General features: G+C 40.2%; 95 protein-coding genes, 3 tRNA genes, 10 pseudogenes and 1 riboswitch (2 of these 109 running past the window's edge). Of the genes and pseudogenes, 42 read left to right on the top strand and 66 right to left on the bottom strand.

The window, feature by feature from the left end; all coding sequences use genetic code 11:
* From VCASEI_RS05005 to VCASEI_RS04980, 6 genes are all read right to left on the bottom strand, one after another.
* On the bottom strand, window positions 1–933 hold the 5' portion of the coding sequence (locus VCASEI_RS05005; protein WP_086959927.1) for a LacI family DNA-binding transcriptional regulator. The gene continues 87 nt to the left of window position 1, outside the view; the window shows 933 of its 1020 coding nt (coding positions 1–933); its start codon is at window positions 931–933; its stop codon lies off the left edge, out of view.
* A gap of 226 nt (window positions 934–1159) precedes the next feature.
* A complete protein-coding gene (gene oppF, locus VCASEI_RS05000) occupies window positions 1160–2170 on the bottom strand; it encodes a murein tripeptide/oligopeptide ABC transporter ATP binding protein OppF (RefSeq protein WP_089110492.1) in 1011 nt (336 codons plus the stop codon).
* A gap of 38 nt (window positions 2171–2208) precedes the next feature.
* Window positions 2209–3183 carry an ABC transporter ATP-binding protein gene (oppD, locus tag VCASEI_RS04995; RefSeq protein WP_086959926.1) on the bottom strand — a complete coding sequence of 325 codons (975 nt, stop codon included), beginning with the start codon at window positions 3181–3183 and terminating at the stop codon, window positions 2209–2211.
* 67 nt (window positions 3184–3250) lie between these two features.
* Window positions 3251–4153 (bottom strand): oligopeptide ABC transporter permease OppC, encoded by a 903-nt coding sequence (oppC, locus tag VCASEI_RS04990; protein WP_086959925.1) that lies wholly within the window; start codon window positions 4151–4153, stop codon window positions 3251–3253.
* Window positions 4154–4168: 15 nt separating this feature from the next.
* Window positions 4169–5089 carry an oligopeptide ABC transporter permease OppB gene (gene oppB, locus VCASEI_RS04985; protein WP_086959924.1) on the bottom strand — a complete coding sequence of 307 codons (921 nt, stop codon included), beginning with the start codon at window positions 5087–5089 and terminating at the stop codon, window positions 4169–4171.
* A 682-nt stretch (window positions 5090–5771) separates the two neighbouring features.
* A complete protein-coding gene (locus VCASEI_RS04980) occupies window positions 5772–7403 on the bottom strand; it encodes an ABC transporter substrate-binding protein (RefSeq protein WP_089110485.1) in 1632 nt (543 codons plus the stop codon).
* A 601-nt stretch (window positions 7404–8004) separates the two neighbouring features.
* Here VCASEI_RS04980 and VCASEI_RS04975 point away from each other — a divergent pair.
* A complete protein-coding gene (locus VCASEI_RS04975; RefSeq protein ID WP_089110486.1) occupies window positions 8005–10533 on the top strand; it encodes a glycosyl hydrolase family 18 protein in 2529 nt (842 codons plus the stop codon).
* A 368-nt stretch (window positions 10534–10901) separates the two neighbouring features.
* Window positions 10902–12341 carry a glyceraldehyde-3-phosphate dehydrogenase gene (locus tag VCASEI_RS04970; RefSeq protein WP_086959921.1) on the top strand — a complete coding sequence of 480 codons (1440 nt, stop codon included), beginning with the start codon at window positions 10902–10904 and terminating at the stop codon, window positions 12339–12341.
* Between the two features lie 106 nt (window positions 12342–12447).
* Here the strand turns inward: VCASEI_RS04970 and moaE are convergent, their stop codons facing one another.
* From moaE to moaA, 5 genes are read right to left on the bottom strand one after another with little or no spacing between them, the layout of a single operon-like run.
* Window positions 12448–12909, bottom strand: a complete 462-nt coding sequence (gene moaE / locus VCASEI_RS04965; protein ID WP_086959920.1) for a molybdopterin synthase catalytic subunit MoaE — start codon at window positions 12907–12909, stop codon at window positions 12448–12450.
* Window position 12910: 1 nt separating this feature from the next.
* The gene (moaD, locus tag VCASEI_RS04960) at window positions 12911–13156 is read right to left on the bottom strand and encodes a molybdopterin synthase sulfur carrier subunit (protein ID WP_086959919.1); all 246 of its coding nucleotides are present in this window, start codon (window positions 13154–13156) and stop codon (window positions 12911–12913) included.
* A 22-nt stretch (window positions 13157–13178) separates the two neighbouring features.
* Window positions 13179–13658, bottom strand: coding sequence for a cyclic pyranopterin monophosphate synthase MoaC (gene moaC / locus VCASEI_RS04955; RefSeq protein ID WP_089110487.1), 480 nt, complete (start codon window positions 13656–13658; stop codon window positions 13179–13181).
* A gap of 24 nt (window positions 13659–13682) precedes the next feature.
* A complete protein-coding gene (gene moaB / locus VCASEI_RS04950) occupies window positions 13683–14195 on the bottom strand; it encodes a molybdenum cofactor biosynthesis protein B (RefSeq protein ID WP_086959917.1) in 513 nt (170 codons plus the stop codon).
* A gap of 38 nt (window positions 14196–14233) precedes the next feature.
* Entirely contained in the window at window positions 14234–15262 is a 1029-nt protein-coding gene (gene moaA / locus VCASEI_RS04945; protein WP_089110493.1) for a GTP 3',8-cyclase MoaA, read from the bottom strand.
* Between the two features lie 24 nt (window positions 15263–15286).
* Window positions 15287–15443, bottom strand: a riboswitch (molybdenum cofactor riboswitch).
* A gap of 185 nt (window positions 15444–15628) precedes the next feature.
* Here moaA and yvcK point away from each other — a divergent pair.
* On the top strand, window positions 15629–16519 hold the full coding sequence (yvcK, locus tag VCASEI_RS04940; protein ID WP_089110488.1) for a uridine diphosphate-N-acetylglucosamine-binding protein YvcK: 891 nt from the start codon (window positions 15629–15631) through the stop codon (window positions 16517–16519).
* A gap of 155 nt (window positions 16520–16674) precedes the next feature.
* On the opposite strand, the gene uvrB is transcribed toward yvcK, so the two are convergent.
* A complete protein-coding gene (uvrB, locus tag VCASEI_RS04935; protein WP_089110489.1) occupies window positions 16675–18705 on the bottom strand; it encodes an excinuclease ABC subunit UvrB in 2031 nt (676 codons plus the stop codon).
* Window positions 18706–19254: 549 nt separating this feature from the next.
* On the opposite strand from uvrB, the gene VCASEI_RS04930 reads away from it, so the two are divergent.
* From VCASEI_RS04930 to VCASEI_RS04880, 11 genes are all read left to right on the top strand, one after another.
* Window positions 19255–19330: transfer RNA gene (locus VCASEI_RS04930), tRNA-Asn, on the top strand.
* A 179-nt stretch (window positions 19331–19509) separates the two neighbouring features.
* Window positions 19510–20088: an electron transport complex subunit RsxA gene (gene rsxA / locus VCASEI_RS04925; protein WP_086959914.1), complete on the top strand. Its 579-nt coding sequence runs from the start codon at window positions 19510–19512 to the stop codon at window positions 20086–20088.
* Window positions 20089–20091: 3 nt separating this feature from the next.
* Window positions 20092–20688, top strand: coding sequence for an electron transport complex subunit RsxB (rsxB, locus tag VCASEI_RS04920; RefSeq protein ID WP_086959913.1), 597 nt, complete (start codon window positions 20092–20094; stop codon window positions 20686–20688).
* Between the two features lie 10 nt (window positions 20689–20698).
* The gene (rsxC, locus tag VCASEI_RS04915) at window positions 20699–22834 is read left to right on the top strand and encodes an electron transport complex subunit RsxC (protein ID WP_086959912.1); all 2136 of its coding nucleotides are present in this window, start codon (window positions 20699–20701) and stop codon (window positions 22832–22834) included.
* Window positions 22834–23886, top strand: a complete 1053-nt coding sequence (rsxD, locus tag VCASEI_RS04910; RefSeq protein WP_086959911.1) for an electron transport complex subunit RsxD — start codon at window positions 22834–22836, stop codon at window positions 23884–23886. Before rsxC ends, rsxD begins: the two co-directional genes overlap by 1 nt.
* Before the next feature lie 7 nt (window positions 23887–23893).
* On the top strand, window positions 23894–24520 hold the full coding sequence (rsxG, locus tag VCASEI_RS04905; protein WP_086959910.1) for an electron transport complex subunit RsxG: 627 nt from the start codon (window positions 23894–23896) through the stop codon (window positions 24518–24520).
* Window positions 24521–24602: 82 nt separating this feature from the next.
* Window positions 24603–25298 (top strand): electron transport complex subunit E, encoded by a 696-nt coding sequence (locus tag VCASEI_RS04900; protein ID WP_086959952.1) that lies wholly within the window; start codon window positions 24603–24605, stop codon window positions 25296–25298.
* Window positions 25299–25307: 9 nt separating this feature from the next.
* Window positions 25308–25949 carry an endonuclease III gene (nth, locus tag VCASEI_RS04895; protein WP_086959909.1) on the top strand — a complete coding sequence of 214 codons (642 nt, stop codon included), beginning with the start codon at window positions 25308–25310 and terminating at the stop codon, window positions 25947–25949.
* A 49-nt stretch (window positions 25950–25998) separates the two neighbouring features.
* Window positions 25999–26415: a lactoylglutathione lyase gene (gene gloA / locus VCASEI_RS04890; protein ID WP_086959908.1), complete on the top strand. Its 417-nt coding sequence runs from the start codon at window positions 25999–26001 to the stop codon at window positions 26413–26415.
* A 214-nt stretch (window positions 26416–26629) separates the two neighbouring features.
* Window positions 26630–27286, top strand: coding sequence for a ribonuclease T (gene rnt / locus VCASEI_RS04885; protein ID WP_086959907.1), 657 nt, complete (start codon window positions 26630–26632; stop codon window positions 27284–27286).
* Between the two features lie 60 nt (window positions 27287–27346).
* Entirely contained in the window at window positions 27347–28666 is a 1320-nt protein-coding gene (locus tag VCASEI_RS04880; protein ID WP_086959906.1) for a Na+/H+ antiporter family protein, read from the top strand.
* Between the two features lie 108 nt (window positions 28667–28774).
* Here VCASEI_RS04880 and VCASEI_RS04875 read toward each other — a convergent pair whose 3' ends face one another.
* Window positions 28775–29392, bottom strand: a complete 618-nt coding sequence (locus VCASEI_RS04875) for a DsbA family protein (protein WP_086959905.1) — start codon at window positions 29390–29392, stop codon at window positions 28775–28777.
* A gap of 119 nt (window positions 29393–29511) precedes the next feature.
* Complete coding sequence (locus VCASEI_RS04870) at window positions 29512–29847, bottom strand: Grx4 family monothiol glutaredoxin (RefSeq protein WP_086959904.1); 336 nt, start codon at window positions 29845–29847, stop codon at window positions 29512–29514.
* Window positions 29848–30191: 344 nt separating this feature from the next.
* Here VCASEI_RS04870 and sodB point away from each other — a divergent pair, with 344 nt between their 5' ends.
* On the top strand, window positions 30192–30776 hold the full coding sequence (gene sodB, locus VCASEI_RS04865; RefSeq protein WP_086959903.1) for a superoxide dismutase [Fe]: 585 nt from the start codon (window positions 30192–30194) through the stop codon (window positions 30774–30776).
* A gap of 364 nt (window positions 30777–31140) precedes the next feature.
* Window positions 31141–31803: an SDR family oxidoreductase gene (locus VCASEI_RS04860; protein WP_086959902.1), complete on the top strand. Its 663-nt coding sequence runs from the start codon at window positions 31141–31143 to the stop codon at window positions 31801–31803.
* A 141-nt stretch (window positions 31804–31944) separates the two neighbouring features.
* On the opposite strand, the pseudogene adhE reads toward VCASEI_RS04860, so the two are convergent.
* Window positions 31945–34425: pseudogene (gene adhE / locus VCASEI_RS04855) on the bottom strand (bifunctional acetaldehyde-CoA/alcohol dehydrogenase); the annotation flags it as partial.
* Between the two features lie 58 nt (window positions 34426–34483).
* Here adhE and VCASEI_RS04850 point away from each other — a divergent pair.
* A protein-coding gene (locus VCASEI_RS04850; protein WP_110957751.1) for an IS3 family transposase occupies window positions 34484–35634 on the top strand; the annotation gives its coding sequence in 2 pieces (ribosomal slippage) (window positions 34484–34727 and window positions 34727–35634; 1152 coding nt in all).
* Window positions 35635–35665: 31 nt separating this feature from the next.
* Here VCASEI_RS04850 and VCASEI_RS04845 read toward each other — a convergent pair.
* A pseudogene (locus VCASEI_RS04845) lies at window positions 35666–35869 on the bottom strand (hypothetical protein); the annotation flags it as partial.
* 708 nt (window positions 35870–36577) lie between these two features.
* Here VCASEI_RS04845 and VCASEI_RS04840 point away from each other — a divergent pair.
* Together VCASEI_RS04840 and VCASEI_RS04835 are read left to right on the top strand one after the other, a co-directional pair.
* Entirely contained in the window at window positions 36578–37219 is a 642-nt protein-coding gene (locus VCASEI_RS04840) for a YchE family NAAT transporter (protein ID WP_086959900.1), read from the top strand.
* 45 nt (window positions 37220–37264) lie between these two features.
* A pseudogene (locus VCASEI_RS04835) lies at window positions 37265–38138 on the top strand (ion transporter).
* Window positions 38139–38234: 96 nt separating this feature from the next.
* Here VCASEI_RS04835 and asd read toward each other — a convergent pair.
* Entirely contained in the window at window positions 38235–39350 is a 1116-nt protein-coding gene (gene asd / locus VCASEI_RS04830; protein WP_086959951.1) for an aspartate-semialdehyde dehydrogenase, read from the bottom strand.
* Between the two features lie 165 nt (window positions 39351–39515).
* The gene (yejK, locus tag VCASEI_RS04825; protein ID WP_110957781.1) at window positions 39516–40517 is read right to left on the bottom strand and encodes a nucleoid-associated protein YejK; all 1002 of its coding nucleotides are present in this window, start codon (window positions 40515–40517) and stop codon (window positions 39516–39518) included.
* 158 nt (window positions 40518–40675) lie between these two features.
* On the opposite strand from yejK, the gene VCASEI_RS04820 reads away from it, so the two are divergent.
* From VCASEI_RS04820 to VCASEI_RS04795, 5 genes are all read left to right on the top strand, one after another.
* Entirely contained in the window at window positions 40676–40891 is a 216-nt protein-coding gene (locus tag VCASEI_RS04820; protein WP_086959898.1) for a YejL family protein, read from the top strand.
* Window positions 40892–40932: 41 nt separating this feature from the next.
* Window positions 40933–42753, top strand: coding sequence for a DUF3413 domain-containing protein (locus VCASEI_RS04815; protein ID WP_086959897.1), 1821 nt, complete (start codon window positions 40933–40935; stop codon window positions 42751–42753).
* A 75-nt stretch (window positions 42754–42828) separates the two neighbouring features.
* Window positions 42829–42905, top strand: a tRNA-Pro gene (locus VCASEI_RS04810).
* A gap of 201 nt (window positions 42906–43106) precedes the next feature.
* Window positions 43107–43197: transfer RNA gene (locus VCASEI_RS04805), tRNA-Ser, on the top strand.
* Window positions 43198–43501: 304 nt separating this feature from the next.
* A protein-coding gene (locus VCASEI_RS04795; protein WP_110957763.1) for an IS3 family transposase occupies window positions 43502–45045 on the top strand; the annotation gives its coding sequence in 2 pieces (ribosomal slippage) (window positions 43502–43967 and window positions 43967–45045; 1545 coding nt in all).
* A gap of 30 nt (window positions 45046–45075) precedes the next feature.
* Here the strand turns inward: VCASEI_RS04795 and VCASEI_RS04790 are convergent.
* The 4 genes and pseudogenes from VCASEI_RS04790 to VCASEI_RS04775 all read right to left on the bottom strand — a co-directional run.
* A pseudogene (locus VCASEI_RS04790) lies at window positions 45076–46374 on the bottom strand (MDR family MFS transporter); the annotation flags it as partial.
* A 106-nt stretch (window positions 46375–46480) separates the two neighbouring features.
* On the bottom strand, window positions 46481–47473 hold the full coding sequence (locus tag VCASEI_RS04785; RefSeq protein WP_086959895.1) for a glycosyl transferase family protein: 993 nt from the start codon (window positions 47471–47473) through the stop codon (window positions 46481–46483).
* Window positions 47474–47629: 156 nt separating this feature from the next.
* Window positions 47630–47851 (bottom strand): hypothetical protein, encoded by a 222-nt coding sequence (locus VCASEI_RS04780; protein ID WP_086959894.1) that lies wholly within the window; start codon window positions 47849–47851, stop codon window positions 47630–47632.
* A 190-nt stretch (window positions 47852–48041) separates the two neighbouring features.
* A pseudogene (locus VCASEI_RS04775) lies at window positions 48042–49685 on the bottom strand (DNA topoisomerase III); the annotation flags it as partial.
* 296 nt (window positions 49686–49981) lie between these two features.
* Between VCASEI_RS04775 and VCASEI_RS04770 the strand changes: the two are divergent.
* From VCASEI_RS04770 to VCASEI_RS04760, 3 genes and pseudogenes are all read left to right on the top strand, one after another.
* Window positions 49982–50098, top strand: a pseudogene (locus VCASEI_RS04770) (IS3 family transposase); the annotation flags it as partial.
* Window positions 50099–50313: 215 nt separating this feature from the next.
* Window positions 50314–51275, top strand: a pseudogene (locus VCASEI_RS04765) (IS3 family transposase); the annotation flags it as partial.
* Window positions 51276–51325: 50 nt separating this feature from the next.
* A protein-coding gene (locus VCASEI_RS04760) for an IS3 family transposase (protein ID WP_110957763.1) occupies window positions 51326–52869 on the top strand; the annotation gives its coding sequence in 2 pieces (ribosomal slippage) (window positions 51326–51791 and window positions 51791–52869; 1545 coding nt in all).
* Here the strand turns inward: VCASEI_RS04760 and VCASEI_RS04755 are convergent.
* The 3 genes from VCASEI_RS04755 to VCASEI_RS04745 all read right to left on the bottom strand — a co-directional run bounded on the left by VCASEI_RS04755 (window position 52850) and on the right by VCASEI_RS04745 (window position 54987).
* Window positions 52850–53578, bottom strand: a complete 729-nt coding sequence (locus VCASEI_RS04755; RefSeq protein WP_110957779.1) for a hypothetical protein — start codon at window positions 53576–53578, stop codon at window positions 52850–52852. The genes VCASEI_RS04760 and VCASEI_RS04755 overlap by 20 nt on opposite strands.
* Window positions 53571–54641, bottom strand: coding sequence for a hypothetical protein (locus VCASEI_RS04750; protein WP_110957778.1), 1071 nt, complete (start codon window positions 54639–54641; stop codon window positions 53571–53573). The genes VCASEI_RS04755 and VCASEI_RS04750 overlap by 8 nt, the downstream gene beginning before the upstream one ends.
* A gap of 145 nt (window positions 54642–54786) precedes the next feature.
* Window positions 54787–54987 (bottom strand): hypothetical protein, encoded by a 201-nt coding sequence (locus VCASEI_RS04745; protein ID WP_110957777.1) that lies wholly within the window; start codon window positions 54985–54987, stop codon window positions 54787–54789.
* Window positions 54988–55392: 405 nt separating this feature from the next.
* Between VCASEI_RS04745 and VCASEI_RS04740 the strand changes: the two genes are divergently transcribed.
* A complete protein-coding gene (locus tag VCASEI_RS04740) occupies window positions 55393–56112 on the top strand; it encodes a DUF4917 family protein (RefSeq protein ID WP_238321390.1) in 720 nt (239 codons plus the stop codon).
* On the opposite strand, the gene VCASEI_RS04735 is transcribed toward VCASEI_RS04740, so the two are convergent.
* A protein-coding gene (locus tag VCASEI_RS04735) for an IS3 family transposase (RefSeq protein ID WP_110957763.1) occupies window positions 56093–57636 on the bottom strand; the annotation gives its coding sequence in 2 pieces (ribosomal slippage) (window positions 56093–57171 and window positions 57171–57636; 1545 coding nt in all). The genes VCASEI_RS04740 and VCASEI_RS04735 overlap by 20 nt on opposite strands.
* A gap of 31 nt (window positions 57637–57667) precedes the next feature.
* On the opposite strand from VCASEI_RS04735, the gene VCASEI_RS04730 reads away from it, so the two are divergent.
* Window positions 57668–58024: a DUF4917 family protein gene (locus VCASEI_RS04730; RefSeq protein WP_197709586.1), complete on the top strand. Its 357-nt coding sequence runs from the start codon at window positions 57668–57670 to the stop codon at window positions 58022–58024.
* A gap of 7 nt (window positions 58025–58031) precedes the next feature.
* Here VCASEI_RS04730 and VCASEI_RS04725 read toward each other — a convergent pair whose 3' ends face one another.
* A complete protein-coding gene (locus VCASEI_RS04725; RefSeq protein ID WP_226983357.1) occupies window positions 58032–59588 on the bottom strand; it encodes a hypothetical protein in 1557 nt (518 codons plus the stop codon).
* Between the two features lie 352 nt (window positions 59589–59940).
* On the opposite strand from VCASEI_RS04725, the gene VCASEI_RS04720 reads away from it, so the two are divergent.
* Window positions 59941–60384: a hypothetical protein gene (locus VCASEI_RS04720; protein ID WP_089110998.1), complete on the top strand. Its 444-nt coding sequence runs from the start codon at window positions 59941–59943 to the stop codon at window positions 60382–60384.
* Window positions 60385–60605: 221 nt separating this feature from the next.
* Window positions 60606–60973 (top strand): annotated as a pseudogene (locus VCASEI_RS19630) (regulator).
* A 21-nt stretch (window positions 60974–60994) separates the two neighbouring features.
* Here VCASEI_RS19630 and VCASEI_RS19410 read toward each other — a convergent pair.
* The 5 genes from VCASEI_RS19410 to VCASEI_RS04695 all read right to left on the bottom strand — a co-directional run bounded on the left by VCASEI_RS19410 (window position 60995) and on the right by VCASEI_RS04695 (window position 65394).
* Window positions 60995–61171, bottom strand: a complete 177-nt coding sequence (locus tag VCASEI_RS19410; RefSeq protein WP_162621022.1) for a hypothetical protein — start codon at window positions 61169–61171, stop codon at window positions 60995–60997.
* A gap of 29 nt (window positions 61172–61200) precedes the next feature.
* Window positions 61201–62247, bottom strand: coding sequence for a serine/threonine-protein kinase (locus tag VCASEI_RS04710; RefSeq protein WP_089110999.1), 1047 nt, complete (start codon window positions 62245–62247; stop codon window positions 61201–61203).
* Window positions 62240–62698 (bottom strand): hypothetical protein, encoded by a 459-nt coding sequence (locus VCASEI_RS04705; protein WP_089111000.1) that lies wholly within the window; start codon window positions 62696–62698, stop codon window positions 62240–62242. Before VCASEI_RS04705 ends, VCASEI_RS04710 begins: the two co-directional genes overlap by 8 nt.
* Window positions 62699–63046: 348 nt before the next feature.
* Entirely contained in the window at window positions 63047–63925 is an 879-nt protein-coding gene (locus tag VCASEI_RS04700) for a hypothetical protein (RefSeq protein WP_089111001.1), read from the bottom strand.
* A 125-nt stretch (window positions 63926–64050) separates the two neighbouring features.
* A complete protein-coding gene (locus VCASEI_RS04695) occupies window positions 64051–65394 on the bottom strand; it encodes a hypothetical protein (RefSeq protein WP_089111002.1) in 1344 nt (447 codons plus the stop codon).
* 404 nt (window positions 65395–65798) lie between these two features.
* Between VCASEI_RS04695 and VCASEI_RS04690 the strand changes: the two genes are divergently transcribed.
* On the top strand, window positions 65799–66311 hold the full coding sequence (locus tag VCASEI_RS04690; RefSeq protein ID WP_086959885.1) for a mobile mystery protein A: 513 nt from the start codon (window positions 65799–65801) through the stop codon (window positions 66309–66311).
* Between the two features lie 184 nt (window positions 66312–66495).
* Here VCASEI_RS04690 and VCASEI_RS04685 read toward each other — a convergent pair whose 3' ends face one another.
* From VCASEI_RS04685 to VCASEI_RS04645, 9 genes and pseudogenes are all read right to left on the bottom strand, one after another.
* Window positions 66496–68412 (bottom strand): DNA topoisomerase III, encoded by a 1917-nt coding sequence (locus tag VCASEI_RS04685; RefSeq protein WP_089111003.1) that lies wholly within the window; start codon window positions 68410–68412, stop codon window positions 66496–66498.
* Entirely contained in the window at window positions 68409–68873 is a 465-nt protein-coding gene (locus VCASEI_RS04680) for a hypothetical protein (RefSeq protein WP_089111004.1), read from the bottom strand. Before VCASEI_RS04680 ends, VCASEI_RS04685 begins: the two co-directional genes overlap by 4 nt.
* Window positions 68874–68881: 8 nt before the next feature.
* A complete protein-coding gene (locus VCASEI_RS04675; RefSeq protein WP_089111005.1) occupies window positions 68882–70783 on the bottom strand; it encodes a site-specific integrase in 1902 nt (633 codons plus the stop codon).
* Window positions 70784–70785: 2 nt separating this feature from the next.
* On the bottom strand, window positions 70786–72582 hold the full coding sequence (locus tag VCASEI_RS04670) for a site-specific integrase (RefSeq protein ID WP_089111006.1): 1797 nt from the start codon (window positions 72580–72582) through the stop codon (window positions 70786–70788).
* 148 nt (window positions 72583–72730) lie between these two features.
* Window positions 72731–74274 (bottom strand): IS3 family transposase gene (locus VCASEI_RS04665; protein WP_110957763.1). Its coding sequence is split into 2 segments (ribosomal slippage): window positions 72731–73809 and window positions 73809–74274, totalling 1545 coding nucleotides; the frame shifts between segments, so codons are not numbered across the junction.
* Between the two features lie 47 nt (window positions 74275–74321).
* Window positions 74322–75560, bottom strand: a complete 1239-nt coding sequence (locus VCASEI_RS04660; RefSeq protein ID WP_089110384.1) for a site-specific integrase — start codon at window positions 75558–75560, stop codon at window positions 74322–74324.
* A gap of 75 nt (window positions 75561–75635) precedes the next feature.
* Window positions 75636–75953, bottom strand: a pseudogene (locus VCASEI_RS04655) (toprim domain-containing protein); the annotation flags it as partial.
* A gap of 123 nt (window positions 75954–76076) precedes the next feature.
* Entirely contained in the window at window positions 76077–76625 is a 549-nt protein-coding gene (locus VCASEI_RS04650; RefSeq protein ID WP_089110386.1) for an NAD(P)H nitroreductase, read from the bottom strand.
* A 125-nt stretch (window positions 76626–76750) separates the two neighbouring features.
* Window positions 76751–78754 carry an NADPH-dependent 2,4-dienoyl-CoA reductase gene (locus tag VCASEI_RS04645; RefSeq protein ID WP_089110387.1) on the bottom strand — a complete coding sequence of 668 codons (2004 nt, stop codon included), beginning with the start codon at window positions 78752–78754 and terminating at the stop codon, window positions 76751–76753.
* A 310-nt stretch (window positions 78755–79064) separates the two neighbouring features.
* On the opposite strand from VCASEI_RS04645, the gene sppA reads away from it, so the two are divergent.
* The gene (gene sppA, locus VCASEI_RS04640) at window positions 79065–80924 is read left to right on the top strand and encodes a signal peptide peptidase SppA (RefSeq protein WP_086960563.1); all 1860 of its coding nucleotides are present in this window, start codon (window positions 79065–79067) and stop codon (window positions 80922–80924) included.
* A gap of 224 nt (window positions 80925–81148) precedes the next feature.
* Entirely contained in the window at window positions 81149–82162 is a 1014-nt protein-coding gene (ansA, locus tag VCASEI_RS04635) for an asparaginase (RefSeq protein WP_086960564.1), read from the top strand.
* 140 nt (window positions 82163–82302) lie between these two features.
* On the opposite strand, the gene VCASEI_RS04630 is transcribed toward ansA, so the two are convergent.
* A complete protein-coding gene (locus tag VCASEI_RS04630) occupies window positions 82303–82587 on the bottom strand; it encodes a YeaC family protein (RefSeq protein ID WP_086960565.1) in 285 nt (94 codons plus the stop codon).
* A 107-nt stretch (window positions 82588–82694) separates the two neighbouring features.
* Window positions 82695–83078: a peptide-methionine (R)-S-oxide reductase MsrB gene (gene msrB, locus VCASEI_RS04625; RefSeq protein ID WP_374700992.1), complete on the bottom strand. Its 384-nt coding sequence runs from the start codon at window positions 83076–83078 to the stop codon at window positions 82695–82697.
* Between the two features lie 527 nt (window positions 83079–83605).
* Here msrB and gap point away from each other — a divergent pair.
* The 3 genes from gap to rlmA all read left to right on the top strand — a co-directional run bounded on the left by gap (window position 83606) and on the right by rlmA (window position 86650).
* Complete coding sequence (gene gap, locus VCASEI_RS04620) at window positions 83606–84601, top strand: type I glyceraldehyde-3-phosphate dehydrogenase (RefSeq protein WP_086960567.1); 996 nt, start codon at window positions 83606–83608, stop codon at window positions 84599–84601.
* Between the two features lie 228 nt (window positions 84602–84829).
* Complete coding sequence (locus VCASEI_RS04615; protein WP_086960568.1) at window positions 84830–85714, top strand: D-hexose-6-phosphate mutarotase; 885 nt, start codon at window positions 84830–84832, stop codon at window positions 85712–85714.
* Between the two features lie 108 nt (window positions 85715–85822).
* Window positions 85823–86650, top strand: a complete 828-nt coding sequence (gene rlmA / locus VCASEI_RS04610; protein ID WP_089110388.1) for a 23S rRNA (guanine(745)-N(1))-methyltransferase — start codon at window positions 85823–85825, stop codon at window positions 86648–86650.
* 20 nt (window positions 86651–86670) lie between these two features.
* Here rlmA and VCASEI_RS04605 read toward each other — a convergent pair.
* Window positions 86671–87300: pseudogene (locus VCASEI_RS04605) on the bottom strand (endonuclease).
* Between the two features lie 290 nt (window positions 87301–87590).
* Between VCASEI_RS04605 and VCASEI_RS04600 the strand changes: the two are divergent.
* Window positions 87591–88571, top strand: coding sequence for a ChaN family lipoprotein (locus VCASEI_RS04600; protein ID WP_086960571.1), 981 nt, complete (start codon window positions 87591–87593; stop codon window positions 88569–88571).
* Between the two features lie 124 nt (window positions 88572–88695).
* On the opposite strand, the gene VCASEI_RS04595 is transcribed toward VCASEI_RS04600, so the two are convergent.
* Complete coding sequence (locus VCASEI_RS04595; protein WP_086960572.1) at window positions 88696–89136, bottom strand: YcgN family cysteine cluster protein; 441 nt, start codon at window positions 89134–89136, stop codon at window positions 88696–88698.
* Window positions 89137–89295: 159 nt separating this feature from the next.
* Between VCASEI_RS04595 and VCASEI_RS04590 the strand changes: the two genes are divergently transcribed.
* Window positions 89296–89544 carry a YkgJ family cysteine cluster protein gene (locus VCASEI_RS04590; protein ID WP_086960573.1) on the top strand — a complete coding sequence of 83 codons (249 nt, stop codon included), beginning with the start codon at window positions 89296–89298 and terminating at the stop codon, window positions 89542–89544.
* Between the two features lie 35 nt (window positions 89545–89579).
* On the opposite strand, the gene recR is transcribed toward VCASEI_RS04590, so the two are convergent.
* From recR to VCASEI_RS04560, 7 genes are all read right to left on the bottom strand, one after another.
* Window positions 89580–90179 carry a recombination mediator RecR gene (gene recR, locus VCASEI_RS04585; protein WP_086960574.1) on the bottom strand — a complete coding sequence of 200 codons (600 nt, stop codon included), beginning with the start codon at window positions 90177–90179 and terminating at the stop codon, window positions 89580–89582.
* Between the two features lie 97 nt (window positions 90180–90276).
* On the bottom strand, window positions 90277–90606 hold the full coding sequence (locus tag VCASEI_RS04580) for a YbaB/EbfC family nucleoid-associated protein (protein WP_086960575.1): 330 nt from the start codon (window positions 90604–90606) through the stop codon (window positions 90277–90279).
* Between the two features lie 191 nt (window positions 90607–90797).
* Entirely contained in the window at window positions 90798–92969 is a 2172-nt protein-coding gene (gene dnaX, locus VCASEI_RS04575) for a DNA polymerase III subunit gamma/tau (RefSeq protein ID WP_086960576.1), read from the bottom strand.
* Between the two features lie 95 nt (window positions 92970–93064).
* On the bottom strand, window positions 93065–93610 hold the full coding sequence (apt, locus tag VCASEI_RS04570; protein ID WP_086960577.1) for an adenine phosphoribosyltransferase: 546 nt from the start codon (window positions 93608–93610) through the stop codon (window positions 93065–93067).
* Window positions 93611–93701: 91 nt separating this feature from the next.
* Window positions 93702–94082, bottom strand: a complete 381-nt coding sequence (locus VCASEI_RS04565) for a YbaN family protein (protein ID WP_086960578.1) — start codon at window positions 94080–94082, stop codon at window positions 93702–93704.
* Between the two features lie 58 nt (window positions 94083–94140).
* The gene (locus VCASEI_RS19750) at window positions 94141–94263 is read right to left on the bottom strand and encodes a hypothetical protein (protein WP_258954852.1); all 123 of its coding nucleotides are present in this window, start codon (window positions 94261–94263) and stop codon (window positions 94141–94143) included.
* Between the two features lie 142 nt (window positions 94264–94405).
* Window positions 94406–95506 carry a response regulator gene (locus tag VCASEI_RS04560; RefSeq protein ID WP_170924581.1) on the bottom strand — a complete coding sequence of 367 codons (1101 nt, stop codon included), beginning with the start codon at window positions 95504–95506 and terminating at the stop codon, window positions 94406–94408.
* Window positions 95507–95900: 394 nt separating this feature from the next.
* Between VCASEI_RS04560 and VCASEI_RS04555 the strand changes: the two genes are divergently transcribed.
* The gene (locus tag VCASEI_RS04555) at window positions 95901–96776 is read left to right on the top strand and encodes a LysR family transcriptional regulator (RefSeq protein WP_086960580.1); all 876 of its coding nucleotides are present in this window, start codon (window positions 95901–95903) and stop codon (window positions 96774–96776) included.
* Window positions 96777–96975: 199 nt separating this feature from the next.
* Here the strand turns inward: VCASEI_RS04555 and purF are convergent, their stop codons facing one another.
* The 10 genes from purF to fabB all read right to left on the bottom strand — a co-directional run bounded on the left by purF (window position 96976) and on the right by fabB (window position 108611).
* On the bottom strand, window positions 96976–98493 hold the full coding sequence (gene purF / locus VCASEI_RS04550; protein WP_086960581.1) for an amidophosphoribosyltransferase: 1518 nt from the start codon (window positions 98491–98493) through the stop codon (window positions 96976–96978).
* A 38-nt stretch (window positions 98494–98531) separates the two neighbouring features.
* Window positions 98532–99032 (bottom strand): CvpA family protein, encoded by a 501-nt coding sequence (locus VCASEI_RS04545; protein ID WP_089110389.1) that lies wholly within the window; start codon window positions 99030–99032, stop codon window positions 98532–98534.
* Window positions 99033–99093: 61 nt separating this feature from the next.
* Window positions 99094–99702: an SPOR domain-containing protein gene (locus VCASEI_RS04540; protein ID WP_086960583.1), complete on the bottom strand. Its 609-nt coding sequence runs from the start codon at window positions 99700–99702 to the stop codon at window positions 99094–99096.
* 12 nt (window positions 99703–99714) lie between these two features.
* A complete protein-coding gene (gene folC, locus VCASEI_RS04535; RefSeq protein WP_086960584.1) occupies window positions 99715–100983 on the bottom strand; it encodes a bifunctional tetrahydrofolate synthase/dihydrofolate synthase in 1269 nt (422 codons plus the stop codon).
* 114 nt (window positions 100984–101097) lie between these two features.
* Window positions 101098–102012 carry an acetyl-CoA carboxylase, carboxyltransferase subunit beta gene (gene accD, locus VCASEI_RS04530; RefSeq protein WP_089110390.1) on the bottom strand — a complete coding sequence of 305 codons (915 nt, stop codon included), beginning with the start codon at window positions 102010–102012 and terminating at the stop codon, window positions 101098–101100.
* 259 nt (window positions 102013–102271) lie between these two features.
* Window positions 102272–103060 carry a tRNA pseudouridine(38-40) synthase TruA gene (gene truA, locus VCASEI_RS04525; RefSeq protein ID WP_089110391.1) on the bottom strand — a complete coding sequence of 263 codons (789 nt, stop codon included), beginning with the start codon at window positions 103058–103060 and terminating at the stop codon, window positions 102272–102274.
* 102 nt (window positions 103061–103162) lie between these two features.
* The gene (locus VCASEI_RS04520) at window positions 103163–104785 is read right to left on the bottom strand and encodes a FimV/HubP family polar landmark protein (protein ID WP_089110392.1); all 1623 of its coding nucleotides are present in this window, start codon (window positions 104783–104785) and stop codon (window positions 103163–103165) included.
* 232 nt (window positions 104786–105017) lie between these two features.
* On the bottom strand, window positions 105018–106031 hold the full coding sequence (locus VCASEI_RS04515; RefSeq protein WP_086960588.1) for an aspartate-semialdehyde dehydrogenase: 1014 nt from the start codon (window positions 106029–106031) through the stop codon (window positions 105018–105020).
* Between the two features lie 44 nt (window positions 106032–106075).
* Window positions 106076–107296: a 4-phosphoerythronate dehydrogenase gene (locus VCASEI_RS04510; RefSeq protein WP_086960589.1), complete on the bottom strand. Its 1221-nt coding sequence runs from the start codon at window positions 107294–107296 to the stop codon at window positions 106076–106078.
* Window positions 107297–107387: 91 nt separating this feature from the next.
* Window positions 107388–108611 carry a beta-ketoacyl-ACP synthase I gene (fabB, locus tag VCASEI_RS04505; RefSeq protein WP_086960590.1) on the bottom strand — a complete coding sequence of 408 codons (1224 nt, stop codon included), beginning with the start codon at window positions 108609–108611 and terminating at the stop codon, window positions 107388–107390.
* 290 nt (window positions 108612–108901) lie between these two features.
* Between fabB and mnmC the strand changes: the two genes are divergently transcribed.
* On the top strand, window positions 108902–110944 hold the full coding sequence (gene mnmC / locus VCASEI_RS04500; RefSeq protein ID WP_086960602.1) for a bifunctional tRNA (5-methylaminomethyl-2-thiouridine)(34)-methyltransferase MnmD/FAD-dependent 5-carboxymethylaminomethyl-2-thiouridine(34) oxidoreductase MnmC: 2043 nt from the start codon (window positions 108902–108904) through the stop codon (window positions 110942–110944).
* 108 nt (window positions 110945–111052) lie between these two features.
* On the opposite strand, the gene VCASEI_RS04495 is transcribed toward mnmC, so the two are convergent.
* The 3 genes from VCASEI_RS04495 to VCASEI_RS04485 all read right to left on the bottom strand — a co-directional run bounded on the left by VCASEI_RS04495 (window position 111053) and on the right by VCASEI_RS04485 (window position 112567).
* Entirely contained in the window at window positions 111053–111580 is a 528-nt protein-coding gene (locus tag VCASEI_RS04495; RefSeq protein ID WP_086960592.1) for an NADPH-dependent FMN reductase, read from the bottom strand.
* A 121-nt stretch (window positions 111581–111701) separates the two neighbouring features.
* Complete coding sequence (locus VCASEI_RS04490) at window positions 111702–111965, bottom strand: YfcL family protein (RefSeq protein WP_086960593.1); 264 nt, start codon at window positions 111963–111965, stop codon at window positions 111702–111704.
* 56 nt (window positions 111966–112021) lie between these two features.
* Complete coding sequence (locus tag VCASEI_RS04485; protein ID WP_089110393.1) at window positions 112022–112567, bottom strand: elongation factor P hydroxylase; 546 nt, start codon at window positions 112565–112567, stop codon at window positions 112022–112024.
* Window positions 112568–112802: 235 nt separating this feature from the next.
* Between VCASEI_RS04485 and VCASEI_RS04480 the strand changes: the two genes are divergently transcribed.
* A complete protein-coding gene (locus VCASEI_RS04480; RefSeq protein ID WP_089110394.1) occupies window positions 112803–113426 on the top strand; it encodes a trimeric intracellular cation channel family protein in 624 nt (207 codons plus the stop codon).
* Window positions 113427–113519: 93 nt separating this feature from the next.
* Here the strand turns inward: VCASEI_RS04480 and VCASEI_RS04475 are convergent, their stop codons facing one another.
* Window positions 113520–115343, bottom strand: partial view of an Ig-like domain-containing protein gene (locus VCASEI_RS04475; protein WP_089110395.1) — the 3' portion only. 537 nt of this gene lie beyond the right edge of the window; the window shows 1824 of its 2361 coding nt (coding positions 538–2361); its start codon lies off the right edge, out of view; it ends in the stop codon at window positions 113520–113522.

Raw genomic sequence — 115343 nt, 5'->3', positions numbered from 1 at the left:
ATCGAGTAAGGTAAACACTGCCGCCTGTCCAATACCTTCTAACGGCTGTTTTACCGTTGTGAGTGGCGGAATAAAATAACTCGATAAAATGAGGTCATCGAAACCAACCACCGATACCTGAGCTGGCACCCGGATACCATGTTGATACAAAGCCTGCATTGCCCCATAAGCGCTTTGGTCATTGGCAGCAAAAATAGCGCTAAATGGCTGTTTCTCTTTAATTAAACGAGTTACCACATCGAAAGAATCTTTCATTTCGAACTCACCACGGCGAATCAGCCTTTCGTTAATCGGCAACCCCGCATCTGTCAAAGCACGCTTGTACCCTTCTAATCGTTGCTGGGAATCCGCATGACTAATGATGCCTTGTAAGTGAACAATGCGGCTGTGGCCTTGTTGAATTAAATGATTGGTCGCCATGTAAGCACCAATACTATTATCAACTTTAATTGAAGTGACATTTTTACCTTCCATCGCTCTCCCAATAGCAACGATTGGTTTGTTAGCCGCATAACGGTTTACTTGCTCATCGCTTAACGTCCCGGTCAGCGTCATGATGCCATCGACTTTCTGAGCAATCAGCTTATCCATCGCTTTTTTTTCAGCATCATTATTCCAGTAACCGGTCGCGATCAAAAGGTTATAGCCACGGCTGGTGACCGCTTTTTCCATCCCAAAAAGAATTTCGCTAGAAAATGGACTTTCCGCACTTTGAATCAACACCCCCAGCGTCATACTACGCGTCACGCTTTTTGCTCCTTGGCGAGTACTTGGCTTATAGCCTAACGTTGAAATTGCATTTTCAATTAACTGACTTTTATCTGGTGCCACAAACGTGGTGCGATTAAGAAAGCGAGATACCGTACTTGGCGATACGCCCGCCAGCTCCGCTACATCGTATACCGTTGGCACGGATATTTTTTTACTCTTCACCCTAGTTCCCTCTGAGCAGCAAAAGACCAATGTATGGTCTCTAATTTATTCTTATTATTTTCTCAATATTCTATGGTGTTAAGACCCTCCATTCAATCAACAGGATTAGAAAATGCTAGGGGAACAACTAATCTTAAACAAAATATCCAATTACCTACCCATAAAAACGAAAAAGCAGTACTAATATCAGCACTGCTTTTGTTTTACTTATTATGTATTACCTTTGTTAATCCACCAACAAACACGATACCGCGTGCACATCTGTGCCTTTAATTTGTGGTTTCTGCTCAGCACATTGTGCCGTCGCTATTGGGCAACGCGTTCGGAACACGCACCCCGATGGTGGATTAATCGGCGACGGTAAATCCCCTTCCAACATTTGGATTTTCTTAGCTCGTTCTTTTCTTGGATCAGGAATCGGAACAGCCGACATCAACGCTTTGGTGTAAGGGTGCTTAGGGTTAGCGAATAAGGCATCCGACTCCCCTAATTCAACCGCATTACCAAGATACATCACCAAAACACGATCTGAAATATGCTTCACCACCGATAAATCATGCGCAATAAAAACTAAGCTCAAGCCAAGTTCATTCTGCAGATCTTTCAATAAATTAACCACTTGTGCTTGAATGGAAACATCGAGTGCTGAAACAGGTTCATCACAGATGATCATTTTTGGATTTAAGATCAATGCTCGAGCAATCCCAATACGCTGACATTGACCACCAGAAAACTCATGTGGGTAACGGTTTATTACGTTAGGCAATAGGCCTACTTTATCCATCATGGCTTTTACTTTAGCTTTGACGTCTACTTTAGAAAGCCTTGGATAAAAGGTAATCAATGGCTCTGCAATGATATCCCCAACGGTCATACGTGGATTCAATGACGCCAGTGGATCTTGGAAAATCATTTGAATTTCTTTACGCTTTTCACGCTTTTGTACCGCTTGCATGCGAGTTAAGTCTTGGCCTAACCACAGCACTTCGCCTTCCGTCGCTTCCACTAAACCGACAATCGCACGAGCAAACGTCGATTTACCACAACCAGACTCACCCACAACGCCTAGCGTTTCACCTTCGTATAATCGAACGTTCACACCATCGACCGCTTTTAGTTTGGCAGGTTTAGCCCATGGCCACGCTGATTTAGCTGCAATATTGAAGTGTACTTTTAAATCTTTAATATCTAGTAATAACGCTTTACCGGCGGTATTCGATTGTGGCGCATCATTCATGGCTTCTACGCCTTCTTTTAATAAAGTTGTTGATTGACTCATGATTTCCAGCCCTCCCAATCAGAAAAACAAGCACGATGACGATCCTCTCCAAATGGCAGAAGTTGCGGCGCTTCACGGCCGCAACGTTCCGTTACTCGGTGGCAACGTTCTTGATAAGGACAACCCGGTGGTAAACGCAACAAATTCGGTGGATTCCCTGGAATCGTCGGTAAGACATCCCCTTTAGAATCGAGACGAGGAATGGCACGCAATAAGCCTTCAGAGTAGGGATGGCTTGGATTATAGAAAATATCTTCAACCGACCCATATTCCATTGTACGACCTGCGTACATCACCAGAACTTTGTCGCATGAACCTGCAACCACGCCAAGATCGTGCGTGATCATAATAATAGCGGTATTAAACTCATCCTTTAATTCGTTCAACAAATCCATAATTTGAGCTTGAACGGTAACATCTAAAGCAGTGGTCGGTTCATCCGCAATCAATAATTTAGGTCGACATAATAATGCCATCGCAATCATCACCCGCTGGCGCATACCTCCTGAAAACTCGTGTGGGTACATGGTAATACGCTTACGTGCCTCTGGTATTTTCACCGCTTCTAACATGCGTACCGATTCTTCAAAGGCGGCAGATTTACCCATGCCTTTGTGAAGCATGAGTACTTCCATCAACTGGTCACTAACCTTCATATATGGATTCAGTGATGTCATTGGATCTTGGAATATCATCGCGATTTGCTCTGCACGAATGGTATTTAGCTCTTTTTCCGGCAAGTTTAAAATTTCTTTGCCTTCAAATTTAGCACTGCCGCTGATCACACCATTCTTAGCAAGTAGGCCCATAATCGCAAATACGGTTTGTGATTTACCTGAACCAGACTCCCCAACGATACCTAACGTTTCGCCTTGTTTGAGTGAGAAACTCAAGTCATTCACGGCAGTGACCATGCCGTCTTGGGTTTTAAATTCAACCCTTAAGTCTTGTACATCTAATAAATTGCTCATTGTCTTTCCTTATCATTCTGTTTTTCGCTGGCGCTGCTTTATTTTTTAATACGTTATGCCAATTGAATTAGCGATCTTTTGGATCGAGCGCATCACGCAGACCATCGCCGACATAATTAAAGCAAAATAGCGTTACCACCATGAATGCCGCAGGGAAACCCAATTGCCAAATCGCAATCTCCATGGTTTGTGCGCCTTCTTGCAGTAATGCCCCCCAGCTTGTCATAGGTTCTTGAACTCCTAGACCAAGGAAAGATAAGAAAGACTCGGTAAGAATCATACTTGGAACTAGTAACGTAGAATAAACCGCTACGATACCCAAAACATTTGGCACAATGTGACGAGTAATAATTTTCCAATTACTGACACCACATACGTAAGCCGCCTCAATAAATTCTTTATTCCGTAAGCTCAACGTTTGTCCACGAACAATCCGCGCCATATCCAGCCACGCAATCGCCCCTATCGCCACAAATATCAAAACAATATTACGACCAAAAAATGTTACGAGAACAATCACTAAGAACATGAAAGGTACTGCGTATAAAATCTCCAGAATACGCATCATCACACGGTCGACTTTACCGCCAATAAAACCCGATGCAGCGCCATAAAGCGTACCAATCAACACGGCAACAAATGCCCCTAAAATACCGACCATGAGTGAGATACGCCCTCCCATTAAAGTCCGAACATATAAATCGCGCCCTAAACTATCGGTGCCAAAAACATGTTCAGAAGATGGCGCCGCTTGCAGAGCATACCAATCAGTATCATCGTAAGCATAATGAGCAAACATAGGTAAGAAAATAACCGCTAATGTAATCAGAACAAGAATGACTAAGCTCACCATCGCGGCTTTGTTACGCATAAAACGGATTCGTGCATCTTGCCAAAGGCTGCGGCCTTCAATTTCTAAGTTCTCAGAGAACTTCTCAATCGCATCTAAATTTTGTTGTTTATTTAACATTGCGTCAGCCTCTGATTAGTAACGAATTTTCGGATCAATGTACGCCAACAGAACGTCGACAACCGCATTGAAAAGAATGAATAAGAAACCAATTAAGATAGTAATCCCCATTACCAATGAATAGTCACGGTTAAAGGCTGCGTTTACGAAGAGCTTACCAATTCCCGGTAAACCAAAAATGGTTTCAATCACAACTGAACCGGTAATAATCCCTACAAATGCTGGCCCCATGTACGAAACCACCGGGAGCAGTGCAGGTTTTAGCGCATGTTTTATAATGATGTAACGGTAACTTAAGCCTTTGGCGCGAGCGGTACGGATAAAGTTACTATTTAGAGTTTCAATCATACTGCCACGTGTAATACGAGCAAAAGTAGCAACATAAAGCAATGACATGCCGACCATTGGCAGGAACATATAATAAAAGCTCCCGTCTTTCCAACCACCAGCGGGAAACCAACCTAAATTAATTGAAAAAATGTAAATTAAAACAGGCGCAAGAACAAAGGATGGCATTACCACCCCAAGCATGGCGGTCGACATGATGGTATAATCCACCCATGTATTTTGCCGCAATGACGCAATGGTTCCGACCGTCACTCCGAGAATAAGCGTGAAAATGAAAGCAAAAAATCCGACTTTCGCTGAAACCGGTAAAGCCGCGTAAACCAATTCATTTACGGTGTAATCTTGATATTTAAATGAGGGACCAAAATCACCTTGAATAATATTGGTTAAGTACGTTGTATATTGAGTGAGTACAGGCTTATCTAGCCCATACTTAGCATTGATATTTGCCATCACTTCAGGAGGTAACGGGCGTTCACTGGAGAACGGGTTCCCTGGAGCAAATCGCATTAAGAAAAAAGATACTGTGATCAATACCAACATAGTCGGTATTGCCTCTAACAGCCTTTTTAAAATAAATTTAAACATATATATAACTTCCAGTTGTGACTAATAAATATAGAGTCTGCCAAATCGGGCAAACATTCCCTGTTTATGTTGTTATTATTTTATTTACTACTAATTTAAAATTGGATCATCAATAAACATTAAGGGATCATTAAGTAATAAAATGGATACTACTCTTTGGTACCAAAAGTAATTTAATAGATCGAGTCTGAGGTATTGATGGGGAAATGTTACCGATTTGCTTATTGGAAAATTGGTGCGCACATATGCACATAACACAACGAGCAAATGGAGAGTACTTTGAAGAAGAAAAGTGGCAAAGTAGCTCTAATTTTTGAATTCCATTCTGATACATACATCGACTCCATAACCTGTATGATTTGAAGTAACCGTTATGATTAAAACGCTTGAAAAACCTACTACAGAATCCTTGTAGATATCAGTTTATCTCTTTACTTCATCGCTAAACCCTATCAACATTCAACAGAACTATCTACTGATTAAACATGAAAAGCACGGATATTCAAAGTTGACCGTAATGTTGCAACCTAAAAACTATATTTAAATACTCATAAGTCATAAGCACCTGATAGGTATACTCACTAATCACGAATAAGCTTTCAATTTTTCAATAATAGAATTTTTAGTGATAAAAATAGGTTCTGCATATTTCTATACAGAACCAGAATATGTTAAAAAATCTTTATTTAGCAATAAGATAAAGATCTTTAGTATAAATTTTATCTTCAGCATTATTTGTCGGGAACCCACCAACTTGTGGTGATACAAGACGTGATTTCACATATTGGAAGATTGGAGCAATAGGCATATCACGAGCCAACAGTTTTTCAGCTTGAGAATAAAGATCTGAACGTTCTTTATCACTCGTTGAATTCAATGCTTTTTCCATCACCGAATCGTATTCTTTACTGTGATAACGAGGATCGTTTGAACTATTATTTGATTGCATTAGTGATAAGAATGAAGACGCCTCATTGTAGTCACCACACCAACCAGCACGAGTCACTTCAAAGTTACCTTGACGACGGGTATCCAGGTAAGTTTTCCACTCTTGGTTTTCTAAAGTGACTTCAACACCTAATGATTTTTTCCACATAGAAGAAATGGCAATGGCATTTTTCTTATGGTTATCATCCGTGTTATAAAGCAAGGTAAATTTCAACGGATTCGACTTGTTATAACCAGCCTCTTCTAACAATTCTTTTGCTGTCGCCACTCGCTCTTTTTGCGTCCAAGTCCCATATTCTGGCATCTCTGGATTAAAATCGGCGGTAATTTCTGGTGTTAAGAAATAAGCGGGTTTTTGCCCTTGCCCCAATAAAATACGAGTAATAACATCACGATCAATAGTATAAGAAAGCGCTTTACGTACTCGAACATCATCGAATGGCGGTTTAGAGTTATTAAAGCCATAGTAATAAGAACATAAATTCCCCACCACCATCACATCTTCCGGATGCTCTTTCTTCAAGTTTTTAAAGTGCTCATTCGGTAGTTCGTAGGTCACATCAATTTCACCAGAAAGAAAACGATTCATTTCTGAGATTTTGCTATCAATTGGCAGGTACGTCACTTTGTTAATGACAGTATCTTTGTCATCCCAATAGTGCTTATTTCGAACCAATACCATACGCTCATTCAATACCCAGCTTTGTAGTACATAAGCGCCATTACTGACAAAATGCTCAGGCTTAGTCCACTGGTCGCCCCATTTTTCGATAACTTTTTTATTGACAGGCTTAACCGTAGTATGGCCCATCATTTTCACGAAATATGGAACCGCAGATTCAAGTGACACTTCTAGGGTATTCGCATCAATCGCTTTAACGCCAAGCGTTGATTTGTCCGCTTTTCCACTGATGATTTGAGCGGCATTTTTCATGGTCGTCATTTCTAAATACCATGCATATGGAGAAGCAGTTGCCGGATCAACGGCGCGTTGGAATGTGAAGACAAAATCATCGGCAGTGACAGGATCGCCATTCGACCATTTAGCATCTTTACGTAAATGGAAAATAAACGTTTTGTTATCTTGAGTTTCCCAGCTTTCTGCCACACCAGGAACCACGTGGCCGTCTGCATCTTGGTTAACTAAGCCTTCAAATAAATCACGAAGTACATTCGACTCTGGCACCCCTTCGGTTTTTTGAGGATCAATAGAGGCGACTTCTGCGCCGTTACTTTTCACTAATTCTTGTTTATCAGCAAGTTTCGTTCCAGCAGGAACTTGAGCGGCAAGAGAAGGAAGAGAGGTGGCACCAAAAGCCAAGCCAACACCAAGTAGAAGTACTTGAGTGATTGTATTTTTACGCATATGAGTAAACTCCAAATTTTATATTAATGCATCCGTGACATATTCATATCATTATAACTAAGTGAATCTGTACAATTAGTAGGCTTCTCTAGGTTTTAAACTTTTAAAGCAGTTATGCTCTAGTTTATACCTTACTTACGATATAAACAGCGGATTAAGCTAACAACATTTTCTGAGATCTACCATAAAAAAGTTATAAAAACGTAACATAGATTACACTTTTCCCTTCAGTCAGTATGTGTATCCAAATGCAATCGATTACACAGTGAAATACCCTGATAATATTTTCTTCTCTTCATTATTTATAAAAATAACGACCAAATGTAGTACCTACTTAATTCCCCACCTAGCTCATTTTTTAATGGTTTCAAGTCTAAATTTGACAAGTTTTATTAAATAGAGATCTTAAGCCATCTTTAACTGAAATGAAGAGTAAAGTTAGCATTTTTAATTGTATATCGATTCAAAAAGGTTTCTTTGTGTTTTGTTTACCTTCCTTTCCTCATTAACACTGCTGGAGATGCCACAATCCTGTGTGCAGTTTTCACCAGGCTCTATTTGATGGTGAGAAGATCAAGGAAGAAACAAAGAGAGAAATGATATGAAACGTTTCAATCTAACAGCCATGAGTATTGCACTGGCTTTAGGATCAGCAACGGTTGCTGCTGCACCAAGTGCTCCAACTTTAGATATGTATGGCTCAAAGAATTTAAAGTTTTCAAAAATCGATTTAGCAATGGAAACCACCGCAGGCTATAACAGCATGGTTCAATACCATCAAGAAGCTCAGATCGACATTACTTTTAACCAATACAGCGGCGCAACTGGTGATACTTATAACATCTATTTTGATGGTGCGAAGGTTGCAACAGGCCCTATTACTGGTAATAAAACCACAGCATCGTTTACTTACCCACAAGGCGGTGCTTTCCAAATGGAAATCGAAGTCTGTGATGAGACAGGTTGTGCGAAATCAGCATCGGAAACGTTAACCATCGCAGATACCGATGGCTCTCACCTTGCTCCATTAACCATGAATGTTGACCCAAATAATCAACCTTACAATACAGACCCAAATACCGTTGTGGGCACTTACTTTGTTGAGTGGGGCATCTATGACCGTGGTTATACCGTCGATAACCTTCCTGCTGATAACTTAACTCATATTTTATATGGGTTCATTCCAATTTGTGGCCCCAATGAATCATTGAAGTCCGTTGGTGGAAACAGTTACAACGCATTACAAACTGCATGTCAAGGCGTGCCAGATTACAATGTAGTTATCCATGATCCTTGGGCCGCTTATCAAAAAAGCTTTACGCAAGCGGGCCATGAATACGATACCCCAATTAAAGGTAATTTCGGGATGATGATGGCGCTTAAACAACGCAATCCAGATCTAAAAATCGTCCCTTCTGTCGGTGGATGGACACTTTCCGACCCATTCTTCTCATTTACCGACAAATCAAAACGAGACATTTTTGTCGCATCGGTTCGAGAGTTCCTCACCACTTGGAAATTCTTCGATGGTGTTGATATTGATTGGGAATTCCCTGGCGGCGGCGGTCAAGCAGCTAACCTAGGCGATCCGATTAATGATGGCCCCGCTTACGTTGCTTTAATGCAAGAGTTGCGTGTTATGCTTGATGAACTTGAAGTTCAAAATGGTAAAGAGTACGAGCTAACCTCTGCCATTGGTGTCGGTTACGATAAATTAGAAGATGTTAATTACGCTGACGCCGCTCAGTATATGGATTACATCTTCGCAATGACGTACGACTTCTACGGTGGTTGGAATAATGTAACGGGTCATCAAACGGCACTTTATTGTGGTAGCTTCATGCGCCCCGGTCAATGCGATGGCAGTGGTGTAGATGAAGAAGGTGTTGAATATAAAGGCCCCGCTTACACCACCGATAACGCGATTCAAATTTTGCTCACACAAGGTGTACCAGCCAATAAATTGGTGGTAGGTGCGGCAATGTACGGCCGTGGTTGGGATGGTGTAATGCCAAACAGTTTAACTGACCCAACCGATCCAATGACAGGAACGGGTAATGGCAAGCTGACAGGAACGAAAGCACAAGGTGTTTGGGAAGCTGGCGTGATTGATTACAAAGGCATTAAAAGTTCAATGATTGGGCCAAACGGCACGGGTATTAATGGCTTTGAGACGGGCTATGATACACAAGCTGAAGCCGCGTGGGTTTGGAACCGCTCTACTGGGAAATTAGTCACTTACGATAATGAACGATCTACGATTGCGAAAGGTCAATACGTTCGTAGCTTAGGACTTGCAGGGCTATTCTCATGGGAAATAGATGCCGACAATGGCGATATTCTAAATGCCATGCATGAAGGCTTATCGGGTCAACCATCCAATTCAGCGCCTACCGCTAATGCCGGTGCCGATAAAGTCGTTGTTGGCCCTGCTAGCGTGGTTTTAGATGGCTCAGCATCGAAAGATCGTGATGGCAGCATTGCCTCTTACGCATGGACTCAAACGTCTGGCATAGCAGTTAACATTCAAAATCCAACGGCACAAAGCACAGAGTTTGATGTAGCAGAAGTGGCAGAGGCACAAACGTTAACGTTCTCATTAACAGTAACAGATAACGAAGGGGCTACCGCAACCGATACGGTCATTATTACGGTTAACCCTGTTAATGTTACTCCTGAAAATACAGCACCTGTTGCCAGGTTAATCGCACCATCACAAGCCAATGCTGGTGACACGGTTGTCGTTGATGCCTCGAGCTCTACCGATGCTGAAGGCGATAGCTTAACGTACACATGGACACTTCCTTCAGGAGTGAGCGGTTCTGGTTCAAGCATTAGCTTTGTTGCCGGTGAATACGAGCAAGATACAACGCTTAACTTTTCTGTCACGGTTAGTGATGGTGAGTTGACAAGTGAAGCTTCAGCTTCCGTCGTTGTCCTAAAAACCTCAGGTACGACAGACCCTACATGTGACAATGCTTGGGATACAACGGCGGTTTATAATGGAGGAGACCAAGTCACGCTAGATGGTACTTTGTATGAAGCCAAATGGTGGACGACGGGTGAAAACCCATCACAAACTGGTGAATGGGGTGTATGGAAAAATTTAGGCGCAACAAGCTGCCAATAAATACCCTACAAATAAACCTACACACCTAAAATAAACAAAGGCCGACGAACAATCATCGGCCTTTTTCTTTTATCTGTCGCTGAACACGCAGATTCTTTCGTGAGCTAGATAACAAAATACCAAGTTCGATTTATTTTTCGTAGCAGAATAAATACTCCACTCAGTACAATCTGCTAGCAAATTCACATAAGCCAGTCAGTAATTATCATATTGATATAATTACTCAGTGATCCCATTCACCGATTAAGAGTGAAACACATCGACAAGCTTGAGTTTGCCAGTGTGACTGTCTCGAACCTATAAGAGTGAGCGCACATTAAACGCATCGTTTTGATGCTCATCCAATAGCGTAATCCAAAGGTATTAAAATGAATCCACAAGTCCATCAACAAGAATGGCAACAATCCCAAACCATTGCTGAGAACTTGCTGCCCAAAATAGCTCAACTCTATCGACAAAAAGGAGTTGAACTACTGATGTTCGGCAAAACCCTAGTCAATGCTGGCACTATTGACATTATCAAATTAACCCACCTTTCACAACGCTACACTCAATCAAACCTCACCCTTCAACAAGTTGAACCATTAATAAAGCAGCTTTGCCAACTTCCCCTTTCCCCTTGTTACATTGATATTGGTAAGCTGACTCAACAATATGTTCAACATCACTCACACACCGACAGCCCTTCTCATTTTTTAGCATCAGCGTTAAGTGATGCATTAAGCGGTCAAACAATCGCGGAACCCAAAAACGTTGTGCTATATGGGTTTGGTCGAATTGGTCGGTTATTGACTCGTTTATTAGTTGAAAAAAGTGGCCCTGGCTACCCGTTAAGGTTGCGCGCGATTGTTGTGCGTGGTGGTAAAGAGGGAGATTTAGAAAAACGTGCTAATTTGCTACGCCGAGATTCCGTTCATGGGCAGTTCAATGGCAGCATCATCATCGATAAAGAAAATAATGCCTTGATCGTCAATGGCAATTATATTCAATTCATTTACGCCAATTCACCACAAGAGGTGAATTATACAGATTACAATATTAAAGACGCGCTTGTTGTTGACAATACAGGTGTATGGCGTGATACCGATGGACTAGGGCAACACTTAGAATGTTCAGGCACATCAAAAGTATTACTGACGGCTCCTGGCAAAGGTGAAATTAAAAACATTGTCTTTGGCGTTAACCACCAAGATATTGAAGTTACCGACAGTATTATTTCAGCGGCAAGCTGCACCACCAATGCGATTACTCCTGTATTAAAAGCAATGAATGATAAATATGGCATCACATCTGGCCACATCGAAACCGTTCATTCTTACACTAACGATCAAAACTTAATCGATAACTTTCACAGCGGCGAACGTCGTGGTCGCAGCGCATCATTGAATATGGTGTTAACGTCAACAGGTGCAGCGAAAGCTGTCTCAAAAGCACTCCCTGAATTAGCCAATAAATTAACCGGTAATGCCATCCGTGTTCCAACACCCAACGTTTCAATGGCGGTAGCCAATCTAAACTTAGAAAATGCCGCTGAAAAAGAGGAATTAAATCACTATTTACAACAAATGGCGTTTAATTCTGCTTTATCACCACAAATTGATTACACACAATCGACTGAAATTGTTTCGACCGATATTGTCGGTTCTCGCTACCCAGGAGTCATTGATGGCGCCGCGACTATCGCACAAGACAACCGTTGTGTATTGTATATTTGGTATGACAACGAGTTTGGTTATAGCTGCCAAGTCGTGCATTGTATGGAACATATGATGGGGGTACGTTTTAAGACTTACCCTTCATTAGGTTAATCAATAAATAACAAAAAGCCTCGGAATACAGAGGCTTTCCTTTCTAATGTTTTATCTCGTCATAAACCCCATTACGAACAAACCCGTTATGAATTTAAAGAGAAATTCAAGACTGCCATCGCTCCGCCGCTGTTGCATCTGAATCGCGCGACTCCACCCAACGGACATCATCAACAGTACGTTCTTTTTTCCAGAAAGGCGCTTGTGTCTTTAAATAATCCATCACGAATTCACAGGCTTCAAAAGCAGCATTACGATGGGAACTAGAAACGCCCACATATACAATTTGATCGCCTAAATTCAAATCACCAACGCGATGAATCACACGGATATTCAATAATGGCCAACGCTGTTTTGCTTGTTCACAAATCGACACTAATGAACGTTCCGTCATTCCCGGATAATGCTCAAGACTTAGCCCCGTCACTGAATCTCCAAGATTCATATCTCTCACTTTACCGACAAAGGTCACCACGGCACCAGCTTGTGTACCTTCTGATAAACGTTGATATTCTAATCCAATATCAAAATCGTCATATTGCACTGAAACCATTTCAATTTGAGACATATTAACCTCCGGTCACCGGTGGAAAGAACGCGACTTCATCGCCGGTTTTGACCATAGACACCATTGATACCATATCTTGGTTGATCGCAACTAATAGCTTTCCAGTTTGAAGCGCTTGCGCCCATTCATTACCTTTAGCACAAAGATGTTCACGCAGATCATCCGCTGTGATGTTATCCACATCAACCATCACTGAATCCACACCAATTTGTTCACGCGTTTGAGCAAAAAACAAAACTTTAATCATGTTTATAACCTTGAATATCGTATTAATTAGCCACAACGAAATGACCAGACTTACCACCGGTTTTCTCAAGCAAACGTACGTTTCCTATCACCATGTCTTTTTGTACCGCTTTGCACATATCATAAATGGTCAGTGCGGTCACGGAAGCCGCCGTTAACGCTTCCATTTCTACCCCGGTTTTTCCCGCCAATTTACACACAGATTCAATACGAACTTGGTTAGTTTCTGGTTTTGCTTCTAGTTGCACTTCAACTTTTGATAGCAATAGTGGGTGACATAACGGGATCAAATCCCATGTTTTTTTAGCAGCTTGAATGCCCGCAATGCGAGCCGTCGCAAAGACATCGCCTTTATGATGGGAGCCTGAAACGATCAAATCTAACGTTTCTTTTGACATACTCACCCAAGCTTCTGCCCGAGCTTCACGTACCGTTTCTTGTTTAGCAGAGACATCAACCATGTTAGCTTCACCAGAAGCATTAATATGGGTAAATTGAGACATGGATATCATTCCTTATTAGAATTTTTAAGCGGAAAGATGAGGCATAAAATTACAAGGGCGATGACGCGCGTCAAGCTGCTCCTTGATTAACTTTTCCCAACCTAGACGACATGCCCCCGTCGAACCTGGCATCGCAAAAATAACCGTTTGGTTAGCCATTCCCGCGATTGCACGAGATTGTAAGCTCGATGATCCAATGTCTTCAAAAGACAGCATGCGAAAAATCTCACCAAAACCTTCTACTTGTTTATCAAATAAAGGTTGCAGTGCTTCCGTTGTATAGTTTTTTGCGGTAAAGCCCGTGCCACCGCTAATTAAGACCGCTTGAATAGTACCATCAGCAATCCACCCTGAAACCAAGGCGCGAATTTGATATTTGTTATCTGCGACAATTTGACGCTCAGCCAATTGATGCCCTACTTGCTGAATTTGCTCAACAAAATAATCACCCGATGTGTCATTTTCAGGGGTTCGAGAATCCGATACGGTCAAGACTGCAATTCGTGCAGGTTTAAACTCAGCAGCAACACGTGCCATATTGATAACCTCAAAAAATCAAAATAGAAAAGGGAAGATTAACCGCCTATAGAAGCCAAATGTGGCGTCATACCTGTTTTGCCTTCTTGTAAAAAGTGGCTAACAGATTTGGTATTAAGCGCACCTTGAATTCGTGCGATAAGGTCTTTTTCTTGCTCATCTTGTTGGAGTAAATCACGCAACTCAACACCTTCTTCACCAAATAAGCACAGGTGTAGCTTACCTGTCGCAGAGACACGCAGACGATTACAGGTTTCACAAAAGCCTTTTTCATAAGGCATGATAAGGCCAATTTCACCTAGATAATCAGGGTGAATAAACACTTGCGCAGGGCCATCATTGGCTTCTTTGACTTTCAATAACCAACCATTCGCGATCAAGTGATTACGAATACTCACCCCTGATTGATGCTGCTCTTGAAACAGTGAATCCATTTCGCCCGTTTGCATCAATTCAATAAAACGCAACTGAATAGGACGGGATTTAATCCAATGAAGAAAGCTTGGTAATGCATTACCGTTGTATTGCTTGAGTAATACAACGTTGACTTTGATTTGCTCATAGCCAATTTCCAATGCTCTTTCAATTCCGTTCATCACATCATGGAATTTATTCTCACCGGTAATTTGGTGGAACAGTTTAGGATCAAGGCTGTCTACGCTGACATTAATATTGGTTAACCCGGCGTCTTTCCAGCTATCCACTTGCTTAGCTATTCGGTAGCCATTTGTTGTCATGGCCACTTTTTTAATACCACGAGTATCTGCAACGCTCGCGACAATATCAGTAAAGTCTTTCCGTAATGTCGGTTCACCACCGGTAATTCGAACCTTAGTGGTACCACAATCAGCAAACGCATTCACAATGCGTTTAATTTCTGTTTGATCAAGAAAAGACGAGTTTTTTCGTCCCGTTGGATGATAACCGTCAGGAAGGCAATAAGTACATTTGAAATTACAGACATCCGTAATCGATAACCGTAAATAGTAAAATTTACGCTCATAACGATCAACAAACTGCTTGCTGTCTGCTTGTGATAACGCCGATACGCCATCATGCTCCCCTATTTTACTGGGGGAGTAATAAGAAACAATTGAGGTCACGAAACACCTTTCCAAATACGGGAGGTATACTCATTTCTAAGTAAACCCTGGTGACATAATGCCACTGGCTTTGAATACTTATCTTCTATTATCTATTATCAACAATGGAAGACTTAGCAATGAAAGCTCGGAGTTATGACGTTGCTAACGATAAATCTTTAGAAGTAACCTAAAATATATTACTTAGTGATGAATCAATAACACTGTTTTTAAATAGTACGCAACAAAGTCGAGATTTGCCATACCCATTTAGCCTTAAGCCCGTTATATTAATTAACCGACATCAAAGAAATATCATTTTTTCTAAAATCCAGACTAAGAATCGAATACATGACCATTCATAAAAATAAAAAAGTCGTTGCGATTGGTGGTGGGCATGGCTTAGGCCGTATGCTTGCTGCTTTGAAAGATTTTGGTTCCAATGCAACCGGGATTGTTGCGACAACCGATAACGGTGGCTCAACTGGGCGTATTCGTCAATGCCAAGGTGGGATAGCTTGGGGTGACACCCGTAACTGTATTAATCAGTTAATCACAGAACCTAATATTAGTTCGATGATGTTTGAGTATCGATTTAGAGGTCAAGGTGAGCTTAATGGGCATAATCTCGGCAATTTAATGCTGACCGCTTTAGATAACCTCTCTATCCGCCCTCTTGATGCCATCCACCTCATTTGTAATATGCTCAAAGTGGAAGTCAATATTGTTCCGATGTCTGAGCACCCAGCCGATCTCACTGCGCTATCAAAAACAGGTAAATGGGTCCGAGGTGAAACCAATGTGGATGACATGTCAGAGCCATTACAGCGTTTGTACGTTGAGCCAGAAGTACCCGCTACAGAAGAAGGCATTCAAGCTATTTTAGAAGCCGATTGCATTATTTTAGGTCCAGGAAGCTTTTTAACCAGTATTATGCCGCCATTATTACTGCCTGAAATAGGGAAAGCCATTGCAAAAAACACTCGAGCCAAAGTGGTGTTTGTGGAAAACCTTGATAAAGAATTTGGCCCTGCGGGCATGATGAATCTAGAAGAAAAGTTGAAATGGTGCCAACGCGCCTGCAACGGTAGGCCTGTCGATATTTTGCTCGGTGAAAACTGTACTCAAGCCATCGAATCAGGTTATCAATGTATTGAAGTCAATCTTGCTTCTCCTAATCATGAATGGCGACATGATCGTAAAAAACTCCAACAAGAAATTGAAAAAATCATCTTACAATGAACCAAGCCTTATTCGTCATTGTAAAATGGGCATAACTTTACTCATTGATGAGTTTACCCACAATCATCATAACCATAATCATAATCATCACAATAAAAAGCGACGTCTCATTGCTGTGAGGCGTCGCCGAATAAGCGCCAATATTTATCGACCAACTAACTATTAACTATAAATTGCTCCCTCAGTTGTTCTATGTCATCTCGCTTCTTCGCCGCTTGCTCAAATTCTAAATTTTGCGCATGTTGATACATTTCATTTTCAAGTTTAGCAATCTGTTTGTCTAACTCTTGGGGTGATAACGCTTGATAATTTGCAGCTTGCTCTGCCACTTTCGATAAAGAAATAACATTGCTTGCTTTCTTGCCTTTGCGAGTCCCCACATGCCCCAATTCCATAATATCTTGAATGCTTTTCTTTAAAGCTTGAGGTGTCGTACCTAAGGATTCATTATAGGCATGTTGCTTCGCTCGGCGGCGTTCGGTTTCATCAATCGCTTTTTTCATTGATTTAGTAATCGAATCTCCATATAAAATGGCTTTGCCTTTCAAGTTTCGAGCCGCTCGCCCAATCGTTTGAATAAGAGAGCGTTCTGAACGTAAAAAACCTTCTTTATCGGCGTCTAAAATAGCCACTAAAGACACTTCTGGCATATCCAAACCTTCACGCAACAAGTTTATACCCACGAGAACATCAAATTCGCCTAACCGGAGATCTCGAATAATTTCCACACGTTCAACCGTATCAATATCAGAATGCAGGTAACGTACTTTTACATCATGTTCGGTTAAATATTCTGTTAAATCCTCAGCCATCCGCTTAGTCAATGTCGTAACAAGAACACGCTCGTTTACCGCCACACGCTTATGGATTTCAGAAAGTAAATCATCAACTTGAGTCGCAACAGGCCGAACCTCGATCTCAGGATCAAGCAAGCCAGTCGGTCGAACAACCTGCTCTGCAACATCCCCACCCGATTTTTCAAGCTCATAAACACTTGGCGTCGCGGACACATAGATAGTTTGAGGCGCAAGCGCTTCAAATTCTTCAAAGCGTAATGGTCGATTATCCAATGCCGAAGGTAAACGAAACCCAAATTCAACCAAGGTTTCTTTACGTGAACGGTCGCCTTTATACATCGCACCAATTTGCGGGACAGTCACGTGAGATTCATCAATGATCAGTAAACCATCTCTTGGTAAGTAATCAAATAACGTAGGAGGTGGCTCGCCTTCTTTTCGACCACTAAGATAACGTGAGTAGTTTTCGATGCCAGAGCAGAAACCAATTTCGTTCATCATTTCAATATCAAATTGAGTTCTCTGAGTAATACGTTGATCTTCAAGCAGTTTATTGTTATCTCTTAAATGTTTTTGGCGATCAACTAACTCAATTTTTATTTCCTCAATGGCCTCTAAGATTTTTTCTCTTGGCGTGACATAGTGAGTTTTAGGATAAATGGTTGCCCGGGCAATATCTCTCTGCTTAATTGCCCCTGTTAACGGGTCAAAAATGCTAATACATTCAACTTCTTCATCAAACATTTCAAGCCGAATGGCATCATGTTCAGAATCAGCAGGAAAGACATCAATGACTTCACCACGTACACGAAAGTTACCCCGTTCAAACACCATATCATTACGGCTATATTGAAGTTCCGCTAAGCGCCGAATGATGTCGCGCTGTACAAGAATATCGCCACGGCGAATATGCAGCATCATTTTAAGATAAGAATCAGGGTCGCCCAAACCATAGATAGCAGAAACCGAGGCCACAATAATGGCATCTTTTCTTTCAATAAGAGATTTGGTTGCAGACAGTCGCATTTGTTCTATATGGGCATTAACGGAAGAATCTTTTTCAATAAAGGTATCTGTGGTGGGCACGTAAGCTTCAGGTTGATAATAATCGTAATAAGACACAAAATATTCGACGGCATTATGTGGAAAGAATGCTTTCATCTCTCCATACAATTGAGCCGCTAAGGTTTTATTCGGAGCAAGTAAAATAGTTGGTCTTTGCGCTTGAGCTATCACATTAGCCAGCGTAAATGTTTTACCGGAACCAGTTACCCCTAAAAGTGTTTGATGTGCAAGACCTGAATCTAATCCATCACTGAGTTGTTGAATCGCCTTTGGCTGATCACCTGCGGGCTGATAATCTGATTCTAATTGATAAAGCTTACTCATGTTGACCTCGTCACCTATATCGTTTGCACACTTTATCTAATGCATGAAAGATTGTGAATATTTCATTTTAGTCGTCCTTAAAGCAACACTAGGATATTCAACCAAATTATCCGATAAAAAAGAATTCTTTACTCTAGTTTGATGAAGACTATTTTGATAATATCTTCTTCCCGCGAAGACTATGATTTACCTTTTCGATTCAAAATAATCCACGGCTTTTCCCCAAAAGTGACCTTTTATTATCATTTCTGTAACATTTTCTTTTTTTATTCACATAGTGATATTTATCAACAAATTAATAAATCAATTTAAAATCAGACTATTAAAGTAAACTTGAATAACTATTTTTAATTTTACTTTTTCACACATACGGTTGCTCAGGTTTCATCAACACACTTATCCACAAATTTAGTGGATAAGTGTGCCACCGCCTTATCTGGTCTTACTTACACAAAAGTAAAGAAAAAAATCTTCTAAAAAAGTCTTTTTTATTTTGCTTGTTCGTTGACAGCGCGTTTTTGCCTAGATAAAATCTCCGCCATAAATTATTCCCTGTTAGTTCAGTTGGTAGAACGGCGGACTGTTAATCCGTATGTCGCTGGTTCAAGTCCAGCACAGGGAGCCAAATTGTTAAAGCCGCATAATTTGATGCGGCTTTTTATTTTTATTGTGGCTTTTTTGTTCAAATTACCGCCAATCACGCTTTAAATCATTAATCCAGCTAAATACCTAATTCCTGTAGGTTGTTATTAACGTCACAAATGACGATAATGTTGGGATCACCATTAACTCAAATGAGACGATATGACAGATTATCTCCTGTTGCTTGTTGGTACCGTCTTGGTCAACAACTTTGTCCTAGTTAAATTCCTCGGCCTCTGCCCTTTTATGGGGGTATCTAAAAAACTTGAAACCGCTATAGGTATGGGGTTAGCAACAACGTTTGTTCTGACTTTAGCATCTGTCTGTTCGTATTTGGTGCAAACTTATATCTTGCGACCGCTTGGTATTGAATACCTACAAACCATGAGTTTTATTCTTGTGATTGCTTTTGTTGTTCAATTCACTGAAATGGTGGTCCATAAAACCAGCCCAACACTTTACCGCTTGCTTGGCATATTTTTACCTTTAATTACCACTAACTGCGCGGTTTTAGGGGTTGCACTGCTTAACATTAACGAAAACCATAATTTCATTGAATCAATTGTTTATGGATTTGGAGCCGCAGTGGGCTTTTCTTTAGTTTTAATTCTATTTGCTTCTATGCGCGAGCGTATTGCAGCAGCCGATGTCCCAGCTCCTTTTAAAGGCGCATCCATTGCAATGATTACCGCAGGCCTTATGTCTCTTGCATTTATGGGCTTTACAGGCTTGGTGAAATAACCCATGAATACCATCATTATTGCAATAGTAGCCATCGCTGCTTTAGCCGCTATTTTTGGCGTAATATTAGGCTTTGCTTCCATTCGATTTAAAGTCGAAGCCGATCCTATTGTTGATCAAATAGATGATATCCTACCGCAAACCCAATGTGGTCAATGTGGTTACCCTGGTTGTCGCCCTTATGCTGAAGCCATTGCGAATGGAGATGATATTACGAAATGTCCTCCTGGTGGCCAAGCTGGTATTGAAAAGCTTGCTGATCTTATGGGGGTTGATGTCCCTACCGCTGATGACGATATCCAAGAAGCCGTAAAAACCGTTGCCTTTATTCATGAAGATATGTGTATCGGCTGTACAAAATGCATTCAAGCTTGCCCTGTGGATGCCATTGTGGGGGGAACCAAAGCATTACATACCGTAATAAAAAGTGAATGCACTGGTTGTGATTTATGTGTCGCACCTTGCCCTACGGACTGTATTGAAATGATACCGATTGAAACCACGCCAGAAACTTGGAAATGGAAACTCGACTCCATACCTATTGTTACCGATCTTGAGCCTCAAAAATCGTCTAAACCGAAAAAAGAAAGCGTGAGTTGAAGGAAATAAAATGTCGTCTTTAATTGAACAAATTCGTCAAGGTAGAATCTGGGACTTTCCCGGAGGCATTCATCCGCCTGAAAATAAAATTCAATCGTCTGCCAACCCCATTGTTCACCCACTTTTACCAGAAGAATTTGTTTTACCTTTAAAGCAACATATTGGCCGCCCAGGTGATATTTGTATTAATGTCGGTGATAAAGTTTTAAAAGGCCAGCAGCTCACCCAAGCTAACCTTGCTTTTATGGTCCCCGTTCATGCGCCGAGCTCTGGCACGGTGATCGCTATCGAAAAACGTACCATTGCACATCCTTCAGGTTTGTCCGATCTTTGCATTATCATTGAACCTGATGGTGAAGATACATGGCATGAAAAAAACGCCTTACCACGCTATCAAGATAAAGATCCTGAAATTCTTATCGAAAAAATCCGCCAATCCGGTATTTCAGGTATGGGCGGAGCTGGTTTCCCTACCGCTCGAAAACTGCATACGGGTTTAGCCAAAACCAAAATTTTAATTATCAACGCGGCTGAATGTGAACCCTATATCACTGCCGATGATCGCTTAATGCAAGATTATGCAGATGAAGTAATCCAAGGCATCCAAGTTATTCAACACATTTTAAAACCAGATGTCACTATCATCGGTATTGAAGACAATAAAAAACAAGCGATTGCCGCACTTGAAATCGCAGCGCAAGACATTACTGACTTAATCATTCGCGTCATTCCAACAAAATACCCTTCAGGTGGTTCCAAACAGTTAATCAAAGTGTTAACTGGCCGTGAAGTACCAAGCAAAGAACACTCCGCATCGATTGGAGTATTAATGCAAAATGTCGGAACCGCATTTGCGATTAAACGCGCCATTATTGATGGTGAGCCATTAATTGAACGTGTTGTAACCCTAACCGGTGACTCTTTTAAGAAAAAAGGGAATATATTTGCACGCTTAGGCACACCAATTTCAGCCTTATTAAAACAGTTCGGCTATCAAGCAGAGGAAAAACAACCTCGTTTGATCATCGGTGGATCATTAATGGGCTTCACGCTCCCTCATGCAGATGTCCCCATTACCAAAATAACCAACTGTATTTTAGCGCCAAAACGCAAAGAATTAGCCCCTGCTGCACCCGAAATGCCTTGTATACGTTGTACTGCCTGTGCCGAAGCTTGCCCTGCGTCATTATTACCGCAACAACTACAGTGGTATGCAAAAGCACAAGATTACGAGAAATGTGAAGAATACCATTTATCCGATTGTATCGAATGCGGCGCTTGTGCATATGTTTGCCCCAGCGATATCCCTTTGGTGCAATATTATCGTGAAGCCAAGTCCGAAATTTGGACTCGTAACCAAGAATCCAAAGAAGCTGAACGAGCCAAGCAGCGGTTTGAAGAAAGGCAACGACGTTTAGAGCGTGATAAAGAAGAACGTGAAAATCGCTTCAAAAAAGCAGCAGAGAAGCGTCGTTCTGAAATGACACAAACTGAAGGGGGCAGCGACGCAATTTCTGCGGCTATTGCAAGAGTAAAAGCACAAAAAGAATCAGGTAATACGTCACAGCAGACCCAAAAACCTGCGATCGCGGCTGCGATTGCGCGCGCTAAAGCGAAACAAGCTGAAGCAGCAAAAGCTGGAAACGCCGAACCAGATAACTCAGAAATGAGCAAATTACGTGAAGAACGCAAACGCCTTACTCGTGAGAAAAAAACACAAGAACAACACTCTGCCACAACGGTATCATATAAAGAAGAAGTCGCCCCCCCTAAAAATGCTGCCGTCGCGGCGGCCATCGCGAGAGCAAAAGTACGTAAGGCGGCTCAAGTGTCGCCAACTGAAGCGCCAGAGCAAACAATGACTGAGCCTCAGACAGCGGAGCTTAGCGAAAATATCGCTAACACTGATGACAACCCCGCTAGCCGCGATCCGAAAAAAGCCGCTGTCGCCGCCGCCATTGCACGAGCAAAAGCACGTAAGGCTGCTCAAGCGGAACTTAATGAAAATAAAACAACACCTGATATTCCGGCAAACACAGATAACGATCATAAAGACAGTCGTGGCACAACCTCTAAAAACCATATCACCGTCGATTTATTAGACATTCCTGTCTTTATTGATAAAAGCTCTCAGGAGAAAAAATAGTGTCTTTCTTTATTTCCAGTTCTCCACATGTTCGAGTAAAACGCAGCACTTCCAACATCATGATGTGGGTGGCAATCTGCTTACTACCAGGTATTGCTGTACAAAGTTACTTCTTTGGCTACGGTGTACTGATTCAACTGGTTTTTGCCATTTTACTCGCATGGGGTTTTGAAGCGATCATTATGCTGATTCGTAAAAAACCGCCTTTACTTGCATTGAAAGATAACAGTGCACTCGTCACTGGTATGTTATTAGCCGTATCCATTCCACCTCTTTCACCTTGGTGGATTATCGCAATCGGTTTATTCTTCGCGATCGTAATCGGAAAACATCTCTATGGTGGATTAGGGCAAAATTTATTTAATCCTGCCATGGTCGCTTACGTGGTATTGCTTATTTCTTTTCCGGTGCAAATGACAAGTTGGGTAACACCAGAAGTATTAACGGGTATTCACCTTCACTTTGATGATTCAGTGAAACTGTTCTTAACGGGCTTTAATTCCGATGGATTATCATTACAACAAATACGCGCTGGAATTGATGGCATCACAATGGCCACACCTCTTGATGCGTTTAAAACTTCTATTCGTGCAGGCCATACCGCTAGTGAGATCATGCAGCAACCAACTTTCACAGGGTTAGCTGGTGTAGGTTGGCAATGGGTTAATATCGCTTATCTACTTGGGGGTATCGTCTTGCTCAAACTGCGGATAGTGCAATGGCAAATTCCATTAGCTATGTTAGTTAGCTTGCTTGTGATTAGCACCTTAACAACCCTATTCTCTCCTGGTACCACCGCCTCACCAATACTACATTTGCTTTCAGGTGCCACTATGCTTGGTGCATTTTTTATTGCAACCGACCCCGTAACCGCATCAACAACGACTAAAGGTCGCTTAATTTATGGGGCATTTATTGGTGTGATTGTATTTCTAATCCGCAGCTGGGGTGGCTTCCCAGATGGAGTAGCCTTTGCAATATTACTGGCAAATATGTCGGTTCCCTTAATTGACTACTACACCAAACCACGTACTTATGGCCATTTAAGGTAAATACTCCATGCTTAATGCGATGAAAAAAAACGGTGGGATTTTGGCAGCATTTGCCGTGGCCTCTACTGCCTTAGTGGCCATCACTAACTGGGTGACTCACGACACAATTACCGAGCAGCAACAGCTCGATTTACAAAAAACATTAAATCAAGTGATCCCTAAAAGTATGCATGACAATCAGCTTTATGCTTCTTGTATGTTATTACCTTCTCAAACCACAGTAACCAAAGAGCGAATGCCAGCTTACCTTGCAACAAAAGAAGGGAAACCGACGGCTATCGCAATAGAAACCTACGCCCCTGATGGATATAATGGCGCAATCAAAATCATTGTTGGTTTAGACATGAATGGTGTTATAACCAGTACCCGTGTTCTCGCTCACAATGAAACCCCGGGTCTTGGTGATAAAATCGAGACGCGTAAAGGCAAATGGATTTTTAGTTTCGACCAAAGAACTGTTACTGACGATAATCAATCTGAATGGGCAGTTCGTAAAGATGGTGGCCAATTCGACCAGTTTACTGGGGCCACAATAACCCCTAGAGCCGTTGTCAAAGCCGTTAAAAATACGGTACTTTACTTTAAACAGAATAAAGACCGTATCCTTAGTCAACCATTGAATTGTGAGAAATAAAATGTCTGATAATAGCGCGGTGATAGAGACACCAATCGATTCTGAAAACATTGAGCCAACAAAACAAAATTCAAATATCACAATGGCTGAAAGTAAAGAGTTAATGAAAAATGGCATGTGGGATAACAACCCAGCCCTAGTTCAATTACTAGGCTTATGTCCATTGCTCGCCGTTTCCTCAACCATTACCAACGCACTCGGCCTTGGGCTGGCAACTATGTTAGTCCTTATCTGTACCAACACCATCGTTTCTCTTGTTCGGCATTATGTGCCGAAAGAAGTACGCATCCCTATCTTCGTCATGATTATCGCTTCAGTCGTGACTTGTGTACAATTATTGATGAGCGCTTACGCTTACGGCTTGTATTTATCGTTAGGTATTTTCATTCCTCTCATCGTCACCAACTGTGTAATTATTGGGCGAGCCGAAGCTTACGCATCTAAAAATTCAGTAGCAAAAGCCGCTTTAGATGGATTCTGGATGGGTCTGGGGATGCTTGCCGTTCTGACTTTACTTGGCGCATTACGTGAATTGATCGGGCAAGGCACCTTATTTGATGGCGCTGCGCTTTTATTAGGTGATTGGGCATCGATACTTCGTGTCGAAGTGTTTCATCTCGACAGCAGCTTCTTATTAGCCCTGCTTCCGCCGGGTGCTTTTATTGGTGTGGGTTTTTTAATTGCATTAAAACAAGTGATTGATAACCAAATCATAAAACGTCAACCTAATGAAAATAAGCCAACGATTGAACGAGCTCGAGTGACCAAAGTAGGATAATTCAACTTTATGAATAACGATAAACGTCGTCTTATACTTGAGCGACTAAGAGAAAATAACCCGAAACCTCAAACTGAACTAAATTGGTCAAGCCCATTTGAATTACTGATCGCGGTATTGCTTTCAGCTCAAGCCACCGATGTGAGCGTAAACAAAGCCACTGATAAACTCTACCCTATCGCTAACACCCCAGAGAGTATTTTAGCGCTTGGTGTCGATGGCCTTAAACAATACATTAAAACGATTGGATTGTTTAATTCAAAAGCTGAAAATACGATTAAAACCTGCAAAATGCTGATTGAATTACATAACAGCGAAGTGCCTGAAAACAGAGCGGCACTTGAGGCATTACCAGGGGTAGGAAGAAAAACCGCAAACGTTGTTCTCAATACCGCTTTTGGTTGGCCTACCATTGCCGTAGATACGCACATCTATCGAGTCTCTAATCGGACTAAATTAGCCATGGGAAAAACCGTTGATGATGTCGAAGCCAAACTCCTTAAAGTCATTCCTAGTGAGTTCAAGCTGGATGTGCATCATTGGCTGATTTTGCATGGCCGTTATACCTGTATCGCGAGAAAACCTCGTTGTGGTAGTTGTATTATTGAAGATTTATGTGAGTTTAAAGAAAAAATTTATCCTGAAGAATAAACGCTTATTTAGCGTTAATTCTTAAATTTAAAATAACAAGGAGCACACAATGTCGAACGGAAGAATTTTACATACCATGGTTCGTGTTGGCGACTTAGATCGTTCAATCGAGTTCTATACTAAAGTACTTGGTATGCAATTGCTGCGTAAGAACGAGAATAAAGAATACGAATATACCCTAGCTTTTGTTGGCTACGGTGATGAGTCTGAAGGTGCTGTCATTGAGCTAACTTATAACTGGGAAAAATCCGAATACGATCTTGGTACAGGTTATGGCCATATTGCAATCGGGTTTGATGACATCTATTCAGCATGTGATGACATTAAAGCGGCAGGTGGAACCGTTACCCGTGAAGCCGGCCCTGTAAAAGGCGGCAGTACCCATATTGCTTTCGTTAAAGATCCAGATGGTTACATGATTGAGTTAATTCAACGTAGCCAAATGTCTGAAGGCTTAGAAGGCTAGCCCAAAATAACATTCACCCAAAAACTGAGTCGAGTTAACTCGTCTATTTTGTAAGAGCCTTTTTAGGCTCTTTTTGTTATCTGCTCATTATTCGTTAACTTCCAACTTAGCAGCTTATAAAAAGCACAATACCCATGGCTTTATCAAGATTAAAGGGTGAAGTTCAATTTCTAATCTGTAATAATGCGTCCATAATTCACGGATCATAAACCCAATGACTGACAAAAATGATGCTTTGACACTAAAAAGTCGATTTCGAGGCTATTTTCCCGTAGTTATCGATGTTGAAACTGCAGGATTCAATGCTAAAACTGATGCATTGCTTGAAATTTGTGCGGTTACTTTAGCCATGGATGAGAATGGTGAACTGTACCCTGTCAGTACTATTCAATTTAATGTTGAGCCTTTTGATGGGGCGAACCTTGAAAAAGAAGCGCTCGAATTCACAGGTATTCGTGACCCCTACAGTCCTTTGCGTGGCGCGGTTACCGAAGCTGAAGCGTTAAAAGAAATTTTCAAGCTCGTCCGTAAAGAACAAAAAGCGAACGATTGTAGCCGAGCTATCATGGTTGCTCATAACGCAAACTTTGATTTAAGTTTTGTTATAGCAGCGGCTGAACGTAGTAAGTTAAAACGAATTCCTTTTCACCCTTTTGCCACATTCGATACAGCAGCATTGAGTGGCCTAGCCTACGGTCAAACTGTACTCGCGAAAGCTTGCCGCGCCGCCGGTTTTGAATTTGACAATCAAGCCGCGCATTCTGCTTTATATGATACCCAGATTACCGCCAAACTCTTTTGCAACATCGTTAACAAATGGAAAGCTCTTGGTGGTTGGCCATTGGTAGACACAACCGAAGAAGAACAATAATACCAACTCAGATTGGTAACACATTTATATACAACATTAATTTATACAAAGAGAATTACAATGAATCCTGTCGTTATCTCAGTTTGCTTAATGCTCGCGCTATCGGTTTTCCGAGTCAATGTCGTGATAGCTCTAACCTTGAGTGCCATTACCGGGGGCTTGATCGCCAACATGTCACTTGATCAAACCATCTCAGCCTTTCAATCCGGTTTAGGTGACGGTGCAGAAATCGCTTTAAGTTATGCTCTATTGGGCGCTTTTGCGGTTGCATTATCTCAAACGGGTATTACTGATATTTTGTCTAATGCGGTGATTAAACGCGTTCATGGTAAAAAAAATGAAAAAGCGTCAAGTATGGTGAAATACGCCATCTTCGGCGCGCTATTCATCATGGCAATTTTCTCTCAAAACGTTATCCCTGTTCATATTGCCTTCATTCCAATTATTGTTCCGCCACTCCTATCGGCTTTCAATAAAATGAACATCGACCGTCGTATGGTTGCGTGTATCTTAACTTTTGGCTTAGTTACCCCATACATGACAATGCCAATCGGTTTTGGTGGCATCTTCTTAAATGACATCTTATTACCAGCGCTACAAAACAATGGATTGACAAGTGCGACTGCCGCTCAAATCCCTGCAGCGATGGTTATTCCAGCTTGTGGAATGATATTTGGTTTATTGGTGAGTGTTTTCATTAGTTACCGTAAGCCGCGTACTTATACTGAAAAACATAACGAAGCCACAGAAGTTAAACAAAAAGGCATTGATAAAAAAGCGGTGATTGTCGCAATCGTCAGTATCATTGCTACTTTATCAGCCCAACTATATTCCGGTTCAATGATTGTAGGCGCATTAGTCGGTTTCATTATTTTATCATTCGGTAAGCCATTCCAAACTAGCCAAGATAGCTTCACTCGTGGCGTTCAAATGATGGCGATGATTGGCTTCATTATGATTTCTGCCAATGGTTTTGCAAGTGTCATGAAAGCAACCGGTGGTGTAGAAACGTTAGTGACTTTCTTACAAACTAGCATGAGTGGTCACCAAGCTTTAGCCGCTCTAATGATGCTAATCGTTGGTCTATTGATCACAATGGGTATTGGTTCGTCTTTCTCAACGATTCCAATCATCGCAACCATCTATGTGCCTCTTGCGATATCTTTTGGCTTCTCGCCAGCGGCTACCATTGCACTTGTTGGTACTGCGGCCGCGTTAGGTGATGCAGGTTCTCCAGCATCCGATTCAACTCTAGGGCCAACCTCTGGTTTGAATGCCGATGGTCAACACGACCATATAAAAGATTCCGTTATTCCAACATTCTTACACTATAACTTGCCATTAATTGCATTCGGTTGGATTGCCGCAATGGTTCTATAGATGACAAGTCCAAGTACTTAAAACAAAAACCGCGCTCAATATAAGCGCGGTTTTTATTTAAGGTAAACCAATAATAATTTAGACGAAGGAAACCTGTTTTAAGCCCCATCAAACCTTTTGTAAATAATGTTCAATATCTTTCAATGTTTTTTCAGCGGAAGTATAGGACACTTCAATCGAGTAAAACTTATCATTAATACTCAAGATTAAACTCGGAAACGATCTAACCCTTAACTGTTGGCAAAATGACAATTGTCGAGCAAACTCATTTTCTACACCATCACTTTGTAAATCCCTTTCATATTGCTCCATATTTAAACCTAATTCTTTCGCGAGAAAAACATGTGTCTTTATTAGGTGAGGCTCCATCGCCCTTAAATAGTAAGCGTGTTGAATGGCATCTATAATCGCCTCTCCTTGCCCTTGTAACTCAGCAGCAATCACTGCGCGACAAGCAGGATAGGTCGTTCTCACTGGCTGGCAGAGTTGCCAAAAATCATAATTAAACGAAGTCCCTAATTGTGCTTCAATTCTTCGCCAAGTTTGCTCTAGCATGACTTTCATATCAGATGGCATCGGCTCAGCGTTATCAGGTGCTAAGCCCCCCATAAGATATTCAACTTGAATCCCATTAGGTAATTCTGATGTCAACTTTTCCCAGGTAGGTTTATAGCCCCAACACCAACTGCACATCGGATCATGAATATAATAAAGCTTGGTTCTCATTATTTCCCCCTAGCATAACTTTGGTGAGTTAATATGATTTTACCTCAGTGTATAAACAAAAAAGAGCCATAAAGGCCCTTTCAATGTTCAAAATACAACCGCCATATCACAGTCGTTAGTTATTCTTCACTTGCTGGTGCACGCGCTGCTGCTTCTTTCACTAACGTTTGAAGCTCACCTTTTTGAAACATTTCAATAATAATGTCACAGCCACCAACTAATTCACCTTCAACCCATAGTTGTGGAAAAGTTGGCCACTGCGCATAAATTGGAAGCTCTGCGCGGATGTCAGGATTTTGTAGAATATCTACATACGCAAATTTCTCACCACAAGACATCAACGCTTGTGACGCTTGAGAAGAGAAACCACAACTTGGCAGTTTTGGTGAACCCTTCATGTATAGAAGAATGGTATTTTCAGAAATTTGTTGTTTAATTTTGTCGATAGTTTCCATTGCGTCCTCTCTAGACATCACTCTTATTTGTTTCGCTTATTCTACTTGTATCTTACCGATAATAAAAAGGCATTATTTGTAAGGGTATTCTAAACTTAACCTTAATGCTCATATTATGCCAGAAATTGGCATATATCAGTGTATGCTAAGGCTGCACAAAATCTTTTTTAGGCATCAATGCTTTAAATAAAGTAAAAACTTGCTAAACTAACCCTAGTCTTTCAATGGCTCAAGCTGATGCTATGTCACCCTGTGACATCATTAGTTAGTATTATTAAAAATAATTGGAAATCGTTCTACACTAGAACACGCAATTCCCTTTCTAACACATGGAGATTTGAGCAATGGCATTTGAATTACCAGCATTACCTTTTGAAAAAGACGCGCTAGAACCGCACATTTCAGCCGAAACGCTAGATTATCACCACGGTAAACACCACAACACTTACGTAGTTAAGCTAAATGGTTTAATTCCAGGTACTGAGTTTGAAGGAAAATCTCTAGAAGAGATCGTTAAAACTTCAACAGGTGGTATCTTTAACAACGCAGCACAAATCTGGAACCACACGTTCTACTGGCATTGCCTTGCACCAAACGCTGGCGGTGAACCAACAGGTGCCGTAGCAGAAGCAATCAAACAACAATTTGGTTCTTTTGACGAATTCAAAGCGAAATTCACTGATTCAGCAATCAACAACTTCGGTTCTTCTTGGACTTGGCTTGTTAAAAAAACTGACGGTACACTTGAGATAGTAAATACATCAAATGCAGCGACGCCTTTAACTGATGAAGGTATCACTCCTCTGCTAACAGTTGATCTTTGGGAACACGCTTACTACATCGATTACCGTAATGTACGCCCAGACTACATGAATGGCTTCTGGGCTTTAGTTAACTGGTCTTTCGTTGAAGAGAACCTAATCAAGTAATTAACATTTTCATATGTTAAAAACTTAATACTTTAAGAAAGTCAGCAGGCAAGAACCGCTGACTTTTTATTATTTATCCCCAAACGCCCAATTAGTAATACCACTTCAAAATTTCAAAAAAAGACCCACAGCACACTATTAAAAATATATTCACAGACATTCAATTACTAACCTCTGAATTATTAATAAGTTGCATTGTTTCATTTCATATACATGATGTTATTCACAGGTTTTTTACAGCTTTTACTACCATGATTACTATCTATAGTTTTACGTGTTAGGAATGTGAGTACTTAACTTCCATTGAGTCAGGACTGAAACTGTAGTCGTGCTTTTTATAAATTTGAAACCAATGGGGTGTTTTATGAACATACAAAATTCAGTTGTTGTCATTACGTCAGCAGGCTCTCATTTAGGTCAAAATTTAGCTCAGCACTTTCTGTCTCTTAATGCTTATGTCATTTTAGTCGATAATAATGAAATAACTTTGAATCGCACAATTCACCAGTGCCAACAATATTCATCTAAAGTATTTCAATATTTACTCGATGACCATAGTTTTGAAAGTGTACAACCTTTGTTCTCTTCTATTAATCATCACTTTGACAAAGGGATTGATGTCCTAATTAACCTATACCCTAGCCTACCGTCACCATCTTTAATGGGTGATAGCAACCTAGAGCAATACAGCGGTCAAGTTTCTAATATCGCCACAACCATGCTCTGCTTTAGTAAGCTTGCGGCCAAACAAATGCTTAATAATGAAAAGAAAGGAGTCATTGTCAACCTATCTGGTCAAGAACAAATCGACCCACACCATTCTTCTTCACTCATTTCTGAATTTACTCAGAGTTGGGCAAAAGAATTAATGCCATTTAATATTCGAGTAGGTGGCATTTTGCCAAGCACTTTCAGACATAACAGCCAGCCTAATAACTGGGCGCATAATCATGATGAGTTAATCCGAAATGCTGAATATATTGTCGAAAATGATTATTTTAATGGTCGCGTTTTAGATTGTTATTAAGCTAAGCTGTATCCATACCTTAATTTAGGATCGGCAGTGAATATAAAAAAAGCCCCATGATGGGGCTTTTTCTTCATAACAATATTTTATAACAAAGTGACTATAAACGATTCCTCATTCATAGCACTTAACCTCTATAGCTTATTTTTTCTTAGCAGCTTTCTTCGGTGCTGGCTGCTCAGTTTTCTTAATAACCGTTGTGCCTTCAAACGTTTCACCTTCAATGTACGCCTTGCCATAATATGCTGCTAGTAATACATCTTTGAGCTCAGTGATTAACGGATAACGAGGGTTAGCACCTGTACATTGATCATCAAACGCGTCTACTGCTAGTTCGTCTAATTTTGCTAAGAAATCGGCCTCTGGTACACCGGCCTCTTGAATTGACATTGGAATATCAAGTTCTTTCTTAACATCATCCAACCAAGTTAATAAACGCTCAATTTTTTGCGCTGTACGGTCACCAGCCTGGGTTAAACCTAAGTGGTCAGCGATTTCAGCATAACGACTGCGTGATTTAGGGCGATCGTATTGAGAAAATGCCGCTTGCTTAGTTGGGTTATCGTTCGCATTGAAGCGAATAACATTAGAAATCATCAGTGCGTTTGCAAGACCGTGAGGAATGTGGAACTCAGCACCAATTTTGTGTGCAATAGAATGACATACGCCAAGGAATGCGTTTGCAAACGACATACCTGCAATCGTTGCAGCACTATGCACTTTTTCTCGAGCAATGGGGTCATTAGCGCCATTTTTGTAGCTTGATGGTAAATACTCTTTAAGCATCTTAAGTGCTTGAAGTGCATGCCCATCAGAGAACTCATTCGCAAGAACAGAAACATACGCCTCTAATGCGTGGGTAATTGCATCGTAACCACCAAAAGCAGTTAATGACTTAGGCATATTCATCACTAAATTAGCATCAACAATTGCCATGTCCGGTGTAAGTTCATAATCTGCCAACGGGTATTTTGCACCTGTTTTATCATCAGTAACAACCGCAAATGGCGTCACTTCAGAACCCGTACCAGACGTCGTTGTGATACAAACTAGACTTGCTTTTTCACCCATTTTAGGGAATTTGTAGATACGCTTACGAATATCCATAAAGCGCATTGCAAGCTCTTGGAAATCAGTTTCTGGGTGCTCGTACATCACCCACATGATTTTCGCTGCATCCATTGGTGAACCACCACCTAATGCCAAGATAACATCAGGTTGGAAACTATTCATTGCCGCTGCACCTTTTTCTACAACAGAAAGCGTTGGATCCGCCTCTACATCATAGAAAGTATACACTTCAATGCCTTGTGCTTTTAGAAGATTGACAACCTCATCAGCGTAACCGTTATTAAATAAGAAACGGTCTGTAACTAAAAATGCACGTTTTTTATCAGCCAAATCAGTCAACGCGATTGGAAGGCTACCACGACGGAAATAAATAGATTCTGGAAGTTTATGCCATAACATATTCTCTGCTCGCTTAGCTACCGTTTTCTTATTAATAAGGTGCTTAGGACCGACGTTTTCTGAGATCGAGTTACCACCCCAAGATCCACAGCCTAACGTCAATGACGGTGCAATATTGAAATTATACAAATCACCAATACCACCATGAGTAGTTGGAATATTAATCAAAATACGAGCCGTCTTCATCTTATCGCCAAAATAGCGAATACGGTCAGAATTAGTATCTTGATTTGTATAAAGACCAGATGTGTGACCAATGCCACCAATTTCAACCATAGTAATCGCTTGTTCTACTGCGTTTTCAAAAGAAGATGCACGGAACATACCTAATGTAGGAGACAGTTTTTCATGAGCGAATTCATCATCATGACTAACTACGCCACCTTCACCAATCAAAATTTTTGTATTAGCAGGAACTGTTACACCAGCCATTTCTGCAATTTTCGTTGCTGGTTGCCCTACGATATCCGCATTCAAATTACCATTAATTAATAATATCTTACGAACTTTATCTGCTTCAGTTTTAGACAAAACATAACCACAGTGAGCAGCAAAACGCTCTTTCACTTCGTCGTAAACTTCGTCCATAACAATAATTGCTTGTTCAGAGGCACACACTACACCGTTATCGAATGTTTTTGACATAAGCACAGAAGCAACCGCACGTTTAACGTCAGCCGTTTCATCGATAACAACGGGAACATTACCAGCACCAACACCGATTGCTGGTTTACCTGAAGAGTATGCTGCCTTCACCATACCTGGACCACCAGTAGCAAGAATAAGGTTTATACCTTCATGCTTCATTAATGCATTTGATAATTCAACAGATGGCTGGTCAATCCAGCCAATAATATCTTTCGGTGCACCAGCTGCAACCGCTGCATCTAACACGATTTTAGCAGCATCGTTAGTTGAATTTTTTGCGCGTGGATGTGGTGAGAAAATAATGGCATTTCGTGTTTTCAAAGAAATAAGAGATTTGAAAATCGCGGTTGACGTCGGGTTAGTTGTTGGAACGATGCCACAGATAATGCCAACAGGCTCAGCAATAGTCATAGTACCGTATTCATCGTTAACTTCTAGAACACCACAGGTTTTTTCGTCTTTATATTTATTGTAAATAAATTCTGAAGCAAAGTGGTTTTTGATCCGCACCAGCAGTTTTGGACACCGAGTTAAGTGAGTACAATCACTAACGAGGTGAACCATGACAAGCAAGAAAAAACGTATTATCCATTCCCCTGAATTTAAAGCAGAAGCCCTGAAGCTAGCAGAGAAAGTGGGAGTAGCTGCGGCAGCGAGACAACTGTCGTTACACGAATCCCAGATCTATGGTTGGCGTAAGTCAGCTAAGAGCGACACCAGCACCAGTCAGCGGGAAAAAGATCTAGCCGCTGAAGTTGCCAAACTCAAACGACAATTGGCTGAGCAAGCTGAAGAGCTAGATATAGTAAAAAAGGCCGCCACCTACTTCGCGAAAAACCTAAAGTAGATTGCTACGAATTTATGCTCGAACACCTGCTGTGCTTCAGAGTTGCCCGCATGGCTAAGGTGTTCGGTGTTTCACGAAGTGGGTTTTATTACTGGATTAAGCATCGCCACAAGGCCATCCAGCGCGAGGTAACTCGGCAAGAGCTTGATACGAAGGTCAAAGAGGCTTTTGATAATAGCAAAGGTCGTGATGGCTCAAGGCGCATCCAGAAAGAGCTGGCTGAGAACGGTGATAGCCGTAATGTTAAAACCATTGCCGCCAGTATGAAGCGGCAGGATTTAACGCCGAAAGCGGCACGTAAGTTTAAGTGTACGACGGACAGCAAACATAAAATGCCAGTTGCTCCGAACCTGCTGGCTCAGGATTTTAAGGCAGAGGCTCCGAATCAAAAGTGGGCGGGAGACATCACCTATGTTGCGACAAGCGAAGGCTGGCTGTATTTGGCGGTAATCATTGACCTTTATTCCAGGCAAGTAGTCGGTTGGTCTATGGATACCAGAATGACGGCAACTCTGGTTTGCGATGCGTTATCAATGGCCTTGTTCCGTCGAGGGTTCCCTGAGCAGGTTATCGTTCATAGTGACCGAGGTAGTCAGTACTGCTCAAAAGATTATCGAGACATCATAACTGCTTATAATCTAAAGCAAAGTATGAGTAGGAAAGGAAACTGCTGGGATAATGCTTGTGTTGAGAGCTTCTTCCATTCATTGAAAGTTGAAGCGATCCAGTATGAGCCGATCATGACGCGAGACGAGATGCGCCAAACGATCTTTGAATACATAGAGGTTGATTATAATCGGACAAGAAGGCACAGTGCTCTTGGGTATCTAAGCCCAGTTAACTTTGAAAATCAAAATGTCGCTTAATGAAGTGTCCAGTCTGGCTGGAGCAGATCATTTTGATAACTTTATCTTCAATGATACCCATACCAGATTCCGCTACCGCTTGTTGCGCGAGAGGAATACGAGCTTGGTTAGCGGCAAGAGATGCTGCACGGAAAATTTTATCTACTTGTTCTTGAGAGTAAGTGGCAAACTCCTTTTGTGCCGCTTGAACGCGCGCGACTAGCGCATCAAGTTCAGCTAAATTAGTTACAGGCATAGTGAATCTCCTAAAATTAAAAATTAAAACTATTTAGTAAAACTGCTGAGCTTTCGGAACGACTTGCTATCAAATATTTAAGCCACTTAAACTGTCTTAGTAAATTGCTTTCCAAACTGAGTATAATCCTTCAAATATTAAAAATATTGACCTAGATCAGTTCTCACATGCTAATTACCTCTAAAGCGGTAATGACAATAAATGACAAAATCAACCATTTGATTTTTAATGATTTAAATAATTTTACTCTATGAAATATATTTACTTATCATTAGAAAATCCGATCAACAACACAAAAAAATGTAAATAAATTTCCGTAATAAAAAACCAAATATGATTCATGTTTTTCGTGCTACATGCAGTATAAGCACAACTTATAACCAAGTACTACTTTAGAGGCATTTTTATATTGTCAATAAATTTAAACAGTTATCATAAAAACTTAGTTATACTTACAAACTAAGCATGTTCATAGAGCTCACCACTATCAATCCATTATTCAATATCAGATAGCCCTCGAAATTCTGTTCAATTTGCCTTACATTACGCCATCTTCTACTGTTATACCTAAGTCACTTTAAGGATGCTGTAACTCTATTTTAAGCAGTGGCTAAAATCACTTTAGTATATAAACATAAGAAGAATTCACTTTTATGAACTTGTTTTAGCCTCTGCAACCTTTTCATTATTAACTGTTGAGATTTAATTATGGCTTCAATTGAACTTGCCATTTACCTTCAATTCTTTCTTGGGCTAGTCGCAGCAGTGAACCCTATAGGTATCATGCCCATATTTGTTTCACTGACAGGGCATATGTCACTTGAAGATAAGCATAAAACGGCAACCACAGCCAATATCGCCGTTGGGATTATTTTGGTAGTTTCTTTATTATGCGGGCAATTCTTATTAGATATGTTCAGTATATCTCTTGATTCTTTCCGGATCGCGGGAGGCTTACTCTTAATGAGCATCGCTTTTTCTATGATGAGTGGTAAATTGGGGGAAGATAAACAGAATAAGCAAGAACAGACAGAATATATCAGTCGAGAACAAATAGGGGTCGTGCCATTAGCTATGCCTTTAATGGCTGGTCCTGGTGCAATAAGCTCAACCATAGTTTATGGGGCTCGTTATCCAAGTTTATTTGAAATACTCGGCATAATAGCCACGATCATTGTATTTTGCTTCTGTTCTTGGCTATTGTTTCGGTCAGCACCACTGATTGTCCGCTTTTTGGGACAAACTGGAATCAACGTCATTACGCGTATTATGGGGTTAATATTAGCAGCATTAGGGGTTCAATTTATCGCTAATGGCATTGGTAGCCTTTTCCCCGGTTTAATGTCATAAAATTAAACCAGTAATCATGGAAAGAATAAAGGACCACTCAAACCAATGAGTAAAGAGAGTAAAGACACACTAAAGCATCAACTCTATGTCATTATATTTGGCACACACACCTGCCGGCCGTCGGTTTGATATTATACTGATTGTTGCCATAATTAGCTCTTTAGTCGTTCTTATTCTTGATTCGGTACCTGCATTCGCAAGCGAATGGCAAAAAGAATTCAATGTTTTAGAATATATTTTCACAGCTCTATTCACAATTGAATATTTATTAAGGCTATATTGTTCTCCTAAACCAAGCGCCTATGCTAAGAGCTTCTACGGTGTTATTGATTTATTAGCTATTTTACCCACTTATTTAGCTTTCTTTTTCCCCGCAGCAAGCTTCATTGGTATTATTCGATTACTGCGTGTGATGCGTATCTTCCGTATTTTGAAACTAGTTCGCTTCTTACAAGATTCAAATTTATTGGTACGCACGCTTGCCATGTCACAAAGAAAGATACTCATTTTCTTTAGTGCCGTTGCTATTCTTGTCACTATTTTTGGTGCATTAATGTACGTGATTGAAGGACCTGAGAATGGCTTCACCAGTATTCCCCGAGGGATCTATTGGGCAATTATAACCATCACAACGGTTGGTTATGGCGATGTCGTACCACAGACACCATTGGGACAAGCGGTTGCAGCATTAACCATGCTACTTGGTTACTCAATCTTAGCGGTACCAACGGGAATTATCACCGCTGAATTAAATCAAGAAATGAAAGCTCACCGAAGCCTAGTGCTTTGCCCTAACTGTACAAAAAGCGGCCATGAAACGGATGCCTTATTCTGCAAACATTGTGGTGGTGAGCTGGCTGATCCTGATCAACGGGTTGTTCCCGTGAAGCATCCCTCCCCTGAAGAAGAAATACGCTGATGAGCATTTTTGCCTGTACAACCATATTGATACAGGCAAAAAAATACCGGCAATTTCGCCGGTATGTTCAATAGTCAGATCAAATAATCCGCAATATTATTTTTCCGCTAAAATAATGCGTAAAGTACGACGCAATGGCTCGGCTGCACCCCATAATAGTTGATCACCAACAGTAAAGGCATTCAGGAACGTATCGCCCATTTCCATCTTACGCAGGCGGCCAACAGGCACTGAAAGCGTACCCGTCACTTTTGCTGGTGAAAGCTCCTGAGCAGTAATATCACGCTCATTTGGAATGACTTTTACCCAATCATTGTGAGTGGCGATAATATCTTCGATTTCATCCATTGGTACATTTTGTTTCAGCTTGATAGTTAATGCTTGTGAATGGCAACGCATTGCACCAATACGCACACAAGTACCATCAATAGGAACGATACCTTCACCTTGTAAACCAAGGATCTTGTTCGTTTCTACCGTCGCTTTCCACTCTTCTTTACTTTGACCATTTTCACGTTTCACATCAATCCATGGAATTAAGGAGCCCGCTAGAGGAGAGCCAAACTCACTGGTAGGAAAAGCACTCGAGCGAATCGCTTCCGCTACTTTACGGTCAATATCTAGAATTGAACTAGCTGGATCTGCCATTTCAGTGCTTACGGATTGATTGATCACACCCATTTGAGCAATTAACTCACGCATATTCTTAGCACCAGCGCCAGACGCAGCTTGATAAGTCATCGCGCTCATCCACTCAATCATGCCCTTTTCATACAAACCGCCAAGGCCCATAAGCATTAAACTAACGGTACAGTTTCCGCCAACAAAAGTATTAGTACCAGCATGAAGGCCATGTTGAATTTGCTTTAAGTTCACCGGATCCAAAGTAATGATTGCATCATCTTTCATACGAAGTGTTGACGCTGCATCAATCCAATAGCCTTTCCAACCCGCTTGACGCAATGCTGGGTAGACTTTTTCAGTATAAAAGCCTCCCTGACAAGTTATAATTGCATCTAGCTGTTTTAAGCTTTCAATATCAAAAGCATCTTGCAACATACCCGCATCTTTACCTAAGAAAGGTGCAGGAATACCAACTTGTGATGTGGTATAGAACACTGGTTCGATGAGATCAAAATCCTTTTCTTCCACCATGCGTTGCATTAATACAGAACCTACCATGCCACGCCAACCAACTAAACCTACTCTCATCATTTCTCATCCTCTCCATGATATTTTTATAACTTTTAAAACGCCGTATAACTGGTTATACGGCAAATATTTTCTTCTATAGAATAATCATACTATCTCATTGCTTACGTCAATCTTCAAACCCGATTTCCTGCAAACGGATTTAAATTTTTAAAGCGATACGTCCTATGAATGACGGATTAATTGATCTTTCAAATTGGGTGGAATACCTTTGATGGTCAACGTATCCGTTTCTGGATCGTAAAAAACTCTCTCTCCTAATAGCATGCTATCAAAGTTAATTGATAGCCCGCCGCCCGCACCGACGTACTTCGCCAACTTACGAATTGTCGAACGATCAACGGGAAAACTCTCTTCTAAATCATAACCTTGCTTTTGAGTAAACTCTTGAAAATTGTCATGATGCCCAGATCCACTTAGCTCTCCAGACAATTCTTTAATTGTTACTTCATCACCACTTTTTAACTGATCGTTACAATAATCATGGACTTGCTTACGGTATGTGACGGTTTCTTCTTTATTCAATTGAGCATCAATACAATAATCATCGACAGCTTGCATCAAAACCTGATTTTGTTTTTTCGTATCTAAACCAACCTCTGCTTGAAGGAAATCTAAAAAGAAATCTGCGACCTTCCGGCCTACTCGTCCTTTTATATACGTTAAATAACGGTTTGAATCAGGATCCGTTTCATAACGGGAGAGATCGATACGAACCGCAATATCCATCTTATTGATATCAAGATAATCAGTTCCCGTAATATCTAAAGCTTCATCGACTTTTAAACTCTGGTTTGAAGGTAATAACGCAATAAAAAGGTAATCAGTCGCAAGTGATTGGTATTCCGCAAGAATAAGCACTCCCTCTTCTGCAAACGGGTATTTTGATAATTCCGTTTTAAGACGCTCAGCCGATTGTTGGGAGAAATCATAAAATTTAAGCTCCCCTTTGCGCAATTGCTTCATCCAAGATTGAAATTCACTTTCTTCTTTGTACGTTCCGAAGCCTTTACCAGCCTTTGCATTAAAAGTGCGATGTAACTCAGCAACCAATTGCTCACTTACCCCTTCACTAGGTAATGCTGATTCTCGTAGATTCACCACCAATTCTTCTTGGTCATTTTTTGTCAATTTATGCAATATAACGTTGGAAATATTTAAGCTCATGATAAATTAGTTTCAGTTGATGTTTCAGTTGTGAGGTAGACTAGGTTATCATAAGCCGCTTTATATCCCCAAATCACTTAAATATTCTTACTTTATTGTCTATTTTTAAGTGATAGAAGACACCATTAACCGAATCTAGGAACTAAATTAGAGCCGTTATGCCTATTAATTCAAAATACAGTGACCAAAAAATCGAAAAAATCTTGGCAGAAATTGCTGCCGTATTGAAAAAGCATGAAGCAAATCCAGATTTGAGCTTAATGATTGCTGGTAATATAGTCACTAACATACTGAACTCTAATGTACCAAAATCTCAACGTAAACTCATTGCAGATAAATTTTCTCAAGCTCTTTTATCATCGATTGATGATTAAATGCATTCTTAAAACTAAATTGAGTTAGAACGATAAAATAAATGGTAGATAGCGATAATTCATATGGAGAGCGAGTCTCTCGATTAGTAAGCTGGGGACATTGGTTCGCCTTCTTCAATATCATCCTTGCAATGTTGATTGGTACGAGTTTTATTGCCCAATCACCATGGCCAGAAACCTTTTTGGGGCAAGCTTACCTGATCATTTCGTGGATCGGGCATTTTAGCTTTTTAGTCTTTGCTCTCTATATATTAATTCTCTTTCCCCTGACTTTTATTATTCCATCTCGGAAGCTATTACGTTTAATTAGTGTTTGTTTTGCCACAATTTGCTTAACATTACTATTACTCGACAGCCAAGCTTATCAGAAGCTGCATTTACACCTTAACCCAGTCGTCTGGGAACTCTTACTGAGTAAAGAAAAAACATCATTTAATGCAGAATGGCAATACCTGTTTGCCGCTGTACCTGTGATTTTTTTATTACAGCTCGCGATTTCAGAATGGATTTGGAAAAAACAACGTAAATTGTCACGTAAACAAGTGGGTAAGCCAGCCACTATTATCTTCTTCTTATGTTTCATCAGTAGCCATCTGATTTATATCTGGGCAGATGCTTTTTTCTATAACCCAATCACCAATCAGCGTGCTAATTTTCCGTTGTCCTATCCGATGACGGCGAAGTCGTTTATGGAAAAACATGGTCTATTAGATAAAGAAGAATACCTAGAGCGATTAGAAAAAAATGGCAATGCTAATGAAGTTGTTAACTATCCGCTTGAACCCGTTCAATTTGAAGGTCGTGGGAAAAGATACAATGTTCTAATGATCATGGTAGATAATCTGCGCAGTGATATGCTGACTAGTGAAATCATGCCCGCTACCTACCAATTTGCTAAAAATAACCAAAACTTCATTAATCACTATAGTGCCAGTAATAATACCTATGGTGTATTTGGATTGTTTTATGGTTTGCCAAGCAGCTACGCCTCCAGTATTAAAGCTCAAAATACTGCCCCACTGTTTATCAATACAATGCACGACCGCAACTATCAAATGGCAGCATTCAGTAATGATAACTTTGATAATGCCGAATTTTATGACGAAATTTTTCAACCTTTAGATATTTCACCAGCACAGAATAAAGATAAAAACACATCTGATGCTCAAACAGTAAATGAATGGAGTGCATGGTTTTCTGTAATATCAAGTAAACCTTGGTTCAGCTATATTGAATTATCTCAAGTCGAGAATTTTGAAGATAGCCCTACCATTCTGCCAAAATTTCAGACTAAATCGAGCGATCCAACAGACAAACTAAAAGCTCGTTATCAATCAGCAGCATACGAAGCAGATCAAAGCATTCAGAAGATCATATCTGAAGTTGATGAAAAAAGTGGACTAAGCAACACCATCATCATTATTACGTCTAATCATGGTACCGAATTTAATGAAACTCAGAATAACTCTTGGGGTTCAAACAGTAATTTCAGTCGATACCAACTTCAGGTTCCAATGGTGATTCATTGGCCAGGTAAAATACCTGAACTATTTCAACATAAAACAAGTCATTTAGATTTATCCGCAACCTTGATGAAAGATTTGTTTGAATCAACATCAAACCCGTATGATTTAGGCAGTGGTAAGAATCTATTTAATACGACATCTAGACCTTGGATTTTAGCTGGTGATAGTAATAATATCGCCCTAATTACAGACAAAACAACCACCGTCGTGGATCAGTTTGGTAACTATAAAGTTTATGATGAAGACTATAAACGCAGCAAGCGAACCAAACCCAAGCTATCGATCGTATTGCAAGGTTTGTCTGAATTAAAACGTTTCTACCATCAAGGTGATTGATTTATCACCACTTAAACTTATTTGTGATGATGATGCTTGACGAGTTTTATTGAAATCCCTACATTAGTGACTTATCGGTATGTAGCGCAGCTTGGTAGCGCACTGTCATGGGGTGTCAGGGGTCGGAGGTTCAAATCCTCTCATACCGACCATTTTTATTAAGTCGTAACCGTAATAAGTTATGGCTTTTTCTTTAAGTATTAGTTGAGTACTTAAAAGCATAGCTTGGTAGTTGATTTACCATTCCTCAGTTACTTTAAAAATTAATCTTTACCGTTTGCTCAAAAAGCAAGCAAACAATGAATATTAAGGGTTTACAAAAAGTTAAGCCCTCTATATTATTTACACGACTTGGAGGGATGGCAGAGTGGTCGAATGCACCGGTCTTGAAAACCGGCAACCGTTAATAGCGGTTCTAGGGTTCAAATCCCTATCCCTCCACCACATTAAAAAACCCGCTAAATTTAGCGGGTTTTTGCTTTTCTAAACACACCTAATTTGCATTCCTAGTCATAATCATCCAAATGGATACGTGGTGCTCTTAGTGCATTAAGTACAGTAATAAAAGCTAATCCACCAGCCACTAAAAAACCCATTTGAAACGCTTGGATAATCGGCACCTTAGGGCTCATTAATAAATCGGCAATCGTACTGTCATTCGAGAAATTCGGTATAAGTGAATACCCTCTCTGTCAGACTAGTTGTCGCGCTTAATATTCAACCATTAAACAGAGGGCGTGGAGTAACAATGAAACATTATTCAGCGCAAAGCAAAGAGTCGGCTCTTCAGAAGATGATGCCTCCAAATAATATAGCAATAGCCCAATTATCAATCGAGATGGGGATTGGTGAATCAACCTTGTATAATTGGCGAAAACAAGCAATTGATAAGGGGCATTTAGTGCCAGGTGATGGAAAGAATGCTGAGCAGTGGTCATCAGCAAATAAATTCTCAGTCGTGTTGGAAACAGCCTCTTTAAATCAAGCTGAGTTAGCGGAATATTGCCGAGGCAAAGGTCTTTATGTGGAACAAGTATCGGCTTGGCGAAATGCGTGTATAGATGCAAACGCTAACGTTAAAGAGCAAGAAAAAGCCTTCTCCACCGAAACAAAGAAAGATAAAAAACAGATCAATCAATTAGAAAAGGAGCTACGTCGAAAAGATAAGGCACTCGCTGAAACCGCAGCACTATTGGTGTTAAGAAAAAAAGCAAATGCGATCTGGGGGGAAGCCGAGGACGAATGATCCTCGACTCAGCTCGCATTCAAGCAGTTAAACTAGTTAATGAAGCTGTGAGTTCTGGTGCGCCAAAGTTTAAAGCTTGCCGTGAACTTGGGATCAGTGTCCGGACGTATCAACGTTGGACTGTTGACGGGAACATAAAAACAGATGGTAGACCAATATCTCAGCGCCCTGAGCCAAAAAATAAGCTATCAAAAGCAGAGAGAGATAACATATTAGCCATCGTTAATAGCGATGATTTTAAGAGCTTACCACCAAGCCAAATCGTCCCTACATTAGCAGATGAGGGTATTTATCTTGCTTCTGAATCAACATATTATCGTGTTCTTCATGAAGAAAAACAGCAAAACGCTCGCGGACGTAGTCAGATAAAAGAGAGAAAAGTACCGACGACACACTGTGCTACAGGGCCAAACCAAGTGTGGTGTTGGGATATTACTTGGTTACCAGGCCCCGCTAAAGGGCTGCATTTTTATTTATATTTGATACTCGATATATTTAGTCGAAAGATTGTTGGATGGGAAATTCATGATGACGAATCAGCAGAAAATGCATCAATATTAATTAAGAAAGCTCATTTAAAAGAAGGAGTTAAAGATAATCCTCTGGTACTGCATTCGGATAATGGAAGCCCAATGAAAGGCTCATCAATGCTTGAAACACTTTATAGTTTAGGTGTCGTGTCGTCTTTTAATCGTCCTAGGGTGAGCAATGATAATGCTTATGCTGAGTCGATATTTAAAACGTGTAAATATCGCCCTGACTATCCGTATAAAGGGTTTTCAACAATTGATGAGGCGCGTAGTTGGGTGTTGAAATTTAGCCACTGGTATAATTTTAACCACAAACATAGTGGCATCAAATACGTCAGCCCACATCAAAGGCATTCAGGATTAGCGGGTGACATATTGGCTAATAGAAAAGAAGTTTATCAAGGTGCTAAAGATGCTCACCCTGAGCGCTGGAGCGGTAATATCCGTAATTGGGATTTACCAAAAGAAGTGTACTTAAACCCTGAACAAAATAGTGTCAAGGCTGAGAGTGCATAACGTAGTGATCGCGACAACTAGTTTGACAAACACCGAATACGTTAAAGCACCAAATAATGCGGTCCCGACTGAAGCTCCTAATGAACGGCATAAACTTGCCATTGCTGTCACTCTCCCTAAATTGGCTTTTCCACCGACGGTTTGAATTAATATTTGAGTTGAAGGCATCACTGAACCAAGACCTAAGCCACATACCAAACCGAGTATCCCCGTTAAATACCTTGATGGCTCAAGCAAGCCTAATAGCACAAACCCACAAGTTGCAATACTCATACCTATTACTGGCATCCATTTAGGCACACCTGTACGAGCGATCGTTTTACCTGTTGTATATGCCCCAGTAATAATACCTGCTGTCAAAGGCAATAATAATAAGCCCGACATGGCGGCATTCGTGCCTAATCCTAACTGCAAATAAATCGGTAAGAAAAAAACCAAAGAAAACATACAAGCTGCGAACAAAAAAGATGAAATGAGTGGTATATGAATCTCTTTACGCGCAAGCAAAGTTAAAGGGAGAAAAGAATCTTGAGCTCGAGACTGCTGAAAAATAAACACTATTGATAATATGAATATTGCACCAAGCAACTGATAGCTGGTTATCGATTTCCAATAAAATTCATGCCCTCCAGAAGATAACCAATAAATAATGATCGTGGTCGTTAGCGGAAATAATAATAGCCCCCACCAATCTATTGTTCTAGATTTCGAGAGGATTTCGGATTGCTTCAACTGACAGAGCCGATACACCGCAAAAGCTGCAATGGGTAAATTCGCCCAAAAAAGCCAATGCCATGATAAATAGCTGACAATCACCCCACCAACAACAGGACCTGAAACACTCGCCAATGCAAACATTGAGGAAAAATATCCTTGAAAGCGCGCTCTTTGCCTTGGGGGAACCAACTCACCAATTAACGCTTGAGATAAACTCATCAGCCCACCGCCGCCAATCCCCTGAATCACTCGTCCAGTAATTAACATTGTCATAGAACTGGATAATGCCGCCACGACCGAACCTACCGAAAATATAAACAAAGCGGCGATCAAAATATTTCTACGACCATATCGGTCACCAAGCCATCCATGTATTGGTACAGAGGCTGCACCGGCCAGTAAATACCCAATAGCAATCCATGACGCGATTTGAATACCACCTAAATCTTGAGCGATAGCAGGGGTTGCTGCAGCAAGTAAGGTCTGATCAATAGCCGCCAGAAACATAGGAACAATCACCATGGTGAAAATACCGAGAAAATCCTTTCTACTTACTTTCTTAGAAGAAAACCGCTCCGTACTATTGAAATCATTACTGGTTAAAGGTGACATATAAACTCTATTGTATTTAGGACAATATAAATGGAGGATAAATAAAAATGCGCTCAGGTATGAGCGCATAAATTATAATAAAATACGAGAAATAACTCGATAAAAGTTACATTGCTTTACATTGAGAATTGCAATAATCTTTCCAATATTTAAGCGCGACTTGATAAGCTTTCGAGTAATCTTTTTCTTGTGCGAATAAGACTGACGCCATACTACTGACTACCGTATTTGCCATTTGAACCAAGACTTCTTGAGCAATCTTACACTGAGTTATTGAAAGTAATGGTAACCCTTCATCCACCATTTCAGGCCAATAAAAAGACTCGACTCCACTTTGGCTACTCAGCCACACAGTTTGACTAACTTTAGGATTATATTCCGACTCGCCGTTTTGCCCTTTATATGAAATCACCGATAAGCTTTTTCTATCAATCGTTTGATCAACTTCGGCATGAAGTTGCTGAAAACCGGGGTGAAAACTTCCACGAACGCCAATCTTCGCAGCTCCTGGATTTAACGCTCGAACAACCGTATTTATTGGCGTTCTTAAACCATAACGGTTTTTCCAGCCAATCATGGTTTGTGCAATAGGAGCAAAGTTGCTCAAAGGAAGATAAGCAATATTCTGGGACTCTAGTAATTGCTGAGCCTCTTGTGAATTTTCAGCGACTGGAATGTTCAGCTTTTCAAGATAATCTTCAATATGCGTTCGGCCACTTGCGGCATCTTTATAGCCATGCAGTAAAACTTTATAGCCATTTAGAGAGAGGATTTTCGCAGCTAGACCATGCCAAGGTTGATCCGTACCATTATCGGCTTTGCGTTTACCGGCATAACATGGCCAATCAATATCTGCACCTAAGCTCGGTACTCGAGATTGAAAAGCTTTCACAAATCCGGCTACTTCTTCATTCGTTTCATTCTGAACACGGATCAGCATTAAGAGCATCGCCATTTGATCATCGCCAACCGAATCATCACCAACTTCCTTACTCGTTAAGTAAGCATCCATAACATCAAAAGCTTGCTGCTCGGATAGCGGCTTTCTGCCTCTTTCGCCGCGTCCAACCGTGCGGATACACTCTAATATAATGCTCATGAGAATCCTTATTATTTTTCCACACTCATCATCGCTCTACTCTAACTGAAAGCTCTCTCAATCTCTGCTTCTTTTATAATAAAAAGCCTACGTATTTCAGTAGGCTCATATACCCCAGTAACTTCATAATATAGCCAAGTAACTTCAAGGCATGTTTTAAGGCTTATTTGTGATGCTCACCCTTAAAAACTCTTGCTCCCAGATCGTTGAATAAGGCGATTGCGATAACAGTTTTTGTTGTTGAAGTTCATCAAGATTATCTAATGAAGCTTGGTGAAATTGCTCTGATAGTGATTGAAAAAACACATGACATTTATGCTTAAGATTAGAATGACTATCTCGATGCGCTTGCTGAACATTTGAGTTTTGACTTGCCATAATACTTCTCCTATTAACATGGACAGCATTGCTTTATCTTCACAACCCTTGCAATGCCTACCACAGAGAAGCAATAAACAAGCCAAAATATAACTCTATGAAATATCATACATTATATGTACATTCCCCTCAGCGAACTGCACCAAAATGATATGTTCGATGCACATCATTCATCAATAAGAGCGATTATTTATATCTTGTTACTTACGTTAGTCCGGCGTTTAGGTTTACTCACACCTCTTTTTTTATACACCTGTTTTTTCACTGCGGGTAAATGGCGTAGCGATTCAGGAACCGGGCTATCTTTGATCTGTTGGATTAAGGTATCAATTTGTGATTGTAAACTTTGCATGAAAGGCGCATAGGGTTGTTGCTTCTCAGCCATCGCTTGCAGTTGGTGCTCCCAATGTGCAGTCATATCCGGATAGGTCGACTCCGATGGTAAGGCATGAATTAATCCTCTTCCTGCTTCACTGCTCAAGATATTTCGTCCTTGTCGCAGCAACAACTGCCGTTTAAATAAGGTATCTAATATTCCAGCCCGAGTTGCCTCGGTACCCAAGCCATCAGTATCTCGTAGAATTTTCTTTAAATTTTTATCTGCCACAAAACGAGCAATACCCGTCATCGCTTGTAATAAAGTGGATTCTGTAAAGTGTCGTGGTGGCTCAGTTTTATGATCTTTGATTTCACCTTCACGGCATATCAATACTTCACCTTGTGATAACGCCGGAACGGGATCGGCTTCATCCTCTTCAACTTGCGTAGCTTTTCCTGCGGGTAATAAGTTTTTCCAACCAGCCGAGACGAGCACTCGCCCTTTTGCAACAAATACCCCCCCCGCAATATCAAACTCTAACTTAGATTCTGCATACACAGCGGCAGGGTAAAATTGCATTAGATATTGTCTTGCGATCAACTGGTAGATTTTCGCTTCATGACCCGATAGAGCATGACTCGACATCTTTTTTGGCGTCGGAATAATGGCATGGTGTGCATCCACTTTACCATCATTCCACGCTTTTGATTTTAGCAAAAGATCGGCCTTGTCTACCGCGCTAGCAAGTTGAACGTCATTATTGGCAATCGCACTTGTCACAACCTTGGCTTGAGTAAAATGTTCTTTGGGTAGATAACGGTTGTCTGAGCGAGGGTAAGTGATTAATTTATGCTTTTCATACAAAGACTGACATACATTCAGCACATCTTGTGCGCTCATTTGAAAACGACGAGCAGCATCAATTTGCAGCGATGAGAGTGAATAAGGTAGCGGCGGAGCTTGCTTGGTTTGTTTTTGCTCAGAATCTTTTACGGTTGCCGGTTGGCCTTCAATTCGCTTCGCCACATTTTCAACGAGCTTGCGATTGAGTACTCGGCCTTCTTCATCTTGCCACGGTTTAATCGCATCGCTCGGTTTCCATTTGGCTCGAATATCAAACGAATCATTGCCGTTTTGATATGGAATCAAGGCATGCAGTGAAAAATAATCTCGAGGAATAAAGTTTTCAATTTCTTCATCTCGACGTACAACCAATCCAAGAATCGGCGTCTGAACTCGCCCTACCGATAATACGCCTTGGTAACCCGCTTTTTGTCCGAGTAACGTATAAGCTCTCGACATATTCATGCCATATAACCAATCAGCACGAGAGCGCGCTAACGCTGATATAGACAGAGGAATAAAATCTTGGTTGGAGCGCATTTGAGTAAGCGCGCGTTTTACCGCAGGCAAATTAAGATCGTTTACGAGAAGGCGTTGAGTCGATTGTTTTTGTGCTTTGGTTGCTTTGAGATAATCAATGACTTCATCAACTAATAATTGTCCTTCTTGATCAATGTTACAAGTTATTTTTTATAAAATGTTTAAACCATTGTTTTATATTAACTATTTTAAATTTCATCTTTTCTCTACTTTTTAAATGTTTATACAATAAAAAGAATGAAAAATAATCAGTAAATAACATTAGATTTCACACTTACAAAGTATGCTTTAACTATTTAGACCACTGTATAGCCAATTAAGATATTTCATCATTTTCAATTAATTCAGGTAGATTCACTGATCTACTGATCCGCACCAAAAGTTTTGGACATTGGATTAAGTGAGTACAATCACTAACGAGGTGAACAATGACAACTAAGCAAACACGAATCAAACATCCTCCTGAATTCACAGCCGAAGCGATTAAGTTAGCAGATAAAATCGGTTTCGCTGCTGCCGCACGACAGCTATTGTTATATGGATCTTAAATCTATGGATACTAGTTGTAACTAACTTTTGGACAGAAACGTTTTATAGAGTTTACTAAATTAGCACTTAACGGATTATGTGAGGTATAGCAAAGCCTCTAATCGACAGGCAAAAATTAATCACCCACGACACTTGGTTAATTTCGGATATGATCCGCACCAGCAGTTTTGGACACCGAGTTAAGTGAGTACAATCACTAACGAGGTGAACCATGACAAGCAAGAAAAAACGTATTATCCATTCCCCTGAATTTAAAGCAGAAGCCCTGAAGCTAGCAGAGAAAGTGGGAGTAGCTGCGGCAGCGAGACAACTGTCGTTACACGAATCCCAGATCTATGGTTGGCGTAAGTCAGCTAAGAGCGACACCAGCACCAGTCAGCGGGAAAAAGATCTAGCCGCTGAAGTTGCCAAACTCAAACGACAATTGGCTGAGCAAGCTGAAGAGCTAGATATAGTAAAAAAGGCCGCCACCTACTTCGCGAAAAACCTAAAGTAGATTGCTACGAATTTATGCTCGAACACCTGCTTTGCTTCAGAGTTGCCCGCATGGCTAAGGTGTTCGGTGTTTCACGAAGTGGGTTTTATTACTGGATTAAGCATCGCCACAAGGCCATCCAGCGCGAGGTAACTCGCCAAGAGCTTGATACGAAGGTCAAAGAGGCTTTTGATAATAGCAAAGGTCGTGATGGCTCAAGGCGCATCCAGAAAGAGCTGGCTGAGAACGGTGATAGCCGTAATGTTAAAACCATTGCCGCCAGTATGAAGCGGCAGGATTTAACGCCGAAAGCGGCACGTAAGTTTAAGTGTACGACGGACAGCAAACATAAAATGCCAGTTGCTCCGAACCTGCTGGCTCAGGATTTTAAGGCAGAGGCTCCGAATCAAAAGTGGGCGGGAGACATCACCTATGTTGCGACAAGCGAAGGCTGGCTGTATTTGGCGGTAATCATTGACCTTTATTCCAGGCAAGTAGTCGGTTGGTCTATGGATACCAGAATGACGGCAACTCTGGTTTGCGATGCGTTATCAATGGCCTTGTTCCGTCGAGGGTTCCCTGAGCAGGTTATCGTTCATAGTGACCGAGGTAGTCAGTACTGCTCAAAAGATTATCGAGACATCATAACTGCTTATAATCTAAAGCAAAGTATGAGTAGGAAACCCTCTCTGTCAGACTAGTTGTCGCGCTTAATATTCAACCATTAAACAGAGGGCGTGGAGTAACAATGAAACATTATTCAGCGCAAAGCAAAGAGTCGGCTCTTCAGAAGATGATGCCTCCAAATAATATAGCAATAGCCCAATTATCAATCGAGATGGGGATTGGTGAATCAACCTTGTATAATTGGCGAAAACAAGCAATTGATAAGGGGCATTTAGTGCCAGGTGATGGAAAGAATGCTGAGCAGTGGTCATCAGCAAATAAATTCTCAGTCGTGTTGGAAACAGCCTCTTTAAATCAAGCTGAGTTAGCGGAATATTGCCGAGGCAAAGGTCTTTATGTGGAACAAGTATCGGCTTGGCGAAATGCGTGTATAGATGCAAACGCTAACGTTAAAGAGCAAGAAAAAGCCTTCTCCACCGAAACAAAGAAAGATAAAAAACAGATCAATCAATTAGAAAAGGAGCTACGTCGAAAAGATAAGGCACTCGCTGAAACCGCAGCACTATTGGTGTTAAGAAAAAAAGCAAATGCGATCTGGGGGGAAGCCGAGGACGAATGATCCTCGACTCAGCTCGCATTCAAGCAGTTAAACTAGTTAATGAAGCTGTGAGTTCTGGTGCGCCAAAGTTTAAAGCTTGCCGTGAACTTGGGATCAGTGTCCGGACGTATCAACGTTGGACTGTTGACGGGAACATAAAAACAGATGGTAGACCAATATCTCAGCGCCCTGAGCCAAAAAATAAGCTATCAAAAGCAGAGAGAGATAACATATTAGCCATCGTTAATAGCGATGATTTTAAGAGCTTACCACCAAGCCAAATCGTCCCTACATTAGCAGATGAGGGTATTTATCTTGCTTCTGAATCAACATATTATCGTGTTCTTCATGAAGAAAAACAGCAAAACGCTCGCGGACGTAGTCAGATAAAAGAGAGAAAAGTACCGACGACACACTGTGCTACAGGGCCAAACCAAGTGTGGTGTTGGGATATTACTTGGTTACCAGGCCCCGCTAAAGGGCTGCATTTTTATTTATATTTGATACTCGATATATTTAGTCGAAAGATTGTTGGATGGGAAATTCATGATGACGAATCAGCAGAAAATGCATCAATATTAATTAAGAAAGCTCATTTAAAAGAAGGAGTTAAAGATAATCCTCTGGTACTGCATTCGGATAATGGAAGCCCAATGAAAGGCTCATCAATGCTTGAAACACTTTATAGTTTAGGTGTCGTGTCGTCTTTTAATCGTCCTAGGGTGAGCAATGATAATGCTTATGCTGAGTCGATATTTAAAACGTGTAAATATCGCCCTGACTATCCGTATAAAGGGTTTTCAACAATTGATGAGGCGCGTAGTTGGGTGTTGAAATTTAGCCACTGGTATAATTTTAACCACAAACATAGTGGCATCAAATACGTCAGCCCACATCAAAGGCATTCAGGATTAGCGGGTGACATATTGGCTAATAGAAAAGAAGTTTATCAAGGTGCTAAAGATGCTCACCCTGAGCGCTGGAGCGGTAATATCCGTAATTGGGATTTACCAAAAGAAGTGTACTTAAACCCTGAACAAAATAGTGTCAAGGCTGAGAGTGCATAACGTAGTGATCGCGACAACTAGTTTGACAAACACCGAATACAAACGCATCCGTTACATCCTTTAACGTATAGCCTTCCATTTTCTCGATGAGAAGACCGAAAAACTTACTTCGACTTTCAGGCTCTTCTAAAGAGGTTAAGTTAATTTCCATTCTATCTAGATCTTTATCTTTTGATTCCAACACATCAATGATGATGTCACTAAACTCTTGGACTTTTGAGTTTTGTGGGTAACGAATATTGAGACCGTCATCAGTATCTTCAATCGAAATTACTGCATCACGCACACTAACTTGTTGAAAATCATTTTTTGACAAGTTAAGAACTTGGTATGTCACCCTAAGCTCAATTTTCTGCCCATCTTTTAAAACTACGTGCTTAACCGATGCACCTTCTTCATTTAACTTATCTTTAATTTTCTTAACCGAATTTTCAACGTCAACAGCTTTTAATGACGTTTCCACTCCGAAAGTAGTAAGCCTTTCTTTTCGATTATTCACACCTAGAATAGAAGCAAGCCTGTCGTAATCAGCATGACTATGAAAGAACGAAGAAAACTCCTTAGCTAACGTTTCTTTATCCGTTGAGCTGGATACGATTACGCCACGCTGAAAGAACAACTCAGATATATCACCTTTAGTCACACGAGACTGGTTCATGGCGTCAAAGATAGCTTTGTCTGTTGCTGCGTTTAAATTTCCGTTACTCACCTCGTTTCCATCCTATATCTGAAGTGCAAAAAATATCTTTTGTCTGCTCAATAATCGTAAACTCAATTGCTGATAATATCCCCGCTTTGTATTCATCACCGCCCAGACTTTGGGTATACAGCGCCACTGCAGTTTCATAACTACTTGTGATGTCATCGAATGGCTTTTTGTACGCTACTCGGATACGAATTCTTTCATCTTTTGTTCTTAATATCTGGAGGTTTGAGAGTAAATCGAAAAGATAAATAAAATCGAGTGGACTTTCACCCTTCTGGTTATAGTAAATAACGTACCCCTGTGGGTAGGTTTCCTGAGGAACCTGCTTCTCTTCACACCATTTGGTAACAGCTTTGTGCTTAACGATCATATAAGGACCGCATATCAACTCGATAGTAGCGGGGTGCTTTGACGTATCACCTTTCAGTTTATGCTGAAGCAAGTCAGGGTAATAGAAAGAGTAAGCTTTTTCAGGAAATGAACCTTCTCTATGAAGTTTGTCCATATCAGAGATAACCGTACGCATATATGTTATAATGTTGGGCTCAATTACGTGTAACTGCTGACCTTCTCTTAAGGGGATATTACTTAAGTTAATCCCCCCTCCAAGCTTTCCAGTCTTTGGACTCACTTTCGCTTTAAAAAGATCTACAAAGTCAGTCTTGTATTGACCATCATGGTTGTATACAAACAGCATCCCGCGAATATCATAATCACTTAAACCCAAGGCATAGCGGTTTCTCCACTCCTCACTCCCTTCAGCACAGTCGATCGTATAAGCCAAAGAAACTAATGCATCTCTAACAGAAGTTGTAGTTATCGAGCCTTTTGCATAGCTTTTTAGATCTGTATTGAAAAGAACATATTTCCCCTTGTATGGATCCAAATATTTGAAAACCACATCTACAGGATGAGTAACCTTTTCCTGGCTACTCGTCTTATGTTTTGCTCCCTTATGACACTTAAAGTTAAGATCTTTAGCGTCTATCATTTCCCATTTAAACCATCGAAAAAGGTCAAGGGATACCTTCTCAGCAACTGCAGCAATGTTCGAAGTCTCTGCCATGTAATTAACACCAAAATAGAACGTATGTTTACGTTATTTAACATAGGCAAATAATATAATATGCATAAGCACTTATCTAATAAAAACATGCTCTATATAGGCGATTCTTGACTTGCGGCTTATTTCCAATCGAAAATACTAATTATCAACTCAGATTAATAACGTTATTCTTTCCATCTTGTTCAAGGCCTTTGATCTGATGGTGCTTAGGCTCCCCACCAAACAATAAAATATCCAACTTTCGGTCTTGATGCGTCCCCACTACATAGTGGTCTTTTTGTATCATGTACTCGATAACTTCAGCTTCTATAGGAAATGGGGCCAAATCTTGCGTTTTGCCATGCATTACTTCTTGTACATCAAAACTAGCTGACTATCTCTAACGTATTTAAAAGCGTAGCAAGCTTAGGGGCAAGGACGTGTTTGTCGAGATCGACGTCAACACGCCCTTGGACATAACCGAGTTACGAAGTGTGGATACCTAACGTCCAGATAACTTTTTCTATGTAAAATACGCCCGTTAACTACAAACAGTGACCAATTTTTTTTAACCCACTACACCAGTGAAGCGTCGACAATGGGATATCCGAAGAGTAGAGTATTCGTTGTCTGATGACCAAACCTTAGAAAGCTGATTCCATATATCCAATTTTTCGTCTCCAGCTCTTTTTTCTTTAAGTGTGATGAAGCTATGTAGAACTGTATTCAATAAATTAATACAGTTTTATAAAACACATAAAGAGAAACGCCAGTGCCACTACAAACATTTGAAGATACTCTTGAACTATTGGAGGAGTGGGAGCGTCCGTCAATACTGCTTGCCAATGGTTTTTCCAGATCATGCAATAACGGGATTTTTAACTACGAAAATTTATTTGATGAAGCTAACTTCAGAGATAGTGATCGTGAGTTAAGGGACATTTTTGAACGCTTTGACACATTCGATTTTGAAAAAGTAATGCACTCATTGCAATCAGCAGAACAAGTTTGCGAAACCTACAGAGTAGACTGGGACATAATCAATCAGATTAGAGGTGACCAAGAGCAATTAAAAGACTCACTGATTGAAGTTATCGCTAACACTCATCCTCATCGTCCCGGTGCTATTAGTGATGATCGTTTCATCTCTACTAGAAGATTTCTTACTCGTTTCTCGAACATCTTCTCACTCAACTACGATATGCTGCTCTATTGGGCTGTAAACAAAACCAACCTCCAACCATACAGACCAGATAGATGGTGTGGCATGAAAGATGGTTTCAACGGGGATGAGTGGCAACAGCGAACTCAAAACCTACACTTTTTGCATGGTGGACTTCACCTCTACAACAACGATTACGGCATTTACAAGAGGGTTTATGATCCCGAAGATTGGGATGCGATTGTAGATCAAGTAAGAAGATGGCTAGATGCTGGCGGTGTTTGTCAAACTAGTTGTCGCGATCACTACGTTATGCACTCTCAGCCTTGACACTATTTTGTTCAGGGTTTAAGTACACTTCTTTTGGTAAATCCCAATTACGGATATTACCGCTCCAGCGCTCAGGGTGAGCATCTTTAGCACCTTGATAAACTTCTTTTCTATTAGCCAATATGTCACCCGCTAATCCTGAATGCCTTTGATGTGGGCTGACGTATTTGATGCCACTATGTTTGTGGTTAAAATTATACCAGTGGCTAAATTTCAACACCCAACTACGCGCCTCATCAATTGTTGAAAACCCTTTATACGGATAGTCAGGGCGATATTTACACGTTTTAAATATCGACTCAGCATAAGCATTATCATTGCTCACCCTAGGACGATTAAAAGACGACACGACACCTAAACTATAAAGTGTTTCAAGCATTGATGAGCCTTTCATTGGGCTTCCATTATCCGAATGCAGTACCAGAGGATTATCTTTAACTCCTTCTTTTAAATGAGCTTTCTTAATTAATATTGATGCATTTTCTGCTGATTCGTCATCATGAATTTCCCATCCAACAATCTTTCGACTAAATATATCGAGTATCAAATATAAATAAAAATGCAGCCCTTTAGCGGGGCCTGGTAACCAAGTAATATCCCAACACCACACTTGGTTTGGCCCTGTAGCACAGTGTGTCGTCGGTACTTTTCTCTCTTTTATCTGACTACGTCCGCGAGCGTTTTGCTGTTTTTCTTCATGAAGAACACGATAATATGTTGATTCAGAAGCAAGATAAATACCCTCATCTGCTAATGTAGGGACGATTTGGCTTGGTGGTAAGCTCTTAAAATCATCGCTATTAACGATGGCTAATATGTTATCTCTCTCTGCTTTTGATAGCTTATTTTTTGGCTCAGGGCGCTGAGATATTGGTCTACCATCTGTTTTTATGTTCCCGTCAACAGTCCAACGTTGATACGTCCGGACACTGATCCCAAGTTCACGGCAAGCTTTAAACTTTGGCGCACCAGAACTCACAGCTTCATTAACTAGTTTAACTGCTTGAATGCGAGCTGAGTCGAGGATCATTCGTCCTCGGCTTCCCCCCAGATCGCATTTGCTTTTTTTCTTAACACCAATAGTGCTGCGGTTTCAGCGAGTGCCTTATCTTTTCGACGTAGCTCCTTTTCTAATTGATTGATCTGTTTTTTATCTTTCTTTGTTTCGGTGGAGAAGGCTTTTTCTTGCTCTTTAACGTTAGCGTTTGCATCTATACACGCATTTCGCCAAGCCGATACTTGTTCCACATAAAGACCTTTGCCTCGGCAATATTCCGCTAACTCAGCTTGATTTAAAGAGGCTGTTTCCAACACGACTGAGAATTTATTTGCTGATGACCACTGCTCAGCATTCTTTCCATCACCTGGCACTAAATGCCCCTTATCAATTGCTTGTTTTCGCCAATTATACAAGGTTGATTCACCAATCCCCATCTCGATTGATAATTGGGCTATTGCTATATTATTTGGAGGCATCATCTTCTGAAGAGCCGACTCTTTGCTTTGCGCTGAATAATGTTTCATTGTTACTCCACGCCCTCTGTTTAATGGTTGAATATTAAGCGCGACAACTAGTCTGACAGAGAGGGCTGGTGAGTTTCCGCTATTTGTATCAGAACCGACCCATCAGAAAAAACTAGAGAAAATTAAACACAACCCCTACCTCAACGCTTGTTATCATGCTTTAGGTAGTCTCGAGGGTGTCTTGTATATCCATGGTCATTCGATAGCAGATAATGACCGCCACATATTCGACCAAATTAATCGCAGTAGAGTAAACAAAGTCTTCATCAGTATCTACGGCGATGAAAATGAAGAATGGAACCGTGAATCAATGGCAAATGCAGATAGATTTCTCAATCGAGGCATAGACATAGAGTTCTACGATGCCGATACAACTCCGATTTGGTAATCAACGCTCAAACGCTCTCACTATCGAGGGCGTTCAGCCATTCTTTCTCTAATTTTTTCAGCGGGTAATCAAGAAAACACTTGAAGTAAGTCTTAAGCATTTCTTTATCATTACAGCTTTTGACAATTTTCAGAACAGCTTCTGCATCACAATAATCTAGCTTGTACTTACTAGTGTTCTCCTTTGCTTGCGACAGCAATTCTAGGGAATCCTCAGAAAATCCACCCGAAGTCCACAAAGCAAAGCAAAGCTCTTTTTTCTTCCAGTCCGGATGCTCTAAAGCATACTTTCTAAGTGTTGGCACCCTCACCTGAAGCCATCGCTTCACTTCATCATGCGAAACGGTTCCGTTTGGCTGGTGGCCTTTACACTCAATAAATAAAATTTGCCCTGTATTTAATTCAGCGATGATATCTGATTCGGCACTACTCCCATCAAGCGTTTTGCATAGTTCATTCAACCGGACACAAGAAGTGCGATAGGCTTTCTCAACTACACTAGCTGAAAAATACTCAAATAAGACACCTCTTAGGTTACCAACCGCTCCCTCTATCTTTCCGAGTTGGTCAAATAACTCATTAAACCTTTCCGGCTCTATAGTGACAGCATGAGCCGCACTCTCTAATGTCCGAAGCAAGCTTGTTAGTCCTTTAGCAACATCATGCCCAAAAAGCGTTTCTACGGTCGCTGGTAATACACCAGCTTCTTTTGCCAGCCTGAAAGCTTCTTTATGATATTCATTAGCAACAAACATTTGCATACACCGCCCAACGTTAGGCAACCCACGTAGCGTTCTACACTTTCTCAGAAACGGCTGTATTCCATCTTCACTGAGTCGTTTGTTTAGCAGGATGTCACAGGCAAAAAAACCTGGCTTAACCTTAGAGGTTTCATCCTTACCCATATTAACTAATGGAGATATATACGATGGCCCCGCCATATCCCATAAAGTGGTACTCACCGATGGTAACTCTTCAGCATCTCTATCTGTGAAGATGTTGTAGCTCACTAAACCAAGGTTTTTAGCCCACTGAGAAATAGCACCCATCAAGATTTTCTCTGCAATAAACCTTGCCCGTATATCTGGAAGGATAAATTGAAGTTCCTGTTCATACTGGGTAAGAAGAACACAACGCCCAAAACCGTCAATTTCCCTCACTGATAAAATTTCATGCATCTCTAGACGCTCTAGAATTTTCTCTGGTGGGGTATGCTTTTTCTGCCTTAGTGGGGCTCCGCATGAAATAAGAAAGTGGTCATAAAGCATTACACCACCACGCTCCTTGAGCGCGGCAATAGCATGCCAATAAGCAGAGTTTGTATCCTTGAACGCCTTATATAATGCAGTCCAAAAGAAAGGAGAGCGGTAATCTTTCCTTAAATAAACAAACTTCATATTCCTAGGCAAAGGCAAGCCTTCAAGACGATAAATATCCTTCCCTGTCCGTGAAACCCGTTTCCGAGCTGCATCATGAGACAAGTGATGCTTTTCAACCAATTCTTGTACCAAGTCCGAGCTTAGACATGGTCCTGTTTTCTTCAAGATATCTTCTAACAAACTCATAATGTCACACTGCGCTATATATATTTCCACTTTATGGATTAAGGGTCACTTAAGACTCTTAGTTAACAATACCATTATAGAATGGGGGCTGGCGAGGTGTAAAAACGACTGAGTTGGAGGGGCATGTCACAGTCATAGAAAAACAACTCAGTACAAACACTTTTTATACCCCTCTAAATCGATCTGAGCGATCACCTAAGAGGTTTTTCGAATAAGTACGACACATTGTAGCTCTTAACGACAAAATTCTCTCAGAGAGCTTTATAGAAAACTTTTTTTGATTTTTTTGTCGATCCATTTGACAGCGGTATCGAAAAATTACTATTAGATCTGTGCAAATAAAAAAACATATATGCATATTGATAAAAACTACCTATTGGAGCTCTTTGTAGCTTTCGAAGAAAACGATAAGCCTCACTTGAACGTTTTCGACCTTATTGCCCGTGGTATTAAGGTTTATATAAACAATGAAAAACATGAATGCCGGTTGGATTCGAAATTTATTTTTCATATCCAACTTCTAGTTGAAGAAGATCTGATTGTCGCCCATGACTTGAAGCCCTTTGAGACGATGGAAGGGATCGGTATTTTGCATGATGAGTTTGGAGATGCTTACGACATCGACCTTAACAGTAAGATGCTTTGGCTGACGACTAAAGGTCATAAACGTTTAGAAGATCTAATTCAAAGTGAGATTGGGGATAGCTTAATTGATGAAGTTAAGAAATCACCCGCCAAGGCATTAGCCACTGGTGTCACTGAAGCCGTGAAGCTAGCAATAAAAGGGTTACTTTAACCTTCGCTCCTGTGGCTCGGACTTTCGGGGCATTTTTCTATCAGGTATTACATAGATATATCCACCATATAATTTACTATTTCATGAGCTAAGACTATAGCATCTAGTGCTAGACGTGCTCGCTCTTCATCGTGCCTATAAACAGACTCCCTGCAAGTCGGATAAGAACCCACTTAAAAACCCAAAAGCAGCTCCATGTAGTGTATTTAGAGGTTTTATCATTGAAGTATCGCGAAATGAGTAAGAATTACATTTTTCGAGAGTTAGAGTGCCAAGTGACAAAGGAAGAGATCGCTGAACTGTGTTTTAAATCTGTGAGAACTGTCACCGGCTGGGATGAGGGAAATCCAATTCCACCCGAGTGTAAAAGGCTTATGAGAATGGCAAAAGTTCGGGAACTATTAGTGAAGATTGGATACAGTTCAAAATGTTATACGACCGAATGGAGCTACCGACAGGCCAAGTAGTGCGACCACAACAAATACTGGCAGGGATTGCGCTGTTAGGGATTAAGTCTGAGTTAGAGGTTAAGACTTCGACGCATTTGTTAAGAATCGCAAGAGTTATCTCTGACATAAAACATAAATAGCAAAAAGGCCGCGTAGGCGACCTAATTAAATGAGATATAACCAGATGAATCAATTGGCGCAGAAAAATCGATACCTTTACTATCTTTTCCTTTTCCTGCTCGGGCTAATCTCTGTTTGTAGCTTAATTCTGAATTATTTGGCTTAGCTAAAGAAGAACGAGTTCTATACGTAGTTTGAATAGATTTTCTGTTATTCATGACAAACTCCTTTAGGAATCTATCCGGCCTTATAATTTACGTTTTAAAAAGCCTTTAAGATTCGTATCGGTAAACTTAGGAGAACTAAAACTTGTAGTGTTAGTTCTTGTTCCTTTTGAGTTTACGGTATATGCAGTGGACGTCCTGTCCGGTGCTATCTCTATACAGTGTAATACATTAGTTTCTGATGTCTTAGACCATTTTTGTATATCGCCATTCACTTCGTACTGCCAATCTAGATAATGAACATCTACATTGGAGATTGAATTTACAATGTCTAACGCAGATTTATGTCTCTTATCTGGATTCACTTCTATACATTTTAGTATAGATGCTTTAATGCTACTGTGTATATGCACAGGTATGGCTTTACGGTCAGGGAACATACCATTTTGAAGGTCATCTTTAAAGCGATTTCGGTCGAAAGTTCCGCCAACAAAGTAACGTTCGTACTGTTTATTAAACGCCTCGCTGCCTACACACATTCTGTACATCGTTAGACCGGCTTGATAAATATCAAATTCTACCGAAAACTCTTGTGTAAACGTCGCTTCAGGTGGAAGGTGCTTAAAATAAAATTTTTCAGGTTTTGTAAAACCGTATTCGTCCATGTACTTAGCTAGACCAAAATCTGAAAGCATCGCCTCATTTCTATCTGACAATAAAATATTGTCTGGTTTTAGATCAAAATGGAGCAGGTTATTAGAGTGGATGTTATGTAAGCCACTTAAAAACTGCACGGAGTACCTAAGTATCTCTCTCAGAGTAAGGTGGCGAGTTTTCATTAGACCACTTAGTGACCCTTTTTGATAAAACGGCATAGTGATGTAGATGAAGTCGTTATCTTGACAAGCATAATTTACTTCTACAACGTTAGGGTGCTGATTGTTATAGATTATACGAGCTTCATCAAAATACTGTTCAGCGTCTTGGAAGTCGGCTTTATTGATTCTTTTCAAAACCATTTCTGAATCAAGTGCGGTATCTCGAATAAGAAATACATCTGAGTTTTTACCTTCAACACCGATATCTTTGAGTATTTCAAAATTTACTTCTGCAACTTGATAGTTAGACATCTTTAGCTCCCACAGCCGTCAAAATTGATTCTCTGCGTTTATCTGTAAGGGTTTTCCAACCGTCAATATCATTGAAGATTTCTTTGCCTTGAATTATTGGCTTCATTGATCGAACTGGAATTTTCAACTTGGATGCAATAGTTACTATTGCTCCTTGGTAGTAGGAAAGCAGCATGCTAGACGCAAATGTCTCTTGTATAACTCCCTCAATTTGTATTCGTTCAATTGATAAAGTTTGAGCTTTAGGTTCGATTAATCTTATTCCTGCTTTTTGAACGTCATACTCACGTAGAACATCAAGTAACGTCGAACGGATGTACTTCAATTTTTCTGGTGTGCTCAAGGCATTTGGAACTTTAATCTCTTCCACGTTCAATACTGTACAAGTGTCTGTATCATATATACAAAACGTAACTTCTGTAGGCGATGCACGTAAACCTAAGGTTTTCATATGTTTACTCTGTTTTTTAATATGCCGCACAGTATAAACTTTGTTTTCTCTAGTATCTTTGATGAAATGCAACTATTTGATAAAAACAATATTTAGTTCAATAAGGTTGATAGGTAGGCAAGTGTTTCTTGATCGTTTGTTAGGTCGAATTTACCCCCGTGATACAACACGGGGATTCACGACGAACAGCATTAGAAGAATGGATAACTGCTAGTAGGGCAAAACCCCATGAACAGGATGTGAATGAGTAAAAGCTCTATCCAGCAATGGGGCAAAAGTACGTTAGACTAGTTACTCTAATGTACTCTATTCAGGTGAGAAAAAGTATCTTGAAGCCCTCAACACTTGTTATGCACATAGCTTGTTGCTATTTTGAGAAATTTCCATAATTACAGCTTTTAAAACTTGAAGGCAGATCTTAGCTGTATGCTCTCTGGGTGTAAAACCTGACGACATTTGTTGATATGGGTGTATGTAGTTTCGAAAATCCCTTAAAGTATGAGAAAACTTATGGGTATCCAGTTGAATCAACTCTAAGTCTTTTGCAACGTCAATAAACGCTGCCAATGTCCAATCATGAAACTGTTGTACTTTACCATCGCGGGTTTTCGGCGATGATTTAACGGTATTAAATGCCCTAGGATTCCTTGATGCAAGTCCAAGAAATATTCCTTCTAAGGAGCTACCCGCGAGTAAAATAGTCGAAAGATATGCCCCAGAATTGTAGGTTTTTTCAATTTCATCTAGTCGTTTGTTTAGCACGTCTGTGACATTAGGCTCCAAACCTAAGTCAGAGATTGAGAAACCGCTAAACTCTCGGCTCAAGAAATCAGACTCAGACAGGCTGGGCGCATTCGTTTCGTTTTCATGTAATTCTACTTTTTGGAGCTTCTTAAAGGTAATTTCGGCTTCATTTCTGACAACTTGCCATTTATCGAAAGCAATATACTGATTGAAGTCAGCAATATAACCATCTAGCTCTCCAATACGCCCGATAAAGTTGACTGGATTAAATACGTTTTTGATACAAGTATCGAGGTTGGGTGTACCATTGATAGCCTCTAAGCAATCATCTGTATACTTCCAACGAGAAGGGAAGCCTTGCCCATAAGCATGGTTAAAGCCTAATGCGTTAAAAAACTTAACCAAGTTTGGACCAGAGCGATACTCAGTTTCTTCATTGATAAGATCTCGAAGTTTTTCGCTCGTTTTACTACTGATGATCATTCAATTTCCTTTAGTACATGACGCCGCATTAAAGCATGAACAACGCTTACCACCGAGCCTAATTCTTGGTATCTTAGACACAAATACCAATTTAAACTGAGAATGCCAAGCGTTGGGAATTACTCTTAAATACCTTGTATGGTCTCTTTTACGCGATACTTTGTTCGACCATAGATTGGGTAGTATTGAGGCTTTATAGAGCTAAACTCTTCCCCATTGAAGAATATATGAGCAACTTCAGGAAACAGTGTGTGATCAAGTGGATCTAAAGCATTTGGGTTATGATAAATTGTTACAGAGTCGCTCCAATATTCCTCATAACTCCCATCCGTAACACTAAAGTTAAAGTCTACTGGTATTTGGTTGTTGAAATGAATACATTTCCCCACAAATCTGATATCTAAGTCTCTCCGCCCAAACTCCGCCAGATATCCCATTCGCATGAATTTTCCGACAGTAGCTTGATTTGAGTGAATAACAGCGCTAATGTGTTTTGCGTCATCTAAGGCAAAGAAATTAGATGGGATCACCTTATCACCCCACTTATGCTCAGTAATCAGGGTAACTTTTTGTTTAACACCTTTCGGGCCAAATTGATGAACCCTTTCCGCACCATAAAGGTACTTTTCTAGTGCACTTCTAGACCACATCATGGAATCTGTTTGATGGAAGTCATGGATAGCAATGAGGAGTGGATTGTTATTTACATGCTCTTTTTCCCAATACTTTTTCTTGAGTTTTGAAAATAAAGGGCTGCCGTACTTGATTGGCATATAATCTTTTAAAAGCTTTTCAACTTCCTCATTAGTCTCGGGGTCTGGCTCATTAGCTTTATGCTGACTTGGATTAACCGTGACAGCTTCAATACAAACTCTATAGCCACCTTTATCTACGACATAATCGGGTGCATTAAACTCTCGGTTAATTGTAAAATCTAGCTCGTGAAATAACGCATAAAGGTATAATTCCCACATTCGCGAGTTGAAGCCTGTACTCTGAAATTGCTCAATATAATTTCCATCAGGATCTTCAAAAGAGTACGCTATCTCGCTGATTAGTTCCTTGGCTGGACTAAATAAATCGTTATTCGTTAATAATTTGAAATCCTCTAGCATAGAGTTTTCTTTTACAATCGGCTCAAATATTAAGTGCTTTTTACGAGTAATAACTCCCTGCGGAAACTCTTCAGCGCCATCTTTAGAATGTTCTTCCATCTTTTCAATAAGCACATTTCTAGCTTCATCCAGCGACTCGACGCTATGTTGCATGTCAATAAATCGAAACACACCAACCTCATCACGCCCCATTACCATCGAAACGTAATCATTGTCGATCTTATCTAAGAGTATTGTTCCTAGTACTGCATTGTTGTCATTAGAGTACCATTCGATTTCATCCGAAATCATTTTGACATAAGGAACACGTGCATAGCTCAATGCTTCAAATCGAGCTTTTGAAATTTTTCTCACTTAATCTCCTTAGAAACTTTACGCTTTATAGACGAAGCTTTCCGCATTGGTGTTCCGTCTATGTTGCTATCTCTCACTAGGTAACTCAAGTTATATTAACGAGTTATGTGATTCTAGTATTTGTATGAAGGATGAATTGCAGAAGGATTCCGTATAGCATCCATGCGCAGAGCCATTAGATCTAGTAAGTTAGAAAGTGATGAACAGCATGTGAGTGAGCTTTACTCTAAGTGGAAAAGGGGCAAAGAGCGTGATAACAAATACGATGATGATAAATTTATGAATAAGACTAATACTAAAGCTTAAATACGTATACATATATCGATACACACCACAACAAAATGTATTATTATATAGATACAAAATTTATAATTTGTATCCACAATCAAATACAGGAAGCCACGATGAAACTACCTTTCCTAGTAAATCAAAAACTTACTAACGTCCAAGCGGTAGTGCGAAAGCAGATAGTCGAAAGAATAGACAAAACTATGGAACTAAAAGCTCCGACACCGCCCAAAGCAGGCTGGATCCGAACTATACGTGAAGCCTTAGGAATGTCTGGCACACAGCTTGGTGAACGTCTGAATTTGACCAGAAACCAGATTTCTATTCTTGAAAGAAAAGAAGCTGCGGGTACTATTACGTTGAACCAGTTGCAACAAATTGCTGAAGGACTTAACGCTGATTTAGTGTACGCTGTTGTCCCTCGAAAATCGATAGAAGAAACCCTCGAGGATAGAGCAACTGAAATTGCACATTCTATACTCGAAATGTCGCACCAAAATATGTTTCTGGAAGCACAACAGCTCAGCAAAGTAAAACAACATGAATCAACACAAATGCTGATCAATGAACTAAAAAACGCCGGTGGTAAAGTACTTTGGAGAACATATATTGGAGAGAACCGAAAGTGATTTTTAATATTTCCATTTTATGAAAGTGCTAATTTAGCAAAACATAAGTTATTAAAATTTTTTTGAAAAAGTCGCTTACGTAAGTATCACTGGATCAGTTCACAATACCTTTAAGCAAATTTCTTAATTTACGGATCCATCTAGTCAATATGAGAACACTGCATTAATTTTGAGAATGTAATTTTTACAACCTAGCTTTCATTTTTCTTGTTCCTTTCTGTTTGTAAGTCGTTCCTTTACCTTTCAACCCATTAAAAGTTACTGTTTTAACCTCATAGATGAGCGTATTTATACTTTGCGTAATTGGATCCATGAAGTTAGCGTATTTAATTTCTTTTTGGCTAATAGCTTCTAGCTGAGACTCCCAATGGGCTGTCATATCAGGAATTGTCATACGTTCGGGCAAAGAACATATTAATTGCGTACCAACATCAGTCGCTCTTATATCTTTACCTTTTCGAGTAAGAAATTGACGCTTAAATAACAGTTCAATTATACCTGCTCTTGTAGCTTCAGTACCCAATCCATCAGTATCACGCAATACTTTTTTGATTGAGGCGTCAGTTACATAACGAGCTATACCTGTCATGGCTGAAAGCAATGTAGCGTCTGTAAAATATTTAGGTGGCGTAGTTTGCTTTTCTAGCAAGTCGGCTTGCTGGCAATGTACTTCATCTCCTTTTGAAACATTAGGTAAACTAACCACTGAGAACTCACGTTCCCCCTGTGATTGTTTTTTTGAAGGGAATAAAATTTTCCAGCCTTGTGATACCACGTCTTTTTGTTTGGAAATAAATAAACCACCTGATACTTCTGTATCTATTTGTTTATCTACATACTCAAATGGAGGGTAGAACTGAATAAGATACTGGCGAGCAACTAGTTCATAAATATTATTTTCAGCAGTTGATAAGCGGCTTAAATCAGTTGATTTTGATGTAGGAATTATCGCGTGATGGGCACTTACTTTTGAGTCATTCCACGCTTTACTTTTTAGACTAAGATTCGCGTTTTTTGCGGCATCACTTAAAGCTGAGCAGGATTTACCAATTGCACCTACGACTTGCTTAACATCATTCAAATGTTCTTTAGGTAAATACCGGCAATCAGAGCGAGGGTAAGTAATTAATTTATGTCGCTCGTATAATTGCTGACACGTATCAAGTACTAATTGTGCGCTCATACCAAACCTTTTTGCGGCATCAATTTGTAAAGCCGATAAGCTATAAGGTAATGGCGGAGGAATTGCTTTTTTTGCTTGAGTTACATTAACTACTTTCCCCGCCTTATTTTGTATCTTTGAAATAACATTTAATGCCAGTGCTTTAGACAACACCCGGTTATCTTCATCCATGTAAGGCTCACATGCTTTACTTGGCCGCCATTTAGCTTGATACGCCTCACCTTTTGAAGTAAGAAGCATACAAATAACCTCATAGAATGGTTTTGATACAAAATTCGCAATCTCAAGGTCCCTGTGCACAACTAAACCTAAAACAGGCGTTTGTACCCTGCCAATTGATAAAACACCATTATAGCCTGATTGGCGGCCTTGTACTGTGCATAGGCGAGTCATGTTGATGCCATAAAGCCAATCAGCTCTTGCGCGTGCTAAAGCTGATGTAGCAAGCGGAATGAAGTCTGTATTTTTACGTAAATTGTTTAATGCTTTTTTTACTGCTGCTGGATTCAAGTCACTAATTAAACACCTTAAAACCTCTGCCTTTTTTGCTTTAGACACACCACAGTGATTAATTACTTCATCAATCAGGATTTGCCCAACTCGATCTGGATCGCCCATATTAACTAGCGTATCGGCCTTTTTTATTAATGTTTTTACCACTGTAAATTGCTTTCTTGTTTTACTTTTAACGACAAGCTTCCATTCATTAGGTACAATCGGTAAATGCTCAACAGCCCATTTTTTATAATCAGGGTTGTATGTCTCTGGCTCTGCTTGTTCTAATAAATGACCTATACACCAAGTAACAACATCGCCATTACCAGCAGTGATAAAACCATCACCTTTTTTATGCGGTTTAGGTAATACATCGACTAGTGCCCTGCCTAGGCTTGGTTTTTCTGCAATAAACAATCTCAAACTTTTTTACCTGTAATTGGACTAACTTTATATATTTCTAGTTGTTGCTCTAACAAAGATACTTTTTCTAACGCTTCAAAAAGCGTGAATTCAAGCTGAGCGTTATGAGCTACAACTTGGTCACTAAAAGCTTTTATTTGGTCGCGCTGCGTTCTATAACGCTCTTTTAATTCTTTTTCTTTGTCGCGTTGTTCACGTAGCTTACTTTCAGCCTGTTTACTTTTTTCACTTTTACCTACAGCTAAGCTTTGCTTTAGTAACTGAATTCTTTGATTAGCAATTTCTACAAATTCTGAATAGTAATAAATACCACCAGAACTTAAGCCAGCTTCATCATTGATTCTTTTTAAGCTAATGCGTCCATCAGGTTTAGTATTTAATGGCTTACCTTCAATAAGCCTATCTAATGCTTGCTCTAACCTGATTAACGTTTCTTTGCCTCTATCTGATTGTTCAGCCATAGGTGCTCTTATAAAAGTGTTTGGTTAATGTCATGTTTGAATACATCAAAGGTAATATTATGATCTTTAAAACATTGTTCTATCGATTTAATCTCATAATAGAGCTTCGACAAAATGTTAGGCATTTTCAACCCAAACTCGATTAATGATTCAAATTTGGTGATCAATAATTGCCTTTTTGGAATAAGTTCTAATGCCTTAGCTTTAGTGACAACCGCATACTTACAGACAGGCGCATCACAAATACGATCACATCGGGGGTTAGTACAATGGCCGACTGGTGTTTCTATTATGGACATTTGGCCATCTCGAACTTGCCTTGATATCTCATCACGACTCAAATAAATGGTACTTCTATCATCACCACGTAAATTTGCTATTCGTTTACCTTCAGCACCAGACAAAGACTCTGCTTCATTATAAATATGGTAAAAAGTGTCAGTCATAAAATCATGATTTTCTTGTGCTATGTCTAAAAGCAATTCTCTATCTAGCATCATATCGAAATAGCCAGCGACATTAGCTTGGTTAGAATACCAAGATGTCATAGCTATATTGATATGTTTAAATTGATACTTTAAATCTAAAAGTGACGCTAGTTTATTACGAACAAGGAATACAGCAAAGGTTCGTCTGAAGCAGTGCGGATTTAGGTTTAATAGTTCACCAGTCTTTAATTCACCTTTTCGTGAGGGGTTTAAAAGATTAAATTCAGCAACATCATGTGAACTAGCTCTGTAATTAACATACTTAACAAAACTTTTTAGAGACTTATCAATTGCTTGCCTACCTGCTGCGGGATTTTTTGCCGTAGGTGAGAACGATAAAAAAAGAGAGTCAGCTTCTTGGTGTATTTTGCTTTTCTCATCTATGTGAGAGCAACTCTGAGCATGAGCTTTCCAATTATTTCTTGAGAATTCATAAATATCCCATACAAGCTCAATTGCTAGCTTAACAGCAGGAATAGTAACCCAACTAGTTTCTCTTTCTACGCCTGCGATATTTACTTTAGTATGAACCCCATTAACGATAGGGACAGTTATGCCTGCATATTTTTTTTCTTGAAAAGACTCTTTTGTCAAAGACTTGACTTCGCTATCCCTACAGCCAGTAAAACCAGCTATGACTATATAGCATGCTGCTCTAATCAGGCTTAGCCACTGCCCTCTAAGATCTAGTTTAAAATCTATAGTTTTAGTTTGTTTTTGGTAATTTTTTTGAGCGTAACCCCTAGCTGTAGTGACGCCATACCCTCGCTCAATATTTTTATTATAATCCTGAATAAAGCTTTCATATGTATCACTAATAATATTTCTACTTGGGTGATACTTAGCAACAATATCTAATGCAACTTTAAAATAATTTGATGCTATATTTTCTGGTAAGGCTATCGTTTGACGTGAAATCCGTTGGCTATTTGAGAGTAAAATAGCTAACTCTTCAGCATTATCAATTATTCTGGTGATAACTCCCTCATCTTTTAAGTCACCGAGAATTATCAAGTAGTTTTTCCATGTTTTGTATTTTAAATTTCGGCCTTGGGCTACTTTTATAAACTCTCGAAACCCTCTTTCTGAATTTATAAAAGTAAAGTCTGTACCGCCACACTCAATGATACATTTAGATAAAATAGAAAATGATTGAATATATTTATGGGCTGTACTTTTTTTATTTAAAAACCCACCTTTCTTAAAAGATTTATATAGTAACTTTTTGCATAACGACTTAAATTCACCTGCGATATTAACAAAACTAATATCCACACCTTCTTCGAATATCACCCACCTATCATCTTGATAATAGCTAAAAGGCTTCCCATCAGAAGAGTATGAAATAACTTCATCATCAAGTTTAATTACATTCGAATACCTAGTGTTAATGCTGTCTAGAGGCTTAATTAACTCATTCATTATTAATTTAACTCCATTAAAAATTCAAAATCCGTTTTATCACCCCAAAGAGGATGCGGAAGCTCAGAATATTTCACCTCAGCACTTTTATAAACATGTGGAAACTCTTGTTTCAACCGATCTAAAATGGACTCTATAGTATTAGTAACTTTAGATAATGTAGTCGTGGGCATTGAATTAATTGATGGCTGACAGGCAACCTCAAGGATTACATCTCTGAATGAAAGCATAAGCCAGATATCGTCGACTTCAGCAATAACTGCATGATGTGGACAACCAAAGCATTCTAAAAACTTGTGGCATGCAACTTTATTTTTTTTCATAGCTAAACCCGCTTTAACGAGTGATATTTTTAGCTGCTTAGCTTTTTCACCGAAAGAATCCTTACAGCGGAGTCCATTGGATAAAGTATTTGGTATGGCTAATTTATTTTTTAAGTAAAATTTCTCCCTCACAGGATCTTTAAAGTTATAAGCACTTTCAAGAACCGCTTCATCTAATGACTCACCTTGAAGTGTCCGCTGCCTTACGTCAAGAGCTCCCGCAATCGAGAACTCCATCAACTCAGGTACGCCATTAGAATAATGTTTTGATACAGTATCTGGGCTATTATTTAAACCTTCAGCAACTGAGAATATACTTTCTGTTGCTCTCATAATTAAGGTGGCTTTGGTCTTTCTAAATCGTTGTGTACTTAATGCAGGCAATTCAAAGTATTTGAGCTTTTTATTTATCACGCTAGTGAATTGATTCTCTAACATTCTAGTATATTTTTGCTTTGAGTAGACTGAAAAAACATAATCTGAGGTATTATTTGTTATCAATTTACTTAAAGACAACCAAGTTTCAAAAAACTCTTTAGCTCTTTTACTAAAGCCAACGGTAGTAATATTGTTCTTTCCCTGCTGTCTGTATTTTGTTGTCGATAGCTTATAAACACCATCTGATGTTCTTTCAAAAGGTTCATTTGAAATGTCGGAAAACTTAATTGCTAATAATTGACTTTCATTTAGTCCCGTATAAAAACATGTCAAATAAAGAGCTACTTTAACAAGCTCATTTTTCCAAGTATGACTATATCTGCCCACATAAAAAACATGCTTTCCATTAAACGGATTACCTAAGAAATCATTTCCTGAATCATCACATAACAACGGGTGAACTGAAGGTTTAGTCCCATTTATCACACAATATCTATATTTATTAAATATAATATAAAGCAGTTTAACTATCTGTTTCAACTCAGCATCAGTATAAGATAAAGTAATATCAGAATCGTTTAAGCAACTTAAAAACTCATTTCTTAACTCATAATTTAAATTTGGATCAACTTCATTCAAAAAACTTTTAAGTGACCCTTGAATTTGAATTAGGGTTTTTCCTTTCAATCCATCAAGGTATCGTTTTTTTAAACTATTAATAAATGAAGTAATGGTTTCCTTGTTAAAAGCAACTTTATAATTATTTGTATCGCAATGCTGGAAAAATGGTATCAAAGCGTTGAATATTCCAACTTTTGTTCTTCCCCTCCTATCGATTTTCAATACTGTAAGATAACAATACCTAACAAGTTCCCATCTATTCATATCAACTAACTGCTCATTCGCTTGAAGACGAAAAGATTGACCATTAGAACCAATTTTAACCTTGGGGCAACCTTGATAACCAAGCCGATGAAAGTAACAACTTCTCTGATCATTTCTAAAGATCAACTTATTATTAGGTATATCTATAACACTAATGTTTTCATTATTTTTAACATCTAATGTTTTACGCGTTTCATTTCCGATAAAAGCCATCGTCTTATCCCTCGGCCTTTAAAATCAACTCAATAGCTTGCTCATAAACTTCATTAGCCTTCAATGTTTGATGGCAAAACTTTAAATAATGCAGAAGTGTACTTCTTGATTTACGGTGTTTGTCAAACTAGTTGTCGCGATCACTACGTTATGCACTCTCAGCCTTGACACTATTTTGTTCAGGGTTTAAGTACACTTCTTTTGGTAAATCCCAATTACGGATATTACCGCTCCAGCGCTCAGGGTGAGCATCTTTAGCACCTTGATAAACTTCTTTTCTATTAGCCAATATGTCACCCGCTAATCCTGAATGCCTTTGATGTGGGCTGACGTATTTGATGCCACTATGTTTGTGGTTAAAATTATACCAGTGGCTAAATTTCAACACCCAACTACGCGCCTCATCAATTGTTGAAAACCCTTTATACGGATAGTCAGGGCGATATTTACACGTTTTAAATATCGACTCAGCATAAGCATTATCATTGCTCACCCTAGGACGATTAAAAGACGACACGACACCTAAACTATAAAGTGTTTCAAGCATTGATGAGCCTTTCATTGGGCTTCCATTATCCGAATGCAGTACCAGAGGATTATCTTTAACTCCTTCTTTTAAATGAGCTTTCTTAATTAATATTGATGCATTTTCTGCTGATTCGTCATCATGAATTTCCCATCCAACAATCTTTCGACTAAATATATCGAGTATCAAATATAAATAAAAATGCAGCCCTTTAGCGGGGCCTGGTAACCAAGTAATATCCCAACACCACACTTGGTTTGGCCCTGTAGCACAGTGTGTCGTCGGTACTTTTCTCTCTTTTATCTGACTACGTCCGCGAGCGTTTTGCTGTTTTTCTTCATGAAGAACACGATAATATGTTGATTCAGAAGCAAGATAAATACCCTCATCTGCTAATGTAGGGACGATTTGGCTTGGTGGTAAGCTCTTAAAATCATCGCTATTAACGATGGCTAATATGTTATCTCTCTCTGCTTTTGATAGCTTATTTTTTGGCTCAGGGCGCTGAGATATTGGTCTACCATCTGTTTTTATGTTCCCGTCAACAGTCCAACGTTGATACGTCCGGACACTGATCCCAAGTTCACGGCAAGCTTTAAACTTTGGCGCACCAGAACTCACAGCTTCATTAACTAGTTTAACTGCTTGAATGCGAGCTGAGTCGAGGATCATTCGTCCTCGGCTTCCCCCCAGATCGCATTTGCTTTTTTTCTTAACACCAATAGTGCTGCGGTTTCAGCGAGTGCCTTATCTTTTCGACGTAGCTCCTTTTCTAATTGATTGATCTGTTTTTTATCTTTCTTTGTTTCGGTGGAGAAGGCTTTTTCTTGCTCTTTAACGTTAGCGTTTGCATCTATACACGCATTTCGCCAAGCCGATACTTGTTCCACATAAAGACCTTTGCCTCGGCAATATTCCGCTAACTCAGCTTGATTTAAAGAGGCTGTTTCCAACACGACTGAGAATTTATTTGCTGATGACCACTGCTCAGCATTCTTTCCATCACCTGGCACTAAATGCCCCTTATCAATTGCTTGTTTTCGCCAATTATACAAGGTTGATTCACCAATCCCCATCTCGATTGATAATTGGGCTATTGCTATATTATTTGGAGGCATCATCTTCTGAAGAGCCGACTCTTTGCTTTGCGCTGAATAATGTTTCATTGTTACTCCACGCCCTCTGTTTAATGGTTGAATATTAAGCGCGACAACTAGTCTGACAGAGAGGGTTTATGCCCCATTACTGATTGAATGTAATCAAGAGCGTCACCTTCTTTTATTCCTTGATTTAACAGCTCTTTCAAACGAGTTACTGCATAGGTTGAACGCAAGTTATGAAACTTGTGATTAAAACTCGGATGGCTATCTTTTATCGTATTTCGAACTTCGCACCATCGAGCATTAAATGTCCTCGAGCCATAATGATGCCCATTCTGTGAAATGAATAAAGGAGGATTGTTTAACTCATCGGGGTTATTTACTTCGAAAAGTTTTCTACGCTTTATGTAACGCTTTGAATTAATGTATTGATGTAATTGAAGCATTAGCGATGAAGGCATCTCTATTGTTCTACTACCAGAGCCTTTAGTATTTACTCCTTGTTGCGGTGATATGTGCACGCCACTTGAATGAATTAAATACTTATGATGAAGTTGCTCAGTTGTTGGCTTATAAATAAACTTTGCTCTAAAAGTAACTATCTCTTCTCTACGTAACCCTGTAAATCTTGCTAAAGCTACGGCAATTTTAAACTCTTTTGATAGATTTACGAAAGTAGTTCCTTTTGAAGTATTTGAATTTACTTTTCCCTGACGACATATCTCATCGACCAAAGTCCATTCATGTTCATTCAAAGGAACTAGCTCTCTTGACATACCAAAATTACTTTTATCCTTAGGTAAGTTCAGTCTAATGTCTGTCAAGTCAACAAAGACAAACTTACCTCTACTAAACTCATGCCCACCATTAACGTTAACTTTAATCGTTTTATAGTTAAATGGCTTATTTGAAAATTCGTAGCCTTTGTTTAAATAAAACTTATAGAAACTGACAATTGAACCTAAGTAATTATTAGCTGTTGTTCTAGCAATAGTTCCATTATTCACAGCATCTTTAAGATGTTTACTGAACTTATACGTAGGTTTATTTCTTGAAGTGATGGGCATCTCGTCCCACTCAAGCCCTATTTCATCGAGGAAGATAAAGTAATGTAGTAATGCCTGAGCTTGAGTGTTTACATGTTTTCGATATAGAGAGGTCTTTAAATAAATAAGCCAATTATTTACAACACTAACTGGTAAACCATTGTCTTGATATAACAAGACCATATTCTGAACATGGTGGCCTTTCCCATTAAAGTTAAAGCTGATTTCACCAGTGTCTGAGTTAATTGACTTAGATAATGTTTGATCAATAGTTAAACTTGGTACTGTCCATAAAATGTAGTTCATAAGTCAGATCCTATTTCACACTTTTAACAATATTTATTGTAACAATGAATTTTCATTAAAATATCGTAACAGTACTCGGTCGGGATCTCCCGCATTCACCAGCTCAGGTTTTTGCTTGAAAAGCTGCCTGATAACCGACAATTGTTTTTTCGCTGCAGCTCTTGGACGCAATTGCCATTGCTGGGGAATAATAGGCAAATCGGCAAGGTTCCATTTTTTATAGCGATCATCGTAGACATCAGGTTCCACTTGCTCCAGTAGATGACCAATACACCAAGTGACAATATCACCATTGCCACAGCAGATATAACCCTGCTCATTTTTATGGGGTTTGGGTAACGCCGAAGCAATGGCTCGTCCAAGGCTAGGTTTTTCCGCTATAAATAAACGCAAATGCTACTCATCCAGATAGAATTATCAATAAAAACAACAAAGGGCAACATTATCAAATGTTACCCTTAACAATCAAGAAAAGCTGTTGTTATATACAGTTACACCCAAGTATAAAAAGATTAATTACAGAAATTCGACAAAATCGCCTATTTTTCTTTCTGGTACTTTCATTGCCGTACAGCCTGGTGTTCCTAAGTACAGAAAACCGACAATTTCATCTTCGCCTTGCAATTTAAATGCTTGATGAACTTCTTTATGGAACATCCATTCACCTGAGCGCCAAAAGCCTTGAAAGCCTTGAGCAACCGCTGCCATTTGCATCGCTTGCGCGGCACATCCTGCTGATAAATGTTGCTCAAACGCTGGTACTTTTTCATGTGGAGTGACTTTCGCTATTACAGTGATCACCATCGGAGCCCGGAAAGGCGCTTTTTTCAACTTTTCGATGACATCATCAGAGCTATTATTAGCTTGCGCTGCATGCACTAAAATGTCGGCTAGCTTTCGTAAGCCTTCACCTTGAGCAATCACAAAGCGCCAAGGTGTTAAATTGCCATGGTCAGGAGCGCGTAAGCCTGCTTTAATAATATTCTCAAGCACTTTGCCTTCTGGCGCAGGTTCCACCAAGTTGGCTATTGAACGTCGTTCTAATAATAAATCCAATGCTTGCATAACATTCCTACCACTTTATAAAAATAGAATGAGAATCATAATCAAATCAATAAAGCTTGGCTATGACTCTCATTCAGTTTTATACAAAAATGTACTTTTAAAACCATGCCTATTTTAAACAATGCCTATATCAACATCGCAATTTTCGTCCCTTGGCGTATTGCTCTTACCGCATCTAATTCACCCGCAAGATCAGCGCCACCAATAACATGCAGCTTTTCACCTAACGATGCCCACTTATCTTCAAATGGACGAACGGATTCTTGCCCTGCACAAATAATAATATTATCAGCATTTAATACGGTTTCTTGTTCATTGAATGTGATGTGTAGACCTTCCTCACTGATTTTTTTATAGGTAACCCCTCCCATCAAATTTACGCCTCGTTTTTGTAATGTTGAACGATGGATCCAGCCCGTAGTTTTACCAGGGCCCTTACCCACTCGACCTTGACGACGCTGCATTAACCACACTTGTTTATCGCTCATACAATCAGGTTGAGGTAATATTCCACCTTGATGTTCAAGGCTTTGATCGATTCCCCATTCATCCAACCAATCTGCAATATCATGTTGGGCTGGTTCCGTTATCATACTGGCTATGTCTACGCCAATACCACCAGCACCAATGATGGCAATTTTGTTTCCAAGTGCCGTTTTTTCACGGATAAGTGTTTGATAGTCGATAATTTTATCGCTTGTTGCTAAGCCTTCTATATTTAGTTTTCTTGGCTTAACGCCAGATGCAATCACCACTTCATCATAATCACAAATATCAGAAAGTTGCGCTTCTGTATCAAGCTTTAAATTTACACCCGTTTCTTCAATACGATTCGCAAAGTAGCGGATCGTCTCACGAAATTCTTCTTTACCAGGGATCTGCATGGCCAAGCGAAATTGGCCACCAATTCGATCGCTTTTCTCAAACAAGTCGACTTGATGCCCACGTTCAGCCGCAATGGTTGCGCATGCCAAACCTGCTGGCCCTGCTCCAATGACCGCAACACGTTTCTTCGTTGTAGCGCTTAACATTGGCATCTCGGTTTCACTGCAGGCGCGAGGGTTAACCAAGCAGCTCGCTTGTTTACCTTTAAATACATTATCTAAACAAGCTTGATTACAGCCTATACAGGTATTAATTAGCTTTGATTTTTCAGCGGCAGCTTTATTCACAAAATCTGGATCAGCCAGAAACGGGCGCGCCATCGATACCATATCAGCATGACCTTGAGACAAAATATCTTCTGCAACTTCCGGCGTATTAATTCGATTACAGGTAATCACCGGGATCGATAGATGTGGCTTTACTTTCTCCGTTACCCAAGTAAATGCGGCGCGTGGTACTTGAGTCGCAATGGTTGGAACGCGTGCTTCATGCCACCCAATACCAGTATTAATTAAAGTAACCCCTGCTTTTTCTAGGGCTTGTGCCAATTCAACCACTTCATCAAAAGTACTACCCTGTTCAACTAAGTCCAACATGGATAAGCGGAAAATAATAATAAATTCATTCCCAACTTTCGCGCGAATTGATTTAACGATTTCAAGAGCTAGTCGAATACGATTTTGATAACTTCCGCCCCATTCATCATGACGCTGATTCGTACGTTGGCAAATAAACTGATTAATTAAGTACCCTTCCGAGCCCATCACTTCAACACCATCATAGCCGGCCGATTGGGCTAATTTCGCCGTGTTTGCAAAATCTGAAATTGTGTTACGAATTTGACTCCCACTCATTTTAAATGGGGTAAATTTAGAAATAGGGGCACGAGTTGCACTGGCACTTTGCGAAAAAGGATGCATGGCATAGCGACCAGCATGCAATATTTGCAATGCGATTTTTCCACCATGCTTATGCACAGCATCGGTCACAACTTTGTGTTTTTTAGCGTGGGCGCTTGTACTAAGTTGCGAACTGAATGGATGTAAACGTCCGCGTAAGCTAGGTGAAAAACCGCCAGTCACAATTAACCCTACGCCACCTTTAGCTCTTTCTTCATAAAAAGCAGCAAGCTTCTTCAATTCACCACGTTCTTCTTCTAAACCGGTATGCATCGAGCCCATCAATACTCGGTTACGTAGTTGCGTAAAGCCAAGATCTAATGGCGCTAACAAATGTGGATACATATTCTCACCTATGACACTGATCATTATTTTTATATGGTCAGACCACACTACACAATGGAAACAAAAAAACCAAACAGGCGTTTACATTTTTGCAACCTAGCTCAATCTTCATGTATTAATTTGTTCGCTATTTTCCCTGCAACACCAAATCATCGCCATAACATAGATAATTCACTGTAAAAGCAGCAAAAAAATTGAATCACATCGACAATTTAAATACATATCGATACTCACACTAGCCTTTGCTTATGTTACATTTAATCCTTATGCTCATCAGATTTTCTTAAATCATGTTTAATCGGATATAAATATGAAAAAACTATTCTGTTTTATTGCAGCCATTTTTAAAGGTATTTGGACATTCATTACCTTTATTCGTGTGGCTATTGTTAACATTCTTTTTATTGCGTTGATTGTTATCGCCTATTTTGCTTTTTTCCCTCAACAAGAGTCTTCTACAGATGAACCACTAACGCCCGATACAAGAGCTTTAATATTAAATCTCGATGGTCCAATTGTAGAACAACGCACTTATGTTAATCCGTTAGATTCCATCTCAGGAACCCTATTTTCTGACGAATTACCAAGAGAAAATGTACTATACGACATCGTTACCACTTTACGCTCAGCTGCAACCGATCAATCAATTTCAGGGTTGGTTTTGAATTTAAGCCAAATGCCCGAAACCAATTTAACCAAATTGCGCTATATAGCCAAAGCTATCAATGAATTTAAAGCGACCGGCAAACCCATTTATGCCTATGGTGATTTTTATAATCAAAGTCAATACTACTTAGCCAGTTACGCAGACCAAACATTTTTATCTCCTGATGGCGCAGTCTTACTCAAAGGGTATAGCGCGTATAATCTTTACTATAAAGACTTATTAGAAAAACTCGACGTCACCACTCACATTTTCCGTGTCGGTACTTATAAGTCTGCGGTTGAACCGTTTCTTCGTAACGACATGTCACCAGCGGCAAAAGAATCCGCAACCGCTTGGCTAACTCAACTTTGGGGGGCGTATGTTGATGATGTGGCGCATAACCGCAAGATTGAAACCACAGCTTTAAATCCAAGCATGGATGAATTTTTGTCCAAAATGAAAAGTGTTGATGGAAACTTAGCTCAATTATCCTTAAACATTGGATTAGTAGATCAACTGATGACTCGCCAGCAAGTCTCTGATTTTTTTGCTACTCAATTTGGTAGCAATAAAGATCATCGATACAACCGGATTAACTACTACGATTACAAATCAAAAGTATCCATTCCAGTGGTCAATACCGCCGATCAAATTGCCGTAGTGGTCGCTAGTGGTACTATTTTAGATGGTACTCAACCAAAAGGCCGTATTGGAGGTGATTCCACAGCAAACTTATTAGCGCAAGCTCGCTTAGACAAAAATATAAAAGCTGTCATTCTACGAGTTGATAGTCCAGGAGGTAGCGCATTTGCTTCTGAGATTATTCGTAATGAGATTGAAGCATTGAAACAAGCGGGTAAACCCGTCGTCGTTTCCATGTCGAGCCTTGCTGCATCGGGGGGGTACTGGATTTCGATGGGCGCAGATAACATCATCGCTCAACCAACAACGTTAACGGGATCCATTGGCATTTTTGGCGTCATTACAACATTCGAAAAAGGATTAAATAAACTCGGCGTACATACCGATGGCATCGGAACCAGTCCATTTTCTGGTATTGGTCTAACAAATGGCTTATCTAAAGGCGCTTCTGAAGCGATGCAAATGGGCATTGAACACGGCTATCATCGTTTCATTTCTTTGGTCGGTAAAAATCGTAACATGACCACAGAATCCGTTGATAAAATAGCCCAAGGCCGTGTATGGACAGGTCAAGATGCGATGAAACATGGTTTAGTGGATCAAATTGGTGATTTTGATGATGCTATTCAATCAGCAGCAACATTAGCTCACCTTGAAAGCTACCGATTAACTTGGGTAGATAAACCATTAAGCCCGACTCAGCAAATTCTGGAAGATTTTTTCCGTACGATCAATACGTCTCTTGGAAACCCTCTCGATAAATGGATCCCTGACGCATTAAAACCCGCAGCGGCACAAATTTCAGAAAGTACTAATTTGCTAAATAGTTTCAATGATCCAAAAGGCTATTACGCTTTTTGTCTTAATTGTGAAGCGATATAGTCAATATACATTAACGCCAAACAAATCAAAAAAGGACGCTTATTAAGCGTCCTTTTAATTATAAGTTCTCGACTATACAGAATCTTACTTGGGTCATCACAACTGAGTATACTCTGAGTTATTTCGCCATTCTAGCCCAAGAATTTTTTCTTACATCAACTACACTTTTCTAGTCAAAAATCGCTATAATCACCCTCTGTTCCCTACAAACGACTATTAAAATCATGACAAGAAAACATATTTACATCGCCTACACTGGTGGGACTATTGGAATGAAACGTTCCTCTCATGGCTACATCCCTGCGGATGGTTTTATGACGCAACAACTTGCCGCCATGCCAGAATTCCACCGCGAAGAAATGCCACTTTTTACCGTGCATGAATACTCGCCATTGATGGACTCTTCAGACATGACGCCAAATGATTGGCAACATATCGCAGACGACATTAAAGCAAACTATGATAACTACGATGGTTTTGTAATTTTGCATGGCACGGACACTATGGCTTATACTGCGTCTGCGTTGTCTTTTATGTTTGAAAACCTCGGCAAACCAGTGATTGTGACAGGCTCACAAATCCCTCTAGCAGAATTACGTTCAGATGGCCAAGCCAACCTTTTAAATGCTTTGCATATTGCGGCCAATTACCCTATTAACGAAGTCACATTATTTTTTAATAATCAATTGATGCGTGGTAATCGCAGCACGAAATCTCGAGCCGATGGTTTTAATGCTTTCACCTCCCCTAATCTACCTCAATTATTAGAAGCTGGGATCAACATTCAAGTCAGTAACCCTAATTTAATTGATAAAAAACCAACGGGTGATTTCAAAGTCCATACCATCACACCACAACCAATCGGTGTGATTACAATGTACCCGGGAATTTCTCATGAAGTAATTCGAAACACATTACGACAACCTGTTAATGCAATGATTTTATTAACATTTGGGGTTGGGAACGCGCCCCAAAACAAAGAAATGTTGTCGCATTTAAAAGAAGCTTCTGAGCGTGGTGTGATTGTCGTTAACCTAACACAATGTTTGACAGGAAAAGTAAATATGGATGGTTACGCAACAGGGGTATCACTGGCTGAAGCAGGTGTGATCAGTGGTTATGACATGACTCATGAAGCAGCATTAGCTAAGCTTCACTTTTTATTAAGTCAGGACCTCAGCTACGAAGAAATAAAAGCACAAATGAAACAAGTGTTACGTGGAGAGATGAGCGTCTAAAAAGCGACTGTATCCGAGCCTACGTACACTTCTCTACTAGCAAGAGCAAAAGTAAGTTAACCCTCTTTTGCTCTTCTTTTTTGAACGACCGTTTTCTTCAATCATTAAAATTAATGAGGCTCTACTGGTAAAATTACTCTTTAATTTCCTTCTACCTTAACGCGAAAAATATCCGCTTCGTTTTCGGAAAATTGTTTTTTCAATTCCGATTTTGATTTAAACGTCACTTCTCCCCCCACAGCAACACTCATGTGCTGGGAATCATGGTTATGTTTTGATTGATAAAGCATGACAGCTTGCATACAAGAATCGCGTTGCTCTTTAGTGATAGGCGTTCCATCTAACCAACGACCCGTTTCGATTGCATAATTTAGACGCTCATACACTTCTGGTGTCATTGCACTAAGCAACTGTTCAACATTCATTTGTTCTTTCCTTTTACCTGTATTCGACTAAAATACTTGAGCCGCTTTATCCGTCAATGCTTTCACTCTAAAACAACGTCTACGATCACAGATGCTCGTTATTTAAATCAGTCATTGAAAATAAGTGATACCGAATTCACACAATACCGCTGACCCGTTGTATCTTGTGGCCCATCCAAAAACACATGGCCTAGATGGCTATCACATTCAGCACAACGAATTTCTGTACGCGACATACCGTGGCTATTATCCTCTAAATACCGAATAGCATCTTTACGAATAGGTGCATCAAAACTTGGCCACCCGCAACCAGAATCAAATTTGTTGTCAGAAAGAAATAAATCGGCCTTACAGCAAGTACATTGGTAAGTGCCGGTCTCTTTATTATGCAAAAGAGTACCCGAGTATGGCGCTTCAGTCCCACCTTGACGACAAACTTGAAATTGTTCTTCTGTTAATGCGTCTTTCCACTCTTGAGTCGTTTTTTTCACTCGATATCCTTTACCTGTTCGTTCAATACAAACCCTGATCTAAATACTATTAAAAGCTTTTCACGAGTACATCAATAAATTTTAAATACACGATAATTCGCTACAAAAATCACAAGGAATAGATAACACCTTCTATACTGGAATAATTCCATAGATATTTGTGCTAATCAAAGCAAGTAAATGATCTTATAATTTAAGTTTAACATTGATCGTTTTTAAACAAAAACTTGCTTATCAACCTAAATGTGGCACATACTTTCTGTCGATTTTAAATGGTGACTCAAGTCACATTAATGTATGATTCGAGTCAGCCCCAAAGGATATGTACAAACTTGTAGCACTGACAGAATCTTAAATGCACAGTGTGGGCAATAATTAGTCGTTCTTAATCAATAAAGAAAGAAAGTAACTCTTTTTTTTGACTTTAAACAAGTAAAGACGGATTATTCCTTGCAGTATGTAGCTGGGTTCTGTAATTTTACTACCAGTTATCTTTAAATCTGAAATTAAGTTGTGGAGCAACTACAATGACTATCAAAGTAGGTATTAACGGTTTTGGCCGTATTGGACGTTTCGTTTTCCGTGCTTCTGTTGAGCGTGACAACATCGAAGTTGTTGGTATCAACGACCTTATCGACGTTGAGTACATGGCATACATGCTAAAGTACGATTCAACTCACGGTCGTTTCAACGGTACTGTTGAAGTTAAAGACGGTAACCTAGTAGTAAACGGCAAAACTGTTCGTGTAACTGCTGAGCGTAACCCTGAAGATCTTAAGTGGGATGCTATCGACGTTGACGTTGTAGCAGAAGCAACTGGTCTTTTCCTAACAGACGAAACTGCTCGTAAACACATCACTGCTGGCGCTAAGAAAGTTGTTCTTACTGGCCCATCTAAAGATGCCACTCCAATGTTCGTTAACGGTGTAAACTTTGACACTTACGCAGGCCAAGATATCGTTTCTAACGCTTCTTGTACTACTAACTGTCTAGCACCTATCGCTAAAGTACTTAACGACAAGTGGGGCATTGACTCTGGTCTTATGACTACTGTTCACGCAACTACAGCAACTCAAAAAACTGTAGATGGTCCTTCTGCGAAAGACTGGCGTGGTGGTCGTGGTGCTTCTCAAAACATCATCCCATCTTCAACTGGTGCTGCTAAAGCGGTAGGCGTTGTACTTCCTGAAGTACAAGGTAAACTAACTGGTATGGCTTTCCGCGTACCAACTGCTAACGTTTCTGTAGTTGACCTAACAGTTAACCTAGCAAACGCTGCAACTTACGAAGAAATCTGTGCTGAAATGAAGCGCGCTTCTGAAAACGAGCTAGCTGGCGTTCTTGGTTACACTGAAGATGCAGTTGTTTCTCAAGATTTCATCGGCGAAACTAACACTTCAGTATTCGATGCTGCTGCTGGCATCGCACTTAACGACAAGTTCGTTAAAGTTGTATCTTGGTACGACAACGAAATCGGCTACTCAAACAAAGTTCTAGACCTAATCGCTCACATCTCTAAGTAAGCATTAGTATAGACTTTCTTTGAAAGTTCTTCTTTTGAAGACAAGCTAATAAAAGGCGGCCATTGTGTCGCCTTTTTTGATTTCAGTTCCTAGGTGGCTAATTCCTAGTCCCTAGGTCTTCACTGACGCTTAATAATCACTACAATAGTAATTATTTCGATGACTTCGCCCTAGTCAGAAAACTGCCTTTTTCTAACAACTAGGGACTAGAAACTAGGAACCCAAACCATGAACCTTACTCACTTACCGGTTATCAATACTCTTTCTGACTACATCACTATTACTCAAAAAGATCAGCTTAAAATCATCCACATTCAACACCCTAAAGCCGAAGCTGCAATTTCTCTATTTGGTGGACATGTAATTTCGTTCAAGCCACAAGGCGAACAAGAGCTCATCTTTACCAGTGAAGACGCGGTTTGTGATGGTAAAACCCCCTTACGTGGCGGTATTCCTGTCTGCTGGCCGTGGTTTGCTAAAGCATCTGAACCAAGTCATGGTTTTGCACGGACGACAGAATGGTCTTTAGTTGAGCACAGAGAAAATGAAGATGGCGTGATGGTTCGAATTGAACTAAAACCCTCTCAAGAAACATTAGCCATTTGGCCACATCAATTTGAAGTCTTTTTAGATGTTGAAGTCTCTGAACAATTAACCACAACCATGCATATCAAAAACACCGATGAGCAGGCATGGAAATTCTCTGGTGCGCTGCATACTTATTTCAACATTGCCAATATTCTGGATACTCAAATTACCGGTATGGGCGAGTACTACACCGACAAACTACAAAGTGGCAAAATTTGCTTAGGTGGGGATACACTTTCTATCACTTCAGGTGTCGACCGTGTTTATACTCATCCAACCAAACAAATTTGTATTTCAGATCCTCAAAATCAACGTACTATCAGTGTAGAGAATCAAGGTGATACTGCAGCCGTCATCTGGAACCCATGGGAGCTTGCACAAGGCATGCTAGACATGAAAGATGATTCCTATACCAATATGGTATGTGTAGAATCTACTTTATATGCAGAAACGCTTGAGGGTGGCCACACACTGCTGCCTGGTGAAAGCTATAAATTAAGTACCAAGATAAGCTTAAAAGCGTAGACCACAATCTAGAAACTAAGGACTAGACACTTTTTCGACCTAGTCCTTTTTTCACTTTGCACTCCATGCCATACTCCGCATCCAAATTACTAACAAGACTGACCCTGTATGATCTATCAATGCCCTCTTTGCCATCACACTCTAAGCACTACTCAAAATGGCTTTACTTGCACTAATAATCACCAGTTTGATCGTGCGAAAGAAGGCTATGTTAATCTCATGCCAGTTCAGCATAAGCGATCTAAACAGCCAGGTGATAATGCAGAAATGATGCAGGCTAGACGTCGATTTTTAGCATCCGATCAATACCACCCGATGCGCGAGGCGGTAGCTGCATTATGTAAAAAGCACTTGGTCAATACTTCCCACCAATTATTAGATATAGGTTGTGGAGAGGGCTATTACACCCACTACATTGCTCAACAGCTACAACAACAAAACTCAGCGGCTACTTGTTATGGATTAGATATTTCTAAAGTTGCCATTCGCTATGCTGCAAAACGCTATAGCAATAACACGATGCAGTTTTGTGTCGCCTCTAGTCACCGCCTACCTTTTGCTGATAATTCACTCGATGCCATTTTGCGTATCTATGCGCCATGTGACCATCAAGAGCTGCAGCGTACTACCACCGACCATGGACTAATCATTACTGTTACCCCTGCTGCTCGCCATTTATATCAGTTGCGAGAACTCGTGTACCAAGATGTTAGGTTGCACGATGAATCACCAGAAAATATTGTAGGGTTTACACTACTAGAAGAACAAAAGCTGCATTATGAAATGGCAATGACAGGTAGTGAAGCGGAAGATTTACTCCAGATGACGCCGTTTGCTTGGAAGGCTTCAGAAGAAATCAAAGAAAAATTAAAACATGCCCCACAATTTGACTGTGAGGCCGATTTTATTTTACGAGTTTACCGCAAGCAAGATTAAGCTAGCGCTAGCGTCATAACCTACAAAGTAGCACAACGCTCTTCTAATATAGGGTTAATGTTGTGCTGATAACTTTTTACTATTTCAGCTTTCTGACATTCAAAATCACTCACCGGATATTGCTTATCCCAAACGTTAAAAAGCTGACGTTGTTGCTTACTTAAACGAAAATTTGATTACGTCGAATCAAAATATAAATACGTTCTGGCAATTAATCCTCTTGCTAACTCTGGTGGTTGGGCCTTTCGACTATCGACATGAAAATCGCAAGATCCAAAATCACTTTTAGTCCCGGATAACATTTGAAAATTGTAATTTGAGCGATACGCATTAACCGAACCTACAGCAGCAAATAAGTTGTAACCATCCGCTTGCATTAAGCGAAATTCTTTACTGACTTTAGTCGCGCATTTTCGCCCTTTAAATGCTTTTCCATTTTTAACGCACTCACTATCCCCTTCTCGCCATTCTTTAAAACTACGTCCGAAGTTTTCTGCCGGTACTATATGCTCGAACTCAATGCGTTTTACACGAGACTCATAAAGCGAAGTATTAAAGCCTGATGGGAGCTGGGTTTGTTTTTTAGTATTAAATGGAACGTCACAATAAACCGTTCGTCTAACCGAATTTTGGTTATAGACATTATTCATTAATAGACGCTTGGCTTTCGAAAAAGAATCAATACTGGTATTTGGAGTGGCATGAGCCATAACTGGTAACGATAACGCAACAAGAGAAAACAATAACTTCATTTCTACATCCTTATTTCCTCCTATTGTAAATTCTTTTTCATACTTTATTAATACTTCTATATACATTTTTATCAATAATAACAAAATGATTTATTTGATAATGATTATCATTTATTGATTTAAATGTTGTTATTCAGTAATATCAACGCCCATTGCTGACGTGTAACAGGCTATAAAGGATTTATTGAATGACAAAGAAACAGCTCCTATCAACCTTAAGTATAGGATTCGCTGCACTTGGCTTATTATCTGGTTGCTCATCACCAGCAAACCCGAAATCAACCAATGCTATTGATACATTTTATGATTTTCAGTTGCATGCACCATCCGGCCAAGCCATGCCGGTCAGCCAGTTCTTAGAGCAAGTAAAATCGGTGGATGTCATTTTAGTCGGTGAATGGCACACTCATGCTGGAGTTCATCATTTCCAGACTCAATTACTCAAACAATTCATTAAGCATAAGCATAATATTGCTTTATCAATGGAACAATTCTCCCGTGACAAGCAATCAATAGTCGATCAATATTTACATGGTGAGATTGGTGAACAGACTCTGATAACACAAGGTAACGCATGGCCGAATTACGAAAGTGATTACCGTCCTCTTATCGAAGTTGCAAAAACACATAACGTGGATGTCATCGCCTCTAATGCCCCAAAAATCATGGTGCAATGTATTGCAAGAGAAGGACTTCAGTATTTAGATTCTTTAGATAAAGATCAAAGGCAGCTTGTTGCTAAAACAATCTTTACCGGAGAGAGTGCTTACAAACAAAAATTCATGGCTTCTATGCACCATGGAACAGAACAACAAAACGAACAACAATATGCCGCGCAAGTTACTTGGGATGAAACGATGGCAGAAAGTATTGTGAATTATTTAAAGGCCAATCCAACTAAGCAAGTCATGCATATAGCGGGAATGTTTCACACTGAAGGTGGTTTAGGGACCGCTTCTGCCATTTTAAAATTGAACCCTAACTTAACCATTGCGGTGATTACACCCACTGAGACCATTACTGAAAACTCTCCTGATTACCAACTTAAGGTCATTGCACCTCCGGCACGTTATGTTCAAAAGAACCATCGCTTGGAAGCTTACAAAGCGTTAGGAAAACGTAAAAATACGATTGATTGCGATTCACTTACCCCAATCAAGGTGCAGTAATAAAAATGCCGCCACTCTGTCACCATAAAGATGACGGAGTGACGGCAAAGTTTAATTACACAGGTTTCATCTATTTCTATAGGTTAATGGCGTCGCCACAACCTCTTATAAACCTCGATGTGGCTTACTTTCTGTTAGGATGATTTAAAATGTGATCTTCCCAGTCTACGACATCAATTTCATACACTACTTTATTGCGAACACTTTCTCCCGCCGCGTGCATGGCTGACTTAGAGCCCGTAATCAAAGGATGCCATTCAGGCAGTGGTTTATTTTCCGCAAGTAAACGGTACGAACACGTTTCTGGTAGCCAATTGAACTCATCAATTTTATCTCTTGTGAGCTTTAAACACTCTTCACCAGACTCAAAACGATTAGGGTAATCTTTGCAACCACAAGTCTTATTATTTAACCAACTGCAAGCCACATTGGTGTAATACACTTTATCGCTATCTTCATCCATTAGTTTATGTAGGCAACACTTTCCACAGCCATCACATAAAGATTCCCATTCTTGCTCACTCATTTGCTGCAGTGTTTTGCGTTGCCAAAATGGAATATTCATAAGGTTGCCTTTAACTAACAATTTAAAACGGATGTGAGGTTTACACCTCAAACTAGGTTGCGTTTTATACGCTTTTTATAGATGAAGTTCAAGTTCTACTATTTTCATCATGGGTATTTTGCTACTATCTGCGCCCACTTTTCAACGAGGCAAAATAAGATGGATTGTCGCTTAGGCTGTGGAGCGTGTTGTATCGCTCCAAGTATTTCATCAGCTATTCCTGGCATGCCAAACGGGAAACCGGCAGGAGTTCGCTGCATTCAACTGAATGATGATAACTTATGTAACCTGTTTGGCTCTCCAGAACGACCGGCTGTTTGTCATCATTTCAAAGCGGAAGCAAGCATATGCGGTGAAACATCAGCGCAGGCGATTAGCATCATCACCGAACTAGAGCTTATGACGTAAGTATTCGATATTTGATCACTAGGCACTGATGCAAATTATAATTTTAATCGACCTAACAATGAGTGTGAAAGCGTGGTTCCATCAACCAGCTCAAGCTCTCCTCCCATTGGTACACCATGAGCAATACGACTGGCATTAACCTCATGAGCTTTACATAACTGAGCAATATAATGCGCAGTTGCTTCACCTTCAACGGTTGGATTGGTAGCAAGAATAACTTCTTCTATATCGCCTTGAGCTAAACGATAATCCAGCAGATCTAAGCCAATATCACTTGGCCCAATACCGTCTAAAGGGGATAAATGCCCCATTAGCACAAAGTATCGACCTGAATACTGTCCTGTAGCTTCAATGGCAGCAATATCTGCGGGCGTTTCTACCACACACATTTGACCATTTGCTTGGCGTTTAGGGTTAGTACAGATATGACATGTATCTTGCTCTGTAAATGTTCGGCATTGATCACAATGGCCAATTTCGGTCATCGCTTGCGACAATGCTTCAGCAAGTTGTAACCCACCTTTACGGTTTCGCTGTAATAAATGGAAAGCCATTCTTTGCGCCGATTTAGGCCCAACACCCGGTAAGCAACGCAAAGCTTCCATTAATTGTTCCAACATGCTGCTAGTTCGCATTCACTTCTCTTTCTGCTTAACGTAAAACTGCAGCCTAATAAATAAGCTGCAGCTTGATAATACATTCGACTCGATTAACCAATACATAACGTATCTATTAAAATGGCATTTTCATACCTGGTGGTAATTGCATTCCACCAGTCACACCCGCCATTTTCTCTTTCTGAGTTTCTTCAACACGACGCGCTGCATCATTGAAAGCAGCTGCAATCAAATCTTCTAGCATTTCTTTGTCGTCTTCCATCAAGCTTTCGTCAATCTCTACACGACGAACACTGTGGCTGCCTGTAATGGTCACTTTTACAAGACCTGCACCAGATTCACCAATAATTTCCATATTGGCAATTTCTTCTTGAAGCTTTTGCATGCGCTCTTGCATTTGCTGGGCTTGCTTCATCATGTTGCCCATTCCGCCTTTACCAAACATGTTAATCTCTCATCAGTTAACTAAATAATAGATTGCCAATCGGAATATGATGATTCAACTCCATGACATCGATACTTCTTTAATTGGGTTAAAAGTATTAACTTTCAACCCTTACTCTTCTAAAATTCAACACCATAAATGAATACCCCAAAGTAATTGAAGTTGCCGCTTCAAATGAAATGAGGATATCGTTATATCGGTCGAACACTTTCATTATCAATTTCTGCTGAAAATCGTTTTTGAAAAAATTGAATATTAGGATCCGCCGCTAAACTGACAAATGCTTGCTTTAACTTTTCTTGATATAAATTTTCACGCAATTCCAACGGGGTCACGCCGTCTTCACCGATATGAATAATAAGCTCACACGTTTGCTGGAAATACTGAGATAATACCTCGTTCAGCGCCTGCTGTGCCTTAGATGTATTAAGGTGAGCTTGTTCGGAGCGCAACGTTAATGTGATTTTTTCATCATTTTTTACATACGTTGAATTCAATGCAAGTTGTTCAACCATTTTAGCGGTATTCAATTGTTGAATAATGGCTGCCCAAGGATCTTGTTTAATCGATTCATTCAATAGTTTTTCGACCATTTCTGGCGTTTTGATGTGTTCCAATGCACGTTTAATTTGTGTTGGAGTAAGTTCATTATTCTCAATAATAAACGCTTCTGGCTGCGCTGGTGTCCATTGGTAGGGTTCATTACCGGTTTCAGCTTTACCTACACCAGAAATTGGCGTTCCGTTTGATGACATTGGCGACCCCTGTAGCGCTTCAACCGCAGCTGCCGTATGCTTACTCGCAATACGATCTAATACTGAAGTTTTAGTCGGGCTGACAGGTGCCGCATCATTCTTTTTTGCAGATTCACTCGCAGCCGGAGTGGTACGTAAATTCTGACGCTTACTGCGAAGCTGGTGCCTTAAACCAGTCAAAGGTGATGAAATAACCTCTGATTGTTTTTTATCTACCAAGGACGAAACCGCTTGAGTCTGATTTTGTGGTGGTGTACCACTTGCCGCTGAATGATCACCTTTTTCCATATGGTTTTCAGCAGGAACAGACTCATTCCTTAGCCATTGCTGACTGTCCGTATTTTCTATCACAGGTGATTTCATCATCGACTGAGAACGAGAAGGCGGAATATGCTGCGCCGCTGCATCCGAAGACGACTGGTTCACTTTTGTAGAAGGATGTGTCATTTGACGTTGCGATTCAACCACAGGTACTGACATAGTTTGTGGTTGAGATGTGATGATAGGGTTCGCGTTAACCGATTGCGCTGGGCGAAATGCCAGCATGCGTAATACTAGCATTTCCGCAGCCATTTTCTCATTAGGCGATAATGATAAATCTTGACGGCCTTTTAGCGTCATTTGATAGTACAGCTGTATATCTTGAGGACTTAACGCTTGGCTCAATAACTCAATTCGCTCAGCATCTGGTTGTTCTTTATCAAGGCTAGCTGGTAACGCTTGATACATAGCAATACGGTGTAATTGAGAACTCAATTCTTTAAGCAAGCCATCCCAAGCAATTCCATTGGCCGCTAAGTGGTTTAAACAATCCATAGCAACTTGTGGTTGCTGGCTGCTGATGGCCTCTAACAACAATATCGCTTGCTCGGTATCGAGTGTACCCAGCATATTGGAAACCGTTGCACTGTCAATATGACCGTTCCCCAACGCAATAGCTTGATCGGATAAACTGAGTGCATCACGCATACTGCCATCTGCTGCATGAGAAATTAAGCTTAGAGCTCTTGGCTCTGAAGTGATTCTTTCCTCACCAAGCACAAGATCAAGCTGTTCATGGATTTCTTCGGAACTGATAGGCTTTAAATGAAATTGTAAGCAACGCGATAAAATAGTAACCGGCAATTTTTGAGGATCAGTAGTCGCTAATAAAAACTTAACGTATTCTGGTGGCTCTTCTAACGTTTTTAATAAAGCATTAAAACTATGACGCGATAGCATGTGAACTTCATCGATCAAATATACTTTAAAGCGACCACGAGCGGGCTTGTATTGGACATTATCCAAAAGCTCTCTTGTATCTTCGACTTTCGTTCTTGAGGCTGCATCGATTTCAAGTAAATCAACATAGCGACCTTGATCGATTTCAATGCAGCTATCACATACGCCACACGGATTGTCAGTGATGCCAGTTTCACAATTAAGGCCTTTAGCAAACAATCGACCAATCGACGTTTTACCTACACCGCGAGTACCGCTGAATAAATAAGCGTGATGCAACCTATTTTGCTTCAAAGCATTCTCTAATGCAGTAATAACATGGCTTTGCCCTACTACATTTTCAAACTTTGTAGGTCGCCATTTTCTTGCTAACGCTAAATAACTCATCAATAATTCCGGTTATGTGACTCTAACTGACTGCTTCTATACCCAAGTAAACTCTGCATCTTGAAATTACTTGGGTACATTCAATATAAAAGGTATTAGTGCCCATCAAACTCACAAATACTGTAAACATCCAAACCTAATTTTACTAATTTTTCTTCGCCACCAATATCAGGTAAGTTAATAACAAAAGCAGCATGAGAAACATCGCCACCTAACTTACGTATCAATTTCACGGTTGCTTCAATCGTACCACCAGTTGCTAATAAATCATCAACCACAAGTACTTTGTCACCTTCATGAATCGCATCGGTGTGAATTTCTAGCACATCCGTTCCATACTCAAGTTCATAAGACTGTGACAATGTTTCACGGGGTAGCTTGCCCGGTTTACGCACAGGTACAAAACCTAAACCTAACTCTAAAGCCAGAGGGGCACCAAATAGAAAACCGCGAGCTTCTGTCCCTACCACTTTCGTAAATCCCATTGATTGGTATTTTTCAACAAGAAGCTGAATGGTGGCTTGGTAGGCTTTCGGGTCTTCCATCAAACTTGTGACATCACGAAATAAAATGCCTTTTTTAGGGTAGTCTGGAATCGTTTTAATGCTAGAGCGAATAAATGCGGTGGTGTCCGTTGTCATAATGAAGTTCTTTTAGTTAATTACGCTAAGGGTGATTTTATCATTCCTCACTCATGTCGTAATGGTTTAATGCTTAATAATGACAAGTATGTTAGTGATTTTCATCAACCTCGGCAACTCTTGAAACAGGATCATGAACCGGTAAGCGATAAAAGAAGAAAAACAAGAAGGTGAAACCAACTAAGACGCCAAATTTCATCCACCAAATTGGTACCATAAAGAATGAAAACAGAAAACTGATTATTAGCAAGAAAAAACCACGCTTTTTCATGGCTGAACTTACCGCTTTATGATCATTCCAATTATCAATGATAGGCCCAAGTTGTGGGTGATGGTGAATCCAGTAATGAAACTTTTCATTACTTCGCATGAAACAGGCACTCGCCAATAATAAGAATGGCGTCGTCGGCAATAAAGGAAGGAAGATACCTAGAATTCCAAGAACAAGCGCTAAGCCACCAACAACATTCAACAAAAATTTACGTATGATGGGACAAGTTCCTTACATAAGCTTAGCGCAGTAGCTAGCATTAATTTTGGGTTAACATATTAATCCATGTAAGTGTTGCAGGAAGCGTTGGTAAAAGTAAAGCCACAATCACGCCTAAAAAATAAAACAAGTTAAATGGTTCTTTAAAATTTTCGTCTGCCACAATCGTTCCCTCGTTATAAGATTTTGAAAGCATAATATAATCGAAGCCGATACCAACAAAAACATACGAAATGTAAGGTTATAAACAAAAAAACGACTGTGCTTCATAATTCCCCATGTTATTAACACAATATTTTCCAACATCAACTATTGGTGTTTTTTATCGATAATTTAAAGCTTCTTACACCAAGTTCACTCAACACCAGCTCTCCACCTTTTTTCATCGGTAAATCACTCGTAACAAAATTCTTAGTACAACCCTCACCAAGCTTAATGCCCATTTCAATCGCCTGATTTTTTCCTTGCTGCATCCAATTACTTTTAATTCCGGCAGGCAAAATTGAAATGGTACCTTCGACCATATCAGCAATACCAAAAATAGCAGGAATAGGATCCGCGCATTGAGTACAACCGATCCCTTTTTCTATCGCTTCAGCCAGATCTTTTAAATCTGAATGGCAACGTTTTCGGGTTCTTAAAAAGTCATTAAACAAAGCACGAACTAATAGTGCCGTACCAACACCGTTATCTCCGCCAGCAGAGGAATCAACTAAATAAAAAGCAAATCGCCCATCCATAAGCCATGAATAGTCAAAAACCAACGGCATATTTTCCGACGATTGAAGGATCAAATAACTGCATTTCCAATCACCTTGTTGTGTATCTCTTTCTGGCTGTAGTGCGTGCAGTAGGTCTCTAGCCGTTACCGTGTTATCTTTTAAATGATTTAAATGCCAGTACAACTCCGTTTCTTCAGCTACTACGCCAGACGAATCGACTCTAAACCATTGGCTTGAAAAATCTCGTACCACACTAGGATTATTTTGAGATTCATCCAAGGTTGTTTTTATTGCATCGGTAAAATGATCCAACTTTGTAATCGGTTTTGTTAAGAAATCTTTAATTCCAAAACGCAATACACGCGCTACATCACTCATGTCTTCGGTTGCAGAAACCACAATCATAGGCAGCATAGGGAACTGCCAACTGACTTCTTCAACCAATTCAATGCCACTCATAATGGGCATGTTTAAATCACAAATAATAAGATCAGGAACGTGATCGCGTAATAGCTGTAATGCCTCTAAACCATCACCTGCTTCCATCACATCGAAATCAAGTTTTTGAAGATAAGAGGAAATCATGCTCCTGAAAATAGGATCATCATCCACTAGCATAATGGTCTGCATCGAACTACCTAGCGCTAAATGAACTCTCTGGACTTGAGAGGTTGAGTTATGCATATTGGAAGAACCTCTTGGTAATGGTTAGTTTCCTAACTGCGAATACAAACAAATGGCTCTTTTACCTTTTGTAACTTTAATTGATAAATTTGAACATAATACTGTACTTTTAGTTCCTCATCTTTACCGTTGATGTGAAACATTTAACAAAAAAATCATTAAACGCATGTTCTATCTATCTAATGATCAAGAAACATAAAAATAATATCCTGCGCTGATGCACATTACTTATATAAAAATAGTAACGAAATGGCCCAACTTCAAACTCTAATTGTAGGCAAAACTGCAATGATTGGTTTCAAAATTAGAAATAAAATTGATATGAGACAACCCAAACCCCATTTGTTCAGTTACACTGGCGCTAACCAAAAGATCTCTATAAGTGTCTAGTACTATGAAACTCGATGATTTAAATTTATTCCGATTAGTGGTTGAGAACGGTAGTTATACGGCAACATCTCGAAAAACGGCTATTCCTGTAGCAACAATCACAAGACGTATTCAAGCGCTTGAAGAAGCCGTTAACCTTAGGCTTCTCAATCGTAATGCACGTAAACTCTCTCTGACAGAAGCTGGGCAACGTTTTTACGATGAGTGCTCTCCACTACTAAAAAGTTTATCTGAAGCGACTGAAAATATTTCTGACGAATGTAAAGGGGCATCGGGTAAATTACGTATTTCAGCGCCATCTAATACAGCTAAACGTATGATTATGCCAATGTTAAACGAATTCATGGCTCAGTACCCTGACATTCGCATCGAACTCTCAATGACTAATTATGCCGATCAACTTGATCCTACTGAATGGGACGTCATTTTCAGAGTCGGTCCTCAACGAGACTCTAGTCTTATCGCACGTAAGATCAATCAAGTAAAAGATGTTTTAGTCGCAAGTCCTAAATACCTTGCTGATTGTGGCGAACTAAACCATGCCGAAGATTTACGCCATCATGCGTTACTAAAAGGGCTACCATTAGTAAAATGGCAATTGAGCAACTCTCATGGTGAACACATTACTATCAATGAAAAAGGACGCCTTGAAGCCAGTGAATTAAACGTCGTACGGAAAGCCTGCACCTTTGGCTTAGGCATTAGCCTCATGCCTGATGTCATGGTCGAAGCTTATTTACACGAGGGACGTTTAGTTCGGGTTCTAGATGATTGGAGTGCCAACTCTCGTGAGATCTACATGTTGTATAATCATAAGAACCACCAACCGGAAAAAGTGCGTTTGTTGATTGATTTTATTGCTCAGCATGAAGTGATTTAATCACACTATTCCAGCCTCCATCATTATGCTTTGCCACAAACCAACCATGTGTACAAGCAAAACCATATGGCATAACGACCAAAGGGCTTTCAAACATCTTTTAACAAAAGGTAAAGTTTATTTTCTCTGTTTCTTAGCCATTAAATATAAAAACCAGACCTCTTATAGATCTGGTTTTTTAGTCAAACATAATATCGAATTATGCGCCTTCGTTATGCATCTCTAAATTCGCTAGATCCACCTGCATATCACGGTCTAATTTCGCATCATCATTCCGAATAGAGTCAATCAAATCTAAATAAGCTTGGTCAATATCCCCTGTTACATAATGACCACTGAATACGGAAGTCTCAAATTGCGTTACCGATGGATTACCAATCCCAACCGCTGACACTAAGTCAGAAAGATCTTGGAACATCAATGCATCCGCACCAATCATTTTACAAATCTCATCCGTCTCACGTCCATGTGCAATTAATTCATTCGCACTAGGCATGTCGATGCCATAAACGTTAGGGAAACGCACTTCAGGTGCTGCTGACACCATATAAACATTTTTAGCGCCGGAATCTCGAGCCATCTCAATAATTTGCTCAGACGTTGTCCCACGAACAATTGAGTCATCAACAAGAAGAACATTCTTTCCTTTAAACTCCGATCGTATGGCATTCAACTTCCGGCGAACCGATTTTTTACGTTGCTGTTGTCCCGGCATAATGAAAGTACGACCAACATAACGGTTCTTCACAAAACCTTGACGGTAAGGTTTGTCAATCAGCTGTGCGATTTCTAATGCGATATCACAAGAAGTTTCAGGGATAGGAATGACCACATCAATATCCAAGTCATCCCATTCACGTTTAATTTTATCACCCAACTTTTTACCCATTTCAAGACGAGCACTGTATACCGAAATTTTATCGATAAAAGAATCAGGGCGAGCAAAATAAACAAATTCAAAAATACATGGATTAAGTTTTGGCTCTTCAGCGCACTGCTCACTGAACAATTGACCATCAAAGGTGGCATAAATTGCTTCACCAGGCGCAACATCACGTACAAAATCAAAACCAACAGCATCAAGCGCAACCGATTCAGAGGCAACCATATACTCGGTACGACCTGCTAATTCACGCTTACCTAAACACAATGGACGAATGCCATTTGGATCACGAAAAGCAACCATACCGTGCCCAATAATCATCGCCGCCACCGCATAAGCACCCTTCACTATCGTATGAACTTTCTTAATAGCATTAAAAACATCCACTTCAGTCAGTGGATAGTTTTCTGATACATCAATTTCTTGAGCTAAGATATTGAGTAAAACTTCAGAATCAGAAGTGGTGTTCACATGACGACGCCCCTGTTCAAATAACCACTGACGAATATCATTCGCGTTAGTTAGGTTACCGTTATGAGCAAGGGTAATGCCATAAGGCGAATTGACATAGAATGGTTGAGCTTCAGAAGCACTTGAACTACCCGCTGTTGGATAACGAACATGACCGACTCCAACAGTGCCTTGCAAACGTTTCATGTGTTTCATTTCAAACACATCTTTCACGAGTCCATTGGCTTTACGCAGACGAAAACGATTGCTATCTATGGTAATAATACCTGCAGCATCTTGGCCGCGATGCTGCAATACCGTTAATGCATCATAAATCGATTGATTGACAGGCGTTACCCCTACGATTCCAACAATACCACACATGTCTTAACCCTCGGTTAGCAAAGCACTGACGCAACCACTTACTTATGCAGAGGTGCGCCGGTTAAAAAGCTTGATGTTTGTTTCAAATGGTCAAAAAACGGTGCAATAACCCGGCTAAATTGCGGGATTAATTGAGAGTCTTTCCACCACTGTGAACTCGGGAATGCCGTAAATGCATCCATAAAAAAGAGAACGACTGCAATAATCAGTACGCCGCGTAATGCACCAAAAACGACCCCTAAAATTCGGTCTGTGCCAGATAGGCCAGTTTTTTGTACTAACTGTCCAATAACATAGTTGACCAATGCGCCAACCACTAAAGTGGCTACAAACAAGGCACCTAATGCCACACCATTACGAACTATGTCGTTTTCAATGTTGGTAAAGTAAGCTGCCAGTTTTAGATAATATTGTGTGGCAATAAAAAATGCGCCAAACCAAATTACTAACGACAATGCTTCTTTAACAAAACCACGAACTAAGCTGATCAAAGCTGAGAAGCCGATCACCCCTAAAATGACAAAATCTATCCAAATCATAAAATGTACATCTTAAGTTGGCGCGCATTTTAACAGAAAAAAGCGCAACGCAAACGTTTTCTTATGGATTAAGTGGCTTAAAAGTCTGCAATTGACCTTTTAGACCGGTAATTTTTTGCAGCTTATCAATTTGTTGTTCCAATTTTTCTTTCGAAACATCTGGACCAATAATGACACGCGATAAACCATTATCAGGTTTTAAATGTGCTTGAAAGCCTCGTTTTTGTAAATCAGTCACCAATTTTTTCGCATTATCTTGGTTTTTCAATGCCACGAGCTGAATGATCCAAGCGCTATCTGCATATTTATTTTTTTCTCGTACTGGTATAATTTTCGGTTCGGAGACATCTTTTACTTCTGAACGATCTTCCTGGTCAGCCACTTGAGCTGTCACTGTTTTTTTCGGCTCTTCAATGGATTCCGACTTTTGATCCGATTGAACCGTCACTACTGGCACGGGTTCTTTCGGTAGTGGCACGTCAAGCTCAACGGGCTCCTTTACCTCATCAGACACCAACTCATTCACTTCATCTGTTGGCTTAATTGGAATAGCAGCAAACTCTTCTTGGTAATGTTTTTTTTGTCCATCAAATACATCAGGCAATACAATCACACCGATAGCGACCAGAATAACAGTGCCGATTAAACGGCTTTGAAACTTACTTGCCATTTTGACTCCTACTTATTTATGTTGATGCCAATAATTCAATACTTCACCTACAGTATGAAAAGATCCCACCACAAGCAATACATCATCTTCTTGTGCTTGACCTTGAGCTGATTTAAACGCCTCTACAGGTGTTTGGTAATGCCCTTTTACCGCTGATAAATATTGGCAAAGTTCAGCTTCTTGAGCTGCTCTTGGCCCTTTTAAAGAAGAGGGATACCAATAATCAACAACAGAAGACAACACATCTAAAGTACTTTTTATGTCTTTATCATGAAGCATGGCAACCACGGCATGAATAACATTATTTGGATAACGCTTTTTAAGCTGCCCAACTAAATACTCGGCAGAGTGGGGGTTATGGGCAACATCCAATAATATGGTTGGATAAGTAGACAGTACCTGCATCCTCCCAGCAAGTTGAGCAGTTTCAAGACCATTCACAACATTCACATCGCTGATCTCTAAACCCGATTGGCTTAATGCCATTAGAGCGGTTGCTGCATTAGCAAGTGGTAGCCTTGGTACCGGTAAATCTTTTAGATCAAAGGCACCACACTGCCAATGCCAGCGAGTTTCATCATTTTGATCAACTTCATAAGTAAATTGCACACCAACTTGATACAACGGTGCGTGAATATCATCAGCATGAGCCGCAACGCTATAAGGTGCATGGGGTTGCCCACATACAGCAGGTCGACCTGAACGAAAAATGCCAGCTTTCTCAAAACCGATTACATTAATGTCACTGCCTAACCAATCCACGTGGTCAATAGCAAGACTAGTAATAATAGAAACATCATGATCCACAACATTAGTGGCATCTAATCGCCCACCTAGACCAACCTCTAAAAGAACCACATCAACCTGCTCAGTTTGAAAAATACGCAAAGCAGCAAGAGTGCCAAATTCAAAAAAACTGAGACTAATTTCACCACGAATTTGTTCAACAAAGGAGAAAGCATGTGTGTGTAATTCATCACAGGCATTTTGCCCATTAATGCGTACACGTTCATTATATTCAATTAAATGAGGCGAGCTATACACACCAACTCGATATCCAGCATCAATTAGAATGGCTTCCATTAATGCACACGTTGAGCCTTTACCATTGGTTCCAGCAACAGTGATTACAGTTGGAGCAGGTTTTGTAAGATTCGCGGATTGTGCAACTTTAGAGATTCGCTCAAGTCCAAGATCAATAGCACTAGTATGGATATTTTCTAAATAATGAAGCCACATCGACATTGGTGATGTGGCTTCAGGAGCATTATGTTTGGTCATTAAACGCTGAACTCATTAAATCTTTATCTACTGGAAGCAAAGATAAGTCATCATTAATTTGCTGCTTTAATTTTGAAATATAAAGCAGCAATCCATTTCATACTTTAATGAGATTTACTTCTTATCGGCAACGGGTACTTCGTAAGAAGGTTCATCATCAACCGAAACCACTAATGGTGATTGATAATTAGTCATCTTAGCCACAAGACCACCAATACGTTGACGCATTTCACGACGATCAACAATCATATCAATAGCACCATGCTCAAGTAAAAACTCACTGCGTTGGAAGCCTTCTGGCAAGTTCTCACGTACCGTTTGCTCAATAACACGACGACCGGCAAAGCCAATAATAGCTTTAGGCTCACCAATATTGATATCACCTAGCATGGCTAAACTTGCCGATACACCACCATAAGTAGGATCCGTCATTACCGAAATAAATGGCAAACCTTTTTGTGATAAACGTTCAAGTGCAGCACTGGTTTTAGCCATCTGCATTAAAGACATTAAAGCCTCTTGCATACGCGCACCACCACTGGCAGAAAAACAAACTAAACCACAATTGTTTTCAATCGCAGCATCGACCGCACGAACAAAACGTGCACCAACAACAGAACCCATTGAGCCACCCATGAAAGAAAACTCAAATGCACAAGCAACTAATGGCATACTAAGTAGTTCGCCTTTCATGACAACAAGAGCTTCTGTTTCACCGCTAGATTTTTGAGCCGCTGAAATACGATCTTTGTAACGCTTTGAGTCTTTAAACTTCAGTTTATCTTGTGGCTCTAACTCTTGACCAAGTTCAACTGTTGTACCCGCATCTAAAAATGTCTCTAAACGACGGCGACCTTTCATACGCATATGATGGTCGCACTTAGGACACACTTCTAAATTACGTTCTACTTCAGCTTGATATAACACTTGCTCACAAGATGAACACTTCGTCCAAATTCCTTCAGGAATAGACGCTTTACGAGAATTAACAATATTTGTCGTTGTAAAAATTTTTTCAAGCCAACTCATGGGAAGACCTTTTAGCTAGATCGCCCGCTGTATTGCGAGAGATGAGAATTTGAGAAATAAATGCGGGGCAGATTAAAACACATAATACCCGCAGTGTAGATAAAAAACTGGTTGTACCTATATTTATCGCATTCAAAATAAGGTTAAACCCTATCTTTTTGCTAAAAAAACAACCAATTTTTACCAATAAATACATTTAACTATCAAATGTATAAAATCGTTATCAACTTAGTGTAATAACAATGTAAAAAAAAACCAACTAATCCGCAGGGAAAAAGTGTGGGCCAATCGGTAGTCTAGGCAATTCAAAGTTTATCGGATAATCAACATCCACTAAATATAAGCCACCGGGCTTTGCTGTTGTGCCTGCTGTGCGGCGATCTTTTTGGTCAAGTACCCACTGAATCCATTCTGGTGGTTCTTCCCCCGCCCCCACTTTAATCAAACTGCCTACAATGTTACGCACCATATGGTGCAGAAAAGCATTCGCTTTAACATCCACCACGACATATTGACCTTGCCTAGTCACATTTAAGTGCATCACACTTCGCCATGGGCTGTGTGCTTGGCAATGTGTCGCTCGGAAAGAAGTAAAGTCATGCTCACCTAACAAGCATTGAGCCGCTTCATGCATTTTATGTTCATCAAGCGGAGTATGATAATGACTTACGCCTGATGCTAAAATACCAGGACGAACCGTATTATTATAAATAATATAGCGGTACCGGCGAGCCGTTGCGGTAAAACGAGCGTGAAATTCATCCGAAACATTATGCGCCCAACATACCGCAATACTGCTTGGCAAATTAGCATTAACCCCTAATGTCCATGCCACCAATTTACGTTCAGAGTCCGTATCAAAATGTACCACTTGCCCAGTACCATGCACCCCCGCATCGGTTCTTCCTGCACAAATTACATTCACAGGATGATTAGCAATAACTGATAATGCTTTTTCTAAGTGTTCTTGCACACTGACTACATCATTTTGTTTCTGCCAACCATGAAGTTTGCTGCCATCATATTCCACACCCAAAGCAATACGCATTATCAGTTACTCTTTGCTACATCTATAAAACGGGGGCAAAGTATATACTCTAAACAGTAAAAGAAAAAGGCGACTCAAGGCCGCCTTTCTAGAGCCATTCATTTATCTTTGCATTGACAGTAATAAGCGTTGGGCTTCCATCTGTAATTGAGAATCACCCTTTTCCAAAACTTCCCTTAAAAGCTTATTGGCTGATAGTTTGTCGTCCATCTCAATAAAGACTTTCGCTAAATCTAAGTTGCCATTCATTTCAGCATCAATATCAACATCTAAAACTTTAACATCACTCAACACATCAGGAAACTCATCTAGTCCTACATCCAAATCAGGTGACTTCTCTATTCCATCCACAGAACCGGCACTCGATTGCTCCAACAAATCATCAATATTATGAAATTGTGTTGCTTCTGTATCAGTTAATGCTTCTACTTGATGCTCAGCTTCGAATGATAAAAGGTCAGAGTCAAACTTATAGTGGTCACCCTTATTAAGCTTACTTAATGAGTCTACATTGAATGGCTCAGGATCATTTTGTGCATCCAGTATCGCTTCATCTTCACTATAAGTGGGTAAATCTGCATCTGAATAATGATCTGCTTCTGCTTCTGCTTCTGCTTCTGCTTCTGCTTCTGCTTCTGAAGAATGTGGATGCTCCTCACTAGAGGCAACCATTAATACCGGTTCTTTCTCTATCATTTTCCCCAAAGCTACAGCTGGAACCGACTCAGGGTCATACTTACTCACCTGACGGAAAAACAACATTTTAATAATAAGCAACAATAATAAAATCGGCAGCAATAACACGACCCATAACCAAGGTTGTTGATTTGCTATGGACAAAAAAGCCTTCGGGGAATCAATATTAAATGATTTGGGCTCAACCTGTTGAACTTGGTTTCGTGATATTTCTTCACTAGCCATCGAGTTTTTCAGCTCATCCAACTGATGCTGTATTTTCTCAAGTTCAACGGTTAAGCGAGTATTCATTTCTTCAACTTTACTCAGCTCAACTTGGTCTTGCCCAACTTCTACTTCTTCTGATATTTCTTGTGCCTGAACCGGCGTATTATTATCCTGAACCTCCGACGAGATCATTTCTGGAGATAAACGCTCGACAGGCACATTATCGGTCTCTTCTTTAGAGTCAACGGAGAGGGTTTGAGCACCGGATACCGTAATTTCAATCGGGTCAATACTTGGCTTTAACACCACCGCTTTTGGTTCGTAATCTTCAAGCTTTGCTGGCGGTGGAGGCTCTATGGATAAATCAGTTTGAGAGGGAATAACGCGATTCGCATCTTGCTCTAATACTTGGTTCGCTTCTGCCGTTGAATTTAACTTTATTCGCGCTAGTGTCGGTAGTCTCAGCATACTGCCAGAAATCAGCCCATGAATGTTATGGGCTTCAAACGCTTTATCATTTATTTTGTAGGTCGCTAACACGACTTGAGGAATTGAAACCGATTTGTTAGGGCGGTACTCTTTCGCAATCGACCAGAGTGTTTCACTTTCAGCTGTTGGCCCATAAATTTCAGCGATACCATCAGTTTGATTAACGCGAGGGTTTTCAAGATGGATATCCGTATTTTGCTTAGTGCTAATACTAGAATTTGAAGCCAAAGATTGCCCGTGTGAGACATCGCTGTCATCTGCACATGCCACTGACATTTGCGTCAACATTAATAATGTCACAGGGGTGATAAAGTGCTTGAAAGTACGGCGCATAAAAATTCGGCTAATCCAACGGTTTAATCAATAAATTTAAATATATAGGATAATGACCCTATTCGGGTAGTGATGATGACAAAAAACACCTATTTCACAAGGTTTTTTACCTAATAGCCTGTCCTAATTAACAATTAAGTCAATTTATAGATAATAAAAAAGCCCTATACAATGTATAGAGCTTCTCGTAACACCATTCGCGTTATAATATTTTCTTTATAACAATAATGACTTAAAAATAATCTCGGATAAGTACTTCTGCGATTTGCACCGCGTTAGTCGCCGCCCCTTTACGAACATTATCAGCGACAACCCACAGATTAATTCCACTGTGATGGCTAATATCGTTACGCACTCGGCCAATCAATACTGTGTCTTTCCCTGCCGCATCACGAACTTGTGTTGGATAATCCGCGTTACGGAACAGTTCAATACCGTCAGTTTTTTCGAATAATTCCATCACTTGTTCAGCATCAATAGGCGATTGAGTTTCAATGTGAAGAGATTCTGCATGCCCAAAAAACACAGGAACACGAACACAAGTTGGATTCACTTGAATAGAAGGGTCATTAAAGATTTTTTGCGTTTCCCACACCATTTTCATTTCTTCTTTGGTGTAACCATTTTCCATCATCGTATCGATTTGAGGGATACAATTAAACGCAATCTGTTGCGTAAATGCTGCTGTTTCGACGGGTAAACCATTCAATAGTTTTGCGGTTTGCCCTGCTAACTCATCAATCCCGGCTTTACCAGCCCCAGAAACAGATTGGTAGGTTGAAACATTAATACGTTCAATGCCCACTGCGTCATGGATAGGCTTTAACGCCACTAACATTTGAATCGTTGAACAGTTTGGGTTGGCAATGATGTTACGGTTACGAAACTCAGCAATCGCTTCAGGATTAACTTCAGGAACAACCAAAGGAATATCAAAATCATAACGAAATTGAGAGGTATTATCGATAACGACAACCCCTTCATCCGCGGCAATCGGTGCCCATTTTTCTGAAAGCTCGGCTCCAGCTGAAAATAATGCAATATGAACTTGTGTCCAATCGAATTCTTCAACATTTTGTACTCGAATTGTTTTGCCATTAAAGCGATAGGTTTTTCCTTCACTGCGCTCACTCGCTAACAGGTAAAGATTGCCCACTGGAAATTTACGTTCTTGTAAAACTTCTAGCATGGCCTCGCCTACCGCACCGGTAGCACCGAAAATAGCAACGTTAAATTCTTGACTCATTGAAACCTCAATTAAAAATAATAAAGCGATAAATTTAAACAGATTTATCTATACTGATCGCTTTTAAAGCCTAGCTGGATAAATGGCATAACATCAACCGTATTTTGTTCCTGAACCATTGCTGAAGCATTATTCTGCACAAGTATTTGCTCATGGATAATCCCCAAACAAATGGCACTGTATTCACGACGATCCCAGTAATTTTTACGCAGAGCATCAAATGCTTTCGCTTGTTGGTCTGTGTGATTAATCGAAATATGGCGACGGAAAACCGCATCATCATGGCGCACATCATAAATCAACTGAGTCAAATTGTGCAGTAATGCTTGGTTTTTCTCTGTATCTTGGCTCCAACCGCTTGATAACTGCACATTAGGAACGGGCGCAATCGGCAGTAAATCGTCGGGATTGGCTTTGAAAGCTAAACCAAGAAACTCACAATAGCGATTAAAAATCATCGTCGTACCACGAGCCTTACCCTCTAAACCATAGCCAGCAATGTGTGGAGTGGCAAAAGTCAGTAATGGCAGTAATTCTAAATCCACTAACGGCTCTTTCTCAAATACATCCAATACCGCAGTAAAGCCATCGTTCTGCTGCAATCGATATTTTAAAGCTTGATTATCCACCACCGGCCCACGTGCTGCATTAATCAAGATTTGATCGGCACGTAAAGCATTAAGTCTAGAGTCATCAATTAAATGATGTGTCGGGTACTGACCTTCTTTGGTGATTGGCGTATGCAAAGAAATGACGTCCGACACTTTCAATAAGGTATCAAGGTCTATAAAGTCCCGAGTATCGCCTTGTGCTTGCTTGAGTGGATCATTTAATAACACTTTAATTCCAATCGCATTTAAGCATTGCGCTAAATAAGATCCCACTTGACCTGCACCGACAATGCCAACGGTTTTATCAAAAAGAGAAAAGCCTTGTTGTTGAGCAATCACTAACAAAGAGCTAATGACATATTCAGCGACACCCACTTTATTACAACCAGGTGCCGCAGTAAACTTAATGCCTTTTTCAACTAATAATGCTTGATCGACATGGTCCATTCCCGCCGTCGCTGTACCAACAAACTTTAATTTATCAGCTTTGCTCAGTAAGTCTGCATTCACTTTGGTCACAGAGCGAATCATTAACGCATCAACACCAATAAGATCGTCAGCTGTTAAGTCTCGGCCAGATTTCATGATCACCTCACCTAACTGGCTAAATAATACCTCGGCATATGGCATGTTTTCATCAATGATTATTTTCATTTTTTGCTCTCGTGATATTTCATTTTGCCATCATAAAAAAATCCCCGACATAAGCCGAGGATTTTTTAAGTCAAAATCGAAGATAAAAAAATTAAGCTTCGTATTTCTTAATCACAAGCGTTGCGTTAGTGCCACCGAAACCAAAGCTATTTGACATCACGGTCTTCAATTCTTGCTCACGAGGTTCTGTGACAATATCCAAACCTTCCGCTGCTGGATCTAATGTTTCGACATTAATGCTTGGTGCAATGAAGTTATGTTCTAACATTAACGTAGAATAAATCGCTTCGTGTACACCTGCCGCGCCAAGTGCGTGGCCAGTCATTGCTTTGGTTGCAGATATTGCAGGGCATTTTCCGCCGCTATCTTTACCAAAGACCTCTTGGATTGCGCCAAGCTCTTTCACATCGCCCACAGGGGTAGAGGTACCGTGAGTGTTCACGTAATCGATAGAGTCCACATTTTGCATTGCCATCTTCATACAGCGCACAGCACCTTCACCCGATGGAGCAACCATGTCATAGCCATCTGATGTTGCACCGTAACCGACAATTTCACCGTAAATTTTCGCGCCACGAGCAATAGCATGCTCAAGTTCTTCGATAACGACCATACCACCGCCGCCAGAGATAACGAAACCATCACGGTTTGCATCATAAGTACGAGACGCTTTTTCTGGCTCTTCATTGTACTTAGTAGATAGTGCACCCATGGCATCAAACATCATTGCAGATGACCAATGCAGTTCTTCACCGCCACCAGCAAACACAACATCTTGCTTACCTAGTTGAATAAGCTCAAGCGCATGACCAATACAGTGTGCTGACGTTGCACATGCAGAGCTAATGCTGTAGTTCACACCACGAATTTTAAATGGCGTAGCCAAGCAAGCTGAAACAGTGGAAGCCATAGTACGAGGAACCATGTACGGTCCAACGCGTTTCACTCCTTTCTCACGAATAGTATCAACTGAAACGACTTGGTTTTGAGATGAAATGCCACCTGAACCTGCAACCAAACCTGTACGATCATTTGAAACTTGATCTTCAGTTAACTTAGAATCTTCAACGGCTTGTTGCATAGCAAGATAAGCGTAAGAGGCAGTATCACCCATAAAACGCATTTGTTTACGATCAATATGATCACTTGGTGTGATTTTTAATTCACCCCAAACTTGAGAGCGTAGGCCTGCTTCTTTAAACTGTTCAGAACCGGTAATACCAGATTTGCCTGTTTTTAAAGACGCTAATACTTCTTCTACGTTATTACCAATACTAGATACAATGCCTAGACCAGTGATGACGGCTCGTTTCATGTGACGTTCCTATAATTCAAAAATCGCTTAATGATAACTGACTTAGCAATAAAAGTGGTCAGCTTTCCTATAATAGTCATTATTTATGACAACTGCTGCGTTGTCGTATTCCATCTAAGAGTGATTAAACACCATCTGTGAGACATGCTACCGAAAAGTCCTTAATGTTAAAAGGTTAGAACTTGTTACCTTACATTATTACTTTTAATATTATTTCCCCCTTAGAAGTCAGCAATGTCATATTGTTTAAGTATATAATAGCCCCAAATTGATACAAAATGACAGGTAATATGAGCGTAATACAAAATGCACAGTTAGATTGGAATGAATCCGGCACACCAATTTCCAATCAGTTTGATGATGTCTACTTCTCAAATGCAAATGGGTTAGAAGAAAGCCGATATGTCTTCATACAGCAAAATCATCTCCCAACACGTTGGAAATCATTCGAACAGTCTCGTTTTGTCATCGCCGAAACAGGTTTTGGTACCGGGCTAAACTTTCTCGCTGCTTGGCATGCTTTTGAGCAATTTCGTTTAGACAAGCCTCATTCAGAACTGACTCAATTGCACTTCATCAGTTTTGAGAAATACCCTGTCAACATTGCTGACTTGATAAAAGCCCATCAAGCATGGCCCGAGCTTTCAACACTTGCCCAACAACTACAGCAACACTACCCTATCGCGGTACCAGAATGTCATCGGTTAATCTTAGCCCATGGCATGATCACGCTCGATCTGTGGTTTGGGGATATTCACGATAGCCTGCCTCAATTAGCCCAAAATAAAGAAGGTTTAGTTGATGCTTGGTTTTTAGATGGTTTCGCCCCCAGTAAAAACCAAGACATGTGGAATGACAATCTGTTTAAAGCCATGGCAAATTTAACAAAATCACAAGGTACCTGTGCAACCTTTACAGCCGCAGGTTTTGTGCGCCGTGGATTAATTGAAGCTGGCTTTGACATGAAGAAAGTCAAAGGCTTTGGTACCAAGCGAGAAATGGTGGCAGGCGAGTTAGTTCAACGAGTGGAAAAATCGAATATTGAACCTTGGTTTCAGAGAACACCATCAACACATCGTAGTCAAAATGACAATATTGCGATCATTGGTGGCGGTATTGCCAGCGCCACTCTTGCTTTGTCTTTACATCGTCGAGGCTTAAACGTAACGCTTTATTGCGAAGATAAAACACCTGCACTTGGCGCATCGGGGAACCGACAAGGGGCACTTTATCCTTTAATCGCCGAACCACAATCACCACTTAATCGATTCTTTGCTCCGGCATTTTTATTTGCTCGCCAATTCGTTAAGCAAGCTTCTCAGCAGGTTACCTTTGATCATGACTTCTGTGGTGTGACTCAATTGGCCTGGAATGACAAAGCGAAAAGTAAACTCGATAAAATGCTGCTTAACCATTATTCCGATCAATTATTACGCCCACTCAACGCCTTAGAAACCTCAGACGTCGTTGGACTTAACGTTGATTTGGAGAGTATATATTACCCACTCGGTGGCTGGCTTTGTCCTCAACAACTGACCCAAGCACTCATTGATAAGCTAGCCGAACGCCCCAATTTTGAAGTGAAGTTTGAAACGAGAATCGAATCATTAACGTTTAATGCCGAAGATGAAAGCTGGAATCTAATAACGGACAAGCAAGCATTTCGACATGGTTGTGTAGTGGTCGCCAATGGTTATCAATTCTCACGTTTTGAGCAACTTAAACATATAGCCGCGACGTCGGTTAAAGGCCAAGTGAGCCATATTCCAACCACTGAAAACTTAGCAAAACTCAACACTGTATTATGCTACGACGGCTACATGACACCGCAAAATATGCACAATGGACACCATTGTATTGGTGCCAGTTACGATCGAAATAATATTGATCATGAATTTGATAGTGGTGCTCAACAAAGCAATGGAGAACGTTTAAAAAATTGCATTCCCAATCAAAGTTGGCCAAATGATGTCGACACCAGCAGTAACCAATCGCGCCAAGGTATTCGTAGCGTAACACGCGATCACTTACCTTTTGTAGGTAACGTTTGTCAATTTGAACCCGTTGTTCAAGCCTACTCTGAAATCGATCCACAAATATTGCGTAAGCGTTCAGATTTAATGCCAAATGTGCCTATTTACCCTAATCTATTTTGCATGGTGGGTCTAGGTGCAAGAGGATTATGTTCTGCCCCATTATTAGCCGAAACCCTCGCCTCACAAATCGTGGGGGACCCGCTGCCTTTACCACTCGACGTGTTAGAAAAAATTCACCCCTCCCGAATGTGGGTGAGAAAAATGCTGAAAGGACGTCCGATTACCGAAGAATCGTAACCTTTATTTTATCAAACGAATCTTTATCAAACGGATTTGATAAAAAACGGGATGAACCATTTCAGTTCATCCCGCTTTCTTATTTCATTTTGACTGACTGAGTCGAAACTAAGCTTTTAGAGCCGATGCAGCATGAGCTAATTGCTGAGCAATCGCGACATCCTTCATTTCACCTTTTTCCATATCAAACACATCATAAAAACTTGGTACAGAAACCGATGCTTTTACTTCTGCATGGAAAAATGCTGCAGAGCCCACCGCTTGTGCTAACACACTTTGTGCGCCACCAGGGCCAGGGCTTGTTGAAAGATAAACAACTGGCTTGTGGGCAAACATTTGTTGGTTGATACGTGATGCCCAATCAAACAAATTCTTATAAGCCGCTGTGTAAGTGCCGTTATGCTCAGCAAGTGAAATCACAAATGCATCTGCGCTCTCTAACTTATCAAAGTAGGCTTGCGCACCTTCAGGACGACCCACTTCTTTCTCTGTATCTTCACTAAACAGTGGAACAGAAAAATCATTAAGGTCCAAAACTTCAACCTCAGCGCCTTCAACAAGGTTTGCTGTATAAGTTGCTAAGGCTTTGTTGATTGAGTTAAAGCTGCTGCTTGCGCCAAATGCGATAATTTTCATAGTGACTCCGATGTAAGGTTCAAATGTTTCGTTGAAATAACAATATATCTATTTTTAAATCAGCAACAGCCAATTGTTTTTATTAACTCGTTCGAAAAATCAGAACAAGAAGCCCCTACGACTAAATTTTAGCGGCAAGTGACTGCCACATCTGAGCAACAATCACCTGATCCGCTGGCGTTAATTCCGTTCGAGCAGCGTCTAAACTGGCTTGAATACGTTGCTTAAAGACATCAATATCTTGTATGCCTTCCAACTCACAATCTGCAGCGGATAAAGAAATATGGCCTCGTAAATAACCACCAGCAAATAATTCATCATTCGATGCGGTTTGTACCGTCTCATCAATGGCTTCAAGGAGTTGTTCTTCCAATTCAATAATCATACTGTCTCTATTTGTCGGTTAAATATACTCTTATTACTTGAGTATAAAGGTGTCATTTACGCCACAATAAATTGTTCTGGCGATAAAGTTGATTGACCATAAAACGATCGTAGTGCCTGCGATAACATGCCAACTCGAGTGGGTAAGCCTTGTTCTAAAATCAACATTACTTCTTGGTGCACTTTGCGCATAAACGCTAAACGATCCGGTTCAAAGTCACCATTTAAATTATCACAGCTAACAGAAAATGGCAGACCAGCACTCACAGATAATATCCATTCATAAGATTGCGGACGGATCTCAACCTTTTCAAACTCAGCTTGAACTAGTTCGGTGCGCCCATCAGGTTCATACCAATAACCAAAATCTTCTAACAACCTACGTTTTGGTCCTGCCACGCACCAATGTGCGATCTCGTGCATCGCTGAGGCATAAAAACCATGGGCAAAAACAATTTGATGATAAGGAACACTATCCGTAGCAGGAAGATAAATAGGTTCATCTTCACCACGAACTAATTTGGTGTTGTAAGCATCAAAAAAAGTCTGATTAAAAAGAACAATGATATCTTCTGATTTATAGGTTTTATCAACTAAACTCATGGCATGTTATTACGGCTATCGATACATTAAGCACTATTGTCCTTACTTTTCTCCATTAGGTAAAGTATAGAAAAAGCCAACCTGAGCAATAACTGTACACACCACGTACATCACATTAGTTTTTCTAATCAAAACCCCATAAATCTTCACAAATTTTCTCACTCGCCATTTGAACATTTTACAACTACAATCCGCCTCTATTAGTTATATTGGAAAAACATTAAGTGAACGCCTCATGTTATTAAGCATTATTTATGTTATTGGTATTACGGCGGAGGCCATGACTGGCGCATTAAGTGCAGGTCGAAGAAACATGGATTGGTTTGGTGTCATGTTGGTTGCCAGCGCAACCGCAATTGGTGGCGGCAGTGTAAGAGACATCTTACTTGGTCACTATCCTTTAACTTGGGTAAAGCACCCAGAATATTTATTAATCACTTGCGTTGCCGGTATTGTCACGACTTGGCTAGCCAAATGGGTTGTAAAATTTCATGGTGTTTTTATTCGCTTAGATGCACTTGGGCTCGCCGCATTTAGTGTCATAGGGTGCCAAGTAGGTCTTAATATGGGCCTACATTATGGTATTTGTGTTGTAGCGGCAGTCATAACTGGCGTATTTGGTGGATTATTACGTGACTTAATTTGTCGCCAAGCACCATTAGTGCTGCATAATGAACTATACGCTTCAGTTTCATTGGTCGTGGCATGTTTATATTTAACGCTGCATTATTTCTCTATTGATGAAAATATTACCGTCATTACGAGTTTAATCGTTGGCTACTTAATGCGTATGGCTTCGGTTCGATTTAAATGGCGATTACCTATTTTTCAACTGAAAGTCGAAGGGTCTGTTCATTAATTATTGACTGGTTACTAAAGACGCATCCCGCATTAAAATGAAAAGCCTGCAGAAAAACTGCAGGCTTTTTATCGTCTTATCTTAGTTTACCGACTATGGTGCTACATAATCAGGGTTAGGTTGAGTGTCATCAATGTCACACGCAAGGCCTAGACCGATTAATCCCAATATCGTCACTTTAGTTAAGCAATCCGCATTAATTTCATTTTCACTCACCAATGATTGGTAAGTACCCGTGATCACCGCAGAGCCAATCACATCTGCATCCGCAAGACTGATTACATTCGCATCAATATCGATTAGCTCATTATTGCTTGAACTAAAGATCACTTCATTCGGATCCAATACTTGCTGTGAACCATCGGAAAAATACGCGGTTGATTGTATTCTAAATAGCTCATCACCTTGGGTTAGAGTCAAGCGAATCAACCCTAGAATATTTAATGAATTATCAACGGCTTGAAGACGCAGCCTATCAGCCCGTGCAGCACCTACGGTCACGTTAACATTTGGTGATACCACATTAACCGCAGCTACCGGATCGGAATAAGTGGCTGTTAATATTGCCGATCCCTGCTCTACCCCCTCTGCTTCATCGTTAGAATTAACCCTCACAATATTAGGATCATCCGAAGCCCAAGACACTTGGCTGGTGACATCTTGAACACTGCTGTCAGATAACGTTGCCGTTGCTGTAAGTGGTTCTGTGTCCCCTTTAGCAAGGCTTAATGGATTCGGTGTTACTGCCAATGAAGCTACAGTTGCATTGGTAATAACAACATTAAGGCTATCACTTTGCCCTCCGAAACTTGCCGTAACATCAGTTCCTGCGGTAACACCTTCGCCTTTGGCTAGGCCTGATGAACTGACTGACACCAAGGCTGAATCCACGGTACTCCAACTGACCTCACTCGTTACATCACGTGAGCTAGCATCACTGAACTCCGCTGTTGCCGTTAATTGCTGCTGAGTCCCTTTTGCTAAAGATAGCGGATCGGGGGTAATCGTTAATGTGCTCACCGTCGCATCGGTCACCGTGACCGGAATAGGGTCAGACTCGCTACTATTGAATGTCGCAGTAACATTCGCACTGCCAACACCAACCGCTTGTATTGAATTATCAGCATTAATGGATGCCACTGCAGGGGCATCGCTTGTAATTGTTGTTAGCGAGGTGACATCTTGGCTAGAACCGTCCGAATAATTCGCTGTAACCGTGATAGCCGCTTTACCACCTTTGGCGATAGTAAGTGAGTCAGGCTCAACGACTAAAGATAAAATAGTCGCATCGGTTACCGTTAAGTTAGACGTCGAAGTTTGAGCACCATATTCGGCAGTAATAACCGTGCTTCCTGTCATAGCAGCAGAAGCTAAACCTAGAGCATCAATAGAGGCAACATTAGGAGCAGAGCTTGACCAAGTTACGCTGCTAGTGACATTTTGCGTAGTCCCATCCGAAAAATTTGCGGTTGCCGTAAACTGCTGAGTTAACCCATTGGCTAAACTCACCGTAGCAGGAGATATACTAATACTCGATACTGTCGCGTTGGTAACATTCACATTAGCAGTGCTTGTTGTTGCGTTATAAACTCCTGTAATGACAGCACTTCCCACTCCCGCCCCAGTGACCAAACCCGTCGAATCGACGTCGGCAATCCCTACAGCATCTGAAGACCAAGTTGTCTGATTAGAAACATCCACACTGGTTCCATCACTAAATACAGCGGTAGCGGTTAATTTATCACTGGTACCATTAGCTAAATTTAAATTGGCAGGATTAATATTAAGTGATGAAAGTGTTGCATTGGTTACCGTTAAATCTGCGCTGCCAGAAAATCCTTCCCACTCTGCACTGATTTGAACGTCACCTGGTGCAATCGTGGTCACTTCACCTAAGTTGACGGTAGCAGCCGATTC

The organism is Vibrio casei, from assembly GCF_002218025.2.
GTDB lineage: Bacteria > Pseudomonadota > Gammaproteobacteria > Enterobacterales > Vibrionaceae > Vibrio > Vibrio casei.
The sequence above is the reverse complement of the archived record's forward strand: the minus strand, read 5'-3'. Positions and strand labels throughout refer to the sequence as shown.

Bases quoted from the DNA above. Each gene is read 5' to 3' on its own strand.
- VCASEI_RS04875 (WP_086959905.1), bottom strand. From the start codon at position 29,392: ATGAGAACCAAGCTTTATTATATTCATGATCCGATGTGCAGTTGGTGT.
- rlmA (WP_089110388.1), top strand. From the start codon at position 85,823: ATGATCTATCAATGCCCTCTTTGCCATCACACTCTAAGCACTACTCAA.
- VCASEI_RS04780 (WP_086959894.1), bottom strand. From the start codon at position 47,851: ATGGCAAGTCAAAACTCAAATGTTCAGCAAGCGCATCGAGATAGTCAT.
- oppC (WP_086959925.1), bottom strand. From the start codon at position 4,153: ATGTTAAATAAACAACAAAATTTAGATGCGATTGAGAAGTTCTCTGAG.
- VCASEI_RS04705 (WP_089111000.1), bottom strand. From the start codon at position 62,698: ATGAAAACCTTAGGTTTACGTGCATCGCCTACAGAAGTTACGTTTTGT.
- yvcK (WP_089110488.1), top strand. From the start codon at position 15,629: ATGACCATTCATAAAAATAAAAAAGTCGTTGCGATTGGTGGTGGGCAT.
- oppB (WP_086959924.1), bottom strand. From the start codon at position 5,089: ATGTTTAAATTTATTTTAAAAAGGCTGTTAGAGGCAATACCGACTATG.
- moaC (WP_089110487.1), bottom strand. From the start codon at position 13,658: ATGTCTCAATTTACCCATATTAATGCTTCTGGTGAAGCTAACATGGTT.
- recR (WP_086960574.1), bottom strand. From the start codon at position 90,179: ATGCGAACTAGCAGCATGTTGGAACAATTAATGGAAGCTTTGCGTTGC.
- rsxC (WP_086959912.1), top strand. From the start codon at position 20,699: ATGTCGTCTTTAATTGAACAAATTCGTCAAGGTAGAATCTGGGACTTT.
- VCASEI_RS04600 (WP_086960571.1), top strand. From the start codon at position 87,591: ATGACAAAGAAACAGCTCCTATCAACCTTAAGTATAGGATTCGCTGCA.
- VCASEI_RS19410 (WP_162621022.1), bottom strand. From the start codon at position 61,171: ATGAATAACAGAAAATCTATTCAAACTACGTATAGAACTCGTTCTTCT.
- dnaX (WP_086960576.1), bottom strand. From the start codon at position 92,969: ATGAGTTATTTAGCGTTAGCAAGAAAATGGCGACCTACAAAGTTTGAA.
- purF (WP_086960581.1), bottom strand. From the start codon at position 98,493: ATGTGTGGTATTGTTGGAATCGTAGGGGTAACGCCTGTCAATCAATCG.
- VCASEI_RS04580 (WP_086960575.1), bottom strand. From the start codon at position 90,606: ATGTTTGGTAAAGGCGGAATGGGCAACATGATGAAGCAAGCCCAGCAA.
- VCASEI_RS04710 (WP_089110999.1), bottom strand. From the start codon at position 62,247: ATGTCTAACTATCAAGTTGCAGAAGTAAATTTTGAAATACTCAAAGAT.
- VCASEI_RS04545 (WP_089110389.1), bottom strand. From the start codon at position 99,032: ATGATTTGGATAGATTTTGTCATTTTAGGGGTGATCGGCTTCTCAGCT.
- VCASEI_RS04680 (WP_089111004.1), bottom strand. From the start codon at position 68,873: ATGGCTGAACAATCAGATAGAGGCAAAGAAACGTTAATCAGGTTAGAG.
- VCASEI_RS04540 (WP_086960583.1), bottom strand. From the start codon at position 99,702: ATGGCAAGTAAGTTTCAAAGCCGTTTAATCGGCACTGTTATTCTGGTC.
- rsxB (WP_086959913.1), top strand. From the start codon at position 20,092: ATGAATACCATCATTATTGCAATAGTAGCCATCGCTGCTTTAGCCGCT.
- VCASEI_RS04485 (WP_089110393.1), bottom strand. From the start codon at position 112,567: ATGAGTTTAGTTGATAAAACCTATAAATCAGAAGATATCATTGTTCTT.
- VCASEI_RS04480 (WP_089110394.1), top strand. From the start codon at position 112,803: ATGTTATTAAGCATTATTTATGTTATTGGTATTACGGCGGAGGCCATG.
- uvrB (WP_089110489.1), bottom strand. From the start codon at position 18,705: ATGAGTAAGCTTTATCAATTAGAATCAGATTATCAGCCCGCAGGTGAT.
- VCASEI_RS04725 (WP_226983357.1), bottom strand. From the start codon at position 59,588: ATGAGTTTGTTAGAAGATATCTTGAAGAAAACAGGACCATGTCTAAGC.
- VCASEI_RS04650 (WP_089110386.1), bottom strand. From the start codon at position 76,625: ATGCAAGCATTGGATTTATTATTAGAACGACGTTCAATAGCCAACTTG.
- sppA (WP_086960563.1), top strand. From the start codon at position 79,065: ATGAAAAAACTATTCTGTTTTATTGCAGCCATTTTTAAAGGTATTTGG.
- moaE (WP_086959920.1), bottom strand. From the start codon at position 12,909: ATGTCTCAAATTGAAATGGTTTCAGTGCAATATGACGATTTTGATATT.
- VCASEI_RS04555 (WP_086960580.1), top strand. From the start codon at position 95,901: ATGAAACTCGATGATTTAAATTTATTCCGATTAGTGGTTGAGAACGGT.
- VCASEI_RS04675 (WP_089111005.1), bottom strand. From the start codon at position 70,783: ATGAATGAGTTAATTAAGCCTCTAGACAGCATTAACACTAGGTATTCG.
- VCASEI_RS04645 (WP_089110387.1), bottom strand. From the start codon at position 78,754: ATGTATCCACATTTGTTAGCGCCATTAGATCTTGGCTTTACGCAACTA.
- VCASEI_RS04840 (WP_086959900.1), top strand. From the start codon at position 36,578: ATGGCTTCAATTGAACTTGCCATTTACCTTCAATTCTTTCTTGGGCTA.
- VCASEI_RS04720 (WP_089110998.1), top strand. From the start codon at position 59,941: ATGCATATTGATAAAAACTACCTATTGGAGCTCTTTGTAGCTTTCGAA.
- fabB (WP_086960590.1), bottom strand. From the start codon at position 108,611: ATGAAACGAGCCGTCATCACTGGTCTAGGCATTGTATCTAGTATTGGT.
- VCASEI_RS04815 (WP_086959897.1), top strand. From the start codon at position 40,933: ATGGTAGATAGCGATAATTCATATGGAGAGCGAGTCTCTCGATTAGTA.
- yejK (WP_110957781.1), bottom strand. From the start codon at position 40,517: ATGAGCTTAAATATTTCCAACGTTATATTGCATAAATTGACAAAAAAT.
- moaB (WP_086959917.1), bottom strand. From the start codon at position 14,195: ATGGCACGTGTTGCTGCTGAGTTTAAACCTGCACGAATTGCAGTCTTG.
- VCASEI_RS04900 (WP_086959952.1), top strand. From the start codon at position 24,603: ATGGCTGAAAGTAAAGAGTTAATGAAAAATGGCATGTGGGATAACAAC.
- VCASEI_RS04495 (WP_086960592.1), bottom strand. From the start codon at position 111,580: ATGAAAATTATCGCATTTGGCGCAAGCAGCAGCTTTAACTCAATCAAC.
- VCASEI_RS04750 (WP_110957778.1), bottom strand. From the start codon at position 54,641: ATGGCAGAGACTTCGAACATTGCTGCAGTTGCTGAGAAGGTATCCCTT.
- VCASEI_RS04515 (WP_086960588.1), bottom strand. From the start codon at position 106,031: ATGAGTCAAGAATTTAACGTTGCTATTTTCGGTGCTACCGGTGCGGTA.
- VCASEI_RS04860 (WP_086959902.1), top strand. From the start codon at position 31,141: ATGAACATACAAAATTCAGTTGTTGTCATTACGTCAGCAGGCTCTCAT.
- VCASEI_RS04745 (WP_110957777.1), bottom strand. From the start codon at position 54,987: ATGCATGGCAAAACGCAAGATTTGGCCCCATTTCCTATAGAAGCTGAA.
- asd (WP_086959951.1), bottom strand. From the start codon at position 39,350: ATGAGAGTAGGTTTAGTTGGTTGGCGTGGCATGGTAGGTTCTGTATTA.
- VCASEI_RS04560 (WP_170924581.1), bottom strand. From the start codon at position 95,506: ATGCATAACTCAACCTCTCAAGTCCAGAGAGTTCATTTAGCGCTAGGT.
- VCASEI_RS04660 (WP_089110384.1), bottom strand. From the start codon at position 75,560: ATGAACTACATTTTATGGACAGTACCAAGTTTAACTATTGATCAAACA.
- VCASEI_RS04490 (WP_086960593.1), bottom strand. From the start codon at position 111,965: ATGATTATTGAATTGGAAGAACAACTCCTTGAAGCCATTGATGAGACG.
- nth (WP_086959909.1), top strand. From the start codon at position 25,308: ATGAATAACGATAAACGTCGTCTTATACTTGAGCGACTAAGAGAAAAT.
- VCASEI_RS04980 (WP_089110485.1), bottom strand. From the start codon at position 7,403: ATGCGTAAAAATACAATCACTCAAGTACTTCTACTTGGTGTTGGCTTG.
- apt (WP_086960577.1), bottom strand. From the start codon at position 93,610: ATGACAACGGACACCACCGCATTTATTCGCTCTAGCATTAAAACGATT.
- truA (WP_089110391.1), bottom strand. From the start codon at position 103,060: ATGCGTATTGCTTTGGGTGTGGAATATGATGGCAGCAAACTTCATGGT.
- VCASEI_RS04880 (WP_086959906.1), top strand. From the start codon at position 27,347: ATGAATCCTGTCGTTATCTCAGTTTGCTTAATGCTCGCGCTATCGGTT.
- VCASEI_RS04595 (WP_086960572.1), bottom strand. From the start codon at position 89,136: ATGAATATTCCATTTTGGCAACGCAAAACACTGCAGCAAATGAGTGAG.
- ansA (WP_086960564.1), top strand. From the start codon at position 81,149: ATGACAAGAAAACATATTTACATCGCCTACACTGGTGGGACTATTGGA.
- VCASEI_RS04700 (WP_089111001.1), bottom strand. From the start codon at position 63,925: ATGATCATCAGTAGTAAAACGAGCGAAAAACTTCGAGATCTTATCAAT.
- rsxG (WP_086959910.1), top strand. From the start codon at position 23,894: ATGCTTAATGCGATGAAAAAAAACGGTGGGATTTTGGCAGCATTTGCC.
- VCASEI_RS04690 (WP_086959885.1), top strand. From the start codon at position 65,799: ATGAAACTACCTTTCCTAGTAAATCAAAAACTTACTAACGTCCAAGCG.
- VCASEI_RS04975 (WP_089110486.1), top strand. From the start codon at position 8,005: ATGAAACGTTTCAATCTAACAGCCATGAGTATTGCACTGGCTTTAGGA.
- VCASEI_RS04870 (WP_086959904.1), bottom strand. From the start codon at position 29,847: ATGGAAACTATCGACAAAATTAAACAACAAATTTCTGAAAATACCATT.
- moaD (WP_086959919.1), bottom strand. From the start codon at position 13,156: ATGATTAAAGTTTTGTTTTTTGCTCAAACGCGTGAACAAATTGGTGTG.
- sodB (WP_086959903.1), top strand. From the start codon at position 30,192: ATGGCATTTGAATTACCAGCATTACCTTTTGAAAAAGACGCGCTAGAA.
- gap (WP_086960567.1), top strand. From the start codon at position 83,606: ATGACTATCAAAGTAGGTATTAACGGTTTTGGCCGTATTGGACGTTTC.
- VCASEI_RS04520 (WP_089110392.1), bottom strand. From the start codon at position 104,785: ATGCGCCGTACTTTCAAGCACTTTATCACCCCTGTGACATTATTAATG.
- VCASEI_RS04615 (WP_086960568.1), top strand. From the start codon at position 84,830: ATGAACCTTACTCACTTACCGGTTATCAATACTCTTTCTGACTACATC.
- rsxA (WP_086959914.1), top strand. From the start codon at position 19,510: ATGACAGATTATCTCCTGTTGCTTGTTGGTACCGTCTTGGTCAACAAC.
- gloA (WP_086959908.1), top strand. From the start codon at position 25,999: ATGTCGAACGGAAGAATTTTACATACCATGGTTCGTGTTGGCGACTTA.
- VCASEI_RS04820 (WP_086959898.1), top strand. From the start codon at position 40,676: ATGCCTATTAATTCAAAATACAGTGACCAAAAAATCGAAAAAATCTTG.
- mnmC (WP_086960602.1), top strand. From the start codon at position 108,902: ATGAGCGTAATACAAAATGCACAGTTAGATTGGAATGAATCCGGCACA.
- VCASEI_RS04590 (WP_086960573.1), top strand. From the start codon at position 89,296: ATGGATTGTCGCTTAGGCTGTGGAGCGTGTTGTATCGCTCCAAGTATT.
- VCASEI_RS04785 (WP_086959895.1), bottom strand. From the start codon at position 47,473: ATGAGCATTATATTAGAGTGTATCCGCACGGTTGGACGCGGCGAAAGA.
- VCASEI_RS04510 (WP_086960589.1), bottom strand. From the start codon at position 107,296: ATGAAAATAATCATTGATGAAAACATGCCATATGCCGAGGTATTATTT.
- oppF (WP_089110492.1), bottom strand. From the start codon at position 2,170: ATGAATGATGCGCCACAATCGAATACCGCCGGTAAAGCGTTATTACTA.
- accD (WP_089110390.1), bottom strand. From the start codon at position 102,012: ATGAGTTGGCTTGAAAAAATTTTTACAACGACAAATATTGTTAATTCT.
- folC (WP_086960584.1), bottom strand. From the start codon at position 100,983: ATGACCAAACATAATGCTCCTGAAGCCACATCACCAATGTCGATGTGG.
- rnt (WP_086959907.1), top strand. From the start codon at position 26,630: ATGACTGACAAAAATGATGCTTTGACACTAAAAAGTCGATTTCGAGGC.
- VCASEI_RS04970 (WP_086959921.1), top strand. From the start codon at position 10,902: ATGAATCCACAAGTCCATCAACAAGAATGGCAACAATCCCAAACCATT.
- VCASEI_RS04670 (WP_089111006.1), bottom strand. From the start codon at position 72,582: ATGGCTTTTATCGGAAATGAAACGCGTAAAACATTAGATGTTAAAAAT.
- VCASEI_RS04630 (WP_086960565.1), bottom strand. From the start codon at position 82,587: ATGAATGTTGAACAGTTGCTTAGTGCAATGACACCAGAAGTGTATGAG.
- oppD (WP_086959926.1), bottom strand. From the start codon at position 3,183: ATGAGCAATTTATTAGATGTACAAGACTTAAGGGTTGAATTTAAAACC.